This window comes from Enterococcus sp. S22(2020) (genome assembly GCF_020295385.1).
Taxonomy (GTDB): Bacteria; Bacillota; Bacilli; order Lactobacillales; family Enterococcaceae; genus Enterococcus_L; species Enterococcus_L dunnyi.
Genome location: NZ_JACFUD010000001.1, coordinates 346,030 through 461,372 on the forward strand (window position 1 = coordinate 346,030; position 115,343 = coordinate 461,372).

107 protein-coding genes and 1 CRISPR repeat array (2 of these 108 only partly in view) are annotated in these 115,343 nt (G+C 36.5%); of the genes, 28 read left to right on the plus strand and 79 right to left on the minus strand.

Going from position 1 to position 115,343, the window contains the following annotated elements:
• From H3T55_RS01580 to H3T55_RS01600, 5 genes are all read right to left on the minus strand, one after another.
• Positions 1–521: the 5' end (the start) of a tyrosine-type recombinase/integrase gene (locus H3T55_RS01580; RefSeq protein WP_225532988.1), read on the minus strand. The gene continues 607 nt to the left of window position 1, outside the view; only the first 521 of its 1,128 coding nucleotides appear in the window; it begins with the start codon at positions 519–521; its stop codon lies beyond the left edge, outside the window.
• Between the two features lie 764 nt (positions 522–1,285).
• Positions 1,286–1,540, minus strand: a complete 255-nt coding sequence (locus H3T55_RS01585; RefSeq protein ID WP_225532987.1) for a metal-sensitive transcriptional regulator — start codon at positions 1,538–1,540, stop codon at positions 1,286–1,288.
• A complete protein-coding gene (locus H3T55_RS01590; RefSeq protein ID WP_225532986.1) occupies positions 1,530–1,835 on the minus strand; it encodes a rhodanese-like domain-containing protein in 306 nt (101 codons plus the stop codon). Before H3T55_RS01590 ends, H3T55_RS01585 begins: the two co-directional genes overlap by 11 nt.
• The gene (locus tag H3T55_RS01595; protein WP_225532985.1) at positions 1,835–3,487 is read right to left on the minus strand and encodes an FAD-dependent oxidoreductase; all 1,653 of its coding nucleotides are present in this window, start codon (positions 3,485–3,487) and stop codon (positions 1,835–1,837) included. The genes H3T55_RS01590 and H3T55_RS01595 overlap by 1 nt, the downstream gene beginning before the upstream one ends.
• Positions 3,487–3,801, minus strand: coding sequence for a rhodanese-like domain-containing protein (locus H3T55_RS01600; RefSeq protein ID WP_225532984.1), 315 nt, complete (start codon positions 3,799–3,801; stop codon positions 3,487–3,489). Before H3T55_RS01600 ends, H3T55_RS01595 begins: the two co-directional genes overlap by 1 nt.
• Before the next feature lie 240 nt (positions 3,802–4,041).
• On the opposite strand from H3T55_RS01600, the gene H3T55_RS01605 reads away from it, so the two are divergent.
• From H3T55_RS01605 to H3T55_RS01620, 4 genes are read left to right on the plus strand one after another with little or no spacing between them, the layout of a single operon-like run.
• Positions 4,042–4,611: a glycoside hydrolase family 73 protein gene (locus H3T55_RS01605; protein ID WP_087639541.1), complete on the plus strand. Its 570-nt coding sequence runs from the start codon at positions 4,042–4,044 to the stop codon at positions 4,609–4,611.
• A 53-nt stretch (positions 4,612–4,664) separates the two neighbouring features.
• Positions 4,665–5,291, plus strand: coding sequence for a hypothetical protein (locus H3T55_RS01610; protein WP_225532983.1), 627 nt, complete (start codon positions 4,665–4,667; stop codon positions 5,289–5,291).
• A 15-nt stretch (positions 5,292–5,306) separates the two neighbouring features.
• Positions 5,307–5,951 carry a response regulator transcription factor gene (locus H3T55_RS01615; RefSeq protein WP_225532982.1) on the plus strand — a complete coding sequence of 215 codons (645 nt, stop codon included), beginning with the start codon at positions 5,307–5,309 and terminating at the stop codon, positions 5,949–5,951.
• Positions 5,935–7,350, plus strand: coding sequence for a sensor histidine kinase (locus tag H3T55_RS01620; RefSeq protein ID WP_225532981.1), 1,416 nt, complete (start codon positions 5,935–5,937; stop codon positions 7,348–7,350). Before H3T55_RS01615 ends, H3T55_RS01620 begins: the two co-directional genes overlap by 17 nt.
• A gap of 56 nt (positions 7,351–7,406) precedes the next feature.
• Here the strand turns inward: H3T55_RS01620 and H3T55_RS01625 are convergent, their stop codons facing one another.
• Both H3T55_RS01625 and H3T55_RS01630 read right to left on the minus strand, forming a co-directional pair.
• On the minus strand, positions 7,407–8,480 hold the full coding sequence (locus tag H3T55_RS01625) for an endonuclease/exonuclease/phosphatase family protein (RefSeq protein ID WP_225532980.1): 1,074 nt from the start codon (positions 8,478–8,480) through the stop codon (positions 7,407–7,409).
• Between the two features lie 140 nt (positions 8,481–8,620).
• Entirely contained in the window at positions 8,621–9,169 is a 549-nt protein-coding gene (locus tag H3T55_RS01630; RefSeq protein WP_225533225.1) for a DUF1697 domain-containing protein, read from the minus strand.
• A 106-nt stretch (positions 9,170–9,275) separates the two neighbouring features.
• On the opposite strand from H3T55_RS01630, the gene H3T55_RS01635 reads away from it, so the two are divergent.
• Positions 9,276–9,647: an iron chaperone gene (locus H3T55_RS01635; RefSeq protein WP_225532979.1), complete on the plus strand. Its 372-nt coding sequence runs from the start codon at positions 9,276–9,278 to the stop codon at positions 9,645–9,647.
• A gap of 223 nt (positions 9,648–9,870) precedes the next feature.
• Here the strand turns inward: H3T55_RS01635 and H3T55_RS01640 are convergent, their stop codons facing one another.
• The 3 genes from H3T55_RS01640 to H3T55_RS01650 form a co-directional block, all read right to left on the minus strand.
• Positions 9,871–12,117: an ATP-binding cassette domain-containing protein gene (locus H3T55_RS01640; protein ID WP_225532978.1), complete on the minus strand. Its 2,247-nt coding sequence runs from the start codon at positions 12,115–12,117 to the stop codon at positions 9,871–9,873.
• Positions 12,110–12,541, minus strand: a complete 432-nt coding sequence (locus H3T55_RS01645; protein ID WP_225532977.1) for a MarR family winged helix-turn-helix transcriptional regulator — start codon at positions 12,539–12,541, stop codon at positions 12,110–12,112. Before H3T55_RS01645 ends, H3T55_RS01640 begins: the two co-directional genes overlap by 8 nt.
• A gap of 107 nt (positions 12,542–12,648) precedes the next feature.
• Positions 12,649–13,299 (minus strand): hypothetical protein, encoded by a 651-nt coding sequence (locus H3T55_RS01650; RefSeq protein WP_225532976.1) that lies wholly within the window; start codon positions 13,297–13,299, stop codon positions 12,649–12,651.
• 142 nt (positions 13,300–13,441) lie between these two features.
• On the opposite strand from H3T55_RS01650, the gene H3T55_RS01655 reads away from it, so the two are divergent.
• Positions 13,442–14,311, plus strand: coding sequence for a helix-turn-helix domain-containing protein (locus tag H3T55_RS01655; RefSeq protein ID WP_225532975.1), 870 nt, complete (start codon positions 13,442–13,444; stop codon positions 14,309–14,311).
• A 106-nt stretch (positions 14,312–14,417) separates the two neighbouring features.
• Here the strand turns inward: H3T55_RS01655 and H3T55_RS01660 are convergent, their stop codons facing one another.
• The 4 genes from H3T55_RS01660 to H3T55_RS01675 all read right to left on the minus strand — a co-directional run bounded on the left by H3T55_RS01660 (position 14,418) and on the right by H3T55_RS01675 (position 17,665).
• Entirely contained in the window at positions 14,418–14,729 is a 312-nt protein-coding gene (locus tag H3T55_RS01660; protein ID WP_087639527.1) for a heavy metal-binding domain-containing protein, read from the minus strand.
• Positions 14,730–15,003: 274 nt separating this feature from the next.
• Positions 15,004–15,372 (minus strand): nuclear transport factor 2 family protein, encoded by a 369-nt coding sequence (locus H3T55_RS01665; protein WP_225532974.1) that lies wholly within the window; start codon positions 15,370–15,372, stop codon positions 15,004–15,006.
• Between the two features lie 187 nt (positions 15,373–15,559).
• On the minus strand, positions 15,560–15,838 hold the full coding sequence (locus tag H3T55_RS01670; protein WP_225550074.1) for a hypothetical protein: 279 nt from the start codon (positions 15,836–15,838) through the stop codon (positions 15,560–15,562).
• 1,488 nt (positions 15,839–17,326) lie between these two features.
• Positions 17,327–17,665, minus strand: coding sequence for a winged helix-turn-helix transcriptional regulator (locus H3T55_RS01675; RefSeq protein ID WP_225532973.1), 339 nt, complete (start codon positions 17,663–17,665; stop codon positions 17,327–17,329).
• A gap of 111 nt (positions 17,666–17,776) precedes the next feature.
• On the opposite strand from H3T55_RS01675, the gene H3T55_RS01680 reads away from it, so the two are divergent.
• Positions 17,777–18,103 carry a putative quinol monooxygenase gene (locus tag H3T55_RS01680; protein WP_225532972.1) on the plus strand — a complete coding sequence of 109 codons (327 nt, stop codon included), beginning with the start codon at positions 17,777–17,779 and terminating at the stop codon, positions 18,101–18,103.
• Positions 18,104–18,290: 187 nt separating this feature from the next.
• On the opposite strand, the gene H3T55_RS01685 is transcribed toward H3T55_RS01680, so the two are convergent.
• The 5 genes from H3T55_RS01685 to H3T55_RS01705 form a co-directional block, all read right to left on the minus strand.
• Complete coding sequence (locus H3T55_RS01685; protein WP_225532971.1) at positions 18,291–18,599, minus strand: hypothetical protein; 309 nt, start codon at positions 18,597–18,599, stop codon at positions 18,291–18,293.
• Positions 18,600–19,080: 481 nt separating this feature from the next.
• Positions 19,081–19,674, minus strand: a complete 594-nt coding sequence (yqeK, locus tag H3T55_RS01690; RefSeq protein WP_225532970.1) for a bis(5'-nucleosyl)-tetraphosphatase (symmetrical) YqeK — start codon at positions 19,672–19,674, stop codon at positions 19,081–19,083.
• 109 nt (positions 19,675–19,783) lie between these two features.
• Positions 19,784–22,420 (minus strand): HAD-IC family P-type ATPase, encoded by a 2,637-nt coding sequence (locus H3T55_RS01695; protein WP_225532969.1) that lies wholly within the window; start codon positions 22,418–22,420, stop codon positions 19,784–19,786.
• A 448-nt stretch (positions 22,421–22,868) separates the two neighbouring features.
• Positions 22,869–23,252, minus strand: a complete 384-nt coding sequence (locus H3T55_RS01700) for a MerR family transcriptional regulator (protein WP_225532968.1) — start codon at positions 23,250–23,252, stop codon at positions 22,869–22,871.
• A gap of 60 nt (positions 23,253–23,312) precedes the next feature.
• Positions 23,313–24,506 carry an MFS transporter gene (locus H3T55_RS01705; RefSeq protein WP_225532967.1) on the minus strand — a complete coding sequence of 398 codons (1,194 nt, stop codon included), beginning with the start codon at positions 24,504–24,506 and terminating at the stop codon, positions 23,313–23,315.
• A gap of 150 nt (positions 24,507–24,656) precedes the next feature.
• Between H3T55_RS01705 and H3T55_RS01710 the strand changes: the two genes are divergently transcribed.
• The 4 genes from H3T55_RS01710 to H3T55_RS01725 all read left to right on the plus strand — a co-directional run bounded on the left by H3T55_RS01710 (position 24,657) and on the right by H3T55_RS01725 (position 27,189).
• The gene (locus H3T55_RS01710) at positions 24,657–25,028 is read left to right on the plus strand and encodes a MerR family transcriptional regulator (RefSeq protein ID WP_225532966.1); all 372 of its coding nucleotides are present in this window, start codon (positions 24,657–24,659) and stop codon (positions 25,026–25,028) included.
• A 97-nt stretch (positions 25,029–25,125) separates the two neighbouring features.
• On the plus strand, positions 25,126–25,788 hold the full coding sequence (locus tag H3T55_RS01715) for an alpha/beta fold hydrolase (protein ID WP_225532965.1): 663 nt from the start codon (positions 25,126–25,128) through the stop codon (positions 25,786–25,788).
• A 136-nt stretch (positions 25,789–25,924) separates the two neighbouring features.
• The gene (locus H3T55_RS01720) at positions 25,925–26,011 is read left to right on the plus strand and encodes a putative holin-like toxin (protein ID WP_225533224.1); all 87 of its coding nucleotides are present in this window, start codon (positions 25,925–25,927) and stop codon (positions 26,009–26,011) included.
• A 239-nt stretch (positions 26,012–26,250) separates the two neighbouring features.
• A complete protein-coding gene (locus H3T55_RS01725; RefSeq protein WP_225532964.1) occupies positions 26,251–27,189 on the plus strand; it encodes an ROK family protein in 939 nt (312 codons plus the stop codon).
• Between the two features lie 53 nt (positions 27,190–27,242).
• On the opposite strand, the gene H3T55_RS16595 is transcribed toward H3T55_RS01725, so the two are convergent.
• The 12 genes from H3T55_RS16595 to H3T55_RS01780 form a co-directional block, all read right to left on the minus strand.
• Complete coding sequence (locus H3T55_RS16595; RefSeq protein ID WP_254909537.1) at positions 27,243–27,371, minus strand: hypothetical protein; 129 nt, start codon at positions 27,369–27,371, stop codon at positions 27,243–27,245.
• 2 nt (positions 27,372–27,373) lie between these two features.
• Positions 27,374–28,744, minus strand: a complete 1,371-nt coding sequence (rlmD, locus tag H3T55_RS01730) for a 23S rRNA (uracil(1939)-C(5))-methyltransferase RlmD (RefSeq protein WP_225532963.1) — start codon at positions 28,742–28,744, stop codon at positions 27,374–27,376.
• Between the two features lie 165 nt (positions 28,745–28,909).
• Positions 28,910–29,551 (minus strand): deoxynucleoside kinase, encoded by a 642-nt coding sequence (locus H3T55_RS01735; RefSeq protein WP_087639512.1) that lies wholly within the window; start codon positions 29,549–29,551, stop codon positions 28,910–28,912.
• Between the two features lie 17 nt (positions 29,552–29,568).
• Positions 29,569–30,255, minus strand: coding sequence for a nicotinamide riboside transporter PnuC (gene pnuC, locus H3T55_RS01740; RefSeq protein ID WP_225532962.1), 687 nt, complete (start codon positions 30,253–30,255; stop codon positions 29,569–29,571).
• 276 nt (positions 30,256–30,531) lie between these two features.
• Positions 30,532–31,596, minus strand: coding sequence for a diacylglycerol kinase (locus tag H3T55_RS01745; protein ID WP_225532961.1), 1,065 nt, complete (start codon positions 31,594–31,596; stop codon positions 30,532–30,534).
• Between the two features lie 16 nt (positions 31,597–31,612).
• Complete coding sequence (gatB, locus tag H3T55_RS01750; RefSeq protein WP_087639511.1) at positions 31,613–33,043, minus strand: Asp-tRNA(Asn)/Glu-tRNA(Gln) amidotransferase subunit GatB; 1,431 nt, start codon at positions 33,041–33,043, stop codon at positions 31,613–31,615.
• Positions 33,043–34,512, minus strand: coding sequence for an Asp-tRNA(Asn)/Glu-tRNA(Gln) amidotransferase subunit GatA (gatA, locus tag H3T55_RS01755; RefSeq protein ID WP_225532960.1), 1,470 nt, complete (start codon positions 34,510–34,512; stop codon positions 33,043–33,045). The genes gatB and gatA overlap by 1 nt, the downstream gene beginning before the upstream one ends.
• Positions 34,512–34,817, minus strand: a complete 306-nt coding sequence (gene gatC / locus H3T55_RS01760; RefSeq protein WP_087639509.1) for an Asp-tRNA(Asn)/Glu-tRNA(Gln) amidotransferase subunit GatC — start codon at positions 34,815–34,817, stop codon at positions 34,512–34,514. The genes gatA and gatC overlap by 1 nt, the downstream gene beginning before the upstream one ends.
• Before the next feature lie 243 nt (positions 34,818–35,060).
• Entirely contained in the window at positions 35,061–37,100 is a 2,040-nt protein-coding gene (gene ligA / locus H3T55_RS01765) for an NAD-dependent DNA ligase LigA (protein ID WP_225532959.1), read from the minus strand.
• A 684-nt stretch (positions 37,101–37,784) separates the two neighbouring features.
• Positions 37,785–40,028, minus strand: coding sequence for a DNA helicase PcrA (pcrA, locus tag H3T55_RS01770; RefSeq protein WP_225533223.1), 2,244 nt, complete (start codon positions 40,026–40,028; stop codon positions 37,785–37,787).
• A 131-nt stretch (positions 40,029–40,159) separates the two neighbouring features.
• Positions 40,160–40,699 carry a DUF4854 domain-containing protein gene (locus tag H3T55_RS01775; RefSeq protein WP_225532958.1) on the minus strand — a complete coding sequence of 180 codons (540 nt, stop codon included), beginning with the start codon at positions 40,697–40,699 and terminating at the stop codon, positions 40,160–40,162.
• Positions 40,700–40,854: 155 nt separating this feature from the next.
• Positions 40,855–42,327, minus strand: coding sequence for an alpha-amylase (locus H3T55_RS01780; RefSeq protein ID WP_225532957.1), 1,473 nt, complete (start codon positions 42,325–42,327; stop codon positions 40,855–40,857).
• Positions 42,328–42,503: 176 nt separating this feature from the next.
• Between H3T55_RS01780 and H3T55_RS01785 the strand changes: the two genes are divergently transcribed.
• The 4 genes from H3T55_RS01785 to H3T55_RS01800 all read left to right on the plus strand — a co-directional run bounded on the left by H3T55_RS01785 (position 42,504) and on the right by H3T55_RS01800 (position 47,347).
• Positions 42,504–43,253 (plus strand): DeoR/GlpR family DNA-binding transcription regulator, encoded by a 750-nt coding sequence (locus H3T55_RS01785; RefSeq protein WP_225532956.1) that lies wholly within the window; start codon positions 42,504–42,506, stop codon positions 43,251–43,253.
• On the plus strand, positions 43,253–44,167 hold the full coding sequence (gene pfkB, locus H3T55_RS01790) for a 1-phosphofructokinase (RefSeq protein WP_225532955.1): 915 nt from the start codon (positions 43,253–43,255) through the stop codon (positions 44,165–44,167). The genes H3T55_RS01785 and pfkB overlap by 1 nt, the downstream gene beginning before the upstream one ends.
• Before the next feature lie 306 nt (positions 44,168–44,473).
• The gene (locus tag H3T55_RS01795) at positions 44,474–46,399 is read left to right on the plus strand and encodes a fructose-specific PTS transporter subunit EIIC (RefSeq protein ID WP_225532954.1); all 1,926 of its coding nucleotides are present in this window, start codon (positions 44,474–44,476) and stop codon (positions 46,397–46,399) included.
• Positions 46,400–46,600: 201 nt separating this feature from the next.
• The gene (locus H3T55_RS01800) at positions 46,601–47,347 is read left to right on the plus strand and encodes an SDR family NAD(P)-dependent oxidoreductase (protein ID WP_225532953.1); all 747 of its coding nucleotides are present in this window, start codon (positions 46,601–46,603) and stop codon (positions 47,345–47,347) included.
• 246 nt (positions 47,348–47,593) lie between these two features.
• Here H3T55_RS01800 and H3T55_RS01805 read toward each other — a convergent pair whose 3' ends face one another.
• From H3T55_RS01805 to H3T55_RS01830, 6 genes are all read right to left on the minus strand, one after another.
• Positions 47,594–48,925 (minus strand): hypothetical protein, encoded by a 1,332-nt coding sequence (locus H3T55_RS01805; protein WP_225532952.1) that lies wholly within the window; start codon positions 48,923–48,925, stop codon positions 47,594–47,596.
• 106 nt (positions 48,926–49,031) lie between these two features.
• Positions 49,032–50,264, minus strand: coding sequence for an MFS transporter (locus tag H3T55_RS01810; protein ID WP_225532951.1), 1,233 nt, complete (start codon positions 50,262–50,264; stop codon positions 49,032–49,034).
• Between the two features lie 155 nt (positions 50,265–50,419).
• Positions 50,420–51,787 (minus strand): allantoinase AllB, encoded by a 1,368-nt coding sequence (allB, locus tag H3T55_RS01815; protein ID WP_225532950.1) that lies wholly within the window; start codon positions 51,785–51,787, stop codon positions 50,420–50,422.
• Positions 51,788–51,888: 101 nt separating this feature from the next.
• Complete coding sequence (gene allW / locus H3T55_RS01820; protein ID WP_225532949.1) at positions 51,889–53,346, minus strand: allantoin permease; 1,458 nt, start codon at positions 53,344–53,346, stop codon at positions 51,889–51,891.
• 148 nt (positions 53,347–53,494) lie between these two features.
• Entirely contained in the window at positions 53,495–54,775 is a 1,281-nt protein-coding gene (locus H3T55_RS01825) for an MFS transporter (RefSeq protein ID WP_225532948.1), read from the minus strand.
• A 206-nt stretch (positions 54,776–54,981) separates the two neighbouring features.
• Positions 54,982–56,190 (minus strand): pyridoxal-phosphate-dependent aminotransferase family protein, encoded by a 1,209-nt coding sequence (locus tag H3T55_RS01830; RefSeq protein ID WP_225532947.1) that lies wholly within the window; start codon positions 56,188–56,190, stop codon positions 54,982–54,984.
• 178 nt (positions 56,191–56,368) lie between these two features.
• Between H3T55_RS01830 and H3T55_RS01835 the strand changes: the two genes are divergently transcribed.
• Positions 56,369–58,006, plus strand: a complete 1,638-nt coding sequence (locus H3T55_RS01835) for a PucR family transcriptional regulator (protein WP_225532946.1) — start codon at positions 56,369–56,371, stop codon at positions 58,004–58,006.
• A gap of 44 nt (positions 58,007–58,050) precedes the next feature.
• Here the strand turns inward: H3T55_RS01835 and arcC are convergent, their stop codons facing one another.
• The 7 genes from arcC to allC form a co-directional block, all read right to left on the minus strand.
• A complete protein-coding gene (gene arcC / locus H3T55_RS01840) occupies positions 58,051–58,989 on the minus strand; it encodes a carbamate kinase (protein ID WP_225532945.1) in 939 nt (312 codons plus the stop codon).
• 266 nt (positions 58,990–59,255) lie between these two features.
• Positions 59,256–60,524, minus strand: a complete 1,269-nt coding sequence (locus tag H3T55_RS01845) for a DUF1116 domain-containing protein (RefSeq protein ID WP_225532944.1) — start codon at positions 60,522–60,524, stop codon at positions 59,256–59,258.
• Between the two features lie 68 nt (positions 60,525–60,592).
• Positions 60,593–62,350 (minus strand): acyl-CoA synthetase FdrA, encoded by a 1,758-nt coding sequence (fdrA, locus tag H3T55_RS01850; RefSeq protein ID WP_225532943.1) that lies wholly within the window; start codon positions 62,348–62,350, stop codon positions 60,593–60,595.
• A 462-nt stretch (positions 62,351–62,812) separates the two neighbouring features.
• On the minus strand, positions 62,813–63,862 hold the full coding sequence (gene allD, locus H3T55_RS01855; RefSeq protein WP_225532942.1) for an ureidoglycolate dehydrogenase: 1,050 nt from the start codon (positions 63,860–63,862) through the stop codon (positions 62,813–62,815).
• A gap of 802 nt (positions 63,863–64,664) precedes the next feature.
• Complete coding sequence (allD, locus tag H3T55_RS01860) at positions 64,665–65,732, minus strand: ureidoglycolate dehydrogenase (RefSeq protein WP_225532941.1); 1,068 nt, start codon at positions 65,730–65,732, stop codon at positions 64,665–64,667.
• A 23-nt stretch (positions 65,733–65,755) separates the two neighbouring features.
• Positions 65,756–66,541, minus strand: coding sequence for a (S)-ureidoglycine aminohydrolase (allE, locus tag H3T55_RS01865; protein ID WP_225532940.1), 786 nt, complete (start codon positions 66,539–66,541; stop codon positions 65,756–65,758).
• Between the two features lie 18 nt (positions 66,542–66,559).
• Positions 66,560–67,786 (minus strand): allantoate deiminase, encoded by a 1,227-nt coding sequence (gene allC, locus H3T55_RS01870; RefSeq protein ID WP_225532939.1) that lies wholly within the window; start codon positions 67,784–67,786, stop codon positions 66,560–66,562.
• A 179-nt stretch (positions 67,787–67,965) separates the two neighbouring features.
• On the opposite strand from allC, the gene H3T55_RS01875 reads away from it, so the two are divergent.
• Complete coding sequence (locus H3T55_RS01875; protein WP_225532938.1) at positions 67,966–68,826, plus strand: alpha/beta hydrolase; 861 nt, start codon at positions 67,966–67,968, stop codon at positions 68,824–68,826.
• A 60-nt stretch (positions 68,827–68,886) separates the two neighbouring features.
• Here H3T55_RS01875 and tig read toward each other — a convergent pair whose 3' ends face one another.
• The 9 genes from tig to H3T55_RS01920 form a co-directional block, all read right to left on the minus strand.
• Positions 68,887–70,170, minus strand: a complete 1,284-nt coding sequence (gene tig, locus H3T55_RS01880) for a trigger factor (protein WP_087639485.1) — start codon at positions 70,168–70,170, stop codon at positions 68,887–68,889.
• Positions 70,171–70,285: 115 nt separating this feature from the next.
• Positions 70,286–71,434, minus strand: a complete 1,149-nt coding sequence (locus H3T55_RS01885) for a hypothetical protein (protein ID WP_225532937.1) — start codon at positions 71,432–71,434, stop codon at positions 70,286–70,288.
• Positions 71,435–71,817: 383 nt separating this feature from the next.
• Positions 71,818–72,291, minus strand: a complete 474-nt coding sequence (locus tag H3T55_RS01890) for a GNAT family N-acetyltransferase (RefSeq protein WP_225532936.1) — start codon at positions 72,289–72,291, stop codon at positions 71,818–71,820.
• Positions 72,292–72,591: 300 nt separating this feature from the next.
• A complete protein-coding gene (locus tag H3T55_RS01895) occupies positions 72,592–73,188 on the minus strand; it encodes a DUF805 domain-containing protein (protein ID WP_225532935.1) in 597 nt (198 codons plus the stop codon).
• A gap of 1,060 nt (positions 73,189–74,248) precedes the next feature.
• Positions 74,249–75,601, minus strand: coding sequence for a deoxyguanosinetriphosphate triphosphohydrolase (locus tag H3T55_RS01900; protein ID WP_225532934.1), 1,353 nt, complete (start codon positions 75,599–75,601; stop codon positions 74,249–74,251).
• 28 nt (positions 75,602–75,629) lie between these two features.
• A complete protein-coding gene (locus H3T55_RS01905; RefSeq protein ID WP_225532933.1) occupies positions 75,630–76,445 on the minus strand; it encodes a TIR domain-containing protein in 816 nt (271 codons plus the stop codon).
• A 301-nt stretch (positions 76,446–76,746) separates the two neighbouring features.
• Positions 76,747–77,409, minus strand: coding sequence for an amino acid ABC transporter permease (locus H3T55_RS01910; RefSeq protein ID WP_225532932.1), 663 nt, complete (start codon positions 77,407–77,409; stop codon positions 76,747–76,749).
• Positions 77,410–78,255, minus strand: a complete 846-nt coding sequence (locus tag H3T55_RS01915; protein ID WP_225532931.1) for a transporter substrate-binding domain-containing protein — start codon at positions 78,253–78,255, stop codon at positions 77,410–77,412.
• A gap of 9 nt (positions 78,256–78,264) precedes the next feature.
• Positions 78,265–79,725 (minus strand): amidase, encoded by a 1,461-nt coding sequence (locus H3T55_RS01920; protein ID WP_225532930.1) that lies wholly within the window; start codon positions 79,723–79,725, stop codon positions 78,265–78,267.
• A 306-nt stretch (positions 79,726–80,031) separates the two neighbouring features.
• On the opposite strand from H3T55_RS01920, the gene mazE reads away from it, so the two are divergent.
• The gene (mazE, locus tag H3T55_RS01925; protein WP_225532929.1) at positions 80,032–80,253 is read left to right on the plus strand and encodes a type II toxin-antitoxin system PemI/MazE family antitoxin; all 222 of its coding nucleotides are present in this window, start codon (positions 80,032–80,034) and stop codon (positions 80,251–80,253) included.
• Complete coding sequence (locus tag H3T55_RS01930; RefSeq protein ID WP_225532928.1) at positions 80,253–80,627, plus strand: type II toxin-antitoxin system PemK/MazF family toxin; 375 nt, start codon at positions 80,253–80,255, stop codon at positions 80,625–80,627. Before mazE ends, H3T55_RS01930 begins: the two co-directional genes overlap by 1 nt.
• A gap of 241 nt (positions 80,628–80,868) precedes the next feature.
• On the opposite strand, the gene H3T55_RS01935 is transcribed toward H3T55_RS01930, so the two are convergent.
• From H3T55_RS01935 to H3T55_RS01995, 13 genes are all read right to left on the minus strand, one after another.
• A complete protein-coding gene (locus tag H3T55_RS01935; RefSeq protein WP_225532927.1) occupies positions 80,869–81,360 on the minus strand; it encodes a hypothetical protein in 492 nt (163 codons plus the stop codon).
• Between the two features lie 87 nt (positions 81,361–81,447).
• Positions 81,448–81,948: a hypothetical protein gene (locus H3T55_RS01940; RefSeq protein WP_225532926.1), complete on the minus strand. Its 501-nt coding sequence runs from the start codon at positions 81,946–81,948 to the stop codon at positions 81,448–81,450.
• A 63-nt stretch (positions 81,949–82,011) separates the two neighbouring features.
• Positions 82,012–82,458, minus strand: a complete 447-nt coding sequence (locus H3T55_RS01945) for a hypothetical protein (protein WP_225532925.1) — start codon at positions 82,456–82,458, stop codon at positions 82,012–82,014.
• Between the two features lie 1,166 nt (positions 82,459–83,624).
• The gene (locus H3T55_RS01950; protein WP_225532924.1) at positions 83,625–84,590 is read right to left on the minus strand and encodes a restriction endonuclease; all 966 of its coding nucleotides are present in this window, start codon (positions 84,588–84,590) and stop codon (positions 83,625–83,627) included.
• Between the two features lie 308 nt (positions 84,591–84,898).
• Positions 84,899–85,060 carry a hypothetical protein gene (locus H3T55_RS01955; protein ID WP_176372742.1) on the minus strand — a complete coding sequence of 54 codons (162 nt, stop codon included), beginning with the start codon at positions 85,058–85,060 and terminating at the stop codon, positions 84,899–84,901.
• A gap of 3 nt (positions 85,061–85,063) precedes the next feature.
• Complete coding sequence (locus H3T55_RS01960) at positions 85,064–85,204, minus strand: hypothetical protein (protein WP_225532923.1); 141 nt, start codon at positions 85,202–85,204, stop codon at positions 85,064–85,066.
• Between the two features lie 17 nt (positions 85,205–85,221).
• Positions 85,222–87,072 (minus strand): N-6 DNA methylase, encoded by a 1,851-nt coding sequence (locus H3T55_RS01965; protein ID WP_225532922.1) that lies wholly within the window; start codon positions 87,070–87,072, stop codon positions 85,222–85,224.
• A 430-nt stretch (positions 87,073–87,502) separates the two neighbouring features.
• Positions 87,503–87,718: a hypothetical protein gene (locus H3T55_RS01970; RefSeq protein WP_225550077.1), complete on the minus strand. Its 216-nt coding sequence runs from the start codon at positions 87,716–87,718 to the stop codon at positions 87,503–87,505.
• 29 nt (positions 87,719–87,747) lie between these two features.
• Complete coding sequence (locus H3T55_RS01975) at positions 87,748–88,197, minus strand: DUF1310 family protein (protein ID WP_225532920.1); 450 nt, start codon at positions 88,195–88,197, stop codon at positions 87,748–87,750.
• 100 nt (positions 88,198–88,297) lie between these two features.
• A complete protein-coding gene (locus H3T55_RS01980; RefSeq protein WP_225532919.1) occupies positions 88,298–88,747 on the minus strand; it encodes a DUF1310 family protein in 450 nt (149 codons plus the stop codon).
• Positions 88,748–89,151: 404 nt separating this feature from the next.
• Positions 89,152–89,358, minus strand: coding sequence for a helix-turn-helix transcriptional regulator (locus H3T55_RS01985; RefSeq protein WP_225532918.1), 207 nt, complete (start codon positions 89,356–89,358; stop codon positions 89,152–89,154).
• A 241-nt stretch (positions 89,359–89,599) separates the two neighbouring features.
• Positions 89,600–90,565 carry a DUF1002 domain-containing protein gene (locus tag H3T55_RS01990; protein ID WP_225532917.1) on the minus strand — a complete coding sequence of 322 codons (966 nt, stop codon included), beginning with the start codon at positions 90,563–90,565 and terminating at the stop codon, positions 89,600–89,602.
• Between the two features lie 145 nt (positions 90,566–90,710).
• A complete protein-coding gene (locus H3T55_RS01995; RefSeq protein WP_225532916.1) occupies positions 90,711–91,316 on the minus strand; it encodes a flavin reductase in 606 nt (201 codons plus the stop codon).
• Positions 91,317–91,387: 71 nt separating this feature from the next.
• On the opposite strand from H3T55_RS01995, the gene H3T55_RS02000 reads away from it, so the two are divergent.
• On the plus strand, positions 91,388–92,086 hold the full coding sequence (locus H3T55_RS02000) for an ArsR/SmtB family transcription factor (RefSeq protein WP_225532915.1): 699 nt from the start codon (positions 91,388–91,390) through the stop codon (positions 92,084–92,086).
• Between the two features lie 210 nt (positions 92,087–92,296).
• Here the strand turns inward: H3T55_RS02000 and H3T55_RS02005 are convergent, their stop codons facing one another.
• Positions 92,297–92,680 (minus strand): type II toxin-antitoxin system death-on-curing family toxin, encoded by a 384-nt coding sequence (locus tag H3T55_RS02005; protein ID WP_225532914.1) that lies wholly within the window; start codon positions 92,678–92,680, stop codon positions 92,297–92,299.
• A complete protein-coding gene (locus H3T55_RS02010; RefSeq protein ID WP_225532913.1) occupies positions 92,680–92,937 on the minus strand; it encodes an AbrB/MazE/SpoVT family DNA-binding domain-containing protein in 258 nt (85 codons plus the stop codon). Before H3T55_RS02010 ends, H3T55_RS02005 begins: the two co-directional genes overlap by 1 nt.
• 206 nt (positions 92,938–93,143) lie before the next feature.
• Here H3T55_RS02010 and H3T55_RS02015 point away from each other — a divergent pair, with 206 nt between their 5' ends.
• Complete coding sequence (locus H3T55_RS02015) at positions 93,144–94,049, plus strand: helix-turn-helix transcriptional regulator (protein ID WP_225532912.1); 906 nt, start codon at positions 93,144–93,146, stop codon at positions 94,047–94,049.
• A 67-nt stretch (positions 94,050–94,116) separates the two neighbouring features.
• Positions 94,117–94,653, plus strand: coding sequence for a ClbS/DfsB family four-helix bundle protein (locus tag H3T55_RS02020; protein WP_225532911.1), 537 nt, complete (start codon positions 94,117–94,119; stop codon positions 94,651–94,653).
• Positions 94,654–94,721: 68 nt separating this feature from the next.
• Here H3T55_RS02020 and ptsP read toward each other — a convergent pair whose 3' ends face one another.
• The 3 genes from ptsP to H3T55_RS02035 form a co-directional block, all read right to left on the minus strand.
• Positions 94,722–96,449, minus strand: coding sequence for a phosphoenolpyruvate--protein phosphotransferase (ptsP, locus tag H3T55_RS02025; protein WP_225532910.1), 1,728 nt, complete (start codon positions 96,447–96,449; stop codon positions 94,722–94,724).
• The gene (locus tag H3T55_RS02030) at positions 96,449–96,715 is read right to left on the minus strand and encodes a phosphocarrier protein HPr (RefSeq protein WP_010765749.1); all 267 of its coding nucleotides are present in this window, start codon (positions 96,713–96,715) and stop codon (positions 96,449–96,451) included. Before H3T55_RS02030 ends, ptsP begins: the two co-directional genes overlap by 1 nt.
• A 173-nt stretch (positions 96,716–96,888) precedes the next feature.
• On the minus strand, positions 96,889–97,080 hold the full coding sequence (locus tag H3T55_RS02035) for a hypothetical protein (protein WP_087639450.1): 192 nt from the start codon (positions 97,078–97,080) through the stop codon (positions 96,889–96,891).
• Positions 97,081–97,328: 248 nt separating this feature from the next.
• Here H3T55_RS02035 and H3T55_RS02040 point away from each other — a divergent pair, with 248 nt between their 5' ends.
• The 3 genes from H3T55_RS02040 (at position 97,329) to H3T55_RS02050 (ending at position 101,176) form a co-directional block, all read left to right on the plus strand.
• Positions 97,329–99,602 carry an ATP-dependent Clp protease ATP-binding subunit gene (locus H3T55_RS02040; RefSeq protein WP_225532909.1) on the plus strand — a complete coding sequence of 758 codons (2,274 nt, stop codon included), beginning with the start codon at positions 97,329–97,331 and terminating at the stop codon, positions 99,600–99,602.
• A 611-nt stretch (positions 99,603–100,213) separates the two neighbouring features.
• Positions 100,214–100,528 (plus strand): DUF1827 family protein, encoded by a 315-nt coding sequence (locus H3T55_RS02045; protein ID WP_087639448.1) that lies wholly within the window; start codon positions 100,214–100,216, stop codon positions 100,526–100,528.
• A 168-nt stretch (positions 100,529–100,696) separates the two neighbouring features.
• The gene (locus tag H3T55_RS02050) at positions 100,697–101,176 is read left to right on the plus strand and encodes a DUF3955 domain-containing protein (RefSeq protein ID WP_225532908.1); all 480 of its coding nucleotides are present in this window, start codon (positions 100,697–100,699) and stop codon (positions 101,174–101,176) included.
• A 261-nt stretch (positions 101,177–101,437) separates the two neighbouring features.
• Here H3T55_RS02050 and H3T55_RS02055 read toward each other — a convergent pair whose 3' ends face one another.
• The gene (locus tag H3T55_RS02055) at positions 101,438–103,015 is read right to left on the minus strand and encodes a peptide chain release factor 3 (protein ID WP_225532907.1); all 1,578 of its coding nucleotides are present in this window, start codon (positions 103,013–103,015) and stop codon (positions 101,438–101,440) included.
• A gap of 510 nt (positions 103,016–103,525) precedes the next feature.
• Here H3T55_RS02055 and H3T55_RS02060 point away from each other — a divergent pair.
• On the plus strand, positions 103,526–105,037 hold the full coding sequence (locus H3T55_RS02060) for a helix-turn-helix domain-containing protein (RefSeq protein ID WP_225532906.1): 1,512 nt from the start codon (positions 103,526–103,528) through the stop codon (positions 105,035–105,037).
• An 18-nt stretch (positions 105,038–105,055) separates the two neighbouring features.
• Here the strand turns inward: H3T55_RS02060 and H3T55_RS02065 are convergent, their stop codons facing one another.
• The 3 genes from H3T55_RS02065 to H3T55_RS02075 form a co-directional block, all read right to left on the minus strand.
• Positions 105,056–106,435, minus strand: a complete 1,380-nt coding sequence (locus H3T55_RS02065) for a hemolysin family protein (RefSeq protein WP_225532905.1) — start codon at positions 106,433–106,435, stop codon at positions 105,056–105,058.
• Positions 106,436–106,594: 159 nt separating this feature from the next.
• Positions 106,595–107,740: an AI-2E family transporter gene (locus tag H3T55_RS02070; protein ID WP_225532904.1), complete on the minus strand. Its 1,146-nt coding sequence runs from the start codon at positions 107,738–107,740 to the stop codon at positions 106,595–106,597.
• A gap of 341 nt (positions 107,741–108,081) precedes the next feature.
• Positions 108,082–109,074 (minus strand): alpha/beta hydrolase, encoded by a 993-nt coding sequence (locus H3T55_RS02075; RefSeq protein ID WP_225532903.1) that lies wholly within the window; start codon positions 109,072–109,074, stop codon positions 108,082–108,084.
• Positions 109,075–109,216: 142 nt separating this feature from the next.
• On the opposite strand from H3T55_RS02075, the gene H3T55_RS02080 reads away from it, so the two are divergent.
• Positions 109,217–109,651 (plus strand): GNAT family N-acetyltransferase, encoded by a 435-nt coding sequence (locus H3T55_RS02080; protein ID WP_225532902.1) that lies wholly within the window; start codon positions 109,217–109,219, stop codon positions 109,649–109,651.
• 43 nt (positions 109,652–109,694) lie between these two features.
• On the opposite strand, the gene H3T55_RS02085 is transcribed toward H3T55_RS02080, so the two are convergent.
• The 4 genes from H3T55_RS02085 to recX form a co-directional block, all read right to left on the minus strand.
• Positions 109,695–110,510, minus strand: a complete 816-nt coding sequence (locus H3T55_RS02085; protein ID WP_225532901.1) for a hypothetical protein — start codon at positions 110,508–110,510, stop codon at positions 109,695–109,697.
• 144 nt (positions 110,511–110,654) lie between these two features.
• On the minus strand, positions 110,655–111,188 hold the full coding sequence (gene bph / locus H3T55_RS02090; protein WP_225532900.1) for a biofilm phosphatase Bph: 534 nt from the start codon (positions 111,186–111,188) through the stop codon (positions 110,655–110,657).
• Between the two features lie 265 nt (positions 111,189–111,453).
• Positions 111,454–111,957: direct repeats of the CRISPR family, unit length 33 nt; unit sequence ATTTCAATCCACTAGCTCTAAACAGAGCTAGAC.
• Between the two features lie 165 nt (positions 111,958–112,122).
• Positions 112,123–113,298, minus strand: a complete 1,176-nt coding sequence (gene mutY, locus H3T55_RS02095) for an A/G-specific adenine glycosylase (protein WP_225532899.1) — start codon at positions 113,296–113,298, stop codon at positions 112,123–112,125.
• Positions 113,288–114,088 (minus strand): recombination regulator RecX, encoded by an 801-nt coding sequence (gene recX / locus H3T55_RS02100; RefSeq protein WP_225532898.1) that lies wholly within the window; start codon positions 114,086–114,088, stop codon positions 113,288–113,290. The genes mutY and recX overlap by 11 nt, the downstream gene beginning before the upstream one ends.
• Before the next feature lie 160 nt (positions 114,089–114,248).
• Between recX and rlmD (H3T55_RS02105) the strand changes: the two genes are divergently transcribed.
• On the plus strand, positions 114,249–115,343 hold the 5' portion of the coding sequence (rlmD, locus tag H3T55_RS02105) for a 23S rRNA (uracil(1939)-C(5))-methyltransferase RlmD (protein WP_225532897.1). 276 nt of this gene lie beyond the right edge of the window; only the first 1,095 of its 1,371 coding nucleotides appear in the window; it begins with the start codon at positions 114,249–114,251; the stop codon falls past the right edge of the window.

A 115,343-nucleotide genomic window follows, 5' to 3' on the forward strand; every position in this document is an offset into this window, starting at 1 on the left:
GAGTGAATGATCGGCGCAGCCAGTTTAGGTAAATGAACTGAATTACACGGATTTTTATCTATATACTCGTTTTTCACTGCTTCTTTTAAGGATTTATTGACAATCGTAAAAATCAAACGAATCGTGCTACTTGCTAGATTCTTTGCGACTAATCCATCAACAAATTCTTGTAAGAGTGCAGAAGACATCTTCACTAAATGACATTTACCCAAGATAGGCAAAATATGTTTGTTCAGCAATCGAAAATAATTTGAATATGTTGTGGCTTTCACTGTTCGTCTTACCGTATGATCAAGCCAGTAAATGATCCATTCTTCATACGTTTTACGAGAAGAAATCATAGTTTCCTGAGTGATCAACTGTTTCGCTTTTAGAAAAATCAGCTTTTCTTTCACCTCACTGTATTTCTTTCCGTAAACGTATCCATAAATAATCTTTCTTGTTGGTGTTCGTTGTTTAATGTAACGACCTTCCCAGCGACCGTCTTTTCTTTTATAAATATTTTCTCCCTTTTTAGACATTTATCATCATTCCCTTTCAACAATTCTTGACGATTATTTTGACGGCTCATTCTTATTTTTTGATATAACACTATAAAAACAATGTTTTTTAGCGATCAAAAGCAGAAATTTATTTTATAAGCGACCAAACTCTTTCATTATTCTCTTATTTTTCAAAAAAATATAAAAAAATTGATAAGATAAAAATGAAATATTGCATTGACTTCAATGGTTTTTTAGATTAAAGTTATCTTTGTTAAATGAATTTAAACTGTGAATTAACGTCATTTTCTTGTAAGTAGAAGTTATAAGAAAATAAATATGAAAACATATATATTAAATTAAATAACTAAAATGGTTTTATATTATTATTTTTGAACCACTAGTTAAACTATACTATATTTAACTAGTTTTTTTCAAAATAATTCAAATTTTATTGATATTACGAATAGTTTTTTCAGGAAAAACTAAAATTATGAGGTCTATGTTTTAGTTGATGATGTTATCTTTTAATCCTTAAACTAGATCTTTTGATAAGTAAACTGAGATATAACTCTTTAAGAGATACTCTAAAACCTGTTCAACGGTGAAATCAGAAGCAGCTAACAGGTATAGCTTCACTGTGCTTCAAAAATAAAATGAAGCTAACAACATTCTAAGTGCTGAATCATTAATAATTGAAGAACTTGCTTCTTAAGGTCGAATCCTTCTACCCCAACCTGATCTCTTCAAAAAAAAAACGTTAAACTTTCTGGGCTAGGCCTGAAGTTTAACGTCTTTTTAGTTTATCTTGTTTTTACGATCATCTCTAAAGCTTTGGCTAAGTCTTCACTGGAAAGATCGATCTGCTCATCTTCCATACATTGTTTCAAATTCTCAGTCACAACAAGTCCAATCACTTTATCGATACTAGAACGGACAGCCATCAGTTGAGTCACAACTTCACGGCAGTCCTTCCCTTCTTCCATCATTCTTAAAACGCCGCGAATTTGCCCTTCTGAACGTTTCAAACGATTAGCTAATTTAGGATCACATCCCACTAGTAACTTCTCCTCTCCAAGCAGACATACCGCCCATCACATTAGTTACATCATACCCTAATGATGCTAAAAATTCACTAGCCATTTGAGAACGTCCGCCAGAGTGGCAAATAATATAATATTCTTGTCCTTTATCCAAGGTTTCTGCTGTTTCTTGCAGCGTGCTTAGAGGCATGCTTCTCGCTTCTTTGATATGAGCAGACTGATACTCATCCTCTTCTCTCACATCAATAATTTTTAAGTGATTTCTTTTTTGTAATTGTTCAAACTCATCGATCATGATTGATTTATACATTATTTAATAACCTCCAGGGGGTAAATCATGCTATAAAGCTGAAATGCTCCATCTAAATTTTTTACAGTAAAACCATTATTTTTCAAGATTCGTTCTGCTAAGTAGCTTCTTTGGCCGCTTTGACAGCTCACAATTATTTCTTGTTGATTAGGTATTTCATCTAAACGAGCTCTCAACTCATCCAACGGAATATTTTTAGCTTGCGGTAAAGCACCATTGTTTTTCAACTCATCAGGATTCCTCACGTCAAGCAACAGCGCACCGTTTTCAATTGCTGCGTTTAACTCATAATATTGAATACTTTCTGAAAAACCTTCTAAAATATTTGCTGCAGCATATCCGACCATATTAACTGGATCTTTTGCTGAACCAAAAGGCGGTGCATACGTAAATTCAAGTTCAGGTAAATCAGTCACTGTCAAACCAGCCTTAATTGTTGTCGCAATAATGTCGATTCGTTTATCTACACCATCTGATCCAACTGCCTGCGCACCAAATATTTTCCCAGAAACAGGATGAAACAATAATTTCATTACGATCGGATGACTGCCTGGAAAATACCCAGCATGGCTTTTGGATGTCGTATGAACGACTTTATAGTCTAACTTATCATTACGCAATTGCCGCTCGCTTAAGCCAGTACTAGCAGCTGTAAGTTCAAACACACGAACGATTGCAGTGCCGATACTTCCTTGATTTTTTCGTGCTCCTCCCATGATCACATCTGCCACTTGTCTCCCTTGACGATTAGCTGGTGAAGCTAATGAGATCAATGCATCTTCGCCTGTAATTTGCTGCTTCACAACGATCGCATCCCCTACAGCGTAAATATCAGGATCGTTTGTCCGGTAGCTCTCATCAACAAGAATACCACCCCGTAAACCGATCTCTAAGCCAGCGTTTTGCGCTAACTCGCTAGAAGGTTTGACCCCAATTGACAGGATGGTAAAATCACTTTTGATGGTTTCGCCTGTACTTAGTTCAATTGTTTGTCCAGCATCTTTGAATGCGGTTGCTGCAGCCCCTGTATAGACAGTGATTTCATTTCGTTTCAGTTCTTTCTCAACAAATGCAGCCATTTCTTCATCTAGCGGTGGTAAAATTTGCGGAGCTGCTTCGACTATGGTAACATCGATTCCTAATTTTTTTAGATTTTCAGCCATTTCTAAGCCAATGAAACCCGCACCGATCACAACAGCCTGCTTTGGTTGTTCCTGTTTAACTGCTTCAACGATTTTGTCAACATCAGGTACGTTTCTCAAGGTGTGTACATTAGTTGCCTGAGCTAGACCTTCGATTGCTGGGACAACTGGTTGCGCACCAGGTGATAAAATCAGCCGGTCATAGTTGATCACAGCTTCTTTGCCTTTCGCGTTTATCCGAATGTTTTTAGCCTGACGGTCGATTTCAAGTGCTTCTGTTTCCGTATGAACGTCAATGTTAAATCTCTTTTTAAGCTGTTCTGGAGTTTGTAAAATCAACGCTGAACGCTCACTGATTTCCCCAGACACATAATAAGGAAGTCCGCAATTTGCAAAAGAAACATAGGGTCCTTTTTCCAACACAGTAATTTCGATTTCCTCTGATAGTCTTCTTAACCGAGTCGCAGCTGACATTCCGCCAGCTACGCCGCCAATAATTACCACATGCATTATAATTTTCCTCCTCTTACCGTTCCAGACCAACGGCTCATTCCACCTTTGACATTAAATGCTTGTATACCTTTTTTCCTCAAAAACTTCGTTGCTTGTCTGCTTCTCAATCCAGATTGGCAAATGACATAAACTGGTCGATCATCCTTCAAGCTGTATGCGCTGATTTTACTCAATGGAATATTTTTGGCGCCAGGAATATGTCCTGCTTGAAATTCCGACTTCTCACGCACATCAATGATTTCTGGATTCAACGTCAACTTCTGTTGAAGTTCTGATCCATTGATCGATGTCTTGTTAAAAAATGAAAACATAGGCTCCTCCTTTATACCCCTATGGGTATTTACAAAAACTAGCATAAATGATTTTTGGTAACTTGTAAAGAGAATTGTTTCATTTTTTTCGTTCTCTTCTACTTTTCATTCTCAAAAATTTTCTTAATCAAACTGAATTATTTCTTAAGAAAGCCAAACAATTATTAACTTATTTGGCATCTTTTTGTAACATTGAACCTCTATACTACATTTATTCACTAAAAGAAAAGAGGGGATGACGTGAATCAAAGAATCCTTATCAAACGAAATGTCTTACCGTTATTATTGATTCTACTTCTTTCGATTGCGAGTATTTTCTTGATTTTTAATAAAGAAGAACAACCTATTCAAGACGAAGCTACTGCGTACCAGCAACTTTTTATCGATGAAATAGCAGCTGAAGCAAAAGTTTTACAAAAGCAGACACATTTATTCGCCAGCATCACGATTGCTCAGGCAATTTTGGAATCTGATTGGGGACGTAGTGATCTAGCACTCGAAGCAAATAATCTTTTTGGGATCAAAGGCACATTTAATGAGCAGTCTAGTATTATGCCAACTGAGGAATTTATAGATGGTGAACAAATAACGATCGACGATTCATTTAAAAAGTATTCGACGATCCAAGAATCGATGGTCGATCATATGGAATTTTTAAACGGAGGAACTTACGAGGCAATCAAAACCAGTAAAAATTATCGTGAAGCTGCTGTCGCTTTACAAAACGGCGGCTATGCGACAGATCCTGAATATGCAGAAAAATTGATCGCCTTGATCGAGGAATTTCAACTAGATAAATACGATAAATAGTCTTCTACTTTCTAAAATCCATCAAAATCTATCAGGATGAGAAAGGTGTTTTTATGGATAAGTACTATACCATTTTAGCTGACAGCGGAAAATTATTGTTCAGAAATAAGCTGCACACTATTGTAAATACTCTTTCAATAGCGGGGTATTTCTTCAGTCTGACACTTGTTATTCGCTGCTGGCTTACACTAAATTATTTTGAAGCATTAGAAAGAGAAAACTTATTGAACCAAAATGACTTGATAGACTCTTTTACGCAGTCAACAGCCGCAAGAAATTTGATTTTGTTACTGACGAGTTTAAAGAGCGGTCTATTTTTGATTAGTCTGGGATTATTTTTAGCGGGTCTTTTTTATTTATTTCTTCACTTCCAGCATATTCTACTAATAGATAAAGAGGAATTGATCACAAAAAAATTACTGGGAAGCTCTGATTTGAGATTGACTAGTGAACTTTTTTCTGATTTTTTACTCTTTGCCATTCCTAGTGCCTGTATTGGTTTGCTTAGTGCGCAACTGCTTTATATGAAGTTCTTTCTGATAGCTACTTCATGGATCAAAGAACTTCTGTATACCCCTGGCCGTTTTTCTCTCTTGGTCGATTTGCCATTGATCGGGGTGTTTCTACTTGTTCTGATTTTTCAATTTTTCCGTCTAAATTCGCAATTAGCAAGATTATAAAAGGAGTTGCTGCTTATGAATATTTTGATTGCCGATGATAGTCCAGAAATGGTTCAGATTTTGAGTGCTTATATAAAAAAGGCTGGCTTCACCGTATTTACTGCCTTTGATGGTGAAGAAGCACTAGAACTTTTTTATACAGAAAAAATAGATTTAGCGATCATCGACTGGATGATGCCAAAAGTTGATGGTATCGAAGTGATCAAAACCATTAAATCAGAAAGTCCAGTCAAAATTTTGATGCTGACCGCTAAAACAACTGGCGATGATGAATTTCTTTCGTTATCCAGCGGTGCTGATGACTTTCTAACGAAACCCTTTCATCCTAAAGTATTAGTACTGAGAGTAAAAAAATTACTTGGTGTAACAGAAACGATCACGATAAAAAAATTAGTTATCGATCCTGCGAAACTCAATTTTTGGAAAAACGATCAACGAATCGATCTAACAAAAAAGGAAAGTGATCTATTGATGTTCTTAGTCAATAATCGTGGAACGATCTTAACACGAGAACAGCTTTTAATTGGTGTTTGGGGAATGGATTATGATGGGGTCGCCCGTACTGTAGATACACATATTAGACGCTTACGGGAAAAAATTGGTGATGAGATCATCACTACCAAAAGAGGAGTGGGTTATCTCGTTGAAAAAGAAAACTAGAAAAATCAGCACGACTCTCACACTCACTTTTTCGTTGATCATCATCGGCAGCTTTTTTGTGATGTTCATTTTCAATACATTGGTCGTTCCTTATTACTATAGTGCGAAAATGGAACATAAAGTAACCTCAGTGATGGCTTCGATCCAACAGTCTCCTAATGACAGCAAACAACTTGAACTTTTGGAAAATGAGCAGCAAGTAACCATCGTAGCCTATCCATTAGATGGCGCTTCACTTGATGATTTCAATGAAGGTTTATCTCTCAACTTGAATAGAAAACAGATCGCTTTAAATCGTTTTTGGGTCACACAAGAGACCTTAGAGCAATTACAAAGTACATCCCAACCGATCCAGCGAAGCTTTGATCAAGGAAAACAAAAATCTAGCTTTCTTGTTGAAATGATGGTGATCGATGATACTTTTTTCTTAGTTGGTATTTCTACCGTTAATTTCTCTGAAACAGCAGAATTGATCAATAGTTTCAATTTTATTTCCTTGAGTCTTACTCTAGTTTTGATCATTTTTATGATCTATATTTCTGTTCGAAAAATCACAGATCCCCTTGTTGATTTAAAAAAAGTAGCAGAAGAAATCACTGCTTTAACGTTTGTGACAACTGAGAATATCCCTGCAAATGAAATTGGAGAATTAGCAGTCAGTATCAACAAGATGAGCTATGCTTTGGCTACCTATCAAAAGAATTTATTAGCGAAAAATAATCGATTGAAGCAATTCACAGCAGATTTGACGCATGAATTAAAAACGCCAATCGCGTTGATCAAAGCTTATAGCTCGGGAATCGAGGATGGCTTAGACGATGGTACCTACTTAAACACTATCTTACAACAAGCACAACGTCTAAATGAAATCGTCGATCAAATGCTTGATTATGCAAAATTGGAACAGCAGCACTCCTTGCAAAAGGTTCCACTCCAACTATCTAAGATTTGGAAACAGACGTTGCAGGAGCAAGAATCATTGATGAAAAAAAAATCGATCTTGCTCCTAGAAGCTGAAACAGATAGACCACTATCTTTGATCGAAGCTGATCCTTTACTGTTAAAACGTGCGTTTGATAACTTATTGACCAATAGCATCAAATATACCACTGACAAAGAAATCCAAGTCAGCTGGCGTGAAACAAATGAGTTCGTTGAGCTTTCGATCAGCAATCAAACCTCCTTGCCTTCAGATTTTGATGTAGAGAAGCTCTGGGAAGCCTTCTATGTTCATGAAAAATCACGAAATAAAAACCTATCAGGTACAGGATTAGGTTTATCCATCGTTCAATCGATCATGAATGAACACGGATTTGACATAGAAGCGCGTCTCGTCAATAAAACGTTGATCTTCAATTTACATTTTTATAAACAAACGATTGTCGAGGTAAAAGAGTAACTCGGATAAAATAAAAAACCAGCATTCGGAATAGCTAGAATGCTGGCTTTTTCGCTTTATTTCAATTCAAATGTCATTTCAACCGGATTATGATCTGAATGCTCAAACCTTTTATCGATCACCTTCCCATCGATAGTTTGGATATTATCAGAAATAATGAACCCATCGATCAACGCAACAAATGATTTGCCTTTTTCATACGGTTTATCCAAATTACGAACAGAAGGCACTGCTTCTTTTCTTTCGCTCAGCTTCGCTACACTGAGATTTTCAGGCAATTCTGCTTTGGGGAACGGCTGCAGCCAAGTATAAGCCTCCGTTGGATCATTTTTAAACGTTTCCGTAGATGAGGGCAGTAGATCGTGGTTGAAGTCTCCACCACAAACCACATAGTTGCCTTTTTTATATTCCCGTTCCATATGATCAAACAGCTTATGCACTTGCTCTTTTTGAATCGCCTGATCTTTGATATATGCGGATAAATGAACATTATAAAGCATCAAATATTTGCCATTTTCAACAGGAATCTTAGATACCGTAAACGCCCTATCTAAATCAAAAAACTTATTAAAATTGGTTTCGATCGGCAAACTGTAACGTGTACTACTTTCGATTTTTGTATTGCTGAGTGTTAAAATTCCTGATTTTGATTTCCCGATCGGATCCAGCACTGGATACATCAAGAAGGCAGAATCATAATTTACCGCAAAGGAACTTGTATAATCTTTAAAGCTTTGATTGATTTGCTGTACTTCATCTACGCCATGACTACGCGTCGCTTTTTCATCCACTTCTTGAAAAAGCGCAAAATCAGGCGCTATTTGTTTTGTCGTTTCAATTGCGCCAGCAATATTTTTACGAACACTTTCCTTACTTACCGCTTTTGATTGTTTCCCGCCATCCATAAAAAACGTATAATCAGGCGTATACGAACCATAACCAATATTGAATGTACTTATTTTATATTCTTTGTTTGTATAGAGTGCCTTGCTTTCAGCTTGCTGTTGAACCTTGATTGAACGATCATCTTCGATTCTTGAATAACTAAAATAAACATACCCTACATAAACTAAAATAATAGCGATCATTGCGACAAGTGCGCTGAGTAAAAACTTGATCTTTCTTTTCATTTTTCCTTCCTCTTTCCATCATATAAATAAAAATAGACTAACAACCATTATACAATAAAACAGCTGTTCATCTATTGTTATTGTTTAAGACTGTCGTTCATTGAGCAATAAACACTTTTAAGGCAGCTTCAAACGTAGATCTATTGCTCTTTTTTGATCAACTCTGCTATTTTCATGACGGTATTAGCATTTCTGATCGTAATTCGATCATAATATGCTGAGCTGACGATTTTCGACCAGCGGGTTCTCGAAAAAGTCTTTAATGGCGCAGACCAGAAAATCACCCGTTCGTGATGATCGACCTGTTCGTATTCTGGTTTTGCTTCACCTACTGCAGCCATCACCTCAGCTGTCGTCGTCGGTGCAATGATAAAAATCGCATTGTGTTTCGATTCCTTGTCGATATTCCACCAATTTGGCGCATGTGCGACAGCTTCCAGCCACTCTTCACCAGAAACGATCGTCACAGGAATGTGTAATCCTGTCATCGTTTCAATCAGCATTTCACACTCTTTGGTCAGGACATCAGGTGTCTTTTCTTCCGTCGAAAAAATGACATTTCCGCTATTTAAATATGTTTTTACGTCTGTAAATCCGTGCTTTTCAAATGTAACTTTCAGCTCAGCCATAACGACACGATTTTTTCCTCCAACATTTATACCACGTAACAGAGCAATATATTTTGGCATCTTCATTTCTCTCCTTCCATTCGATCAAATACCTATTCTAAATTCTTTATTCATATTATAATAAAAACAACGAAACAATCCTACTTAAAAGAAAAGAGGTATCCTAATGGCAGATTTAAGTGAATTTACCGAAAAAATAAGTGATTCCGAACAACGTCAACGATTAGAAGGTCTATTTGCATGGATCAAAGAAAACTTCCCTCAATTAGAAACAGTCATCAAATGGAACCAACCAATGTTTACCGATCATGGAACATTTATAATCGGCTTCAGCGTCTCTAAAAAACACATGTCGGTCGCACCAGAAACAGTCACACTAGCTGCATTCAAAAAGGATATTGAAAAAGCGGGATATGAGCATACTGATAATATCTTCAAAATCACTTGGACACAGGAAATCGATTTCTCCCTTTTGAAAAAGATCATTGATTATAACATTCAAGAAAAAATCGATTATACAAAATTTTGGCGAGAATAGCTGTTTCCTCTTTTAAATACAGAGTTTCTTCAAAAAAGTAAGAAGGATAGGATTTTTTTGAAGTAGTAAAACCATTAAAAATCGTTTATGATTTATTCATAGAGAAATTACTTATCTTCCCCAAAAGATAAATAGATAATTTGATCCCATCTTGGCTGAGATGGGATTTTTTTGTACTCCTTACTTTTTAGACTACTTTATTGCGATGCTAAGCGAGTCGTCTCTACTCTAAATAACTTCGTAAATGCTTAGACGTATATGAATCAGGTACATTCAATAAATCAACAGGATACCCTTCAAAAAGTACCTTACCGCCTAAATCACCTCCACCGATCCCCATATCGATGATCCATTGCGCATGACTGATGATTTGAAGATTGTGTTCTAAAACAATCAGTGTTTTCTTTTCTGTTAAAAGTCTTTTGAATAGCATAAGTAAGCTTTTGATATCAGCCTCGTGTAACCCCGTAGACGGTTCATCCAAAATCAATAAATCAGTCGTATTTTGCCGGATGATCTTAGCTATTTTTAGCCGCTGTAATTCCCCGCCTGAAAATGTATTTAGTGACTGGCCTAATTGGACATACCCCAAATTGACGTCTATGAGTGTTTGTATAGCTTGTGTTAATTCATTTTCTTTAAACAGCTTGCTCGCTTCTTTAGCTGATAACTGTAGAAGGTCATAAATATTCAAGCCACGCCAAACGACAGAAAGTGCTTCATCATTATATCGTTTGCCATGACATTTTTCACAAACCTGTTCGACATCTCCCATATAAGCTAGATCTAATTTTAAATAGCCCTTTCCTTTACAAATAGGACAAGCACCTTTCCCGTTATAGCTGAAAAGAGAACTGCTTTTTCCTGAAGCATGAGCAAATAGATTTCTTATCTTATCAAAAATACTTAGGTATGTTAGTACATTCGAACGATTGCTTCCAATTATTGGGCTTTGATCCAAGATACTTGCTTCGGGATATTTTTGCTTGAAGAGCTGGCGAATCAATGTACTCTTCCCAGAGCCAGCTACGCCTGTAACAACCGTTAAAAATGCTTTAGGTATTTTTACTGATGCATCCTTAACATTATGCAAACTGACTTTGTTTAATGAATAATAGTCGGAGAATTCTTTTCTTTCAGTATTGATCGATCTACTAGCAGACAGACTTTTCCCTGTGATCGTATCCGATTTGAGTAATTCTTGATAGGTTCCTTCAAAGGTGATCTTGCCGCCTTTATTCCCTGCTCCTTCACCTACATCAACAACATTGTCTGCAATTTTTATAATATCAGGATCATGGTCAACTAATATCACAGTATTCCCTTTATTTTTCAGTCCAATAATAATTTTTGAAATTCTTGATAGATCTTCCGGATGAAGACCAATACTAGGTTCATCAAAAATGTATAAAACATCGGAAAGTGCACTGTTTAGATGCTTAGTCATCTTTATTCTTTGTGACTCCCCACCAGAAAGTGTTGAAGTTGGCCGATTAAGAAATAAATAGCTCAAACCAACACTTTGTAAGCTAGCCAGTTTTTTGATCAAATCATCCAAAACAATTTTCACTTTAGGAGAATGTATATTTTTAATGAATAAGATCAATTCTGGAATAGTCATCGTTACACAATCAGCGATCGATTTTCCATTGATTTTTGCAGATCGAACGATGTCGTTCACCCTAGTACCTAAGCATTCTGGACATTCTCTAACTTCAAGGATCCGAGCCAATTGACCGGTATAATTGGTCTTTTCTTTTTCAATAAAATTTTTGGTGATTCTCGGAATAATACCTATATACGTTGAGGTTTTTGGCCATTTTTCTGTTGGATTCTTTGGCGCACTTCCTTTATCGTACAAAAGAAGATCTAATTCTCTCTTATCGTAGTCTTGGATTTTTTTATCGTTATCGAAATTTCCTGACTCTGTGTATCGTGTCAAGCGCCATCCACCTGGTTGGAATGTAGGAAAATCGATCGCCCCTCCATTTAAAGATTTACTAAAATCAATAAGCCGATTCAAATTGATTTGTTTCATCTCACCTAGCCCATTACATTTTGGACACATCCCTTGCGGATTATTAAATGAATAAACCATAGAATAACCAATAAACGGAACAGCGATCCTTGAAAACAACAGACGCAGGCTTGAGTAAATATCTGTCACAGTACCAACTGTTGAACGAGCATTTCCACCGATCTTCTTTTGATCGACAACGATAGAAACTGGTAAATTTTCTACCGCATCAACGATAGGCTGTGAGTAGTGAGGCAATAGCTGCTGAATGTAGCTAGAATATGTTTCATTTAAAAGACGCTGAGATTCTGCTGCTAACGTATCAAAGACTAAAGATGATTTGCCTGACCCAGAGACCCCTGTAACAACCGTTATTTGATATTTAGGAATTTCAAGGGAAACATTTTTTAAATTATTTGTTTTTGCACCTTTAATTGAAATAGTACTACTCATGAGCTTTCAACCTTTCTGATTTAAGCGCCTTTGAAAATTTTTCAGCTAGCTGTGCTAATTGTTCCTTTTCTTCACTATTAAATACCGCATTCGCTACCAGTTGAAGCTCTTGATGTCCTTTATCGATATCATCCAATAATTGACGCCCCGTTTCAGTTAAAATAGTCAGTAACTCTCGTCCATCTTTTTCATTTGGTTTTTGCTGAATATAGTGCATTGTCTTTAATTCTTTTAAAGCCTTAGATAACTTTGTACGACTGATTCCGAGTAACACACTGATTTTTGATGGTGCTATTTCGCTTTCTAAACTAAGAAGACGTAAGATATCATACTGAAGCCAGCTAATCTCTTGAGGGTTTCTCCTATTTCTTTCAGCTACCAGTTCACACTGCAAATTTATTAATGCATCTTCGAGCGTATTCATTTGATTCACCACCTGAAAATAATTTCTATATAGAAATTATATACAAAAAGAAATTACAATGCAATGGTGATCGTTCATTTGTTAGAAAAATGATTTAGCTATTAAACCTATCGCTTAAATATAAAAAAAGAAAAACCAATGAGTATGATTCCTACACAACGAATGAAGGTTTGCGCTTTTTCACCTGCCTCAGGTAATCTATTCCTTTTGGGTAGATTTTTTGAAGGATCAGCCATGTTAATATTTGGTTCTTGTTTTTTCTCAACTCGATCTATTTCTGTTGATTGTTCTGTCTCTAATTTTTCACTGCTGCTAACTGAACTTTCTCCTCTGTCACTAGCAGATTTATTTTCATTTCTTATAGATGATTCAACGCTGAATGTCGTTGACGATGATCGTCTGTCAGCCTCGCTCGAAGAACGCGTGCTTGTTTTATTTTCGATACTAGATTCTGATGTTGGACTTGATGTTTCTGTCGTTGTTTCTTTTGTATCATTTGTAGATTCTGTGATCGCCGTGTCAGTAGGCGTCGTTTCTGTACTAGCAGGCTCAATAGATGAACTTTCTTCTGTAGAAAAAAGAGTACTAGAATCAACAGCAATACCATCGTTATACCAAGTATGCCCATCTAAATAATAATCTTTTTGGTCTTTGATGATATGGTTTGGTGTAACAACGATCGTTTCTGCTTCTGCGGCTATTGTCCAAAATCCTGTTATAAAAATAGCTAATGCAAACATAAAATATTTTTTACTCATGTTCTCGTCCCTTTCCTAAAACTCTGCCCTATCATAAACAAAATCATTTTTTATGTAGAATAAAGTCCTATATTTAGGACTTTCCAGCAAAATCTGCTACACTCTTTTTATCAACCATCATAGCTTGGAAAGGAATTGTATTATGAAAGAATATGGACTGGTCATACGCGAAATCCGTTTATCTAAAGGCATTTCTCAAAAAGAATTGTATAGTAATTTGATTTCAAAATCTTATGCGATCGAATTTGAAAAGGGCCGTCATGATTTATCATTAGAATTATTGGAACAAGTCTTAGATGCGCTAACCGTCACAGCCGATGAATTCCTGTTTATCTATAATCAATACACCATTCCAGAAACGACTACCTTTTGGACCTTATTGGCCAAAGCCTCAAATGAAAATAACCTGAACGATTTATTTAAACTAAAAAAAGAAATCCAAACGCAAGTAACTTCTGATAAAAAAGAACTCTTTTTAGCTTTAGTTGAAGGACGCATTCACATCGTCAATCATTTTCTTCACTCTAACAAAATCGATTACACCAAAATTCCAGCTGAACAAATGGATATCGTGGTTCGATTTTTGTTGAAACGAGAATCATGGACACTCTTTGAATTGCTGATTTTTACAAATACACTAGATTACTTTTCACATGATCAAAGAATGATTTTCAAAAAAAATATATTTAAACTGCTAAAAAAATACCGCAATTATGACCGTGGCAAAGAAATTTTACAAACATTGTTGATCAACTTTTCTGAACTGTGCTTGAAAGAAAACGAACTTTCAACGGCCAAAGAATTACTTGATCAGCTAAGTGATTTAAATACTGATCTTAATAGTGGACTTTTTAGGATCATTGAACGTTTTTTTAGAGGAATACTTTTGATTTTAGAAGGTCAAATACTATCTGGACAAAAGGCTTGTGAAAAAGCTTTGAGCATCCTATACTATCTTGAATATGAGCAAATAGCTAAAGTTTATCAAGCGGAATGGGCACTCCTTCTATGATTTTTAATTCACACACACCTATAAAATAAAAAGCTCCTAAAGTATTTTACCGCTTTAGGAGCTTTTGCTATTGAATCGTCTTATTTACACAAATATTGAATATTGCTTATATGAATTTAACTGCTGTTCCATACGCAACAACTGACTGCATATCTGCTTGTATCGTACCCGAATCAAATCTCATCATTACAATCGCATCTGCGCCTAGATCAGCGGCCTCCAGCTTAAGTCTATCTATTGCCTTATCACGAGCTTCTCGCTGCATATTTGTATATGCTTTGATTTCTCCGCCGATCACACTTTTTAGTCCTGCACCCAAATCCTGCAGCATATTTCTAGAAATCGTTGTTAAGCCAAATACTTCAGAAATAATTTCGTATTGTTTACCTGGAATAGTCTCAGTTGTAGTAATTAACATTATTTTCCTCCTTAAATTTACACACTTTTGAACCAATCAATTGGATTTAAATTTTTTCACTATATTATCATAAACGCCATTATAAAACAATATTATGAACAAAAATGACAAAATTACCATTCGTCCGATTTGAAATGATCTAAGTAACTTTTGATAATTTTACAAAGTTCAATTAATCCATCGACAATATCAGAAGTATCAATATAGGAAAATGATAACCTTAGGTGTCTGCTCTTTTTCCCATTCTTGTCACAAAATGAACGAGATAAAAAAATTACTTCATAGAATCTAATTGTTTTTTCGAATCACAAAATACCTGCCATAATTGAATTTGAGCATCTTTAACTACAACTTTCCAACATGCTGGAAAGTTCCAGAAGCGACTTTTATTTCCTAGATAGGAACCACTTGCACTGCCTATTATCATTGAAAATTCTTCATTTTCAAGATAGTCATCTACTTTGATGGTATAGTCTGGAAACCAATCAAAATAGCCCTGCCAACCTGCTCTCATTTGTTCTTTACCATTCTTATCCCCATAGGTATCAATAAAATAGAAATTTTCAGACATCATTTGGATAATTAAAGGTATATCCTGATCATTGATTGCATCAACAAAATTCAATACGACAGCTTTTCTCATTATTTTCTCCTCTCTATGATCGATTCTTTTCTTGCGTGATATATATTTTTACCAAATACTTTTTATTAGAATAAAAACGAACAATACGCTTTTCGTATTGCTCGTTTTTTTGTAAAATCAGCGAAACTCCTGATTTCGAACTACCATTTATTAAGAGTCAGCGTCTAAACATTTTTATCTAGAAACATTAGAGAAATTCAAGAATCATTAAATAGAATACTGTTGCAAATAAGTATAAAATGTACGAACCCACAACCATTCTACCTGAATCAATGTTTTGCCACTTATTCAAGTGTGTTTTTTGATAAACAATAAATAGCATCACTACTGTATTCAAAAAAACACTTAACTGTCTAAAATCAAATATTAGATTCCATGAATAAGAATATGTAGAAACTTGCATTCTAGGCAAAAAATAGTAAATAACAATGGCTAAGTTGATTCCAAAAGTAGACCCTTGATTCATTTTATTCATAATATCTCCTCATTCCTATTCCTATGTTCTTAATTTCATTTTATTCCTTTAGTTTCAATCATCTGTCAATTTAATTATACAATGAAAGCGTATTAATATAAACCTTCGTTTATGAGAAAAAGAACATTTGAATATTATCACATTTCCTTTTTTCACCGTACTTCATATTTTTACCTTCATGAGTACTTTTCCCTGCTTAATTAAATCGTTATTGTACGTTTTTCGTATCAATGACATAAATAAAAGAATATGATTCAAAAAAGTTCACTTGTAAGAAAGTTATCCTTTTCCCTCTAACATAAGCTTTCTAGAAGTTTTGCACCCATTTGTTATACTTGCCAAAAAATTTTTTCAATCTGCTTTTTTGTTTGAGTACTTTTTTACTCTAAGGCAATTTTTTTTACTATTTGCAAAAGGACTTGACTATCATCTTGTCTTTAAGTTAAGATAACATTACAAAACAAAATAAAAAAAGGCGCCCTGCAGGAGACAGCAAATCATCCCGCAGAGCCCTGTATTATCAGCCACAACTAATAATACAAGTTGCCTTCCGTCAATATGTTATTGACTTATTTCATTGTACTAAAAGTAAGAAAAGATTACCAGCTTTTTTCTGACTTTTCTTTGAATTGGTTAATTTCTATTTACTGAACGTTTCATGGTATTAGTCGCTGACGAATACCATTTTTTTGCGTTTTGAATCATAGCTTCGATAATTAGAGCGAAAAACAAAATAAATAAGGCACTCTGTAAAAAGGACAGCAATCCTTCTACAGAGCCCTGTAAAGTCAGCCACAACTGACAATACAAGTTGCCCTAGTCAATGCGCATTGACTTATTCATTTTACCTAAAATTTGTAAGAAATACTAGTGTTTTTTTACATCTTTTAGCTTTGAATAGGTGAATGGTTATTCATTGAACTTTTGCACGGTATTGGTTGGTGACTAATACCGTCTTTTTTTCGCTCTTTTTATATATAGTACACATCAGGTTCTCCTTTTTTCCTAACATTTTTTTCAATTCCATCCCCTGATGTGTGCGAGCTGCTGAATAAAAATCAATGACTCACCATGTGTTTGTCATCTCGTCTAAAAAAAAGGTGTGCTTACGTCAATGCGTAATCGAATAAAATGAAAAAGTAAAAATAAACATGCAAACAACTATTTTCCGAGAATAATGCAGACGTCATGAAAAACACAGCTTATAATTTTTATCCGGTAGTGCTAATAAGAGACTGACTAGCAGTAGCAGACTCTTACTAAAAAACAAGCTGGCTTTGCAGAACCAACTTGTTTCACTTCTCCGCCTATCTCAACTCCATTCCTTTTGAAAAAGACCATACCAACCATTTTTTTAACATGGGAGATAGGCGGAGAATTGTTTTTAAAGAAATAATTTTTTTTACTATAGCTAGTTCTTTCTCTATCTAAAAGCTATACTTTCTTCTTGACAAACAAATTTTATTAGATACTTTTATTCTAATTTTTATCAGAAAAAGGATATTCTTCGATAACTTCTATCCCCCATTCTTTGATCAAGTTTAATGCTGGAATCAACTTTTTGCCATCTTCAGCCAGCAAATACTCGACATTCGGCGGAACGGTTTCGTGCTGTATTCGTTCGATCAATCGATACTGCTCCAATTCTCTCAACGATCTCGTAAGCATAATATTTGTGATCCCAGCTAGTCGCCGTTTCAACTCATTATATCTCAATGGCTCCTCGGCTAACTTCCAAAGAATTGGAATTCGCCATTTTCCACCTAGAATTTTTAATGCTTCTGTTACTGGGCATTGGACCTGTTTGCTTTCCTCCATCCCTTCACTCCTTCATCTAAGGCACAAAAATGTGCGTACTTGTTTTTTCGTTTTCTAAATCTATAATAAAATTGTACCACGAAAAAAAGCTTTACAGAATGGAGAACGAACATGAAAAATAAATTGATTGATTATATCAACTCAGAAAATGCCGATCGCTTCGTCTATAACACGGCTTGCTTAAAAGTAACTGCTGGTAATGACTATAAAGAGGTCTACAGTCAATTATTGGACTTTGCAAAAGCTACGGCTGCTGAAGAAAATTGCATCGAATTCTTTTTTACGCCAAGTGATATCGAAAAAGGAGAATTCATGTTATGGGAAGTATGGGGGAATATGGAAGCTTTTGACAGACACATGACGCAGCCACATACAACAGAGATTCTTTCACGAAATGTGATTGAGTTACAATGGAATAAATTGGCAAGCTGGAAGTAAAACGGTTCTATTTGATCTTTATTTATAGAATAGAAATAGATTCCTTCTTTTAATCTGCGACATAATAAAAGAAGGAACCAACTATTCTTGTTCATCTGTTCGATTTTTCTTCTTTCTACTGTAAAATGTCAGTGCAATTGACGAAAAAAATCAACGATTTCTGTAAATAGACTTTCTATTTTAACAATTATGAAATATCATAAATAATCATACGTATCTCCTGAATCTGTTGTCTATATGTTACTTCATTGATTCTATTATGCTCCCTCTCTAAATTTAGCCCCTCAATCTTCTCCTCAGCTAAACGTAGTAATTGTTTTTTCTCCTCTTTTCGCCACTTTACCACGCCTAAAATAAGAAACGGATACAAAATCATTATACCACCGACATACTGCAAAAAATAAAAAATGTAGGCAATGACCGTGATGATCGTAACAACAATTTCTGCTATGAATAAAATACCGATTCGTTTCTTTTTTCGCTTTAATTCTTCCATACTTGACTCCTTAATTTCAACTTTTCAACGATAAAATAGGATAGAAAAAATTCCTCACAAGAAAAGCTTTGATCTAATTCTGATCGTTACAGATTTAAGCGCTAGCTTTTAGAAAAATGATTATCCCATATACAATTAAATTTGATAGAATAAGTGCATTCCTGATTCTAGACCAAAAAGCCACTTGATAATCCAGTTTCCATTTTGGATCGTGTCTTCTTTTCCAATAAAATGAAAATGTATGATGCGCCACAATTTACACATCCTTTCTTTATGAAGTTTCACTCTTTGATTTGAATAGCCACTCTGAACAGATTTCCTGATTTTTCTAGCAAATACATCTCACTTACAGTCTATCACAAAAAGACATTTATTTTAATCTAATTATTAAGTAAAAACTGATCTATCTTGTATCAAAAAAACACTATGATTTCTTCTCACAGTGTTTTCCTTTCATATAAAAAATCAGCTGTTTTTCTCTTTACAAATCAATTTGGAGTTTATTTGTTAATTCCCTATATGCGTCCATCAGCCAAGGATGAACCACCTTTATATCATTATTTAATAAGTATTCAATGTAATAATATGCAGCATGCTCCAATGATTGATTTAACGCATCCATCAAACCACTAAGGTACGGAGGCTCTCCTGTTTGGTCCCATTTTATTTTATCTGCAACAAACACGACTAAATCTAAATCAGAATAACCGCCTTTTAATGTCGTATGACATTCTATTGCAGATAATATTTCTGGATCAGTAATTTTGAATATATCCAGTGCCATTTGTCTGGAAATTTTTTGATGAATGATCATGGGAAACTTGATCTCTTCCTTACATAGTGGAATTTCCAGCTTCTTTGCTACATCAACTCTTTGATCATTATGATAAATTGCCGAAATATCATGCAAAAATCCTGCGATTTTTGCTTTGTTAGGATCTGCTAAACTTTTTTTCGCTAAATTATAAGCATATTCCCCAACAGTTGTACAATGATGATAGGTTTCGATTTTATTATTACTATGAAAAAAATCTTTTATTTCTATTTGCAAATCAAGAAGTTCTATGCTTTTCATATTTTATCCTTTCAAAACAGATTATGATTATTTACTATTGTAACACTTAACCGAAAGAAAAAAGCCCAGTTAATGTATACTGGGTCTTTAAATATAGTTCAAATAACGATTATTTTTTGTCTTTTCCAATTATCCGATATATTTTCTTTTCCACTTCAACAATCACAAAAACGACGATTCCTGATAACAGCGCTAAGCCCCAGTATTGAAGACCGATTGCTGCTGTATCAAAAACAATATGCATAAATGGCAGATAAATCAATGCACTTTGCAACAATAATAATATCAAAATCGTTCCCCAAAGAATTTTATTAGAAAAAATACTTTTATCAATTGGGAAATCATAAATATCACGACAATTCAACATATAAAAGATTTGGCCAAATACGATCGTTGTAATCAACGTTGTTTGCATCACTTCAATACTTGAACCATTTTCAGCAAGGTAATTATTCACGATAAAACCTAACCCTGCCAGTAAAACAGATACATAAAAAATTCTAATTACTGCATAACGATTCAAAATATTTTCCTTAGGATCTCTAGGCGGTATCGTCATTCCGTCTTTTTCTAACGGTTCAAATCCTAACGCAAAGGATAATGTAATCGTTGTGACCATATTCAGCCATAAAATTTGAACTGAGGTCAACGGAAGAGGCTTATCGATCAATAAAGATACAACAACTAAAAGTCCTTGAGCGAAAGCGGTCGGTAATGAGAAATAAATTGTTTTTTTCAAATTCTCATACACACGTCGTCCTTCCTTGACCGCACTAGTGATCGTGGCAAAATTATCATCCGCTAAAACCATATCTGCTGCATCCTTTGTCACCTGTGTTCCTTTGATTCCCATTGCTATTCCAATATCTGCTTGTTTTAAAGCAGGTGCATCATTTACTCCATCACCTGTCATTCCAACGATTTGATCATTTTTTTGAATGGCGTTGACTAATCGTAATTTATGCTCTGGTGTAGTTCTTGCATAAACATCATGCGTCATAACCACATCAACTAGCTCTTCATCTGATAATTGTTCGATTTCGTGCCCTGTCATAGCGTTCGTATAGTTTTTGATGCCGATTTCCTTTGCGATCGCAATAGCCGTGTCTTGATGATCTCCGGTAATCATTTTCACTGAGATTCCAGCTTTGTTACTGATCGAAACAGCTTCGATTGCTTCTGGTTTTGGTGGATCCATGATTCCAAATAAACCGGTCAAAACCATGTCTTTTAAATCATCATGTATGATCGTGTCTTTTGTCTTAGCTACTTCCTTAAATGCAGCGGCTAAAATCCGCTGTCCTTTTTGTGCTTGCAGACGAATATTTTCCTCCCAGTAAGAGAAATCTATTTCTTTTATCCCATTTTGAGTGAATTGGTGACTCGTCTTAGCTAATAAAACATCAGGTGCACCTTTTAAATAAATAAACCGTTGTTGATCCACATCGACTAAAGTAGCCATATATTTATACGAAGAGTCAAAAGGAATCTTGTTTACTTCATGGACTTCTTCCACCAAAGCCATATGATTTGCCCAATCCAGCAGTGCTCCTTCGGTTGGGTTTCCAATAATTTCTCTTTGCCCTTTCTTATACGTAAGTTTTGTATCATTACAATATAAAGCCGCTTCGATCATCTTTCTAAGCGGACCATCTTCCTCAACTTGATTCAATTGTTTCGAATTTGGTTCTGTTTGATCGTCTTCAATCACTTCATCCGCTAAGGCTACAGAAACCACAGTCATTTCATTTTTTGTCAAAGTTCCTGTTTTGTCTGAACAAATAACTGTCATACTACCTAACGTTTCTACAGCAGGCATTTTTTTTATGATCGCTTTTTGTCTCGCCATACGTGTTACACCTACAGATAAAATCAAAGATAATACAGCCGGCAATCCTTCTGGCACTGCTGATACTGCCAAGGCGATCATTGCTGATAGTAATTCTTCCCCCGTCAACTCTCTGAACAAAAGACTGAAGATTGCTAAAAATACGATCAAAATTGCCAAGACATAAAAGATTTGTTTATTTAACCCTTTCATTTTACGAATCAACGGTGTTTCTGTTTCCTCCACACTCTTTAAATGCTGATTGATTTTTCCGAGCTCTGTCTCATCACCGATGCTTATAACGATTCCTTTGCCAGAACCGCTGTTCACAAGTGTACCGGAAAATACGGTATTGATACGATCACCTAATTCTGCTTGCGTTTGAATAGCATCACTATTTTTCTCTACAGGCGTAGATTCTCCAGTCAAAATTGCCTCTTCTACAACCAAATTGTAGGATTCAGCGATTCGTAAATCGGCTGGAATAATATCTCCTGCATTTAAATAAACGATATCTCCCGGCACCAACGTTTCTGCATCCACTGTTTTTTTCTCCTGATCGACTAATACAACAGCTTTCGTACTCATCATAGCAGTTAAACTATCCAATGAATCTGATGCTTTAGCTTCCTGAACATAACCGATGATCGCATTGATAATCACTACTAGCAAAATAATACTCATATCAATGAAATCTCCACTAATTCCTTTCAACACTGCAGAACCAATCAAAACATAAATAAGTAAATCATTGAAGTGACTTAAAAATTTTTGTAAGTTACTGACTTCCTCTTCTTTTGAGAGAACATTGCTGCCATACTTTTGATGCCTTTCTGCCCTTTCTGTTGTACTCAAACCAAATTTATTGACATTCAGCTTTTCAAAAACCTCATTGATCGTTAAGCGATACCATTCCATAATAACTACTCCTTCACTTATTCAAATAGTCAAAAAATGTCTTGTTTTCCACATTATATAAGCATTATTTTATTTTGTCGTACAAAAGGAACTGCATAAAACTTTTTTATTTAGATTACAGGCTGACTCTCAAACGATTATTAACTAAATAAAGAATCAACACGACTATTTAATATGTTTTGAATAAAAAAACAAGGAGGGATTATCCATGTGGGTGGATATCGTTAAGCATTGGTTAGATGTTACTTCTAACTTTTTCAATTTCTTTAAATAATTAATTACAGAATAGGAGAAAATATGTATGTTTATTATCAATATTATACAAGGTATTTTAAATACAGTTTCAGGCGTTTTAGGTTGGTTTAAATAGACTTTAAAACAAAAAAGAGGAAGTGAGCTTTAGTTCACTTTCCTCTTTTTTTACCGTCATTTTTTGTCTATATAGTTTTCAACTAAATTTCTTCAATTTTTTCTCAGTAGGAACCATGTGACTATCATAATTTTCAATCTTAAACTTCAAACGATCTAATGCGCTTTGCATCATATCCACTCGTTCTTCTAAAATGATTTTCTGCTCGTTCAACAACTCTAAACATGCGGGAACTGTGTGATCACCTCCCTGAAAAAGACTTAAATACTCGATCAAGGATTCAATTGAAAGACCTGCGTTACGCATTTGTCTGCTAAAAATGATCCAACGTAGATCTTCCTCATTAAATTCACGAATCCCGCTTTCGGTCCTTTTGACTGGCGGAATCAATCCAATCCGCTCATAATAACGAATTGTATCCGCTGATACATTCGTTTCCTTGCTTGCTGTACCAATATTCATACTAAGCTCTCCTTATTTCATAACATATCGTTTAAACTAAGCCTTAAATCAATGGGACAATCACAATTTTTTTATTCGTATTCTTTTCCAAAATATATTTCCTATTATGATAACCGCTAAAAGTAATAACAAAACAGCCTCTAAAAAAAATATTCCCCGAATTGACGAAAAATTAGATATTCTCTCAATCAACGCAATCCCGTAAGGCGAAAATGCCGAACCTAGATTGAATCCTACTAACAATAACGACATTCGAGAAGCTGCCCTTTGTCCTGAGTCATTATTAATTCTGTTAAATATATAAGGAATAAAGGTTCGGAAGGCAAAACCACAAATCATTGCTCCCATCCCCGTAATCCATACACGATCAGAAAGTCCAATCACTAGCATTGCCAAACTCATCATGAGAAATGAAAGCGGCAATGTCCATTGTTTGGTCACAGAAAAAATGGGCCCAAATAAAAAACCAGCAGTCATCGCGCCAACTCCGATCAGTGATAAAATATTACTGCCATCAGTTGCATTTCCATATCCTAAAGTCGTCACCAAAAAAGTGCCCTTAACAGTTATCGACATATACATACACACAACCAAGATCAATAAGCAAATATAGCTTACAAATACTTTAGTGGACAATATTTTTTCAATCAATTTTACTTGCTCAGAATCGCTTTTATTTTCACGATTTGGACTTAGCTCGTCTGGAGAAATCTCTGGTACAAATAGAGCAAACAAAATAAAAATCGGTACTACAATCAGATAAACCCAAAAGGATGCCTGCCAATTGATTTTCAGTAACTGCCCCACAACAAACGTCAATGACATTCCGCCGATCCCTTCAAATGCACTTTGAAATCCGATGGCTGCCGCTCGTTCATTTCCATGATAAAAATAGCTAATAATTGAAATAAGCAGCGAATTGAACATCCCTATACCGAAACCAAAACAAGCTCTTGAAATAAATATGATTGCAAAGTTAGTCACTATAGCTGGAATGATCCCTGAAATCAAAACGATTCCTAATCCCAGCAAAACTGACTTTTTATAGCCTATATATTTAGCAATCTTTGTACTCAATAATACAGCTGGAATAATGAATAGTGCTGGAATCGTTGTTAACATCTCTACCAATGGCAATGGGATCTCAGGAAATGTTTGAGCGATCGCTGGTAGATTTGCTCCAATCGCGGCACCTGAAACAACGATCAATGATACTGCTAAAATCGAAATTTTCCTCATTTTTGAACTGTCCACTTTTTTCCCTCCTCAAGCTCTTTTCTTTTTCAGGATACCTCTTAGAGTACACTCAAAGTCAAGGAACTATTAAAAAAATAGCAAAGCTTGACTTAGAGCCAACTCTACGTGGTAAAATGAAATGAGAAAACTGTTCAGGAGGATGAAGCAATGACTTATAAAATCCAAGAATTTTCACAAATCACAGGTCTGAGTCCATATACTTTACGCTTTTATGAAAAAGAAGGTCTCATTACCGTAAATAGAGACCAAAATAATATTCGAATTTATGATGAACAGAATAAAGAATGGATCGATTTTTTCTTACACTTAAAAAAGACTGGTATGACGATCGAAGATCTCAAACAATACATCGACTGGTGGCACGAAGGAGATGCAACCAATCAAAATCGATTGGCGCTTTTACAAAAACAGAAACAAATTGCTTTAAATGAAATGAAACAAATTCAAGAAGGAATCGATATGCTGGATTATAAGATCGAGAAATACCAAAAGAAAGTCGATGCTAGTCGAAGAAAATAAATACGATTTTTCCAACCTTGACATGATGCTGTCAAGGTTCATTTGTTATACTTCTTCTTAGTAATACAATAAAAATGACCACCAGGAGGAACATATTATGACAATGATCAACGTTAATGGTACTGAACTTTTTTATACAAAATCAGGGCAAGGAGAGCCAATGCTATTACTACATGGCAATGGAGAGGATCATCATATTTTCGATCGGCTAAGTCAAAAACTACAAAAAGAATTTACAGTGTATGCGATCGATAGCCGTAATCATGGGAAAAGCGCCCAGACAGAACAGTATGATTATGAACGAATGGCTGATGATATCATTGATTTTATCGATGTGTTGAAGCTTGAAAAGGTCAATATCGTTGGTTTCAGTGATGGTGCCATCTTAGCGATCATCATGGGCATCCAAAAATTATCTTGTCTCAATAAACTAGCTCTTTTAGGCGCTAATACAAGCCCTGATCAGCTAAAACCTGAAATATTTGACCATATTGTCGAAAAATATGAAGAAACGAAAAATCCTTTATTTAAATTGATGATGGAACAACCAAGTATCCCTTTGCAAGAATTACGTAAAATCGAAGTCCCTACACTGATCATCGCTGCTGATGATGATCTATGCGAATTAGAGATATTTGAACAAATGCACCAACTGATTGAAGCTTCTGATTTGAAAATCATGGAAAACCAAGATCACGGTAGCTATATTATTGATAACGATATCTTAGCAGAGCCGTTACTTGATTTTTTCTCTGCCTAATTACAAAAACGAGCCAGATTTATTAAATGAACTGTGTTATGATCGATGAGTAGAAAAGTGAAAAAGATGGTGGCTAACTCCTAGAAAAAGGGGTGATGCTTATGGTTCTCTGCTTTATCCCTGGAAAGGAATAGACATGTCTGTTTTTGAAGCACTTACGCTGATGGTTGCATTTGCAACTTTAGTTGTGCTGATCATAGACCAAGATAAACCAAAAAAATAACCATCTAATTCCACTTGGACAGTAATTAGATGGCTTCACAAATTTAATTGTATTCACCGTCTTTTGAACGGGTCTACAAGAGAGGTAGGAATTTCTACCTCTTTTCATATTCATCATAGCATAAAAATATAGTTATGTCACACTGTTCCAAGATAATGAACGATGTGATTTGTTTTTTTTAATTCCAAGTTATCTAAAAAGATTGTAAGAAACCTATTCCATCGAAAGGATCTCACGTTATGATTACTCGTAAACAAGCATTATTAGTTCTTGACATAGGAGGCTCGGCTGTTAAATATGGCATTTGGTGTCATGAAACATTGTATCACCAAAGTATTTTTCCTACGCCGCGAACTAGAAAACAGTTTTATGCATCTGTACAGCAATTATATGAACGATTTTCAGATGAATTTTCGATCATCGGAGTAGCTGTCAGCTGTCCTGGAGAACCTGATGAATCGACTGGAATGATTCGGGGACTGAGCTATGTTCCTTTTTTGCACATAGCTGAATTTCAAAAAGAGTTTTCTGACTTCGTGGGCTTACCTGTCTCATTACAAAATGATGCAGATAGTGCGGCATTAGCTGAGATGACTTTAGGGATCGGTAAAAATCATCAAAATGCATTATTTACGATTATTGGATCAGGTGTTGGTTTATCCATCGTAAAAGAGGGACGCATTCTTAAAAACGCTGCTGAAAAAATCGATACAGTCGAGAAATTGATCGCCGATGCAATAAAAATGATGAATAACTCACACGTTTCTCCTGTTCAGCTAGGAAGAACAGTCTCTTTAAAAAATTTTAAATGGCCAAGTACGATCGAAGGAAAAGATGTATTCGAGCTTGCAAAACAAGGAAATGATGTTGCACGTCAAGAAATCGAGCGCATGTATTCAGCACTTGCAGAGATCATGATTTTTCTAAATGACGCCTTTGCTCCAGAATTCATTGGTTTAGGCGGAGGAATCAGTAATAATCCTGAGTTATTACCTAATCTAAATAAAACGATCACTGAATTATTAGTGAGCCAAAAACCTAAAATCGATATTTATCGAAGCTTATTAAAAAAAGAACATGAATTATTGGTACCCAATATAAAAATTTGCCACTTTAAAAAGGATGCCAACTTGATTGGCGCAGCACTTCATTATCAAGAGACATATTCACGATCATAGTAAAAAAACCAATGCCATTCTTCACAGAAATGTGGAACGGCATTGGTTTTTTATTATTTATTGTATATTTTTGGTCCTTTTCGCATATTTCTACGATCATTCTTCGGTGCTTCCATCTGCTTAGATCTACCACCGCTTTGTTTCTTTTTGATCAGCTCAAGCATTTTCTTTTTTGTATCCATCTTTACACCACCTTTGTCAGTAACGTCACTGACTCGATATGGGTCGTTTGAGGGAAATTATCTACTGGTTGAACTTCTTTTACTTCATAACCACCCTCTACCAACCAAGCAAGATCTCTTGCTAGTGTTGCAGGATTACAGCTAACGTAAACAATGCGCTCTGGTTTTGTTTCGATCAAGGTATCGACTAAGCTTGCTTCCAAGCCTTTACGTGGAGGATCAACGATCACAACATCTGGTTTGATCTCTTGTTCCAATAATCTTGGTAACGCTTCTTCCACAAGTCCCGCAGTAAAGGTCGCATTTGTAATACCGTTTAGTTGAGCATTACTTTCCGCATTTTTCACGGCTTCTTCAATAACTTCCACACCATAAACCTGTTTCGCATCTTTTGCTAAAGTCAGACCGATCGTACCGATACCACAATAGGCATCAACGACTACTTCATTACCTGTTAAAGCTGCGTACTCTTTTACTTTATTATACATTACTTCTGTTTGCTGTGGGTTGACTTGATAGAATGAACGAGAAGATATTTCAAATTTCAAATCAAAAATCGTATCAATGATCTGATCTTCACCATGAAGTAAAATTGTTTCATCACCAAAAATGACATTTGTTTTTTTCGGATTGACATTCTGTACGATGCTAACCACTTCAGGAAGCGCCTCTAAAATATCCGGGACGATTTTACTTGTCGGGAATAGCTTTGGTGTTCTTGTAATCAGAACTACCATCATTTCTCCAGTATGATAGCCTCTACGAACAACGATATGTCGTAAGTTTCCAGTGTTATCAGACTCATTATATGGTTTCACACTGTAACGTCTCATGATATCACGAATCTTGATCACTGCTTCATCGATCTTAGGATCTTGGATATAGAAATGTTCCAATGGAATCAAATCATGGCTATTTTTTCTAAAGAAACCTGTTTGTAATTGATTATCGATTTTTCTTACTGGAATTTGTGCTTTATTACGATAGCCCCATGGGTTCTTCATTCCTAAAGTATCTAAAACTGGCACATCCGGCAATTTGGCTACACGCTGCATCACGTTTTTTACTTGGTTGGTCTTGAAATTTAATTGGGCTCCATAAGCTAAATGCTGCAGTGGGCTGATGCCGACTTTGGTAAAATTTCGATCTTTGACTGGTACACGGTCTTCACTCGATTTTAAAATAGTCACTACTTTTCCATAGCCAAAGCTTTTACCGACTTTCAGGACTTTGATTTCGATTTTCTCACCTGGTAAAGCATCTTCTATAAATAGCGGATAACCATCGATTTTAGCTACACCCATTCCTTCATGAGTCAAATCAATGATCTCTACTTCGATTGTTTCATTTTTTTTTATTGGAAAATTATTCATAGGTCGCTCCTTCTTTTATGCGCTTCACTCATTCTAATGAAAAAGTACAGGAAAAGCAATAGAGAGTTCGGATTTACAGTGAAAGAATTATATTTTTAATGCAGAACGTAAAAAGATGAGATAAAAACGGTCTTCTTTACCTCATCTTTCATTATTTCATTTAAACTAGTTGATTTCAGCCAGTTTATTTTCAATCAATTGAATCACTTCTTTTTTTGCTTCATCATTTTCGATAAAATCATATTTATCTCCATCGATTTGAATTTTTGGACTTTCATCATAGTCTTCAAACCATTTTTCATAGCGGCTATTTAGCTCTTTGTAGTATTCATAGAGTTCTGGATCATCGTCGACCTGCTCGTATGAACGTCCACGACGTTTGATTCGTTCTAGCATTTTGGGAAAAGATACCTTGATATGAACTAATAGATCTGGACGCTTTTTATGTGCAGCGTACGGTAGTTCCTGCAGCATGTTTTCTAACAACGAATCGTAGACCTTCACCTCAGTTTCATTTGCTCTGCCCAAGTCAGCATTCAAATGGAAAAGCAACGAATCTTCGTAGATCGAACGATCTAATACATTATTTTCATGAGATAACGCTTGTTTAATGCTATCAAAACGTTTGTTTAAAAAATAAATTTGTAATAGAAATGCATATTTTTGAGGATCTGCATAAAACAAAGGTAATACTTCATTATCATCAACAGATTCATAAAATGCCTCTGAACCTAAATGTTCTGAAATAATTTCTGTCAAACTGGACTTTCCTGCACCAATTGTACCTGCTAAAACGATCACTGCCATCGAACTCCCTACCTATATTAATTATTTTTTTTAATTTTCAACCAATGTATCATACCATATATCGAGTTAAAGGTGTACATACAATACATAACAAACAATGCATAGTCCCCGCCAGCATGTGTCCCAGCTTTAAACCACAAAATGATAGAAAATAAGTTTCCTAATAACCAAAAAACAAATTGTGACTGATACCGATTGATCATCAATAGCATTCCCGTTGCTGAGACACTAAAAGTTACTGCATCAAGTGTTTGCTGTGCATCATTGACAAATCCTAGAAGATAATAAGCAGCCAGACCGATCACTAGCCAAATCAACCCCGCATATAACCATTGAACTCCTCTTAAGACTTTGACCTCTGTCACACTTCCAGTTCCATCTTCACTTGCTTTCAGCCAAGCAAATAGTCCTGTAATATCCATGATGATATAAAACGTTTGAAGCAGTACCTCTGCATAGACTCTTGTTTTTAGACCAAAATAACCAATGATCAACGCACTGATAAAACCGAATATATAGTTACTTACTTTTCCTTGAGCAATCAGATTGACACAAATAATTCCGGATAAGCCTCCAACTAATGTGATCCAACTGGATGGATTAAAAAGAAACGCGATCAATTGGACTAAAATCATTATTATCAAAAATAAATAGCTTTTTCTTTGCCAGCCTTTAAAATCATTTATAATAAAATTTGCACTCATCTCAAACAAACCTCTCGCGACTGTTATTATCACCTTCTGCAGAATTGACGACTTCATTAATTTACTCTTGTTTGCATCAGAAGTCAATGAGAATCCTTCTCAATAATGAATTATGAGAGCTTTTTTATGCTATATATTGTGTTTGTTAATTATACAGAAACCATATATTGTGTTTTTCCGATAAAGTCTCTCATTTTTGAATCAAGCCTCCTAATTAAAAAGAGGTCGCAGTCAAAACTAAGATGTTTTGACTGAAACCTCTTTTTTATGAAAGAATCAACCGATTTGTCCATTGTTATCAATATCTTCTTCGGTCAAACGCTCAACTTCTTTTACAAACTCTTTGCTTGCTGCATGATACTGATCTTCTTCTTCCTGACCATCTTCATCCTTATATTCACTTAGGACTGATCCCATGATCGCATTTGAAGGAATCGCATCGGCATTGGCAAACATTTCAATATGCTGATGCAAATTCGTAAATTCCATTGGTGCATCGCCGCCATATTCTCCGTCTAAATTGATCATCATCTTCGCTTTGGGGTCTAGAGTTTCGGCATGTAAATAGCTTGTTTTCGTATAAATCAACCGTGGATCTTCCACATGCTTGCCACCATTTAACATCAAAGCAACTAAATGAAGGATCTCAAAAACATTTGCTGTTTTAACGATGATCAAAGAAAATTTGCCATCATCCAGTTTGGCATCGGGTACGATCGTTTCAAATCCTCCAACTGAGTTTGTCAGCCCAAGGAAAAACATGGATGCATTTCCTTCATATACACCCTCGTCGTATTCCATCCGCATCTTGATTGGTTTGACCCGCGGCAGCATTTCAGCACCCTTAGCTAAATAAGCAAGGTAGCCAAAAATACTTTTCAACTCTGAAGGAACTTCATACGTCAACTCAGTTAAATGACCACCTGCTGCGATATTGATAAAATAATTCTCGCGCGCACGGCCAATGTCCATTTTGACAGTTTGGTTTTTACGAATCACTTCCGCTGCCTTAACAATATTATCTCGAGGGATTTTCAATGCTCTTGCATAATCATTCGTTGTTCCAGCAGGTATAATCGCCATCTTGGGACGATTTTCTAAAGGAGCGATTCCGTTCACCACTTCATTGATCGTTCCATCTCCCCCCGCTGCAACAATCAGGTCAAATCCTGATTCGGCTACACGGCGGGCTTCATTTTTAGCGGAATTTTCTTCTGGAGTTGTGGCAAAAGCACTAGCTTCATATCCACATTCTTCCAAGATCGAAAGAATGTCTGCTAGGTTTTTCTTGACTAGTTCTTTACCGGAAGTTGGATTATAAATTACTCTTGCTTTTTTCATCTGCATCTGCTGCTTTCTATCGTTTTGTCAATTCTTCTTGGAGCAGTTTGTTTACAACACCTGGGTTGGCTTGACCTTTCGTTGCTTTCATGATTTGACCTACTAAAAAGCCGACTGCACGGTCTTTCCCATTTTTGAAATCATCGACAGATTGTTGATTGTTATCCAACACATCATTGATGATCGGCAACAATTGAGAAGGATCAGAAAGTTGAACTAGACCTTTCGCTTCAACAACTTCTTTAGCATCTCCGCCATTTTCGATCAATTCTTTAAAGACTTTTTTCGCGATTTTCGAACTGATCGTGCCATCTGCGATCAACGTGATCATTCCAGCTAGATTTTTAGGCGTTAGTTTTGTATCAGCCAACTCGACTTTTTCGCTATTCAAGTAAGCAGAAACTTCACCCATCAACCAGTTTGATACTTGTTTGGCATCTGCTCCCTCTGCTAAGGCAGCTTCGAAGAAATCAGACATTTCTTTCGTCAATGTCAAGACCATTGCATCGTATTCTGGTAATCCTAATTCTTTCGTATATCGTGCACGGCGAGAAGCAGGCATTTCAGGCAGGCTTTGGCGTACTTGTTCGATCCATTCATCATCGATTACAAAACGCGGTACATCAGGTTCTGGGAAGTAACGGTAATCACTTGACCCTTCTTTGACACGCATCAATAATGTTTTATTCGTCGTTTCATCAAAACGACGCGTTTCTTGTTGGATTTCGCCGCCTGATAGTAATACTTTCGCTTGGCGTTTTTCTTCAAAGGCCAATCCTTTTTTAACGAAGCTCATAGAGTTCAAGTTTTTAATCTCAGCTTTTGTTCCGAATTCTTCTTGCCCGTATGGACGTAATGAAATGTTGGCGTCACAACGCATTGAGCCTTCTTCCATCTTCACATCAGAAACATCTGTAAAAAGAATGATCGAACGTAATGCTTCTAAATAAGCATAAGCTTCTTCTGGTGAACGCATATCCGCTTCTGATACGATTTCGATCAGCGGTGTTCCTTGACGGTTTAAGTCGACGTAAGAATAACCGCCTTCTCCATGAATATTTTTACCAGCATCTTCTTCTAAGTGAACACGTTCGATTCGAATACGTTTTGTTTCGCCTTCTACTTCAATATCGATCCAGCCATCATGACCGATAGGTTGGTCGAATTGAGAAATTTGGTAGGCTTTGGGATTATCTGGATAAAAATAGTTTTTACGGTCAAAATGTGTGTCTTTTGAAATTTCACAATTTAAAGCAAGTGCTGCTTTCATTCCAAAAGCAATCGCTTCTTTATTCATGACTGGCAAGACGCCTGGGTAACCCCAGTCGATCACATTTGTGTTGCTGTTTGGCTCAGCACCAAAATGAGCTGGCGCCGGTGAAAAGATTTTAGAGTTTGTTTTTAATTCTACATGGACCTCAAGTCCGATGACAGTTTCAAAGTTCATTAGTCATTCCCCCCTAAGATCACAGGTTTTTTCGTGTGGAAATCTGTTGCTTGCTCAAATGCATAGGCTGCTTTATACATCGTACTTTCATCGAAAGCTTTCCCAATGATTTGTAAGCCTACTGGTAAGCCTTCTGAGAATCCAGCCGGTACGGACATACCTGGTAATCCAGCTAAGTTCACTGGAATCGTCAATAGGTCATTCATATACATCGTGATCGGATCATTGATATTTTCACCTAACCCAAAAGCGACAGTTGGAGATGCTGGACCGATAATAATATCATACGATTCAAATACTTTATCAAAATCTTGTTTGATCAAAGTTCTAACTTGTCCTGCTTTTTTGAAATAAGCATCATAATAGCCAGCACTTAATGAAAATGTCCCTAGCATAATACGACGTTTTACTTCAATACCAAAACCTTCTGAACGTGAATTTACATACACGTCTTCAAGATTCTTCACATTTTCAGAACGATAGCCATAGCGAATACCGTCAAAGCGTTGTAAGTTTGAGCTTGCTTCTGATGAAGCGATGATATAGTAAACAGCTACACCGTATTTTGAATGTGGTAAGCTGACTTCTTCAACCGTTGCGCCTAATGCTTTAAATGTTTCTGCCGCTTTAAGGACAGCGTCACGAACTCCAGCATCCACACCTTCACCAAGATATTCTTTTGGCAAAGCTACTTTCATGCCTTTGATGTCGCCTGTTAAGCCCGCTGTAAAATCAGGAACAGATACGCCGGCAGAAGTGCCGTCTTTTTCATCAAAGCCACTGATGGCATTCAATGCTAAAGCATTGTCTTGAACGTTTCTAGTCATTGGACCGATTTGATCTAAGCTTGAAGAAAAGGCGATCAAACCAAAACGAGATACACGTCCATATGTTGGCTTCATGCCGACGATTCCGTTGAATGAAGCTGGTTGGCGAATACTTCCACCCGTATCGCTTCCCAATGAAACAGGAATTTGACCAGCAGCAACTGCTGCTGCCGAACCACCTGAAGAACCTCCTGGAACTTTTGAATGATCCCAAGCATTTTTTGTTTGTTTGAAATATGATGTTTCTGTACTTGCACCCATCGCAAATTCGTCCATGTTCAATTTTCCAACTGGGATCATATCTGCTTGATACAATTTATCCATTACCGTTGCATCATAAATCGGATTGAAATTATGCAGCATTTTTGACGCTGCTGTTGTTAAAATATCTTTGGTTACAATATTGTCTTTGACACCGATCGGAATTCCAGCTAAAGGATTAGATTCAGTGATCCCTTTTAGGTCGATCGCTTTCGCTAACTCCAATGCTTTTTCTTCACTAACTGTAATGAATGAATCGACATCTTTTTCTGTTTCTTTGATGCGATCCAAGGTTGCATGTGTTAAGTCAGTTGCGGTGATTTCTTTTGATACTAAAAGATTGTGCAGCTCTGTAAGTGATTTATCGTATAATTTCTCCATTATGCACCAGCCTCCCCGTTATCGATAATTGCCGGCACTTTAATGTAGCCATTTTCTGATTCAGGCACGTTTCTCATTAGCTCATCACGATCCATACCAGGTACGGCATGATCTTCACGCATCACATTGATCGAATGCGCAACATTAGAAGTAAAAGGGACACCCTCTGTGTCTACTTCTTCTAATAATTCCACCATATCAATGATCTTGCCTAATTGATCAGTAAAATCTTTTAATTCTCCATCGGAAAATGATAGTTTTGATAATTTTGCTACATGTTTCGCTTGTTCTTCACTAATTGCCATGGATACCCTTCTTTCCTTTAGAAGAACTCCGACAAGTTGATTCTATAAAGAGACTTGCTCAAAAATAGAAGACCGACTTGTTAGAGTTCTTTCGTTCAAATTTATACTGTTAAATGAAGCATTTTTATTCAATAAAACAGCTTTTTCCTTATTCTATCATAAAATTCTAAGAAAATTGGCTAGAGACCAAAAAAATCACTTATAATTGAAAAAAATTGTGATGATTTAGCGATATAGCCCCTCTTATGAATCAGCCGTTGTACTGTTATCAATCGCTGTGACCATTTGCTGTTCATCCCAAACTTCGATCCCAAGATCCTGAGCTTTGGTCAATTTACTTCCAGCATCTTCTCCAGCAACCACAATATCCGTCTTCTTGGAAACACTGCCTGTAACCTTACCACCAAGACTTTCGATTTTTTCTTTTGCTTCTTCACGATTATAATGCGTCAGCTTCCCAGTTAAAACGACTGTCTTGTCTTTGAATGGAGATTCTACTGCAGCTAATTGAGCCGTGCGGATCCCTTTGTATTCAAAATTCACACCGGCTTTTGTCAGTTCATCCATCAATTCATGAACTTCTTCATTATCAAAGTAAGTGACTAAACTATCGGCAATTGTTTCACCAATGGAATCTAGCGCCACAACATCTTCTTTCGTTGCTTTACTGATTGCCCATAGATCGCCAAAATGCTCCGCTAAAACTTTTGCTGCTTTCGCTCCCACATGACGGATCCCTAAACCAAAGATCAGACGCTCAACAGAATTTTCCCGACTGGCTGCGATCGCCTGAAAAATATTATTTGCTGACTTTTCTTTGATCTTTTCTAAAGTCATTAATTGCTCTTCTGTTAAAAAGTACAAATCAGCTACATCAGCAACCAGACCAGTATCGTACATCTGCTCCAATACTCGTGGCCCTAAACCGTCGATATTCATTGCATTTCTAGAAACATAATGATTTAGTCCTTCTTTGATTTGAGCAGGACATTTTGGATTGATACAACGTAAAGCAACTTCTTCATCCAAATGGACCAATTCGCTGTCACAAACTGGACAATGTGTTGGGATCTCGTAAGGTCGACTATTTTCATCACGATTTTCCGTCAGGACTTGAGCAACCTCAGGAATGATATCTCCTGCTTTGTAAATAAGCACTGTGTCATTCAGACGAATATCTTTCATCGCGATAAAGTCTGCATTATGCAAACTCGCACGACTGACTGTTGTTCCAGCAACTCGTACCGGCTGCATTACAGCAGTTGGTGTTACAACACCCGTTCGTCCGATCGTCCATTCGATTTCCTCCACGACCGTTTGAGCTTCTTCCGGCGGGAATTTATAGGCGATCGCCCAACGCGGAGCTTTGACCGTAAAACCTAGTTCATCCTGAATCGTAAACTCATTGGTTTTGATCACGATCCCATCGATTTCATAAGGAAGCTCTGTTCGTTTTTCATGATACTCTTCAATATAAGCCCAAACTTCATCAATATCCCTACATAACTTTTTCTCAGGATTTGTTCTTAAACCAATTTCAGACAATTCATTAAGTGCATCAAACTGTGTCTGAGCCGTCATTGGTCCAAAGTCTGCTACCGTATATAAAAAGGTGTTCAAATTTCTTTTTGCTACCATACTTGTGTCTAGTTGACGTAAACTTCCGGCAGCTGCATTTCTAGGATTCGCAAAGACATCTTGTCCTGCTTCTTCCCGTTCTTTATTCAAATTAACAAAAGACTGCTTTGGCATGTAACACTCGCCACGCACTTCGATAGAGATCGGTTTCTTCAATTCTAACGGAATCGATTTAACTGTTTTCAGGTTTTCAGTAATATTTTCCCCTACTGTCCCGTCTCCACGAGTAGCCCCCTGAACAAATCTTCCATTTTCATATTTCAAGGAAATCGCTAGCCCGTCGATTTTTAACTCGCAGCAATAACTGACCGGTTTTCCAGCGAGTTTTTGCACACGTTCATCAAAATCATAAATATCCTCTTTGCTGAACCCATCGTTCAAGCTATACATTTGAACTTCATGTGTGACCTTCTCAAAACCAGATAAAATTTTACCACCCACACGTTGCGAAGGTGAATCAGCAGTGATCAAGTCTGGATATTCTGTTTCTATATCTACTAATTCTTTGTATAAGCGATCGTACACATAGTCTTCTACAGTTGGCTTATCTGCCACATAATATTCATGAGCATACTGATTCAACTGATTGCGCAATTCTTTTACTCTCTCTGTTGCTTCGGCTAATGTCAACGGCACCTCTGCCATGGTAGATCCCTCCTAAATTTAAAAGCGGAACAGGTCGCTTAACCTTGAACGGAAAATAGGAAAAATGAAATGTGGCGCTTTTTGCCACAATTCATTTTTATCTTTTTCCCGAAAGGCTGACCTGTGCAGTTCGATAATACAAATGTTCAACACTTTCTTACGAAAATCTTGTACTGTTCATCATCAGCTCAATTTCTTTCGCTGTGATTCTCAGCAAAAGCGGAACAGGTCGCTTAACCTCGACTGAAAAATAGGAAAAATGGATTGAGACGCTTTTTGTCTCACTCTATTTTTGTCTTTTTTCCGAGAGGTTGGCTTGTGCAGCTGGATAACGATAGATGCGGAACAAATCGGTTAATCCTGTAGAAAATTAGGAAATTGACTTTGAGGCGTTTTTTGCCTCACTGGCAATTTGTCTATTTTCCTAAGGATTGATTTGTACAGCTCGATAACGATAGATGCGGAACAAATCGGTTAATCCTGTAGAAAATTAGGAAATTGACTTTGTGACGTTCTTTGTCACACTGGCAATTTGTCTATTTTCCTAAGGATTGATTTGTGCAGCTCGATAATGATAAATGTGGAATAAGCTTGTTCAGCTCTGACAGAAAAATAGAAAATTGACTTCGTGACTCGTTTTTTCACAAAGACTCTCTCTTTTTCCTGATGTCTATTTTGCATAACCTAAGATATTTTTTCAATCGGAGCAAATGCCGCCAGTAATCGTTTGATTCCTTTTTCCGGAAATGCCACATCCAATTCCAAGTCTTTCGCTGTACCGCCCACTCGAACCACAGTTCCTGTGCCCCAAGCTTTATGTTTTACTTTGTCGCCGGCTTTCCACGCCATTGCTTCACCGCCGCTTGCCACTTTGTCCGTCACCGGCTGTCTCGTCGGCTGCGTATAAGCAGGTTTAAAGACTTTTGGTTCAAAGGTTCTTGCTGGCGCTTTTGGTGCTGCGATCGAACCTTGCTGGTCCATCAATTCTTCATCGATTTCATCTAAAAAACGACTAGGACGATTATATTGCGTTTTACCATATAAAGTCCGAGAAAAGGCATTCGAAATATATAAAATTTCTTCTGCTCGCGTGATTCCTACATACGCAAGACGGCGTTCTTCTTCAAGCTCACTTTCTTCCAGCATCGCTCTGGAAAGTGGAAAGACGCCTTCTTCCATGCCAATCAGAAAGACGACCGGAAATTCTAAGCCTTTCGCTGCGTGCAAGGTCATCAACGTTACTTGAGAAGTGCTTTCTTCAAGATTATCTAAATCAGAAACTAACGCTAAGTCATTCAAGAAAACAGCTAATTTTTCTTCTGGTGCATCCGCTTCTTCTTCACTTTGGCGTTCATAGCGTTTATCAAATTCCTGTGTTACGGTCAAAAATTCATCTAAGTTTTCAAGACGCGCTTGCGATTCTAAGTTATTCTGTCTCACTAATTCTTCACGATAGCCGCTGCGTTCTAAGACTTCTTTGACTAATTCTGTGATCGTCAAGTAAGGGATCATCTGTGTTAAATCCTGGATCATCAAGCCAAAATTACCTAATTCTTTTCCAGCCTTACCAGTAATATTCGCTAAATCGACATTTTGAGCAGCTTCTAGTAAAGACCAGCCATGCATTTGGGCAAAGCTTCTCAATTTTTCAACTGAGCTTTTGCCAATGCCTCGTTTTGGTTCATTGACCACACGTTCAAAGCTAAGTGAGTCCATCGAATTAGAAATAATGTTTAGATATCCTAGAATATCTTTGATTTCTTTACGATCATAGAACTTGTGTCCACCAACCATTGTATAAGGAATATTCGACTTCAACAGCATTTCTTCCATGACCCGCGACTGTGCATTCGTACGGTATAAAACAGCAAAATCACCATAGATTCGATCTTTTTCACGCATTTCTTTTTGGATCTGGCCAACGATGAATTGCGTTTCATCTCGTTCATTGTCCCCACGGTAATAAACGATTTTTTCACCATCCGTATTTTCCGTCCACAAATTTTTATCCCGACGATTACGGTTATTTTTAATGACATTATTTGCAGCATCAAGGATTTTTTTTGTTGAACGATAGTTTTGTTCAAGTAAAATCACACTAGCATCTGGGTAATCTTTTTCAAAATCCAAGATATTTTGCATATCAGCGCCACGCCAGCCATAAATACTTTGGTCTGCATCACCAACAACACACAGATTTTTAAAACGGGCAGCCAGCATATTAACTAAGGTATACTGTGCATGGTTCGTATCTTGATACTCATCGACATGGATATAATGGAACTTATTTTGATAATATGTGAGAGAATCTGGATGTTCATTGAAAAGACGAATCGTATTCATGATCAAATCATCGAAATCCATGCATTGATTATTCCTAAGTTCTTTTTGGTACATTTTATAACATTTGGCCACAATCTCTTCATAAGGTGTGCCTTGCAATTCTTCGACTTTTTCAGGAGTCTGTAATTCATTTTTGGCATTACTGATAGTTCCTAGGATCGAACGTGGATCGTATTTTTTCACATCGATATTCAATTCATTTAAAATTCGCTTCATCAAAGTTCGCTGTTCAGAGGTATCGATGATCGTGAAATTACGATTATAACCGATATGATCTACATCTCTGCGCAAAATCCGAACACACATCGAGTGAAATGTTGAAACCCATACATCATCTCCGCCAGTTTTAAGTAGTTTTCCTACCCGTTCACGCATTTCTTTTGCGGCTTTATTGGTAAAAGTGATCGCTAAAATATTCCAGGGATTCACATCTTTTTCTTCGATCAGGTAAGCGATACGATGGGTCAACACTCTCGTCTTTCCACTTCCTGCTCCAGCCATAACTAATAATGGGCCTTCTGTATGCAAAACAGCTTCTTTTTGCTTTGGATTCATACCTTGGATCAAGGCGTTTTCTTGTGCCATCATCAACGTCCTCTCTCTTTTTTCAATCTTATCTATTATACCAAAAAAAAAACAAAAGCTGAACTGATTATTACCAATAGGTTTTGATCAGTTCAGCAAAATGTAAAGGGATTAAGTTGTAATAATGTTTGCTACTCTTCCGTAGTAACACTATCTGTATCTTCTTGAGTGATCAACAAATTTAGAACCTCACTACCATCAGGATTTAAGAAAATAGCTCGGATCTTGACATCCGGGATGATTGCTTTTGCTCCATCGATCACTGGTTTCAAGCCTTTGACCAAAGTTGGCTTCAACGCTTCTGCATCAACGTCTGCAACAGATTGTTCTGCAAATGTGTACGTATAGACGATCGTACTGTCTTCTCCTTCAGTGATTGAAATATCTGAGTACATTCCCTCATATTGTTTTTTCAAATTAGGAACCTGAGACTGAGCACCTTCGATCATCAATTTAAATGTTTTAGAGTTGCCTGACTCATCTGTTTTTTCAAGACTCTCACTTGAAGAAGATTCTAGCTTCTCACTAGTAGAAGACTCTGAACTTTCTTTTTGACTGCTACTGGTAGTGTTAGTATCGCTACTCGCTGATTTTTTACTTGTGTTGCCACATCCACTAATAAATAACATTCCCATAACAACAAAAACAAGCCACAATTTCATTTTTTTCATTTCCATTCTCCTTTTAAACACTTTTTTAGTACTTATTAACTTTAGCATATTCTACGGAAACATTCTATCTGATTATGAGGAATCTCTCCTTTTCTACAATACTTTTGCCAAAATTGTTTCACTAGTAAAAGGGAATGTATAGTTGGTACATTTACTCATGCATTATTCATTATTTTTTTAGCCATTTCTTCATTCACATAGACGGAGACTTCTCCACCATTGACTGGAAAATCCCCAGCTCCTTTTTCATCTAAAATAATTTTTGCTGCATTATTTCCTAGAATATCGATGAAGGTTTTTCCAGCGTGAATCGCACTGATCGTCATATTCTTTTGCCCAGACTGAGCATTGGTCATAATCACAGCAAATCCTGATCGTTCATTCTCAAAAACCCCGGTTCTGACCCAACCAACGACATTTGGATCGTCAAAATAGTCCAGCTCATTTCCATAAGCTAAATATTCTCGGATTTTTAACAGCAAGTTCAGTTTTGTGCCAACGGGTTCTACATTTTCACTAGGAATACCAAAAAGGTCACCCCAAAAGACAACAGGTGTTCCAGACTTACGTAAGAGGATCAATGCATAGGCATGAACTTTAAACCATCCATCGACCCAAGACTCTAAACTTTGACCTTTTTGAGTATCGTGATTATCGACAAATGTCACAGCCCACTCTGGTCGTTCTTTTACTAACGTTCCTTCAAAAATATTCCGCATATCGTATTGACCATTTGAATTGGCCGCTTCATATAAGTGATAATGTAAAGGAACATCGAATAAGGAAATCAATGCGCCAGATTGATCGATATACTTGAGTAATTTTTCTATATCACCATTCCAATATTCACCAACTACGAACAATTCTCTACCTTTTTCTTTTCTTCTATTTAGTAACCAATCAACAAAGTAGTCAAACTGAATATGCTTTACTGCGTCTAAACGGTACCCATCAACATCTGTTAATTTTTGATACCATTGTCCCCATTTATTAAGCTGCTGAACAGTTTCAGGATAAGATAGGTCTAAATTACAGCCCATCAAGTAATCATAATTCCCATTTTCCTTATCAACATCGTCTTTCCAGCCCTTCCCATCAAAATTAAAAATTCCATGGTCTTTACGGCGATCATCAAAATCCACACCCGAAAAATTTCTCCATGTCCAGATATAATCATCATACATTTGTTTTCTTCCTGGAAAAGTAAATTTCGTCCACGCTGTGATCTCTTCTTCTCCACTGATTTTTTCATTACGATTTTCTGGACGGTATTTGACCGCAGAAACGTTTTCTTCCTCATCGGCTCCCATAAAATGATCAAACACAATATCAGCATATACCTCGATCCCAGCTTCTTTTAGTGATTTGATACACGCTAAATAATCATCCTTAGTGCCATATTTTGTTGCAATCGTTCCTTTTTGGTCAAATTCACCTAAATCGTACAAATCATAAGGGGCATAACCAACATCATTAATCCCATTTGCTCCTTTATAAGCTGGCGGCAGCCAAATACCAGTAAAGCCCGATTTATGTAGTTTCTCTGCCAGCTCCTTCACACGCTGCCAATGAAGACCATCTGCTGGTAAATACCATTCAAATCCTTGTAATATCGTACGATTTCCCATACTCATCCCTCCGATTTTGTTATTTACATTAAGCCAAGAACGCGTGCTCTTGTCAAATAATAGATTTGCTCTTAGCAACATTTGAACATTCAAGAATCTTTTTGACTGTTTTTGACCGTTTTTGATTGCGAAACGAATTTGAGTATGCTATTATAGTCAATGAAAGAGGTGTGAAAATGCTTACAGAAGAGAGACATCAAGCAATTTTACGGTTACTTGACCAACAATCGATTGTAAAATCACAAGATTTAGCACTTTTATTAGATGCATCAGAATCAACGATTAGACGGGATCTAAAAGAATTGGAAGAAGCTGAATTATTGGAGCGCGTTCACGGTGGCGCCAAGCGGATCTTAAATTTAGGTTTCGAACAAGACATGACGGAAAAAACAGTCAAAAACACGCAAGAAAAACAGATAATCGCTAAACTAGCTGGTTCATTTGTTCAAGATGGAGACGTCATTTATTTAGATGCTGGTTCTACGACCTTAGAAATGCTGCCTTTTTTATCAGGAAAAAATATTACTGTTGTTACGAACTCCGTGCATCACGCCGCCAAACTAGGAGATTTAAACGTCAACACTATCATCTTAGGTGGCTCATTAAAATTATCAACGAAAGCAATCGTAGGTTCGACTGCTTTAGAACAGCTCAGTCGTTTTCGCTTCAATAAAGTTTTTATGGGCATGAACGGGGCACATCCAGAATTTGGTTTGACTACTCCCGATCCTGAAGAAGCTGCACTAAAACAGTTGGCCATCACTCATGCTGAAGAAGCATATGTGTTGATCGATCAAACAAAGCTGAATAAAATAACTTTCACAAAGGTTGCTGATCTTGAAGCAGTGAGTTTACTGACGAACCAGTGCTCACCTGATATTTTGGAACAATTTCAGAAAAAGACAACCATTAAGGAGGCAAAATAATGATCTACACAGTAACTCTAAATCCTTCAATTGATTATATCGTTCATGTCGATGATCTTAAATTGGGTGATTTGAATCGTATGACAGCGGACTTTAAGCTTCCTGGAGGAAAAGGAATCAACGTTTCACGTATTTTAAAAAGAATCCAAGCTGAATCTACAGCTCTTGGTTTCATTGGCGGCTTTACAGGAAATTTCATCTCTGACTGGCTAAAAAAAGAAAACATTCAAACTAATTTTACAACAGTCGAAGAAGATACTCGCATCAACATCAAGCTAAAATCCGAAAAGGAAACTGAGATCAACGGACTTGGACCAACGATCAGCAACGAAGAAATGCTTGAATTGAAACAAATTTTAGGAAATGTTCAGTCAGGTGACATCGTTGTTTTGTCCGGCAGTACTCCAGCCTCTTTGCGTCAAGGTTTCTATGAAGAATTAGTTCAAATCATCAAAGAAAAAGAGGCAGACTTTATCATTGACACTACTGGAGCTGATTTACTTAATGCTTTGCCACAAGCTCCGTTGCTTGTTAAGCCGAATAATCATGAATTAGCAGAGCTTTTCGATGTTGAATTTCAGTCGATTGAAGATATTTTGCCATTCGGTGAACGCTTATTACAGGATGGAGCCAAACATGCCATTATTTCAATGGCTGGAGATGGAGCTTTACTCTTTACTTCAGATGGAATCTATCAGTCAAATGTCTTAAAACGTCCTTTGAAAAATTCTGTTGGTGCAGGAGACTCTATGATCGCCGGATTCGTTGGTACTTTTGTTAAAAACAACGACCCTGTTGAAGCTTTTAAATGGGGGATCGCTTGTGGAAGTGCTACAGCATTTTCAGATGATCTAGCAACAGCTGATTTGATCAATGAATTGATTTCGGAAGTTGTAGTGAAAAAAATCCGCTGACTATTGAAATTCAATTAAAGGAATTTGCTAAAAAGATACATGTATTTAAGAAAACGTGCAGCACAGGTCAGCCTTTTGGGAAAAAGATAAAAAGAAATTGTGGCAAAAAGCACCACAGTTCATTTTCCCTATTTTCCAGTCAAGGTTAAACGAACTGTTCCGCATCTATTGTTATCTAGCTGCACAAATCAATCCTTAAGAAAATAGATAAATTGTCAGTGAGGCAAAAAACGCCTCAAAGTCAATTTCCTAATTTTCTACAGGATTAACCGATTTGTTCCGCTTTTAAATTAAGGAGGAATTTTTATGAACATCAAAGAGTTACTTGTCAAAGATGTGATGATCATGGATCTACAGGCGACTGATAAAAAAGGCGCTATCGATGAAATGGTTCAAAAGATGTATGATGGTGGCAGAATTTCTGATATCGCTACGTATAAAGAAGGTATTTTAGCTCGTGAGGCTCAAACTTCTACTGGTTTAGGTGATGGAATCGCAATGCCTCATGCGAAAAACAAAGCAGTTAAAGAAGCGACTGTTCTATTTGCAAGAAGCAGCAAAGGTGTTGACTATGAAGCACTCGATGGTCAACCGACTTACTTATTTTTCATGATCGCGGCCCCTGAAGGCGCAAATGATACTCACTTACAAGCATTGGCAGCTTTATCTCGTCTACTGGTCGATCCGGATTTTGTTGCAAAATTAAAGGAAACTAAAACGCCAGAAGACGTACAAAACTTGTTCCAATCTGCGGAAGAAGCAAAAGAGGCAGAAGAAAAACAAGAACAGCTTGCAGAATCGAATCAAGCAACAGCAGATCCAACTCGCAAATTTGTGGTTGCCGTTACGGCTTGTCCAACAGGCATTGCTCATACTTATATGGCTGAGGATGCATTGAAGAAAAAAGCAAAACAAATGGGTGTTGAGATCAAAGTTGAAACGAATGGTTCAGAAGGAATCAAAAATCGTTTGACTGCTGAAGATATCGCTCGTGCAGATGGTGTCATTATTGCCGCAGATAAAAAAGTGGAAATGAATCGCTTCGACGGAAAAGAATTAGTCAATCGTCCTGTTAGTGATGGTATTCGTAAAACAGAGGAATTGATCAACCTTGCAACCAGTGGAAATGCTCCCATTTTTCACGGCACAGAATCAGATGCTACTGATGAAGACAGCTCTGCCGATGGTTCCGTTGGCTCGCGAATTTATAAAGACTTGATGAACGGCGTTTCGCATATGCTGCCATTTGTTATCGGCGGCGGAATCGCAATTGCCCTTTCCTTTATGATCGATCAATTTATCGGTGTCCCTCAAGATCAACTTAGTAGTTTAGGTTCTTATAATGAAATTGCGTCTTGGTTCAATCAAATCGGTGGTGCCGCATTTGGCTTTATGCTACCTGTTTTAGCTGGTTTTATCGCTTCTAGTATTGCTGACAGACCTGGATTGATCGTTGGTTTCACAGCTGGTGCCTTAGCTAATACTGGCGGTGCTGGATTTTTAGGCGCATTGATCGGTGGGTTCTTAGCAGGTTATGTGATCATTTTCTTGAAAAAACTCTTCAAAGGATTACCTAAATCACTAGACGGGATCAAAACAATTTTATTTTATCCAGTCTTTGGTTTACTGATCACTGGCGGTTTGATGTTGCTGATCAACATTCCGATGAAGATCATCAATGATGGGCTAAATAGTTTCTTATTAGGCCTTGATGGTACAAATGCTGCTCTTCTTGGAGTTTTACTGGGTGGAATGATGGCCATCGACCTTGGCGGACCAATCAACAAAGCCGCTTATGTATTTGGTACAGCATCGATCGCAGCAACTGTCACAGAAGGTGGTAGTATTATCATGGCTTCTGTTATGGCCGGCGGGATGGTTCCTCCTCTTGCGATCTTTATCGCAACACTGCTCTTTAAAAACAAATTTACTCAAGATCAAAAAGATGCTGGTTTGACGAATTTGGTGATGGGGCTATCTTTTGTCACAGAAGGAGCGATTCCATTTGCCGCAGCTGATCCATTAAGAGTCATTCCAAGCTTTGTCGTTGGCTCGGCTTTAGCTGGTGGTTTAGTTGGCGGATTCGGGATTCGGTTATTAGCTCCTCATGGCGGGATCTTTGTCGCATTATTGTTGAGTCATCCTATTTTATATCTTGTATTTATTGCAATCGGTGCAGTTGTATCTGCCGTTATTCTAGGCATTGTCAAAAAGCCCGTTGCCCAAGACTAATCCTTAAAACAAAAAAACGAATCAAAACAAAACGTTTTGATTCGTTTTTTTTATTATAAAATTCTCCAGTTTATATCATTGGCGTAACTAAAAAAATTATATTACACTTAAGCCATACTAGTTAATAAATTTATGCCAATATTATGTGTTTAAAATAACCGGAAAGGATAACTATAATGTTCTTCATTATAGCGGTTTTTTATGAATAAATTAGTAGGTAAAACCATATTGATTACAGAAGCTGCAGGCACTATCGGTAATGCCATCGCATTGTCCACTGCTAAAGAAGGAGCTTGCGTTATCTGTACCAGTACAAATCTAGAGAAATTAACTCCGATTATTTCTAAAATCAAAGAAAATGGCGGGACAGCGATTGCTCTTGAACATACTAGCAATTCTCAACAAAGTTGGGAAAATAGTCTTTCATTTATCATAAAAACGTATGGTAAGATCGATTGCTTCGTTAACTGTGCCAGTATTATTTCACCTAAGATGCTTCTGAGTTTAACGAATGATGATTTTAATACTTTACAAAATACAGTCATCAATCCTTTTATTTACGGCTCAAAGCGAATTTTTCCTTTGATGGTGCCGAATAATTGCGGCTCAATTATAAATATTTCAACGATCGAAGGCTTAGTTGGTTTAGATGAACACCATCCTTACACAGCAATCAAAGAGGTCCTTCGTTCATATACACTTGATGCAGCATATGAATATGCGCCCTACAATATACGTGTGAATTCAATTTGTCCAAGTGTAGTCAACACACCACTATTAGAAACAACATTTCCTATTGCTAGACCTTATTATAAAAAATATGTTCAGTTTCCTGATTTTGGTAGCCCTGAAAATGTAGCCAAATGGGTCATTTATTTAGCTAGCGATGAAGCAAGTTTCATCACCGGAGCTGAAATCGTCATTGATAGCGATCAAATCATTCAGTGATCGTCATTAAAAATAAAACGGATGGGACAGTAGCCGCTTTTTTTCTCATCGTTTATACGAATCAAAGTGTTTGGGACAAAACTCTGCGAGTCAAATCCCAGACACCTGTAATTCGGATAAACGGTGAGAGCAGAAGCAATCCCTTCGGAAATAAGAAAGAATTCACAAAAATTTGGAAAACAATTTTCGTGAATTCTTTCTTATTTTTCGGGATTAAACACTTCTGTCTCAACCTCTCTTTTCTATTTACTCACTAATATCGATCGTTTGGTTGACAGATTCTAGATAGCTGTAATCTAAAAAGACGACTCTTAAATGATTTTTAGCCTTCTGTAAATCAAAACGTGTCGATCGCTCTTTTTGTTTCAAATTACTGATATTCACATCGATCAGTTTATCCCACAATGCTTCTAACGGAACTTCTTTGATTGCTTCCTGCGGTAAATAGAAACGTAAGACAGAAACAAATTCATCATACTTCTGATCCAAAACATTGATTTCTAAAAACTGTCGGATATAAAATTCATACGCCGAAAGGCCACCATCTAGCGCCATCTGAGGATTCAGCACTCGATAATTCATCATCTTGCGGCTTTTTTCATCGATCCAAGGAAAATAAGCTTGCGCATTTAAAATTCCTTTTGTACGATTTTCAACATATTTATGGTGGACACCATCGTAGCTTCTAGTTACAAAATATGTGGCATCTTTTTTTTCAACAGGCTGATAATAATGGTTTTGATACTGAACGGTTTGTGTAACATCTTCAACAAATGCATATTCAATGTATGGCGGACGTAAAACCCCAGTCCCATTATTCCACGCGAGTTGATCATACCCCATCTGATCTCGATATAAGCGTTGATATTTTTGATTGACCGAAAGCTCCCAGTTAAAAGGATCATTGAATAAGGTTATCTTAAGAACATTATTCGCTAGCTCGGTGATCGATTGTACCTGCTGGACCTCTAAAAAAATCGGTTTAGGGATGATCTGAAAAAAAAGATCCGAATAGTACATCTTCCAGCAAGAAGTTAAACACAATCCTTTAAAGAAAATATCGTAGCCCGCTAGTTGGTTACAATCAACGATGACCTCTTTATTCCGATTATAACGCTTCGGTAATTTCTCAATTTCCTCTGGCATTTCAAATGTTCGCTTTTCGATCATTTCCACATTATTATACAAATATTCATCTAAAGATCGAATATAACCGTAAATACCATTTTTGACCATCCGAGTATCAAGATAATCTTCGATCATCGTCTGATAAGCAAAAAATAGATCCTTATCTAAAATTGTTCGATCATGAAGGGTAAGCTCAGAGATATGCAGTTGGGATTCTCCACCCTGTCCTTTTATTTTGATCCACAGATCCTCTTTTTCTGTACATCCTTGGATTCGCTTTGTAATCATTGCTAAATTAAATGCTTGGACTTCTTCATTGTCAAAACAATAATTTTCAATCGTTGTCATGATCCGTAAAAAGCTCAACCAATCAATAATATCCTGCTTCATTTCTTCCAACGAACGAGTTTTACGCTGAAGAACCATATAGATTTTCTCTGTCTTTTTCATTTGCCCACCTCATTCCTTATAACAAGTATAACGAAAATGAGGTCAGAGTTCATCTAATATACTCCTAAAAACACAAAACTAGTTTTGATTCCATCGCATTTTCTCACTATGGTTTGCTTTTTACAAACCGATTGATTAGATAAAATAGGAAGGTTCCAATACAAATAATGAGAATGGCAAGATAAAAAGCATATAGCTTTGTTCCAGTGAGATCAGAAATTTTTCCTGTTAACGATGGAACGATCACGGAAGCGGACATTCCAAAAAAATTAAACACTCCATACATAGTAGCAATACTTCCCTTAGGCGCCCCTTCTCCCAGCCATGAAATAATGATCGGCTCGACTGCTAATTTACCAAAAAAACCATACGCCATGATTCCAATCACCAAAACCGTTTGATTTGTTGTCGTCACAGTTAGAAATAATACAAATGCAGCTAACAATTCCAAAAGAATGATCAGCTGGATTTTTTTCTTAGGCATTTCATCCGCAACTCTACTAAAGACCAATGCCCCAGGAATTGCTGTAAAAAATACGAGTGAGGAGGCCAAACCAACAGATGTTCCAGCAAACCCTTTTTCAGTCTCTAAAAAATTAGGCAGCCATGTATCGATCAAATAGTAAGTGTACAAGGTCGCAAAATACAAAATATACGCAGAGATCATTCTTGGTTTGAATAGTTGTCTGACTGAATGATGCTCTTTGATTTTAAGCTCGTCTTTTACTGCAGTATATTTCTTAGGTTTTTCCATTCGAATGTAACGACTGAACATGAGCACTGCCAATAGAATCAAAAGGATCGTTGTAAAAATCAGTGCCTGCCATGGTAATTTTCCCGTACCAACCAAATAACTCGAAGAAACCAACCCTAAGCCGCTGCCGATCGCTGTACCACTGTTGACAACTGCTGTTGCCAAGCTGCGCTTAGACACTGGTACATATTCTGCTGTGAGAGAATATGCGACGCCATAATAAGTGCCACAACCAAGCCCCGCCAAAACACTTCCTAAAAAGACAATACCGATCGTTTGAGCCGTTCCTACGATCAATGCACCCAGTCCAAACAATAAAAAGCCAGGAATCAAAATTTGTTTTTTGCCAATTCGATCCACTAATATCCCTGAAGGAATCTGCATACAAACATAGCCTAAAAAATAAAAGCTGGAAATGTGCCCTAACTGTGCATCACTTGCTCCGCCAAAATAGTCACTGATGATCGGATAAATCGGCGTCAAAACCGTTCGATAGATCCAAATAACGATCCAGCCTATCGTTAATATGTAAATAATTTTCTTCCAGTAAGGTACTCTTTCGTTCCGTTCGCTCTTTCCGTTCATTATTCACAGCCTCCTTTATTAAACGAGCATGCCTAAAACGATCTCTGCCACTTGAGAAATATTGCACAAGAATAAACATAAGAGAGGTCAGACATTAACAACTAGCATGACGATGTCTGACCCTATACTGATTATTCATTTAAAAACTGAAAGTTCTATTTTTTGATAAAAGCTCCAACAAATCCTGATGAAACGCCTTCTTCTTTAGTATAAATAACATGTCCTCTCAAGACTGTCTGCATTACTTGTGCACCGATCTCACGACCAATATATGGACTGATTTTATTACGATACTCTAAGTCTTCTGCCTTTAACGTGTACGGAGCATTCGGTTTGATCAATACGAAATCAGCATCTTTTCCAACACTGATCCGTCCTTTTTGCGTTAGATCATAGCGATCTGCTGGATTTGCAGCGATGATATCAGCAAATTGTTTCAATGACATTCCTCTTTTTTGAACCCCTTCATCATAAAGGACATCCACATTGTTTTGGACACCTGAAATACCGCCCCACGCTTCAAAAGCATTCTCTTTATCCTTTAAATCAGGCGTACAAGGTGAATGGTCGGATGTTACAAAATCAATTTCTCCAGCCAATACCTTGTCCCACATGCCCTTTTGATTTTCTTTGTCACGAATCGGTGGAGAACATTTGACCACAGGGCCAATCGCATCCAGCTCATCAAGATCAAAATACAGATAATGCGTACATGTTTCACACGTCACATCAACACCTTCTCGTCTCGCTTTGGTCACTTCCTCCACGCCTTCTGGACAAGCAATATGGCAGATATGGATGCGGCAGCCCGTTTCTTTCGCAAACAAAATTGCTCGGCGGATCGGCTCAACTTCTGTAAATACAGGTCGAGTTGCTACGTACGCTTTTAACGTCGTTTCCCCATTTTTATAAGCAATTTCGCCTAATCTATCAGTAATCGCAGCATTTTCAGCATGAATTGCTAACACTTTTCCTGTCTTAGCAATTTGCTTCATTCCTTCATACAAAGAATAGTCATCGACATTCATAAAATCACCATCGATACTCCGATCGCCGCATGTAGCCATAAAACATTTATATGCTGCAACGCCGCCATCATTTAATTCTTGAATGCCACCCGTCAAATTAAATGGTACTAATCCGCCGAATGATCCGACATCTGATTTTAATTTTTCTTTACCTGCCTCATATTTTATCTCTAAGGACCTTCCATCGACCGTAGCCGGTACTTGATTTAACGGCATTTCCATAAAAGAAGTCACTCCGCCCTTTGCACAAGCAGCTGTTCCTGTGATATATCCTTCCCATTGATCACGATATCCACCGCCTGGATCTGTGATATGGACATGTGCATCCACCATACCTGGACTTACGACCAAGCCAGATGCATCAATAACTTTTTCAGCTTCACCGAGATCATTACCAATGGCGGCAATCAAACCATCCTTCACTGCAACATCTGTTTTGACTTCACCAGACTCTAAAATCACTAACCCATTTTTAATCACTAAATCATAGCTCATGTTCGTTCCTCCTATTTTTAAAAGCTAAATGACGCTCAACAGTTAGAATTTCATCTAATCGATCCAATCCATTTAGCTAGTTGTTCTAACCTTTACCGTACTTATTTTTTCAAAAATTTTCTTAATAAAAGGTACAGACAAAACGCTGAAGCAAAACCCGCTAACCAAGAAATATCAGAAATCACTTTAAAAGCTGGAATAAAATGACCGCTCAAGCAAATAACCAATGCTACGATCGTTGCGACATATGCTGATTTATCTAGCCCCTTATAGCGATTATGGCTATTATCTTTCGACTGATCCATATAAAGCTGATCCAAATCGATCGTTTGTTTTTCAACAAAATAATAATGTGCAATCATCGTACCGGCAACAGGTCCTAAAACTGCACCGATCGTATTCAAGAAAATGAATATACTTGCTGAATTTTCCATGAGCTTCCATGGCATGATCAGAAAACTAATGATGCTTGCCAGTAATACACCTTTTTTATAATCGATTTTTTTCGGAAATAATGCACATAATTGGTACGCAGCCGGGATGATATTTCCCGTGGCATTTGTCGAAACAGTCGTTAATAAGAAAACCAGCATCGCCACAATGATCGCAAATGAGTTCTCCCAGCGATCAACGATATTCAAGATATTCCATTCCTGAATCCCGTAATGGATCGAACCGCCGATCAAAATCGCTACACTGGAAAAAGCGAAAATTCCATACCCTACAAGTAGGCTGGCAGTTTGGCCGATCGTTTGATCTTTGGTCGATTTCGCATTTTGTGTAAAATCAGAAACACTAGCTCCCGGTGCCGCCCAAACTGCTAAAACGGAATTCATGATCATGAAGTAAACAAAAATCGGCGAAATATTATGCGCTGCTCCAGCCACATTATAAGATAAAATCGGACCAATTCCTCCAGCGACTCGAATTGCCCAAATCGCCATCCCGCCAAATACAATATAGATCAACGGACTTAAAATCGCAGTGAACTTGTTTAGTATTTTTCCTCCACCTAGTCCGATCAACATATTTACCGCCCAAAAAAGTGTGAATGCGATCAAGCCTGGAACTGAAATACCTAAAATCGTTGTTCCTCCGCCTAGTGTTAAAAAGCCCGGCCAAATTTTTCCAATCAAAATCAGTAACGCTAATGAACCAGTATAATTTTGCAAACCAAACCAAGCAATCGCTGCGACACAGCCTCTAAGAAATCCTGGTAATTTTGCGCCAAGATCGCCATAAGTCGAACGTAAATGCATAGCAAAAGGAATCCCATATTTTGAACCTGCACGACCATTGAATGTCATAAACAACGCAACCGTCAGTGCACTTAAAACTAACGCCAGCATAATGTTGATTGGTGATAAGCCTAAAAATAAAAAGCCGCCGACTGCTGTATAGTTTGGAATATTGTGGACAGAACCCATCCATAGCGTAAAGTAATTCAGCTTGCCCATCATTCGTTTAGATAACGGCTTAGGCAATAGGTCATCATTGTATCCTCGCTTTCGAAATTCCTGTAATTCGGATTCAGTGATTTGATAATCTTGGTTTGTCATTTCTTCGCCTCCTTTTTAAGCGCTTTCAAAAAATGTAGGATAAAAATAGAAAATCGATCGAACGATGCATAGTCAGCAATAATAAAAAGATGTGTCTAAATTCCTTGCACTATTCAGTTCCAGAAGTTAAACACATCTCATTATTTACTTAATTATTCAGACTTTTTTTCTTAAGATTCGCTAATAAGAATAAAGCTGTTCCCGCTACCAATAAGATAACTGAAATATAAAAACCCATTTCTTTTGAACCCGTTGCGTCTGAGATAGAGCCCGTCAAGGTTGGTGCAATGACTGAAGACATCATACCGAAAAAGTTGAATACGCCAAGAGTGGTTCCGATGCCGACTTTAGGGGCATTTTCACCCAACCAAGATATGATGATCGGCTCCACTGCAAGCTTTCCTAAAAATCCATATAAAATCAAACCGACTAATAACAATGTTGAATTTGTTGCTTGAACTGTCAACAATAACATCACAGCTGCTAAAAATTCTAAAACGACAATAAACTGTACTTTTTTATGCATAAACTTATCTGCCAAACGGCTGAAGAACAACGCCCCTGGAATGGAAGCAAACGCTACAAGTGAAGCAGAAAATCCGATCGCTGCACCTTCAAAGCCACGTTCTGTACCTAAAAAGTTCGGCAACCAAGTAACCGTCATATAATACGCATAACAAGTGGCGAAATATAAAATATAGGCAAATAGCATTTTTGGTGAAAATAATTTTTTCATTGATACTTGTTCTTTTTCAACCACTTCTGCAGTCTCCGTTTTTACTTTCGCTTCTTCTGCAACGGATTGAGCTAAAAATTCAGCATCTTCTTTATTATTACGAATAATTGCGATAAATGCGATCAACATCACTACGATCAACGCAACAGAAATATACATCATTGTTTGCCAAGGAAATTGTAATTGAACAACCAAGAAACTTGATAAAATCAATCCTAAACCCGAACCTACTGCAGAACCGCTATTAACGATCGCTGTTGAAAAACTTCTTTTATCTTGGGGAATATTTTGAGAAGTCAATGAGTAAGCTGAGCCATAAAATGATCCGCAACCTAAACCAGCTAAGACACTACCAAAATAAATCATCGAGATGCTTGTCGCTTGAGAAATCAAAAATGCTGCAATACCAAACACGATAAACCCAGGGATCAAGACTTTTTTCTTTCCGATTTTATCTACTAAAAATCCTGCTGGAATCTGCATCGCTACATAACCAAAGAAATAACAAGTAGAAATAAATCCTAAAGCAGTATCAGAAACATTCCCTCCAAGGGACTCATTGATTTGCGGATAAGCAGGTGATAACGCCGAACGGTATACCCAAATCGTTACCCAGCCGGCACATAATAGTATGACAATCTTTTTCCAGTAATCCATTCCTGAACTCTTTACTTTTTCATTCGTTGCATCCATGTCTTTTCCTCCAACTGTTATTTTTCTATATATGATTTTAGACAAAGTTTGTGCATTTTGCTATGGAATATATAGAGAAATCACTTCTTTATTCGCTTTAATTGTAAGCGGTAGCAATCTTTCGTTCATCATTACTTTTCACAAACTTAGCAAAAAGTTTGTGCAAAACGAACAATAAATTGTTCTTTCACACAAACTATGTGAAGCTATTTTTTATAAATCGCCAAAGCAGCTTTTACCGCTTCACCTTTCGCAATAGCGGCGCCATAATAATTCAATGCACCTTCTAAAGCCGACAATACATGAAGAACATTACTTTTACGGCTGCTGTAGCCCATATTTCCAATACGCCATACTTTTCCTTGTAAGGCACCAAAAGAAGAAGCAATCTCAACAGCAAACTCATCCAACATCAATGCGCGTACTTTCTCGCCATCGATCCCTTCAGGAATCATGATCGGTGTGACGGTCGGCATCTTTGTGCTCAATTGACCATAAAATCCAAGTCCCATCGCTTTGATGCCTGCAATGATTGCCTGATCATTCAATGCATGACGAGCATAAACATTTTCCATGCCTTCTTGAATCAGCATTCTCAAACCTTCATGCAGTCCATAAACCATACTGGTCGCCTCCGTATGATGATTGATCCGTTCCTCACTCCAATAACGTTGCAGTTGGCTTAGATCAAGATAATTGCTGCTGATATGATTTTCATTGCGAATATCTTTACTTAGCCCTAGCTCTTTTTGATAACGGGCATCCAATACTTTTTCTACACGTTTATTATAGGTGATCAATGCTAAACCAGAAGGTACGCTCACACATTTTTGTGTACCTGCAATAGCGATATCGACTGCCCATTCGTCTACTTCTAAAGGTACACCACCATAAGTTGCAACCATATCCACGACAAAAAAGAGATCATTTTCCCGACAATATCGACCGATTTTATCCAATGACTGCATCTGTCCGTTAGCTGTTTCACCATGGACCATTGCTACTATTTTCGGTTGAAATTCTACTATTGCTTGAATGACCTCATCCTGCTCAAAAGGTGCATCCCATTCTTTTTCAAGATAATGGATTTCTGCTTGAGCACGTTCACATATCTCTCCTAAAAGATAAGCAAATCGACCGTAGACAGGAATCAATACTTTATCTCCTGGTTCGATCAATGCGATCAATGCCGCTTCTAAACCAGATCGAGAAGTACCGTCGATCGCAAACGCCTGCTCATTTTTGGTCCCAAAAGGAAGTTTTATCATTTCCTTGACTTCATCCATGATTTGAAGAAAAGATGGGTCAAATTGACCTAAAATAGACGCTGACATAGCCCTTAAAGCAACGGGATGTGCCTCTACCGGCCCTGGTGTCATAATCGTTCTACTTGGTACTGATATTTCTGAAAACATAACTATTCCTCTTTTCCGTTTTATTTCCATCGTACTCTTATATGCGCAAAAGTCATTGTCATTATTAAACAAAAACATAAAATATTCGGTTAATATGCACAAACCATTCTTGAATCTGGATACGCTATCATTTACAATAGAGATATTCTCATTATTGTATATTCTAGGAGGCAATTGATTGACTACTTTAGAAGATTTATTGAAAATACCACGTTTTTCTGATTTAAAACTATTGACACATCCATCACATATAAATACTATCGTAGAAAGTATTGAAATATCGGAAACGCCTGACGTGGCTAACTTTATCCCTAAACGAATTTTTCTACTAACCACTGCGATGGTGTATAAAGACAATCAGCAAGCACTCATTTCCTTGATCGATTCTTTGAAAGAACAAGAAGCTGCAGGAATCGGAATCAAAGTGGGGCGTTTTATCGAAACGATCGATCCTGAGGTCGTTGCTTATGCAAATAAAATCAAATTCCCAATCGTTCAGGTTCCTAGCACACAGCCTTTAGGCGCCCTGTTGCACCAACTTTTGAATTATTTATGGGATACAAAAACAGAACAACTGAGTTATGCGTTAGACATCCAAAAACGTTTTTCAGACTTACTGATCCATGATGTCAGTATCGCACGATTCATTGCTGACTTTGGAAAGATGATCAACACACCGGTGATTTTACTGAGCCCTTATCGTAAAGTAATTGCACACTCTAAGCACTTTACCCAAACATCTAAACCTGCTGAATATTACGTTGAACAATTAGTTGAAAAATACAAATCTTGGAACGAAGATAGTCATGCTTCATTTATTATCGATGACTTAAATCAACTCCCTCTTCAAATTGCAGGCTTTTCGGTAACAGTGAACACCTATTTTCCGCATTATTTATTGATTTTAAACCCAGAACAAGTTCCTTACCCAATGTCTGAATTTGCAGTAGAGCAGGCTTGCTTGGTGCTGTCTTTCATGCTGTACAAAAATCAAAAAGTCCAAGAATCACTTGAGCTTTTGAAGAGTGATTTTTTAGGTCAGCTGATCGAACATCAGCAAACACCTCACCAAGTACAACGTGACTGGCTTGATTTAGGTGCTAATTATGGACTGAAGAAAAGCACGCAATACCAAATCGTGTATGCCGTCTGTAGTCAAACGACCACAACCGCAACAAAAATCAAGTACCAGCAGGAAGAAAGTGATGTTGCTTTTCAATGGCTTCAAGAAAGTTTACCGCACAGAGTAAAATACACAAGTATTTTCAAAGTAAAAAACACGAATCATCTTGCTATTCTGATCCAAAGTAAAGTCAATGACTTGGAGCAGATCTTACAGGAGATTTCGCTTGAACTCTCTGATAAATTACCGATCACACTTACTTTTTCTTTAGGAAATCTATATGAAACGGCCGAACAAATCGCCAGCTCATTTATTGAAGCAAAAACCGCTTATGAAGAAACTTTAGCGATGACGGAGACACCTTTGATCCATCGCTATCACCCTAAAGGAATGAAGAGTCTTTTTGAAAAAATGAGTGCCGAGGACATTCATTATTTCTGCGAAACGACCTTGAAAGAGCTCGCTTATCCAACTGAAGATTCCTTTATCGAGCTCAGAAAAACACTCAAATGTTACTTGAGTTTTCAATGTGAGATTTCTAAAACAGCCAAGGAAATGTACCTACACCGAAATACGATCAAATATAGGATCGATCACTGTGCTAAATTATTAGGCAAAAATATTCAAGACCCCATCAACAGTCTAAACTTACGCCTGGCATTAGAATTATCCGAACGTTCAAATCAACATTAAAAAAAGAAGTTGACCTATCAGAAAGATTCGGTCAACTTCTTTTTTTAGCCTGTGATTCTTGTTCCTGCTTGTCCTGATAAAGCTAGGTCTACCTCTTCTAATGAACAAATGATCGCTGTTTTTCCCTGTTTAGCAAATGCAATCGCAGCTTCCATTTTCGGACCCATACTGCCATCAGCAAAATGTCCTTCATCCATATACTGCTGAGCTTGACTGACAGAAATCGTTTCAAGCTTCTCTTGGTTCTCTTTACCGTAATTGATATAAACATTGCTTACATCGGTCAACATCATGAATGTATCTGCGTCGATTTGCTCGGCTAATTTTTTACCCGTACGATCTTTATCGATCACAGCTTCGATTCCTTTCAGTAAACCATTTTGGCAGCGGACCACAGGAATCCCTCCGCCTCCTCCGGCAATCACGATCGTATTTTGATTTAATAACTTAACGATAGCGTCTACGCCATGAATCGCTTTTGGCTGCGGTGATGGTACAACACGACGATAGCCTCGACCAGCATCTTCCATCATGACCCAACCCTTTTCTTTTTCCATCTTTTTGGCTTCTATTTCAGAATAGAAAATACCAATTGGTTTATTTGGCTGCTCAAAGGCCTCATCTTCTGCTGAAACTTCTGTTTGTGTCAAAAGAGTAACGACATTACTTGTCAAACCTTTTATTTCCAAAGAATTTTTCAAGCTTTGCTCCAACATATATCCGATAAACCCTTGAGATTCAGCATTACAAACATCTAGCGGGAATGGGGGAACGACATCTTTGGCTTCTTCATTTTGTCTTAAAATATTTCCTACTTGCGGACCATTTCCATGGGTCAACACAATTTGATAATCTAATTCTTCTATTTTAGCAATCAATTCTGCACTAAGCTTTACGTTTTCCAATTGTACATCTAATGTTGCTTCTTGATTTGGTTTTAAGATCGCGTTTCCTCCCAATGCGATCACGACACGATTTGCCATTTTTCTTCCTCCATTTTCTTGATTGTCATTTTACTAAACGAGATTGAACATTTAGGCATAACAAATAACGCTTGCTAAAGCTGCCTCCTTTTCAACAACAATAGTAAGTGGTCTAAGTTGATCTATCTTTTTCATTAGAAGAGGTCGGGACAGAAGTGTTCAGATCCTAGAAATAAAAGGAGTAGCTTCTGTTCCCACCGTTCATTCGTTTTTAAAGGGACTGGATTGTAACTTGTAGAGTTATGTCCCAGTCTCTTCTAAATGGATTATTCTGTAAAACCTAACTTCTTCGCATAAGCTAAGACAGCTTTTTCAAAACAATCAATTGGCGGTGTGACTGTTCCTGCACCAATTTGACCTAAGCCAGCTTTTTTGTTAGCAATTCCTGTATTGATCACAGGAAGTATTCCTGTTTCGACAACTTTTCTAGCATCGATTCCTAAACAGATGCCTTTGAAATCCCAAGTTGGAACAGGGAAATTCGGATTCGTGTCGATACAAATCTCTGTCATTTCATCACTTGTATTCAATGCATCATAAAAGCCACCTGAACCGACAAAACGAGTTACTGCCGGTGCTGCAATCATTGCCATGCCCCCAACGCCGAAGGTTTCCGTTATCGCACTATCGCCCATATCTGGTGCCGCATCTGTTTCACTGAAACCAGAGAAATATAATCCTTGTGGTGTGTTCACTGGACCTGTAAACCATTCATCTCCCATTCCAGCAATTCGAATCCCAAATTCATGTCCATTTCGGCACATAGCTGTCACGATCGTTCCTTCTTGGATTTGTCTAGCCCCATCCATCACCGCTTTTGCCGAAGCCATCATCACATTTAAGAAGAACTGATCTGTATCAGCTAAAAACTGAACAACTTCTTCGCGTTTCACTTGATCGATATCTGTTAAACCAACAATGATCGGCGCCATTTCTTTTAAGAAAGCCAATGAAGCTGCAATATTTCGTTGATGAAATTCATCTCCCATAGCGATTGCTTTTGCTATTAAAACGTTGATATTCAAACCATCTTCTTTTGTTTTCAAGGCTGCACTCAAGACAGGTGCCAACGTGTCTCTCATCCATCTTAAACGAGTGATCACTTCATCTGAATAGGCACCAAAACGTAATACAGCACCGATTCCTTCATTCATTGTACAGAATGCGCGATTACCGTCTGTTTTGTTTTCAACGACTAATACCGCCATATTCGCAGATGTGATACCGCCCATTGGGCCTACAGCATTTACATGATGACAAGGAATCAATTTCACTTCCCCTGATTCCAGCATTTCTCTAGCTTCTTCTTCAGTATCACACCATTCTTCAAATAGGGCAGCGCCAACGCAAGCGCCTTGAATAGGATCGACCATCTTATCATAAGTAATTGGCGGTCCAGCATGTAGCAAGACTTTTCCTTGATTTAATTCTTTGATCACTGATTTTGCCGGAACTACATCTAATAAAAAAGGAGAACCGGCAACGATTTTAGCTGCAACTGCCTGATTTGCTTCATCGATTGTTTTATATGACATTTTTTGTTAGCCTCCATTAAAGCTGAACAAGCTGTATTTCTTTTAATAGCTTGAATAGCTTGATAATCTTATTTGCCTAATTCTACTTTTTTTAGAAATTGTAATGCTTTTTGTAGTGTGATATTTCCACCTGCAATTGGTTGCCAATCATATTGAACGACTTTACCGCCATGATTTGTGATTGCTTCAGAAAAACTACGTAAGCCAATATTGATAAATCCTTGATTTGTCAATAACGCCAACATTGCTTCAGATGGTGCTATCGAAACAGGTGTCACTGCTGACTGCGGTAAAACTTCTTTCACTTCTACTGTCAGCGGGTGCTCTAAAATTGCTAGCGCCATGCGAACCGCTTGGGCATTACTATCACAAAGTATCACTCCAGCTTCTTTCATGATCGTTTCTTGTTCATGAATATCTTGAGGATCTTCGTCAGTGCCGACAACTGTACCGATGACAAACAATTCTCTTCCCTGATTTTTTGCTTGTACTTTTAATTCTTTGATCGTAGGAGCAAGTTCTTGTGCCATATTTGCATGGGAACCATAACCTAGTACAACATCTAATAAAATAATAGCTGTTTCAGGATCTTTTCCTACTTCTTCCAGCATTTCTTTACGTTTTGTTGGATCGATCATTGGATGCGGTTTCCCTTGAGTATAAATATCATCACCTAGATCGATGATTTCGTGCCCTTGATTTTTCAAAATGAAACCTTCTGGTGCATGTTCTCCCTCTGATAAGTGTAAACCTTCTTTAATGAGCATTGCTGCTTCATAAGCCAGTGTACCGCCAGAGTATAAACCTTTCACATATTTTTGTTCAGGTTTCAGCGTATGTGCTGGTACATTCAAGCTTTCTTCTCTTGGTGTAACAGCTTCTTTATTCAACAGTTGAACGGCGATTTGAGCAGCTTCTTCAAGTGTGTATGCACGATAGAGATTTTCTTCATGTGCACCTGGTTTCTCTCCTAGGAAAATCGTCACTGCAGGCTTAGAAATACTTCTTAAAAGGTTCAGTACTTCATCACGAACTTGGGCTGCTGGTGGTTTAGAAATCACTACGATCACTTCTGTATTAGGATCTTTCTCCAACGTCATGATACTGTCTTTAAGCGTGATACCGCCAATTTCCTCTTTTAAATCGCGACCTCCTGTACCGATCGCATTCGTCACACCACCGCCTAATTTATGGATAATCGTTGTTACTTCTTGAATACCTGTACCTGAAGCACCAACGACACCGATTTTTCCTTTACGTACAGCATTTGTGAAAGCTACAGGAATACCGTTAATGATACCCGTACCGCAATCTGGCCCCATTAGTAAAAGTCCAGCTTCATGCGCTTTTTCTTTCAAGCGCTTCTCATCTTCGATCGCTACATTGTCACTAAAGCAAAAGACATGTTTCCCTTCATCTAACGCTCGTTCGATTTCAAGTGCTGCATGTGTTCCAGGAATAGAGAATACTGCTACGCCAGCTTCTTTTCCTAACTCAAAAGCTTTGTCCCAAGTTTTGGCAACTTCTTCTCCAGCGCCATCTCCGCCGCCTTTTGTTTGCTCTTCTAAAAATACATCGATCTCTGATAATACCTGATCGATCAACGAATCATCTTCGATATCTAAAACAATCACCATATCATTTGATGACGCTTTTTCTAATTCATCTGTATATAGACCACCAGTTTTAAAAATATCTTTATTCGCTGGAGTCCCCATCATAACAGAGACATTATGAACACCATCAATCGTATTTAATTTGTTCGTCAATAACATCAATACGATGGAATCCTGATAGCTGTTCGCTTTGATTATAGTATGCAGCATTGAAATTCCTCCATTTGTTTAAAAGTGTAGTGAGCTCGTATAAGCTCTTATCGAAAAAATGTTCAACTCTTTCTTACGAAAGTCTTGTACTGTTCATCATCAGCTCAAATATCTTCGCTGTGATTCCCAGCAAAATAGGAAAAATTGATTGTGACGTTCTTTGTCACACTCCATTTTTATCTTTTTTCCGAGAGCTTAGCTCACGAAACTGGATAAGTTTAAAAGTGTATTAGGCTCGTTCAACTCTGATTGAAAAATAGAAAAATATGTCTGTGACGCTTTCTGTCACATACAGATTTTATCTTTTTTCTGAAGAGTTAGCCTATGAAACTGAATACATTTAAGAGTGTAGTAGGCTTATTCAACTCTTATCGAAAATGTTCAACTCTTTCTTACGAAAGTCTTGTACTGTTCATCATCAGCTCAAATATCTTCGCTGTGATTTTCAGCAAAATTGAAAAGCTATTCAGCAAATTTATTTTTATGATCATAGCGATCATAATGAATATCATCGCTGATCAAATATTGGTAAATATCATCGACGATCTCAATTCCATTTTCTTCATAATTTTTTTCTCGTGCCCGTCCTCGTTCACCAGGATAATTTACTTCTGTAAATCCAGGACTAGGACTGATTTGTTTGATTTCATCCAGCATTGCAGAAATATTTTCCTTGAATGTATCTATTCCAATGAAAAATTCTGGATTGATCACAATATGAAGCTGTCCTAATTCACGTCCTTTAGACAAATCATGATACATTGAAGAAACATGTTTACCGAATGGTACACCTAATAAAATCCCAGACAGGACATCGACCATCATCATCAAACCATATCCTTTTGGTCCTGCGATCGGTAATAAAGCATTAACTGCTGTAGAATCCGTTGTTGGATTACCTTTTTCATCGACTGCCCACGAATCTGGAATGGCTTCTTTTTTCGAACGAGCATGCAAAATCTTGCCCCATGCCTGAACAGTCGTTGCCATATCAAACGTGATGATGCGTTCATCACTACTTGGCGCTGCAAAGGCAATCGGATTTGTACCAAAATAAGGCTCACTTCCGCCAAATGGTACCACCATCGGATCAGATTGACAAACAGATAAAGCAACCATATCTTGTTCTGCCGCTCGTTCCACATAATAAGCGAGGGCTCCACTATGAGAAATATTACGCACACCAACAACTGCTACGCCATTTTCTTTTGCCATTTCAATCGCATGATCCATAGCGAATTTCGCTGCCACAAAACCTGAGCCATTATCACCTTCAAACATTCCACAACTTGGTGCAGTCTGCTCAAAGGAGAAAGCTGGATCGTTTGTTATCCCGCCTTTTTCAATTCTTTCGGAATAATATTCTACACGCATTGCCCCGTGCGAATGAATCCCTCTAGCATCGGCAAAAGTCAACACATCGCTGACGATCGCTGCATGCTCATTTGATAACCCTGCTTTTGCAATTTTGTCTTGGATCAATTGATGTAACTCTGCTTTCGTAACTCTCATAAGTGAATCCCTCCTTTTAATAAAAGCGGAACAAGACGTTCAACCTTGACTGAAAAATAGGAAAAATAAAATGTGGTGTTTTTTACCACAATTTATTTTTATCTTTTTTCCGAAAGGTTGGCTTGTACAGCTGGATAACAGTAAAAGCGAAACAAATCGCCTAATTCTGTAGAAAATTAGGAAATTGACATCGAGACGTTTTCTGTCTCACTGGCAATTTATCTATTTTCCTAAGAATTGATTTGTGCAGCTAGATAACATTAATAGCGAAACAAATCGCCTAATTCTGTAGAAAATTAGGAAATTGACATCGAGACGTTTTCTGTCTCACTGGCAATTTATCTATTTTCCTAAGAATTGATTTGTGCAGCTAGATAACATTAATAGCGGAACAAATCGCTTAATTCTGTAGAAAATTAGGAAATTGACATTGAGACGCTTTTCGTTTCACTGGCAATTTATCTATTTTCCTAAGAATTGATTTGTACAGCTAGATAACATTAATAGCGGAACAAATCGCTTAATTCTGTAGAAAATTAGGAAATTGACTTTGAGACGCTTTCTGTCTCACTGGCAATTTATCTATTTTCCTAAGAATTGATTGGTGCAGCTGGATAACATTTAAAAGCGGAACAGGCTCGACAAGCTCTGACAGAAAAATAGGAAAAATCGATTGAGACGCTTTTTGTCTCATTCTATTTTTATCTTTTTTCCGAAGAGCTAGCCTGTGTAGCTGGATAACATTAATATTCAACACTTTCTTGTGGAAGTCCTTTTACTTTTTTACATTAGTTCAGTCTAATTATTTCTTTTCGCCAAAAGCGTTCGTATTTTCATACCGATCATAATGCAGCGTATCACTTTTCAGATAATCATAAATATCTTTGACAATCTCAATACCATCCGCCATTGATTTTTCATAATTGATTTGATTGATTTCACCTGGATAATAGACTTGATCAAAACCATCAGCGGCTGGAATCTCATGAAGCTCTTCCACCATCTCATTCACAGAATTCTTAAACATATCTAGATCTGTGAAACATCTTGGATCGACCAAAATATACATTTGACCAACATCGCGGCCTTTAGTGATGTCATCATACATCGATGACACATGTTTCCCAAATGGTAAGCCTAAAAGCATACCGGATAAGATATCCACCATCATCATCAGTCCATATCCTTTTGGTCCTGCGATCGGTAATAGACCATTTACTTTATGCGGATTTGTTGTAGGTTTCCCATCTTTGTCGACTGCCCAAGTATCGGGAATATCTTTATTTTTAGAACGAGCATCTAATACTTTTCCCCATGCCTGAACTGTTGTCGCCATATCAAAAACGACCGGCTCATGACCTTTTCTAGGAGCAGCAAATGCAATCGGATTCGTGCCAAAATAATTTTCTTTCCCGCCAAACGGCACGACCATTGGATCAGACTGACACATTGCGATCGCAACTAAATCGTGTTGTGCAGCTTTTTTCACGTAATAAGAAAGTGCACCACTATGACTGATTTTAGAAATACCGACAACAGCTACGCCAGATTTTTTCGCCATATCGATCGCATAGCCGAGGCCGACATCTGCTACGTATTGTCCAGCTCCATTTTTTCCGTGGACGATCCCTGAGCTTGGTCCAGTTTCTTCAAATTCAATTTTTGGATCAAGGGTTACGCCGCCTTTGTCGATTTGTTCTGCGTAATACTCCACTCTAACGGCGCCATGTGAATGGATACCGCAAGCATCTGCAAATACCAAGTGTGTCGCCACTTCCTCTGCATGCTCTGATTTCAGACCTGCTTTTTCTAATTTATTTTCAATCAATGCATGCAATTCTTCTGGTTTCACTACAACAGTTTCATTCATTCTTAAACTTCCTCTTCACTAAATTAAATTTCTGGATCACGGTTACAGTCTTTTGAATAGACATACATCAAAGGCTCATCACGGCCAACAGCATATGCCGCTTGTTGTACATAAGAACTCATAAAGATGTAATCCCCTTTTTCGACCGGCATCCATTCATTATCCAAATTGTACATGCCTTGTCCTGAAAGTAAGTACGCTCCGTGTTCTTGGTAATGTGTTTCGATATACCCATGGCTAGCCCCAGGTTCAAATGAAAGGATGTGGAAATTCATGTCAAAACCTAAATCTTTCGGTAAGAAATCCCATAATAAAACATCTTTCATTCCTTCATATTCAATCGGTTCAATGTCATTGACATTTCCTACGACTTTATGTGCTTCATAGCCTTCTAATGGTTGATACCGTTTTTTGTACAAGAAAATCTCTGTATCAGCATCTTGACCATTCTCTAAATACATCAATGTGCTTGCTGGTAAATAAACATAGCCGCCTTTAGTTACTTCGTGAGTTTCAGTGCCATCGCTGACTTTTAGGGCACCATCGATCACGTAGACGATCGTCTCGATTCCTTCACCGCCAAAACCACGTTCATTTTTACCATCTTTATGAAGGGTAATGACATAATCGACAAAATTTGCGCCTAATTGTTTCGAACCTAAAATCGAACAATCACAATTTTCAAAACCTGGAATCACATTGTTCACTAATCCATCGTGAGGAATCAGTGCATAATTATTTTTTTTGATGACTGCTCTTGAAGATAATAAACCGTCAAGATAGCCTGTTTGATTATTTTTGTACCCCATTTTATTTTGCCTACTTTCTTATTTATATGCTAATTCGTACAACGTACTTGCTAATACTTTTACGCCATTGACTAAATCATCGATGTCTGTCGCTTCTGCTGGATTATGACTGATTCCATTGATACTTGGAACAAAAATCATGGCAGTTGGAAAATTAGGAGCGATGATTTGAGAATCGTGACCGGCACCACTATGCATAACTTTATACTCCATATGTTCCGCTTTAGCAGCTGCTTCGATCGCTGTTACGATTTCTTGATCCATTGGTACTGGTGCTTCATCCATCCATAAATCGATGTCGATTTCTAATTCATGCTCCGCAGCGATTTTTCTCATCAACGCCTCGATTTCTTGCGTAAATGCATGGAGTTCGCCACTGTCCGTATGACGACAATCCATCGTGAATAAGACTTCACCAGGAACAACGTTCACTGTATTTGGTTTTGGTTCGACTTTTCCGAAAGTCAACACTAAAGGATCACCGACCTCAAGCGCACGATCGATTGCTTGTGAACAAATTTTGGCAAAACCGTAGACTGCATCTTTGCGATAGCCCATTGGTGTTGTTCCAGCATGGTTTGCTTCACCTTTTAAGACGATCGTATATCTTCTTTGTCCGGCAATATTATTGACGACACCAATTTGAAGATTTTCTTTTTCAAGAACTGTTCCTTGCTCGATGTGGATTTCTACGAATGCTTTGATATCATTGCGCACAGCTTTTGTTTCATCTCTAAAGTCAAAGCCATGGCGGCGCATCTCCTCCACAAATTTCAAGCCTTCAAAATCAGCGATGTCTACGACATCTTCTTTCTTCGCCTCACCAACAAAGTTTTTACTGCCCCAGAAAACTGTCGGGAAACGACTGCCTTCTTCTTCTGCCATCGAAATGACTTCTAATGAACGTTTTGGCTTTCCGTGTGTTTCTAACAAATACTGGATCGCTACATAGGCTGCGATCACACCGAACTGACCATCTAAGTTTCCTCCATTTACAACGGTGTCTATGTGTGATCCTGATAGAACCGTTTCTTCTGGAAACTCTGTTCCTTCTATTCTGCCAAAGAGGTTCCCGATCTCATCAAATGAAGCCGTCAGACCGATTGCTTCTAATTTTTCTTTTACAGATTTTTGTGCTGCCAACCATGAATCAGAATATAACAAGCGTGTCATTCCGCCGGTTGGATCATTGCCGATACTAGATAAGTGATCGATATTTTCTTGTAACACTTTCTTTAAATCCATTTGATACATCTCCCTCTTTTGTTATCATATTCATTGTAAGCGGTTCCTGATTTTCACACACTATCCAACTTTCACAAATTAACTCTTATCTTTGTGCGCATTAAACATAAATATTGGGTTTACTTGGGTTAAAATAGAAATAAGTTCGTGAAACTATTTAAAATTACGGAGGAATTCTCATGCTAAAACAAGAATTTTGCTATGCTCAATTAGATGATCTACTGTTATCTATGACCTTTTATTCTGATGAACACACAACTGAAAGTAAAGCCACACTACTCTATTTCCATGGTGGTGGTCTAGTTTACGGTGAACGGGATGATCTACCTAATTCTTATTGTGAACTACTTGTAGAAAATGGCTACAATCTATTGACTGTCGATTACCCGTTAGCACCAGAATGTAAACTTGCTGAGATCGACTCTTATCTTCAAAAAGCAATCGATTGGTTTTTGGCTAATCATCAAACTACATTGGGATTATCTAACGCTGATTATTTTTTATTTGGGCGATCTGCTGGCGGCTATTTGGCTTACTTACTCTCTTCAAAATACCAAAAAACCGAACAAAAAGGAATGATCAGCTTCTATGGGTACTACGATTTGACTGATCCTTGTTTTAGCCAGCCTAGTAGTTATTATAACCAGTTTGCTAAAGTAGCACCACTAGCAGCACAAGCGTTGATCTTTCCTAAACCCAAAGCAACCCTATCGATCAACGAACGTTTTTCTCTTTACTTATCAGGTAGACAATTTGGGAATTGGTTAAATTATTTAGTGAAAACTCCTAGTGAAAAAAATACTTTTAGCTTATCTGAAACAGACTTAACAAGCTTACCACCGGCTTTCTTAACTCATAGCTCTGGTGATCAGGATGTACCTGTTGAAATATCTAGAAAAGCAGCTACTCTTATCCCAGCAGTGACTTATGAAGAAATCTCAGATTTGCCACATGATTTTGATCGTGACCTAAACAACGGAGAAGGGCTGCGTATTTATCAACTATTGATCGGTTGGTTAGATCAAACTACCTCAAAATGATGATTTTCAACAAAACAAAAAAGGCATTCCTCATGAAAAGGAATGCCTTTTTTAGTTGAATTATTTTTCTGTTGCTGTTTCAGTAATAACTTCTACTGCTTTTTTCATGCGAATATCATGTTTCAACATATCTTCTGTTAAGACACGTTTTACTTGATCGATCGGCATGTTGTATTGTTCTGAAAGATCTTTGATTTCGTTTTCGATCTCTTCTTCAGTAATTTCGATATCTTCAGCAGCAGCGATCGCTTCGATCACAAGGTTTGTTTTCGTACGAACTTCTGCTTCTGCTTCAAATTGTTTGTGCAAGTCAGCTTCTGTTGTACCAGTTAATTGATAGTACATATCAGGCGCGATTCCTTGACGTTGCATGTTGTTCAAGAATTCATCCATTGAACGGTGAACTTCATCATGTACCATGACATGTGGAAGATCAACGATCTCAGCATTATCAACTGCTTGACGGATTGCTGCTTCGTCTTTAGCTTCTGTTGCTGCAGCTTCTTTAGATTCTGTTAATTCTTTACGGTATTTTTCTTTTAATTCGTCTAATGATTCAACTGAATCATCAACGTCTTTCGCAAATTCATCATCCAATTCTGGTAATTCTTTTGCTTTTACTTCGTGTACTTTCACTTGGAAAACAGCTTCTTGACCCGCTAAGTCTTCCGCTTGATAATCTTCTGGGAAAGTTACTTTTACTTCAACTTCTTCGCCAGCTTTTTTACCAACTAATTGGTCTTCAAAGCCTGGAATGAATGAATTAGAACCTAATTCTAGAGAGTAGTTTTCACCTTTGCCGCCTTCAAAAGCAACGCCGTCTTTGAAGCCTTCAAAGTCGATGACAACTGTGTCACCTTCAACAGCAGCTTCGTCTTCTTTGATCACTAATTCTGCTTGTGCTTCTAATTCGCGTTGGATGCGAGCATCTACGTCTTCATCTGTTACTTCACGGTCTTGTTTTTCAACTGTTAAGTTTTTGTATTCGCCTAATTTTACTTCAGGTTTTACTGTTACTTCTGCAGTTACGACCCAGTCTTCGCCTTTGTTCATGCTTTCAACGTCGATTTTTGGTTGTGATACTGGATCGATCCCAGCTTCTTTCACAGCTGCTTCGTAAACTTCTGGTAATACAGCGTTCAAAGCATCTTCATACAATGCTTCTTCGCCGTACATACGGTTAAATACTTGACGTGACACTTTCCCTTTACGGAATCCTGGAACGTTAAGATTTTTTTTGACTTTATCAAATGCTTGTTTCAAGCCTTTTTCAATTAAAGTTTGATCAACTGAAAAAGTTAACACACCATCGTTGGTGCCTTTTTTTTCCCATTTCGCAGACATTTGTTTCCCTCCGAATAACTTAATTTTATACATGAATTGATGTTATGCATACCTTTAAATAGTACACTATAGCTAGTTAAATGTAAACATTTTAGGCGGGAAGAAGCGAAAATATTCACGGATTTTTGTATTTTTTTCTCTCATAGATTATTTTTTTAGCTTTAGCGTTCTTGAGAGCTGTTGCTAGACACCCTAGCAGATAAACACCAAGTAAAACAGAGACGATCAATCTGATTGGTTTAAACATAGCGATAGCTGCTAGAAAAATAAGTAAAATAGTAAAGCTAAACGGATTTTTATAGGACTGAACTTCCTTTTTTTCGGCAATCGTGCGTGCTTTTTCAATCGTTGGCCGACTCCCGTCTATAACTAGCTCTGTTCGATCCATTCCAGTGATCAATACTTGGTAATTTTTCCCTTTACATTTGTAAAAAACTTGCCAAAATGGGACATAAAGATAATCGGAAGCCATTTCATATTTTAATGAATCGATGTTCATCTCTTTTACCTCACTGCTCGATAGCTTGGATTTAGCTAGCTTCTTTGCAGAAATCGGAATATGTTTTTTTACTATTCTTGTGATCGCTTCGACACTTTTAGGTGACACAGGTAAGTATGAACCATTTTCCCGCTCTTCATTTTTGAGCGCTCTCGCTCTTTCCATGAATTTTTTGCACTCAACTTTTTTTGCAAAACTTTGAACTTCTAAAGAAAGCTCTGTTGTGATCAGATAACTCTTGATCGAAGAACTTTCAAAATGATCCTGTACGGTTTGCCATTCCATCACTTTTCTTTTCTTCTCAACATCATTTATCTCCACGTATGGTCCCCACGTTTCCTGACCGATATCCGCACTAAATATTGCCTGATATTTAATAGTCGCGATCATATAAGGAACATATAACGGCTTTATCTCTATACTTTCTATTTCTCCTTGAGATAAATCATTCTTAGCCAACCATTCATAAAAAGCCGTTTTTGCCTGATCTTGTGAAACCTCTAAATCCAGCTTTTCTTGTTTCCCAAAAAAAGCTTTGTCTAAGCCCATTTGATCATTCAACGAGAACGTAGACTGACAATAGTCACACTTGAATCCTCCCATATAGTGATCAAGATAAGAGCCGCAATTTGAACACAGAAATGCTTGTTGATCACTGTTTTCCTGCTGCGGCATCATGCAGTAAGAACATCTTTGCGCATTAGGATCAGCCATGGGCGCGCCGCAGGTCTTACATTTATTTTGAATCAGATGTGCGTTTTCCATTTTTTCCTCCGATTGAAATGAGTCATAGTTTTCAGTTAAAGAACGATATATTTTGTCCTCTCTGTATCAAATGATCTGTAGTGCTTTCAATGGAACAAAAGTATCGGTGATAAAAATTTCAGTCCCATTTTAGATATGTAAAGTCATTCATATTATAGACAACAAATCCCTAATCATCAACAGGCTCTTTCTTTAAACACTAAAGGTTTTCTTCTAGCAAGTAAAATGGCCATGTCTTTTGTCGCTAAATAATCCTTTACGCAGCAGTACTTTCTATCAAAAATAGCAACATAGCGTAACTAATGAAAAAGTTTTCACTAATTAAAACACCATGTTGCTTTCTATTTAAACCAACATAAACAGTCAACTGTATTTTTTATTTATCACAATTCATATTCCATACAAATCGATGTCTCCATCTCTTCATAAGGCGAGAAATTGGGAATTCTCGTAAAGCCATATTTTTCATAAAATTTGATTGCACCAAAAAAATAAATATCCGTTTCCAAAATCAACTTCTGAACCCCCTGTTTCTTCGCTTCATCAGCCAAAATATCTATCAATTGCCAAGAAATCTTCTTTGAACGATATTCATTTTTGACAAATACTCGTTTAACCTCTGCATGATCTTGATCAAATCTTTTAAGTGATGCGCAACCAATAGGCTGCTCTTGATCATATGCTATAAATACCAATTGATTTTTAAGAGGCTCATTGAAAAGAGAGTAAGCTTCTTTATCTTTTTCATTGTAGCTTTGATGATCTAAGTCTTCATCCAACAATCGACATAGATAAAGAAAATGTTCGTCTTCTGAGTTTGTCTTAACAATTTTGATTTCTGTAGTATGTTTTGTCATATCATTTTCCTTTCTATCACATTCTTAAAATTTCTTATTCCTACTAGCTTCTTTAAAACATTTGTTAATCCAGTTTACTACTTATAAATGTTGAAATCTATTGATAATTTTTTTACCTTCAAATTTGTTTGATTCATACGATTTACTGTTTTCCTCACCATACATATATCAAAATACGTACTAAAGACTATAATATGCAAAAAAAGACAGGGGCAGCCCTGTCTTTACATAAATATCAAAATCAGAAATAAACTACATACTTTATCATTTATAGCTCTCAACTTATTGCTTTGATTTAAACTATTCTGTGATATTTTCGTGCGCACTAGAAAAAATAGCTTTTAAAATAGGATTATTGCTTTTAGTCGCCAACATATTTGTCGGTAAAAATGGACATACAGAGACGAATGTGGCTAATGTCATAAACAAGAAAATAAACAATGGTGAACTGCTACTCATAATAGTAGGTGCTGAATAACTATCAGAATATTGATAAAGCATACTTGTGATCGAGCTTAAAAATGATGAATAAAAGCTCAAAACAAATGTAAGATATAATCCGTAATAAAGGACCATCAATGCAAGTATCGCTTTGCTCTTTAATCCTACATCTCTTAATCTTCTCACTGTCAGCGCCAACATGGGCACAACTAATGCTAGAGAAAAAATGACAATGATAAATAATAGAACTGGACTCACAGATGACTCATAATAAGATCGACTGGCAGAATTAGTGCTTATGATGATAAATAGAACAACATAAATAATAGCAATACACAAATTCGCCCACCAAAAACCTGCACGAGTTGAGCGCCCTCTAAAATCAGCATAGCCTTTCCAAAAATCTTTTACTGCTTGGGGAAATGAAACTTTCCCTGTTTCTTCAATAGTTTTCATAAAATACTCCTTTCTCCATTACAATAGTTTACATTGTGTCAGTATTTTTTTCAAGTAATTTTTGTACTGTTCTGAAAAAAGGAGTAAAAAAGATTTATGGTTAACGGTGCAATGATCCTCGTCAATGAAACCATTATTTAAACTCATCAAATAACGCTTTTCATTCAACTAGAATGTATATTCTGACAAGATCACGTTCAAACAGCATTCAACTTTCTTCTAGTTTCAAAAAAAGAATACAATCGGTATATTTGTTAAAAATAAAAAACTAGAAACACTAAATGGTGTATTTAGTTATCGCCGTAGAAGTCGAAGCAAATTACCTTACATGGATTTTTATTTTTTTATAAATTTTTTCCCACACAAATAAATATCTCCGTATCCTCATAAGGCGAAATATTAGGAATTCGTGTGATCTCGTATTTTTCATAAAATTTGACTACGTCAAAAAATAAATAACTGTTTCCAAAATCTACATCTGAAAGCCTTGTCTTTTTTCTATATAAACTGATCCATCAATTACCATGAAACTTTTTTTACGCTACTCTTTTTGGAGAAAGACCCTTTTGAACTTTACATGCTCTTGGTCAAATTTTTTGAGTAAAACACGATTGGCTATTCCTCGTCATACTCCATAGACACTGATTAGTTTTCACGAGATGTATTGAAACGAACATACCCTTCTTTATCTTTTTTCATCGTAGTTATGATTATTTAAATCTTCATCCAATAATTAACATAAATAAATCGAAATGAATTTGATGTCGTTTCGAGAATCTTGATTTTTGAATTTTGTTTTCTCATATGATTTTCCTTTCTATTTTTCTAATCCTTTTTTTGCTCTACTTAAAAATAATTCTATTATTCACATTCTAATAGATATACATAATTGATTCGTTTTTTAATCTGCACTCGATCATACAACTTTTTTATAAAAAAATAGAAGAACAAGTTATTACTCATTCTACTATCTTTCTACTTATATTATTAATAATCATTTTTGCTATACTGTGTAGGTTTTCCAACGAGTTCGGTTATTCATTTTTCTGCTTAATGATTGCTAATTAAATAAAGTGTCATGTAACTTTTTCGCATAGCCATCCGTCATATTACAAATAAAATCGACAGCCATTTTTAAACGATAATAATCTTTATCTATCTCTGAGCATCCATCTGTTTCTCTTTTATACAAATCTTCAGCGCTTCTTGGCAAATTATTGAACAAGCGCTCTTCATATTTATTCATTGATTCTTTATCATGTTTCAATACAACTGGAATAAATTCATCCAAAAGACGATTGATAATATTGAATCCTAATACTTCCTGATCTAAAATTGTCTTTGTTTGAAACACATACCTATACGAAAATTCTTTCAATGCCTTAAAGCATTTTACCTCATCACACTCTTCATTTATAAGCTCACCATGGAAAGTTCCGGACATGATTTCTTCATAATGGTCAACAAATGTTTGACTTGCACTTTGATAGACTTTTTTCTGCGTTTCGCGCAAAAATTCCTGAATTGCTGCTGCTTCAGAGCCTTTATTGATTAAAAATTTATTTGTATTTGTTTTTTCATCAATAAAAGATTTTAGTTTTCTATAGCTATATAATCCATAATTGTAAGCATCTTCAATATCCGAAAATGTATATGCCACATCGTCTGCTGCTTCTAACAAAAATACAAGTGGGTGACGGCAATCCATCGTTCCAGTTACAAATTTTATATTTTTAAAAACTTTTTCCTCTGAATAAAAATAACCGACTTTTTTAGTTAACAAATCATCTTTATTTACTTTATCTGACGAAGCTGTGTACTTAATAACAGAATCCAACGTCGAAGCAGTTAAATTCATTCCTGTTTCTGATGATCCGTTATCATTATGTAACTTAGTAAGCAAGCGAATAGTTTGCGCATTCCCTTCAAATTTCAAAAAATCTTGTCTTTGCTGTTCATTGAATAACGACCAACATGAAAGTGACTCTCCATTTTTACTAAACCAAATACGAATCGCTTCTTCCCCAAAATGTCCAAAAGGAGGGTTTCCAATATCATGAATTAATGCCGCAGTTTCTAATAAACGGTAGCTTTCATTTAACTCATCAATCCTGATCCCTTTTTTATTCAATTTACTAATTACACCTATTAACAAATCCCTTGTATGCATTGCTACTTCTAAACTATGCGTCAATCTTGTACGTACAAAATCATTTCTCTCTAAAGGAAAGACCTGCGTCTTATCTTGTAAACGCCTAAAAGAGTCACTTTTTATAACTCTACGATAATCACTATTGAAAGCCACACTCAATTCTAAAAGATAATTCTTATGAGTCAGTTTGTCATTAGGCCATGCTTTGTCACTTTTTAAAGAAATTCTAAATGTTCCAACTAACCTTTTCCATTGCATCATCTGATACTCCTCCTACTTACATTTTCAATTACACTTTTTCTAAATGTGATACATAAATATTTTTGCACTTTCCAATATCTTTGAAACTCTTTTCTTCGTACGGCAACTGTTCATTCAATTGAAATTTAACTTTATCCCCTTTTTTAAAACTCCCCCAAGTATTGTAAAAGAATAGCCAATGACTATCACGTTTAGGTAATTTTTCAACACCAAGTACTTCAGGATTGATTAAGCCAGATAATTTAAAACAACTGGATTTCTCTTGCCATTTATTTGGCAAAATCCTTTTTTCTTCCAATACAGCTTCAAAAAAACCATCCTCATCTTGATTTAAATAGTAACTTTCTTCTATCAATTTTTTTATTCTTTCTTGGAATGGTTCTATATTTCCCTTAATATCAATCGCGACATCTTCATCAGCAACAATATTAGTATCTGATGATAATTTTCTTAACAAAGAGTGGATTTCCTTAACACCTGTTTTTTCATTCAACATAATTGTTAATCGGTCTCTATTAACTGCTCCCGCTATCTCATTAGGTGAAAAGCCTGGCAATGCGATGGGATAGTGTTTATCCGTAACCATCCAAGATGCTCCCATCTCATTCAAACAAATAGCACTTTCATAATAGTTTCTAGATAAAAAATACAATACTATAGGACTCTCAGCCAATTCAGATTTTAATCGGTCCAAAATTAATTCTCCTGGCTCCACTCCGCTAGTAATATTCGAACTGTAAAAAATATCCTTTTCGCGAAAACCAAATCTTTTTAGTAATCTAACAAACTCATCAACATAATTTCGATCTAAAAAGCTGTGGCTGATAAATACTTTCCTTGTCATCAAGATCCCTCCAAATAATAGTTTCATTTATAGTATATCAAATATTCATCCATAAAGTAATGTATATTATTTAATAATTATTCAAAACGAAACAATTAGTTTATATTTAAACTCTTAATATAAAGAATAACATGTATAACTGGTCAAATTAGAGTCTTGAAAATAAAAAATAGATTGTGTTTTACAAAAAAAGAACCAGATACACCCATTAAAGGTACCTGGTTCTTTTTCTAATCCCAACTCTTTCAGTTTTTCGCCTAGTTCTAGCTTATTTTCAAACCATTTATATTTTGACTCTATTCTAAGCTATATAACGTTTTTCATAATACTGTTCCAAACGATTTTGTCCCCAACCGATCCCAATACACAGTAACCAATACATCACAGCTACTAAAATATACATCGACATATAGTCAAACGTTCTACCACCAACGATTTTAGCCTTTTGGAAAATATCCGGAATCGTGATCATCGCCGCCAGCGAAGTGCCTTTTAATAAATCCATCGCCACATTGCCCAATGCCGGAATAGAGATTCGAAACGCCTGCGGTAAAATAATTTTACGCATCACTCGTCCAAAAGGTAAGCCTAACGCGTACGCCGCATCCCATTGTCCAGTACCTACACCCGCGATCGATCCGCGATAAATCTCAGCAATAAAGGCACTGCTGGTCAAACTAAAGCAAATACACGCTGCAGTCAATGCATTTAACTGATACGGCAAACCAAAATACAGTAGGAAAAGCAAAACCAGCCCTGGCACACCACGCAAAAAGGAAATATAAAAACGAACAAACCCTTTTACGATTTTTGACGGCAACATACCAAGCATCGTCAGTATGATACCTAACATATTCCCAATCAAAAAAGTCAACACGCTGATGCCAATGGTATAAGGTAATCCCGTCAGTAAAAATGGTATGGAGTCAACCATTAAACGAAGATCGATCATCGGAATATACATTTACTCCACCGAAACACTTTCTTCAACCTTTTCCTTTGGTTCTACTGAAACATCCGTTTGGAAATACGTTTCAGAGATTTTCTTCAATGTGCCGTCACTCGTCATTTCTTTTAGCGTCTCATCGATCTTTTCACTAAGTGCCACACTGTCTTTTTTCATTAAAAAGCCGGTTGAATTGGCATTGAAATAGACACCCTCTAAAATTTTCACTGGAATGTCCGGCAATGCCCCCACAGACATTTTTTGCAGGTAATAATCATTCAAGATCACATCTGTCCGACCATTGGCAACATCTGTCAAATACTGATCGTTCGTGGCATTATCATATGTTACTAGTTTTGCTCCGTATTTCTCTGCGATTTTCATATAATTTGTATTTGGCTCACCTGCTGCTTTTTTGCCTTTTAAATCTTCCAGAGAAGCGATAGCTGAATCATCACTTTTCCGCACGATCATGCTGTCAAAAGAGTACTTGATCGGCGAAGATAACCTGAACTTCTCTTTTCTTTCTCCCGTCAAGCTAAAATCATTTGCCGCTAGATCTGACTCTCCTTTTGCCACAGATGTAATCTGTCCATCCACATTGTACTCTTTAAATTCAACCTTCAAATCCAACCGTTTAGCCACTTCCTTGATCACATCCACATCGTAGCCAGTCAATTCATTTTGATCGTTGTAGTAAGACGAAGGAAACAAGGTACCAGATGTCGCGACGGTCAGCTTCTTCGCTTCTTCTACCTTTTCCCAACTTTGATCTTTATCTGAAGATGATTCTTTCGATCCCCCACACGCTGCTAAAACAAGCAATAAGCCCATCACACTTAAACTAGTAATAATCTTTTTCATTAGAACCTCCTATGATTCGCGATAAAATTTAGGTAATAAAAACTGCTGTTCCTGCTCAAAAAGTTCTCCTACTTGGAAAAGTAGATCCTCTCTGCCTTTTGAAGCCATAAACTGAATCCCCAGCGGTAAACCAGAATCAGCGATATGGGTAGGTAAACTGATCGCCGGCTGTCCAGTTAAATTTGCCAGCTGTGTAAAAGGCGTGATCGTCAAACTCTTCTCAAACATCTCATAGATCAACCTCTGTAACTGTTTTACTGATAAAGATTCTGCCTGAGCTAAGTCTTGGCGAAACTGATCACTTTGCAGCTCTGCATCGATTTTTGGTGCAATATCTGCTGCCGTTGGTGTTAAAAATAAATCATATTCTTCAAATAATTGCTCCATTCGATAGGCAGCCTGATCCCATAATTGCAGTGACTGAACATACTCGCTTGCAGGTAATTGTCGTCCATATTGGTAGATTCCCCACGTCATCAGCTCCATATCAGAAATCGTTAACGGACGTTGAATGGCTTCCTGAATACCGCTAAACATTGCCGCAGTCTCTGCACCATTCATTGCGTAATAACTGTCGATCAATTGACGTCCATTGACTGGATACGAAATTTCGGTCACTTCATGCCCTTGCTGCTCTAAAAAAGCGACCGCCTTACGCACTGCTTTGACAGCTTCTGATGAAACAGGCGTCCCAACCGGTGATTCAGTCAAAAAGGCAATTTTCAAACGTTTTTTAGCGGATGCCGTTTGGTGAGACCATTCTGCCTTTGGCGCTTGATACGGCGCTGCTTTTTCTGTCCCTCGCAGATGATAAAAAAGCGTCTCCGTATCTCTCATCGAAATAGTCAAAGCAAAATCGATCGAAGCCCCTTGCCAGCCTCGCCAGCCATTGGGACCGACCGGCATCGTGCCTCTTGTCGGCTTTAAACCGATCAACCCACTAAACGAAGCAGGAATCCGAATCGAACCACCGCCATCACTTGCACCAGCAATTGGAAACAAACCGCTCGCCACAGCAGCGGCCGCACCACCGCTAGACCCCCCCGGAGAATAAGCCAAATTCCAAGGATTTCTCGCTGGACCATAAATCATTGGGTCAGAAATATTCTTAAACCCAAATTCAGGCGCATTAGTTTTTCCTAACGGAATAAAACCTAAACGTTCTAATCCTTGAACAAAATTATCCGTTGCTGTTGCTCGATGCTCCTTGAGTAAACGAGATCCCGAAGTCGATTTCATATTCGCTTTGTCTTGCCCTAACATTTTCAACGGAATTGGTAGACCAGAAAAAGGGCCATCAGCTATTTGAGTCGTTTCAAAGTGCTTTTTGGTAGCTTCAGCATCCCAGTCGACAAAGGTGTTTAGATCAGGATTAAGCTTTTTTACTTGCTGATCTCGCTCATCGATCCATTCGGTGACACTCAGCTTCTTTTCTCGGAATTGTTTTGCGTAGTATAAACCATCTTTCATTACTGCTCTCCTTTCGATTACTTGCTGTTTTTTATTATACAGGTTTGTATTGGAAAACCGTGATAAATTTGCTTGAGGGGGTTATTTTTAGAAAGGTTTTTGTATGAAAATATATTTAGGTCGGTTTGCTATACAGAATCATTTAAGGCATAACAACTATTTAAGAAAATAGCCTACTCTTACTTTTTAATTAAGTTATGCATACAGGATAGTAAAGGAATGACTACAAACAAAAAGTAATTACATTGTATTTACTAATTACTTGTTGTATAATAGTATCAGAAAATAATTTCAGGAGGGGATATTATGAAGACCAGAAAACAAGGGAACGCAATTGTCTTGACGATTCCAGCAAAATTCGGAATAGAAGAAAATATTGATTATATCGCCATTAAGGGTGATGATGACAGCATTACTTTCATTAAAAAGAAAGCCAACTTATTTAAGACGGCATTTGAAGATAATCGAGAATTAGAAGTCGGTGATGGGTTTCCAGAAGACAACGCTGTTGGAAAGGAACAACTTTAATGGTTTTCAGTATTCATGGATACACGCCTAAGCGTGGAGATATCGTAATCATCAATTTTGATCCTAGTATTGGTAGGGAAATCCAAAAGAAACGACCAGGTATCGTCATTAGCAGCGACGAGTACAATGCCGTGACTGGAATGATTGCCGTTTGTCCGATAACGCCAACTACCAACGTGAAAAGTCATTTTATCGAGCTGAGCGCTGATCACCAAGTGAACGGACATATAAACCCTTTACAGGTTAAAACATTTGACTTTACTGCTCCTGAAAGAAATGTCCGCTTCATAGAAAGAGCAACGCTGAAAGAACTAGGAGAAACTGCTCAAACCGTTAATATGATATTCGATTTTTCTAGTTTAATGACTGAATAAAGAGGCTCTCATGAATTAACTTTTTCATTGCTGTATTTCACGACGGATTCGCTTCTGTTTCCACTGTTTATTTACTTTTAAAAGACTGGATCGTAACTCGTAGAGTTATTCTCCAGTCCCTTTTTCTTGACCGTTCAGAACTACTAGCTGAAATTATTCAAAGCAATTTTTATATACTGCTAAGGTCACGTAAGATAGTATCAATTAATTTTCATTCACTTAACGAAGCATTTTAGCTCTTTCAAAGATCGATCCCAAAAGAAGTAATTTCCTCATATTCAGCATCTGTTAAATGCAAAAAAATCATAGTTTCATGTCCAACAGTTCCCATCCACATATTTTTTCCTCTAAAAAAGGCAATGTCTTCTGGTAAGGTTGGCCCACACCAATCACTTATTTTGCTTGAATACTTTAATAATATCTCTAAAGAAGCACTATTCAATTTGAATCTATAAACATCAGCAACAATTTCATAACGCATGACAATCGAGGTGCCCCATCTGTTCGTTTTTTCTACTTCGACTAAAAATTTGGATAGTTCATCGAGTAATTGATAGGTTTGAGGATTATATGAATATGAATAGTCTTCTTCAAAATCAATATCATGTCGAATCGTAAATTCAAAGTAATCACACTCTGTTTTCAAAGCCATTTGTAAAACAGATTCATACTGTTGCTCGGTCAGCTCTTGTTCATAACTATAATGATTTCTAAATTCTCGAAGCAACTCCATAAAATGAATGACCTCCTTTTCTGTTCCAAGTATGAAACTTTCCTCCTTAATCCACTAGCTAATGCGACTACTTTTTTACAAAGCATTCTAGCTCTTCCAAGGATCAATTCCTAGGGAATTAATTTCCTGATATTCAGATTCTGTCAAATGCCAAACACTCTCAACTTCATGACCAACTGTACCCATCCACATTTTTTCACCTTCGAAAAAAGCAATATCCTCTGGTAATGTCGGCCCACACCAATCACTTATTTTCTTTGAATAGCGTAACATTATTGCTAATGAAGCTTGATTCAGTTTATACCTATAGACATCGGCAACGATCTCATAACTTATTACAAGTGATGTTGCCCATCTATTTGTTTTTTCTACCTTTACTAAAAACTCAGACAATTCATCCAACAGCTGATATGTTTGTGGATTGTATGAGTACGAGTAGTCTTCCATAAAATCAATGTCGTGACGAATCGTAAATTCAAAATGATCACATCTAGCTTTTATTGTCATAGATAGTATTTTTTCATATACATCGTCACTAATATCTTGTTCATAATTATACTGGGCTCTAACCTCTTGCTGCGACTTCAAAGAATGAATGACCTCCTTTCAAATCTTCTTCCGTTAAAATGTTTAGATTCAGCGCTTTACTCATTATTTATTCTCCTTCAGATTATAAATAACTTCTGCTTGCGGACTTCCTTGAGAATCCTTTTTTATACCCATTTTTTCAAATACAGTCTTCTCAAGATACTCATAGCCTTCATTCACCAAAACAGAATCTGTATAAGATTTTATATATTCCGGATGAACAGCACTATACCCTAGTTGAACCTTTCCATTGACTTCATCTTTATAATCATTGATTGTCATCGATGTATCAATCCCTATTGGTCCTGGTCCCATGTTCCAACCGTTCCATGTAATTTTCTTTACGCCAGAATAATTTTTTATAATATATTCTGACGCTGCTTTTTGTGTTTTCTCAACAGCCTGTATATATTCTTCGTTTTGCTTTTGCTTGTTCATGTATATTTTTCCACCGATGCTTATTAAAAGTAACAACAGAACAGATATACCGATAACAATTTTTCTTCTCATCTATTCTTCTCTTTTCTTACTATGACTTTCTCCATGATATGCTCTATATATTTTACCATATAAACAGACTGAAAATAGGTAAAATAGTCAAAAAGTATGTTTTAATTGATAATTAGTTATTTGTATTCACTTGTTTAGCTCAAACTAACGACTCTTAAAAAATTATTTCTCTGTTATTTTTCCTTATATATAAGAGAACAAATCAAGCTGTTATTTAATGCTATTTTTTACAAAAATGACTAGATTTCTCTTGTACTTTTTGTATATACTGAGGAAGTAGAATAGAAAGGAGAACTTTCTCCCTTCTGTCATCAAGGATTTCTCGTCATCAGCTTAAAAAATGTTATGATCAGCAATAAAAAACAGCTCATGTAGAAATGAACTGTTGATATCAGAATATAAAATTGAATTGGCACTTCACTGTCCGGCAGCAACCAGACAGATGAAGCCTTGTAACGACAGCGAACACTGCCCTGACAAGTTGCCAATAGTGCTAGCAGCAGATACTAGCTTTTTCAGTGTAATCAAGGTTTGTCTATTTTTCTATAGACTTCTTGCTTTTTTAGTGTACGAAAAAAGTGATAGCTGTTTCTTGTGGACTATTGCAAACGATATTGGGTGAGAATACCTGATATCGTTTTTTCTATTCTACAATTTAGTGAAAGGAGGTATTTTTCAAGATAAAACAAAAAAGCACTTCATCATCTGACAGCAATCAAATGATGAAGCCTTGCATAGACAGCGAACACTATCTATACAAGTTGCCAATTACTAGCACTTTCGCACTAGTTCTTTTATTGTACCTAATTTTTCTGTTATTTTCTAGCACATTTGGAAAGTTTTAGTTTAAGGAAGGTATTTTAGTAAGTTCTTGCGTTTTTTCTAGGAATTGATGGCGGTATTGGTAGTCCACAAACTCCAATAGCGTTTTTTGTTTTATGTTGAATAGACGGTGACACAGATACAGCAAGGCTTGAGGGGATAAGATGAAAGTCGTTTGTGTTACTGGTTGAACTAAAGTTGCCTGAGTCAATGCGCGAAGAAAGTGAAGTTAATAATAATTTCCGAGTCTATTTGAAGTTCGGTAATTTGCTAAGTTAAATTATTACAAGCACTACAAAAAAACTAGGTACACTCTGACGAGTGACCTAGTTTATCAAAGATTATTATTCAAAATCAAAATAGTCGCTATCTATTTTGAAAATTTTATACGTTTTGGCCGTTTCAACGCCAACTTGATAATCAATCATCAAATCAGTTAGTTGAATTCCATCAATTAAGACAATACCTTGATTTTTGGCAAATTCCATCGCACCTTTTGAGAATTTAGAGGTTGTAATAAATACTCCCCTGTCAGCATTGACACCCGCTAATGCCCCATAAAATGATTGAATATCATTTCGTTGAACGACATTTGTTTCTCTGTATCGTTTTGCTTGAATATAAACTGTACTTGTTCCAAGCGGATCTTGATTAATAACGCCATCAATTCCACCGTCATTCGATTTACTCGTTACTTTAGCTGTTCCATTTTCACCACTGTATCCCATAGCCACAAGTAAATCCACAACTAAACGTTCAAAGAAATAGGGATCGCTATTTCTAATTTTGCTTAGTAATTCAGTGGCTACTTCATTGTTCAAGGTTGTCGCTAATTCATCAATCCTTTTTCGAGGATTGATTTCATCATCTTCTGATATTGGCTCGTCAGTTTCATTTAATCCTGCCAGTTTATTCCGTTCATTCATTTCTTGCATATACTTAATATAGGCTGGTTGCTTTTTCAATATTTTTTTATTAAGTTGATCACCGTATTCATTCAGTAAAGATATTCCCGAATCAGTAATTTGATAAATCCCTCTGTTTGGTCTAACTACGGCATCTGCTTTAAATAAATCACTTAGAGCAAAACTAAAACGATTAATCAACACGCCATCACTATTTGGATATTTAGGGTATTTTATATTCCGAATTTCATCTGGAATCTTTAAAAATTGAATTGCTTTTTTGCTAATGGTCGACGTGGTTGTTTCTTCTCCAGTCTCAAGCACTTTCAAAATGTAGGGAATTAAAGAATCATACGTTGGTATGCCATCTTTTGATTGTTTTAGTTTTTTCCAATCAGTGTTCATGTTTTTACCTCTCTATGTCTTAATTTAGCAATAGATAATATGACTAAACATAATACTAAACGGTTGTTTTCAATGTTTTATATAAATCTTTTGCTAGTAATGAATAAACCAAATTGTAAAATGAATAACCTGAAGCTTTTTGTAAAATTTATATTTCATCTGATTATTCATTGCTTTTGTTTCTTCTACTATTTGAAGTTTGTAAATTACGGTTCAATTCATTCATTTACTATTTATTCCTTCCTGTTTTACACAAATTATCAACTATAGTATACCAATTTTTTAGAAAAAAAGATAAATTATTTACATTAGTTTAAATCAAGGAACATTTTGATTACAGCAACAATCACGCCTCCGATTACAGTGATCAACAGTTTGTCCAACTTGGGTTCAGCTGAAGTGGGATGATCTCCCTTATTATGATTACCAATAACAGAATTTTTTATTTTATTTCCGTCCCCAATTTGCATGCTTTAGCTCTCCTTTTCTTTATTTTTCTCTTTTTCTCCAATAGAAGAATGATCTATTCTGTTCTTATCACCAATCTTCACTGAACTATCTGAGTTTCCACAATAAATATTTATTGTAATATTTACGGAAGCTTCATTTTCCATTGCTGTATCTCCTTCCCCTAACTATCAAGTTTTTCAAATGTATTTTTTAATCCCATACTTTCATAAGTGTCTAATTTCAATGTCACTAGCTCTTTTTCCAATTTTGTGATTTTCTTTCGTATTTCCTCTTTTTTCATTTGATAATGCTGAATGATTTGTAACTGTTTTTCAAGTGGAAGTTTTGGAATTTCCATCTCGCTAATTGCATTTGTTGATAGTATTCGAACGGCCGAACCTTCAGCATTTACATCAAGATATCCTTTTCCTACTGGACTATCTAAAAATAATTCGATCCATCTCGGAGAAAATCCATCATTTGTCAGCCGAATATTAACAAAATTTTGAGAGAAGATGACGTCTTTCACTTCTTTTTCAATCACAGTAGTTTTAAATGTATTTCCTCGGTTTGATATAATCAAATCATTTTTTTGAACAAAATATTTTTCACTTGTTACCTTTTCCCTATAAATAGAAGACAACTGATCATAATTTAGCTTTCCATCATGAATATCAGAAATTTTAATAATTTTGATGTCTCCTGCTTCATGTTCGTCTTTAACTGTTGTAGTCAAGCCTCGGCTTATTTTGGCAATATCTTTGATTTTTACAGTTTCCACATTACTAAACACATCTAAATTAAATGAAAATTTACCTAAATCCTCAATATAGATTTCTGATTTATATAAATACTTATCAGGTAAAATATTAGCTTCACTGAGATCTTTGACATTTAAAATTGTTGATTTTGTTTTTTCTTCATTCTTGGTCGTTAGTAGTGTCATAATTTCATCGATTGTTTCATTCATTAATTGATTTCTCATATCTACTTTTTTTAATTCGGAAGCACTCATATTGATCAATTGGATTTTTCCTTGATTATTAGTCTCTTTCTTCTTGTTGATTATTAAGACGACAATAGGAATTGATGTCTCCGGATAAAAAACCCCTGCTGGTAATTGAATAACCGATTCAATTAAATCTAACGATAAAATCTTTTCTCTAATCTTCTTTTCGGAGCCGCCTCTAAAACATACCCCTAGCGGAGCTATAAAAATACCTTTCCCTTGATCATTTAATGATGCAATACCGTTACTAATGTATGCCCAATCTGCATTAGAACGTGGAATATTCCCAAATGGAAAACGGTTATATTTATCTTGATTCTCAAAACCACGAGATAAACTTATTCCAAATGGTGGCTGAGAAATTACCTTATCAAATGTGCGTATTTCATTATTTTCGACATACATACATTCATTCAGAATATCTCCATTAAAAACTTCTGTATTAGTTACACTATTGAGATAAAAACGTATTTGCATGAGTTCATAAACAAGCTGATTAGTTTCTTGAACAACTATCGTTTGCTCTTTATTTCTCTTAAGGATATCCATCATAATATCACCATATCCCACTGTAGGATTTAAAACTGAATCTTCAGATTGTATATCTAAGATTCTTAAAATCAATTGATTCAGAGATGGTGAAGTAAAATATAAAGACTTTCTATATTCAGTATTAACATTAGTCATCATATAATCAAAAATGCTTTCATTCGTATTTAAGATGTAATTACTCATCCTTAAAAATTCTCTAAACATACTACTATCAAAACCAGACAAAATAAAGGGTAGGTTTTTTTGTATAAGGTCAATTATTAACTTCTCACTTCGTATTGTAGTCTCTAACTCACTTAAAAATATTTCTTTCAAATGTAACTCACTATCTAACGATTTTAAAAGTATGGAATCTGAATTTTCTTTTTGATTGTATAAGACTAATTCAACAGCTGCTGCTAACTGCAACATATCTTCTGAATTTTTTATAATTCCTTCAAATCTTTTTTTCAATTCTTCAACGTAGTTCACTAATCATCTATCCTTCCCGAAAACAGTAGATACATTCACATTTTTTATTATTCTAAAAAAAGAAACTTGTCACTCAATACAAAACAGTAGAACTATTCACAAATTCATTGTATCATGCTTCTTTTGATTCTGTCAATGAATCATTTAATATTTAATACATTTAGTTACCAGTTAATATTCCGTTTTTAGTTCCAGTAAAACTCACAAAATAGCTAATGTTTTGACTTAGTGCTCAATTATTGTACATTTGTCGATGATTGAGCATGACCATTTGTGTAAAGCCTAGCAATAAAATATGAATCCGTCGCATTATTTAACGTTTTTGCCGAAGATTTCATTTGTTTGGTTGGCTCGAATCTAGTGTTAGGATTCTTATAACTTTTCTCGATATTGTTTAAGATTTACTTATTGTTGCCCCACCAATCGCGTTTTATTTCACCAGGATGTTAAAGGTTTTATCTATGGCTAACGATCCTTGAAACAGTACCGTTACATGATTTACCTCTTCTGGTCTTTGTACCTTTGGATTTCCGTCTGTAATGATATATGCTTGTTCATCTGTTTTTGTGTTATTCACAACTTTTGCTACAAAGCCTATTGTTGTTTTTCCATTATTAATAGTAACTGGATCATTTTTTTTTTGCAATTTGGACACGTTCATCATCTGTATATGTTTTACCCATTATTTCTCTCCTTCAGCATATTATCTAATTCAGACGAATAACTTGAAATCCCATGATTTCTGTCTAAATTACCTTCTGAATCCACGTCTAAAATAAAAGTCACATATAAATTTTCTGTACTATTTATATATAACTTACCATTGATCCCGCCCATAGGATTATGTTCAACACTCTCATAATCAATTTTATAGGATTTGATGATCCCTTCCGATGTTAATGCTTTTGAATCCAAATTTTTTAATCCTTCTTCAATTATTTCTTTTGCCTGCCCATTTTTTACTACATTTACCATTTCATCATGAAATCTTATGTTACCCATATAGATTTTCCCTCCTATTCCAATAATAATTATCAAAAACACTCCGAGAAAGGCAACTAATGTTTTCTGTCTTATTTTTTTGATCTCTGAAACTTGTTGATCGTTCTTTTCTGTGCCATTCATTTAGCTTCACCTCTATGAGTAGATTATAAGGAAAATATTTCCTGTTATGTTTCCAAATATTTTAATTCTTATGCCTTTTCTCTATATTATTTAAGAGTAGTTAGCCATTACTCATATTTCCTTTCTCTAACATCTCTTCTAACTGAACTGACCCTCCACCAGAACTATTCATCAATCTACCGTCTTCTTCTTTATCTAAAGTCACTCGAATATATAATTCTTTATCATCATTGATAATGAGCCTAGGCATTATTCCTCCCATCGGATTATGCTCTACGCTATCATAATCTACTTTATACGCTTTAATTATTCCTTCTGAAGTCAAAGCTTTTGAATCTGCATTTTTTAGTGTTTTCTCGTAGACTTCTTTTGCCTGCCCACTCTTCACCACATTCAGCATTTCATTATGAAACCTTTTATTATCCGTATATAGTTTCCCTCCTGTTCCAATTGCAATGATCAAAAACACTCCAAGAAAGGCAACTAATGTCCTCCGTTTTATTTTTTTGATCTCTGAAAGTTCTCGTTTGTTAATGTCAGTATCTTTCAATTAACTTCACCTCGTTGAAAATCATTGATCAATTGCATCGTATGTCTATTTCCTGCAACATTGTACTGGAATTCGTCATTGATATTTTGATACTGTTTAAAGCGCTGTCGATTGACTCACAATGCCACTGATACTTAAATTTATTGATCTACTCATGATCCATTTCCTAAAACCATACTTTATAATGATATCAATAAATAACTAATAGAACAATATTTTTTTCATTAGAACTCATTTTTAATCAGAAAGGTTACTGTTTTTCCATTTTAAATTCTCATAAAAAAACACCTTTTCTACTTCTATCCCCTCAAATCTCCTAATCAACACAAAAAAGAGAACCAAAGAACTTCTTCCATGATCCTCCTTTATATTCAAAGCTTTAAGTTAGTTTATTTCCTTTTCATCTAGTCTTTTCCTTCTCCTTTTAAAATTTCGTCCAAAGAAAATTCAAAAAAGAAACTTAATTCGACCAATGTATCTAAATTTGGATACGACTGTTCATTCTCCCATCGTGACACTGTTTGTCTTGTTACGTGAAACTGATCAGCTAATTGTTGTTGCGTCATGTCTTTCCTTTCTCTACTTTCTTTAATCAATTGTCCAATCTTCATACAATCCTTCCTATCTTTAAAACATTCTTTCCATCTTTTAATCAGGTTATGTTCTAAATATCACACACTACAAATGATTTAAAAAGCAATTTTAATGTTACATTATGAAAGTTAGAAAAATAAACCTATTTCAACTTAAATCAAAATAAAAAAAGAGATGAAATAAAAGTTTTCCCTTTCATTTCATCTCTTTTTAATTTGTATGTCTGTTTTAGATTATTTTCTAGACTAATTCGCCAAACTATTTCCCTGTGATCGAATCCCAAAGACCACTGAAAAAGCTTTTGATATTTTCCCAAAGTCCCTTAGATTTTTCTTGAAGTTGTTCCTTCGTTTTAGTTAAATCTAGTTGGTTCACAAAATCATCAAAAATATTTTTATCCTTCATGTCACTCATCAAGGTAGTCAATTCATTGACTTGATCTGAGGTCATGACATCTTGGATGCCTTGGCTTTTTAATGCATTATCAACTGCTTGCTGGATATCTTCCTTGGTTAACTTTGTGCCATCAGCTGTTTTAGCTGCTAATTCTTTTTTGGCTTCTTCCTGAGCTGCATTTAGCGCTTCATCCGAATAACCTTCTTTGTCTTTATTTTCCTCTGTGATCTTAGATAAAACGTCCATTTCATCTTGCGCTACGCCAACACGGTCACGATTGATGATGCCGCCAGATTCTTCAACGATCTTATAGACACCAGCCAATGCGCCAGAACCATCGATCGGTACAGCGGAAGCAACGGTCAATTTGGCATCAGAGATACCAGCCGTCAAGGCGGCATTTTGGTATTGAGCGGCAGTGATTTTCGTGATATTTTCAGGTGTCGCGATATCCACTGTGATTCCTGAACCTTTCTTTTGAGTTTCCATACGAACTGAGCTATACACTGCCCATTCTGCGTTAAAACCACCATCTGGGATGAAGCTCATCAAATCTGATCCATTCGTTGTATAGGTTGGTGTTTCGCCCTTTGCACCAAGTGCTTTCAAGGTATAGTCTTTTTGTTCTTGAGTCAAAGCATTTCCTAACGCAACTGCATTGATTTGAAGTACTTTTTCAGAGCTACTTGTTGTTGTCGTTGATTCACTAGTTGCAGTACTATCAGTTGACGTTTGTTGTGTAGCAAAAGCTGTGGTTCCATTATAGACACCTGCTGAAATCAAAAGTACTGTCATCGCAAGTGCGAGTTTTTTTTGTTTATGTTTCATAAAAATCCTCCTATAAAAACTTGTTCTTGCATATTACTATACAGTAATCTTTTTCAATATGCTTTAAGGAGGCTCCGTTTTAAGAAAATTTTAGTAGATATCTTGCGTTTTTGTTATACTGATTTCTAATTATTATCGGTTTCATCTAAATAGTACTATCAAATTCTTGGAACCGAAAATTCTTCCCGATTCCTTGCGTCGTGGTCGTATATTCTCTAAATTTGTAAATAAGCGGATGCCATAGATCAACATTTATGTATCGCTCATCATGCAAGATTTTTTCATCAATAAAAATTCCTTTTATCGTACACTCAACGATTGCAAACTCTTCTCTGAGGGAAATAGTTGCGACCGTTGCTTCTATTTGAATCGGACATTCCTTGATCCTTACTGTTTGAACCTCTTGACCAGCTAGCTTAGTGAAGTTCCCTAAATCAAATTTATCTGCACAATATGAGTATCCTGCCTGCTTCTTATACTCTGGAATCTGTTTAGTTCCTGTAACTTGCGCAATTCGTTCAATATTTTCCCAAAGGGTTTTATCAGCAAGATTAAGCGTCACTTCACTCCCTGCTTTGAGATTCAAAAATCCTTTGTTATGCAAACCGATCCCTAGAACAATTGACTTGCCTAATGTCCAAGTAGAACTGATCGGAGTGATGTTGTCTCGATCAGTCTCTAAATCTTTCGTTGTCATCAACACGACTGGAAATCCATAATAAAAACTTGTTTTTTCTACTTTTTTAAACATATCTTTCACCTCTTAATATAGTATACTAACGATAAACCTCGATGCGTATCGAAGGATCAAAGGAGAAAAAAATGAATGGTTTTCCAGATTTACAGCAGACAACGAAACTATTAGCCGATCAGTCACGCTTAGAAATCCTAACACTTTTGATGGACGGAACATTTCACACGGTCCATGAAATTGCGCAAGCAGTGAAAATAAAAGATCAGACAGCTTCTTACCACTTGAAAAAACTTGAAGCTTTGGAATGGGTGACGTATTACAAACAGGGCCGCCATGTTTATTACCAACTGATAAATCCTGCGGTAGCAGAGCTTCTAGAAAGCTTGATGCTGATCAGTCCTGTCAAAAAAATCAGCTCCTATAATCAAAATAAAGAGTACCAGGAATTGAAATGTGGTCGAACCTGTTACCACCATCTAGCAGGGGCTTTAGGTGTCACATTTTTTGATTTTCTGATCGCAAAAAATTATCTGATCTTAGCAAATAACCAAGTTGAACTCACACATGAAGGTTTACTCTTTTTGAATCGTATTGAAATAGACACTAATGAAGTGAAAAAAAAGGCTGGGATCTTCGCTAAACCTTGTTTAGATTGGACTGAACGAACATTCCACTTAGGCGGAAATTTAGGGAAAGCATTTCTAGAGATGATTATTAGAAAGGAATACATTTATCAGAATTCAGACAACCGGAGTGTCACTTTAACTCGAGCAGGAGAAAATTTTTTCAGCAGTTTTCATTGGAAAATCAGCGTTCATAAAAATTGACCTATAAGCATTTTCTATTGAGGTAACAATTATAGAAAATACTTATAGGTCAAATGAATTAGAGAAATTATTTTTCTTACTCTATTTAGTAAATTATTTAAAAAGTTATTTCTTCTAAAAATCAAGATTTCAATAATTCTAATTTATTTTTCTAAATTCTTTTTTTGTTTTTATCAGAAAATCCTAGTATCATATCATAAAATTTAATTATCATTTACAATTAGTTCTAAGCCAAGCAACAACTTCATCTTGCGAAACTTTATTAATAGCAATTCCCACACTCATATCTTCTAGCTCACTATCTTTCACTTCCAAAATTAATCCATTTCGCTTCAAAAAAACCAACAACGCTAGAACGGCCGTTCGCTTATTCCCATTATGAAAACAATGTTTCTTGATCAATTTTTCATATAAAATATAGGCTTTATCAAAAACAGTCGGGTACAATTCTTTCCCAAATACTTCTTGCTTTGGTTGAGCAATAACCATTTCCAAAGCGCCCATTTCTTTAACCCCAATAACTTCAAGTGGGCTGTATCGCTTTATCAACGCATAATTCATTGCAATTACTTCTTCTATCGTCAAATACTTCATTATTTCTCAACCAAATTTTTAAACGCTTGATCGTGTTTATTCATAAAAAAGTCAATGTCATCGTAAAACTCATCAGGAACATTATCTGATTTGATCGACAAAGGTTTCTCTAATAACACTTGCCCATCACGAATAACAAATTCAAGTTTATCACCTTCATGCAGAGATAATGCTTGAATTACTTCTTTAGGTAAAGATGTGATGTATGTATTTCCTTGTTTTCTTGTTTTTCTCGTTTTTTTTATAGTTTCAGACATTTTTATTCCCCCCTTGATTTTATTTATTATATCATAAAAAGAGGGTTTCATATAAATAAACTTCTTTTTTTGTATTATGTATATTTTTATAAATAGTAACATTTTCATCGAATTTATAATTTTTAAAACTTTTCCTGTCACAAATTGTTTTTTCCTTCATGATATACTATACCTAGGTTAAATACTCTAAGATAGGAGGTGCTATCATGAAACTAAATAGAATGTTTGAAATCGTCTATCTTCTACTCGAAAGAAAAAAGATGACGACAATGGAGTTAGCAAAACATTTCGAAGTCTCTAAAAGGACGATTTTACGTGATATAGAAGCGTTATCTATCGCTGGTATTCCAATATACACAACTAAAGGAAAAGGCGGCGGGATCTCTCTGCTTGATCATTACGTGTTAGACAAATCGGTGATTTCAGCTGACGAACAAAACCAAATTCTCTTTGCTCTTCAAAGCTTAGCTGTGACACATCATTTAAATGCTGCAACGACTTTATCAAAACTTCAAACTCTTTTTAAAAAGACTGACACTAGTTGGATCGAAGTTGACTTTTCCCGTTGGGGGAAAACAGATCCCGACAATCAAAAATTTGAACTTTTGAAAAATGCTCTCCTTACAGAAAAAGCTCTCTCTTTTTCCTATGCAACCTCTTACGGATCAACAAGTTTAAAAATCGTTTATCCATTAAAATTACTCTTTAAATCTAAAGCCTGGTATCTACAAGCTTACTGCATGTCAAAACAAGATTACAGAACTTATAAAATCAATAGGATCACTGATTTGGAAATACTTGACGATTCTTTTTCTAGAAGTAGCTACACCGTTCCTGCTATTGAAGAAAAAGACAGCCCTACTTTATTGCATTTAACTCTTTTATTCGCAAAGGAGAGTGCTTTCAGAGCGTATGATGAATTTGATATGAAGGATATCCAGATCAATCAAGACGGCTCTTTGCTTGTAGATGCGCTATTACCGGAAGATTATTGGTTGTACTCTTTTCTCTTATCTTTAGGTACTACAGTCAAAGTCCTTTCACCAGCACATGTAGAAAAAAAGTTACTGACTCAGGTCGAAGAGATAAAGAAAAATTATTTAAATCTATAAAGTGACAAACAGCTGTCACCTTACCTATGCTACCATGAAAGTATAAATGCAAAGGAGAGTGTATATTATGCCTAGACCTACAACTAAAATAGACTTGATCACAACAGCAGACGAACAGTTTTCGAAATTATGGCAGTTGATCGATTCTATGTCTGCTGAAAAACAGAATGCATCATTTATCTTTAGTGAAACCTTTTTGGAAAAAAGAAAGGAAGTTCACTGGCAACGTGATAAGAATTTGCGGGATGTGCTGATTCATTTATATGAATGGCATCAATTGCTTTTAAATTGGGTAGACTCTAATCAAAACGGCGAAGCAAAGCCTTTCATACCCACTCCCTATAATTGGCGAACTTATGGTAAACTCAATGAAGAATTTATAGAAAAACATCAAAATACCTCCCTGAATGAGGCAAAGGAGCTTCTAAAAAATAGCCATGCTGAGGTATTAAAAATGATTGAGACATTCACGAATGAAGAATTATTCGCTAAAAATACATTGCCTTGGACTGGAACATCTACACTAGGAAGCTACTGTGTTTCTGCAACTTCCAGTCACTATGAATGGGCAATAAAAAAGATCAAGCAGCATATCAAATCATAAAAGGATTCTTAGACAAAAAAAGCTTCTGTTGTTTAGACACATGTCTAAACAACAGAAGCTTTAAATTCTTATTTTGTGAACTCTTCAACCAATTCCATAACTTCTTCCATTGTATCGCAGTCATTCAACGCACGATCCGCAAGTTCAGTCATTTTCTTAGTATCTAGACGTTTCATCAAGCTGCGTGTTTTAAGGATAGATGTTGCACTCATAGAGAACTCATCTAAGCCCATCCCTACTAATAGAGGCACTGCAGTTTGGTCGCCCGCCATTTCTCCACACATACCAGTCCATTTGCCTTCTGCATGAGATGCATCGATCACGTTTTTGATCAAACGTAAGATTGAAGGATTGTATGGTTGGTATAGGTAAGAAACACGTTCGTTCATACGGTCTGCTGCCATTGTGTATTGGATCAAGTCATTTGTTCCGATACTAAAGAAGTCAACTTCTTTGGCGAATTTATCCGCAATCACAGCTGCTGCAGGAATTTCGATCATGATACCGACTTGAATCGTATCAGATACGCTTGTTCCTTCAGAAACTAATTTTGCTTTTTCTTCATCGAAGATTTTCTTCGCTGCTCTGAATTCTTTCAATGTAGCAACCATTGGGAACATGATACGTAAGTTACCATGAACAGACGCACGTAATAATGCACGCATTTGTGTGCGGAACATATCATCGCCGCGTTCAGATAAGCTGATGCGTAATGCACGGTAACCTAAGAACGGGTTCATTTCATGCGGTAATTGAAGATAAGGTAATTCTTTGTCTCCACCGATATCCATTGTACGAACCACGACAGGTTTGCCGTCCATGCCTTCTAGTACAGCTTTGTATGCAACATATTGATCTTCTTCTGTTGGGAAGTCCGGAGAATCCATGTATAAGAATTCTGTACGGTATAAACCAACAGCTTCTCCGCCATTGTTGTGTACGCCTTCTAAATCTTTAGGTGTACCAATGTTGGCAGCTAATTCGATATGTTTGCCATCAGCAGTCACTGTTTCAGCATGTTTCAATTTATCCCATTCAGCTTTAAGGTCAGCATACGCTTTACCTTTTGCTTCAAAATCAGCTTTTTCAGCGTCCGTTGGATGAACGATCACATCGCCATCGATCCCGTTTACCGCTAAAATATCGCCTTCTTTCACTTTTGCAGTGATTTCTTTTGTTCCTACGATCGCAGGAATTTCAAGAGAACGCGCCATAATAGCAGAGTGAGACGTACGTCCACCGATATCCGTTACAAATGCCTTCACATATGTACGGTCTAACTGAGCAGTATCACTTGGAGTCAAGTCATGAGCAACCACAACCACTTCTTCGTTGATCATTGAAGGATTAGGAAGCGTAACTCCTAGTAAGTGAGCTAAAATACGTTTTGCAACGTCACGAATATCTGCTGCACGTTCTTGCATGTATGCATTGTCATCCATTGCTTCGAACATACCGATATACATATCAGTCACTTCTTTTAATGCTGCTTCAGCGTTTACTTTATTATCTTGGATGTTTTGTTTGATTTGACCAATCATTTCAGGGTCAGATAAAACCATCAAATGCGCATCAAAAACTTGCGCTTCTTCTTCGCCAAGGCTTTGAGCTGCTTTTTCTCTGATTGCTTGCAGTTCAGTCGTTGATTTTGCTAAAGCATCATCTAAACGGCTTTCTTCCGCAGCAGTATCTTCTACAGATTTTTTGTCGAAAGATAAATCAGGTTGAACTAACAGGTAAGCTTTAGCGATAGCGACACCATCACTTGCGGCAATTCCTTTTAGCATATCAGACATTATTCTGACAATCCTTCTTTTTTCATTGTGTCAACGATTGCTGCTAATGCATCAGCTTCGTCTACACCATCAACTGAGATAGTAACGTCTGAACCTTGGCCAACGCCTAGAGACATAACGCCCATGATTGATTTAAGGTTAACAGATTTACCTTTGTATTCTAAGTTGATATCTGAGTTGAATTTACTTGCAGTTTGTACTAATAATGTAGCTGGACGAGCGTGAATTCCTGTTTCTGCTACGATGTGAAAATCTTTCTTTTCCATATGAATCGGTCTCCTTCGTAAGTAAAATAATTTTTTATGTTAGGGTTTTCCTTTCTCTGCTCGATTCGAATAAAACAGACATCAAGAAAAGACCCTTTCAATTTTTAAGATTACCATTTTTTTAAGGTAGATACAACACTTTTCACCTATTTTTTATTGATTGAAAGGCTCTCTTAATTTTCTTCTTTCATATAATGATATATAATTCGTCCATTTAATCCAGCTTCTCCGACAATCGACATCCGATCTGGTAAATTCTTCCACGCTTCCCTAAACGCAGGAAAATCCTGCGGATCAACGATCAGCTCAGAGATCGTTCCTTCTTTCAGCGCATTGATTTGTTCTTCAAACGAATTCTCGACCATTATTTATTCACCGCTTTCTGTATATTTTTAGACTGAGGTTATTGTATGACAAAATGAAGTATTTGTCTAAGCTATTTCTCGATTTTTATATGTATGATCGGATTCTATTTAAAGTTCAATTGCTTGATTCTTCTGAGAAAGATGCTATAATATTCTCAAAGGTCAAAAATGGTCAATTGGTTTTTGACTTTCTTATTAATGACTTTGATACATGATTAGTCTTATTTTGAAAGGACGTGTTTTATCCTATGATCTGTCAAAATTGTCAGCAAAATCCAGCAACGATCCATTTATATGCGAATGTCAATGGTCAAAGAAAACAGTTAGACTATTGCCAAAGTTGCTACCAAAAATTAAAAGCACAAGCAAATGATAATCAACCAACAATGTCTCAGCAAGATCCATTTGGTTTTGGAAGTTTAGATGATCTCTACCGCTCTTTATCTCGTCAAATGCAGGAACAACAAGGTAACCCGAATGGTCAAGTGCCTCCAACACAGTTTGGTGACGGTAACGGCTTCAATGGCGGACAACCTCCTCGCGGTGGTGCCGGACAAGCGGACGGCTTACTTGGAGAATATGGTATCAATATCACTCAAGCAGCTCGCAATGGCGATATCGATCCTGTTGTCGGTCGTGATGAAGAAATCAAGCGTGTGATCGAAATCCTCAATCGCCGGACAAAAAACAATCCTGTCTTGATCGGCGAACCCGGTGTCGGTAAAACAGCCGTTGTTGAAGGACTCGCTCAAAAAATCGTCGATGGTGATGTTCCGCAGAAACTATTGGACAAAGAAGTGATTCGTTTAGACGTTGTTTCTTTAGTTCAAGGAACAGGCATTCGCGGACAATTTGAAGAGCGCATGCAAAAATTGATCGAAGAAATCAAGCAAGCTGAAAATGTTATCTTATTTATCGATGAAGTCCATGAAATCGTCGGTGCCGGTGCTGCTGGTGACGGCAATATGGATGCCGGTAACATTTTAAAACCTGCGCTTGCTCGTGGAGAACTCCAAATGGTTGGGGCAACAACATTGAATGAATACCGCATCATCGAAAAAGACGCTGCTTTAGAACGTCGGATGCAGCCTGTTCGTGTAGACGAACCCACTGTCGATGAAACGATCGAGATCTTGAAAGGTTTGCAAAAACGCTATGAAGATTATCATCACGTAAAATATACAGATGAAGCGATCAAAGCGGCCGCAACCTTATCTAATCGTTATATCCAAGACCGTTTCTTACCAGATAAAGCGATCGACCTATTAGATGAATCAGGCTCTAAAATGAATTTGACGATTCAAATCGTCGATCCAAAAACGATCGAAAAGAAATTAGCCGAAGCAGAACAGCAAAAACAACAAGCCTCTGCTGAAGAAGATTTTGAAAAAGCGGCTTACTACCGTGATCAAATCAATAAATTACAAGCAATGAAGGAAAAACAAATCAGCGATGAAGAAACACCTGTGATCGATGAGAAAAATATTGAAGCGATCGTTGAACAAAAAACAGGGATTCCAGTTGGTGATCTGAAAGAAAAAGAACAAACACAATTGAAGAACTTAGCAGTCGACTTGAAAGCTCATGTTGTCGGACAAGATGATGCTGTCGATAAAGTCTCAAAAGCGATCCGCCGTAACCGTGTAGGTTTGGGTAAACAAAATCGACCAATCGGTTCTTTCCTATTTGTTGGGCCAACTGGTGTTGGTAAAACGGAATTAGCAAAACAATTGGCCTTTGAACTATTTGGATCAGAAGATTCAATGATTCGTTTTGACATGAGTGAATATATGGAAAAACATAGTGTCTCTAAATTGATCGGTTCACCTCCTGGCTATGTTGGATATGATGAAGCTGGACAATTGACTGAAAAAGTTCGCCGCAATCCATACAGCCTAGTGTTACTTGATGAAATCGAAAAAGCACATCCAGATGTTTTGCATATGTTCTTGCAAATCCTTGATGACGGACGTTTGACAGATGCTCAAGGTCGAACAGTCAGCTTCAAAGATACGATCATCATCATGACAAGTAATGCTGGAACTGGGAATGTGGAAGCCAACGTTGGTTTTGGCGCTGCCCGTGAAGGCGTGACGAAATCTGTTTTAGGACAATTGAATAACTTCTTTACTCCTGAGTTCTTGAATCGTTTTGATGGTATCATCGAATTCAAAGCTTTGAGCAAAGAAAACTTGATGAATATCGTCAGCTTGATGCTGGATGAAGTGAACGGCTTACTTGCTCATCAAAAAATCCATATCGAAGTTCCAACAGACGTAAAAGAAAAATTAGTTGATTTAGGCTACGATCCTTCTATGGGTGCAAGACCATTGCGTCGAACGATCCAAGAACAGATCGAAGACGGAATTGCTGAATATTATTTGGATCATCCAGAAGATCATGATTTAGTGGCTAAATTGGATGATGATGGGAAGATCAGTGTAACTGGCGCAACTGAAACTGTTTCTGAAAAAGCTCCTTTATCTGATTCTCCTGATAGCGAACAAACAATAGAAGAATAAAAAAAATGAGGTCAGCGAATAAACGCTGATCTCATTTTTTGTTTTAATGTGTAAAACCATAGGTCTTTTTACTTTCGTCATCATGGAAAATCACATGTGCCTGCTCTAATTCCGCAATTGCTTTTTCAGATCATCAATAAGGTCTTGTGCTCAATCCAATCTATAATCTTCTTGATCTTTGTACCTTCTGGCTTTTCATCTACAAACGTTTAGAGGCATCATAGCATGCCAGCCTCTTTCATCTAATTGACGATCTATCCTAGGTTAGATCGATCGTTCAGCCAAACGATATTTATTTCCAGAGGGCATATGTCAAAGAATTCCGCTCTAAATAGCCGTTTTTAGTAGCTTCCTTCTCTGGTGTAGCATTCCCCTCACTTCAAACTATTTTTAGTCTTTTATGGCACAAACAAGATGAAAACGATTGCTTTTTTTGTTTATTTAGTGTCTTTTTTTCGTTTTTTTGAGTCAAAATTCTTTTTATTTAGGCTAAAAAAATTTATAATAATAGTGAGTAAATCTACAACAAACGTCAAAAATGTCTATTTTAAGCGAAATTAGCACATTTTAAGTATCAATCTAAAATATAGAAATAAGTCGGGGTGAAAAAAATGAAGCTAGTCAATGTAACCAACAGCTACAAGCAATTAGTCAATAAACAATTGGAAAATACTGATGCCTACTTTGTTAAAGTATACTCAGCAGGTAATACCACTGTCGTTTATTCTGAGGCAACCAAGCATGCAGAAATATTGATCGTCAATAAAAAACGTGCAGTACGCAAAACTGAGATCAACGAAATTTTAGCTTACTTCTTAAAACGTATTCCTAAAGAAAAATACCGTCAAGAAGATATTTCGATCATCGAATTAAAAGATGTGACTGAAATTTCAATTCCTGTAACCTCTAGTTTAGTTGAACAGTAGATAAAACGGCATACTCTATTCTTTTGAGTAGAATGTGTCTTTTTATTTTGCCAAACACGTGATTATCATAATTGCAAGTGACGCTTTCCATCTTGCAAGCACTGCTTTCTTGCTAATTCATGTGATCCTCTTTATGCTTAAGAAACATCAGTGAAAGGAATTTAGACGATGGAATTTGGAGCTAAAATCAAAGTATTACGAACAGAAAATCAATTAACACAAGAACAACTTGCCTCACGTTTAAATGTTACAAGACAAGCCGTTTCAAACTGGGAAAATAATCGAAATTTACCAGATCTCGAAATGTTGATCCTCATTGCTCGTTCATTTCATATTTCACTTGATGATTTGATATTAGGAGGAAATACCGTGAATAATATAACTGAAAAATTGATTCAAGATGGTAGTGAAACAAGGCGGGCAAGATTCAATATGATCACCACATTAATTGGCGCTTTTTTATTATTTTTTGGTTTTGCCTGTTTCTTCATCAAAGCAAACTCTGTCGAATATATCGATCAATCAGGAATTTTGCATGAAAATTTTTATCTTTTACCAATTGGTTTCTTCTTCATTTTTACAGGGATCATCGTCTTTTTGGTCATTGGAATCAACTATGTGAGAGAATTGATCAAACGCAAAGTCTAGACTTCTAGCGATTTGTTCTTTCTACACTAAAAGAGGATGGGACGGAAGTGTTCAGCTTATTTCCGAAGCCTTCCACTCTTAGTACTTTAGCACTTAGAATGTTGCTAGCTTCACTTTGTTCTTGGAACAATAGTGAAACTGTATGCGTTAGCTGATGTGATCGAAGCGTAGCATAGTAGTTACTTCTGCTTCCACCGTTTATTCATTTTAAAAGGGACTAGGTCGTAACTCATAGAGTTATGTCCCAGTCCCTTTTCTATTTTATAATAAACTCTTTAATTCTACGTCTGGATACTTATCTGCAAACCAACGCTCAGCAAATTGATTTTCAAATAGGAACAATGGTTGATCAAAACGGTCTCTTGCTAAAATATTTCGACTTGAGCTCATCCGTTCATCTAAGTCTTCCGGCTTGATCCAGCGAGCGATTTTACTACCCATTGGCGTCATAACGACTTCTGCATTATATTCATTCAGCATCCGATGCTGGAACACTTCAAACTGCAATTGTCCTACTGCTCCAATGATATATTCTTCTGTCAGATAGGTTTTATATAATTGGATCGCACCTTCTTGTACAAGCTGATAAATTCCTTTATGGAATGATTTTTGTTTCATCACATTTTTAGCGACAACTTTCATAAATAGCTCAGGTGTGAATGAAGGCAGCTCTTCATATTCGACTTTCAATTTACCTTCATATAATGTGTCGCCGATTTGATAATTTCCTGTATCATAGATACCGATGATATCACCTGCAACAGCTTCTTCCACATTTTCTCTAGAATCCGCCATAAATTGCGTCACATTACTTAATTTTATTTTCTTTCCAGTTCTTCCTAAGATGACATCCATCCCACGCTCAAAAGTTCCTGAACAAATTCGAACAAATGCGATACGGTCACGGTGAGCCGGATTCATATTCGCCTGAATCTTGAAAACAAAACCTGAGAACTCTTCCTCATAAGGACTGACTTCTTGTCCATCTTCTGTTTTATGACTGTACGGTGAAGGCGCGAATTGTAAAAAGGTTTCTAAAAATGTTTGTACACCAAAATTCGTTAAAGCTGATCCAAAGAAGACAGGTGTTTGATCGCCGCGGGCAATTTTTTCTGTGTCAAATTCATCTCCCGCTTCCACCAATAGCTCGACTTCTTCTAATACTTGCTGGTACACGCTTTCTTTATGCAGTGGATGATCACTTGGAATATCCCCATCTACTAATGGGATAAAACGCTCATCATTGTTTGTCTCAGGTCGATACACTTCTACACGTTTATTATAGATATCGTAAAGTCCTTCCAGACCTTTCCCCATACCGATCGGCCAATTCATTGGATAAGATTCGATATCAAGCAGTTCTTCTAACTCTTCCAGTAACTCTAAAGGTTCACGGCCATCACGGTCCAATTTATTGATGAACGTGAAAATCGGAATCCCACGTTTTTTGACCACTTGGAATAATTTCTTTGTTTGCGCCTCGATCCCTTTCGCACTATCAATGACCATCACAGCACTATCTACCGCCATCAACGTACGATACGTGTCCTCGGAGAAATCCTCATGCCCAGGAGTATCTAGAATATTGACGCGCTTATCATCATAATCAAATTGCATCACAGAACTGGTAACGGAAATCCCTCTTTGTTTTTCAATTTCCATCCAGTCTGATTTAGCGAAGTTTCCGGTCTTTTTCCCTTTAACAGTCCCTGCTTGACGAATCGCTCCGCCAAATAATAATAGTTGCTCTGTAATTGTTGTTTTCCCGGCATCCGGATGGGAAATGATCGCAAATGTACGGCGGCTGTCAACTTGTTCTTTTAAATGTGAATTTTTCATTTGTTGCTCCAATCTATCGTTTTTTCTTGAATAGGTATAACAGATCAATCATTTATTTTTTAAGAATCCTTCTACATGGGAATATTCTCCTTGGTCTTTATTATTCAACTAGTGTAGTATATCATGTAATTACCCTAGTTTTCAAAGGCTTTAGCTAAGTTTCAAAAAAAGAGTCAGACAAAGTCTTAAGACCATGCCTGACACTTCATAATAGGGGAAGAAACACCTCTTGATAAGTTACCTAGGAAAAACAGTAGTAATTTAAATAGAAATTACTTTGTAACCATAAAACAAGTATAAAGTCAGAGTTATAATTGTGCAAATAAGCGCATAGACACACTATTTTAGTTATCTAAAAATAATTTTTGTTATTTTATCCAAAAATATCTTGATTTTCAAGCCTTAATTTCGAACGTGCGTTATTAATTGACGCTCTTTTATTCAAATTGTTCAAAAAAAACTAACTAACTTGTTTTTATTGATAAATATTTTATACAAGGATGTGAAGAAATGTTAGACGCAATGATGTTGGAAAACACTGATAAACGTAAGTTAACTCTTTTTCGACTACTAACCCTTTTCTCTGAAAAGAGGTATAGCATCAAATTTTTTGAGAGTAAACTTGATTATTCGTATAGCCGAGTTGTCTATCTTCTTGAACTGATTCAGCAAGATTTAACGGATATGACTGGTAAAAAAGTCGATCTGCTCACAAAAAGTGGTGTCCATCACAAGCAAAATATCACTTATGATATGTATTATCAATATTTGATCACGCAAAGCATCCCATACAAATTATTGATCTCTTTTCTCTATTTTCCTGAAGATAATCTAGATCGATTTTGCGACAAACATTATCAAAGCAGAACAACCGTCGTTCGCAAATCAAAACTGTTGATCGATTACTTCAAACACTTTGCAATCAGAGTAAATATTTCTCAATTGAGTCTCTCAGGTGATGAACGTATCATTCGGATCTTATTTTATAATCTCATTTGGATGACCACTCAAGGTACCAACCTGCCAAAAATCAAGCGTAACCCAATCACTTATGACGAAGTCAGCAAAATTGTCAGCCCCTATTTTCCAGATACTTTTAGTTATGGCGCTCGCAAACAGATTTCTTTAATGCTTGATATCGTCTATCTACGAATACGAAAAGGAAATATTTTAACAGAAAAAACAGAAATCGAACCGTATATCAGTGTCCCTGAAGTATACACTATTACTCATTTTGGGAACCTGATAAAAGATCCTGATGCTTTAGCTGCTGAAGCTCAATTTGCAGCGTTCTTATTGATCGCATCCCCTAATTTCTTTAGAGAAGGTGAACACCGATTATTACTTCTAGATTCTTATTTGGAAGAACATTCAAATAGTGCTACAAAATTACTGGAAGAATTTACTGTTTTTTTTAGAGATAAGTTTATGCCTGTTGGTTTTTCTTGGAACAATGAGGTAATCCTTTTTGGAAATGTTGCCAACATTCTTTTTTCTCATAGCATTATCCAGCAAAGGTTTCCTACCTTATTTCACTTGACTGATAATAACATTTATTCAAAAAATAAATATTATTATCAATTATTTACTGAATTCAAAGCATTATTTCAAAAAATTTCTAACAGAAAAAACTACGCTTGGCTAAAAACAAATATCGATGCTTTATCTGACACACTATCGGCTTTACTTGTTCCACTTTATGAATCTTTTTTAGGGAATAATCTTATTCGAATTGCTTTAGTAGCAGAGTCAAACTATCTACTGGTTGAACCATTGACGCAATTTATAAAAGATATTCCTTTCGTTCAGTTAGTCGCATACAAATATGGCGAATTTTCCTCTTTTGATTTTATGGTAACGACTTCTTCTTTCTTGATTCCAGAAGATTGTCCTTTACCTTCATTTGTCTTTCGTTTTTCTGCAGATAGTGATGAACAATATCTCAGTCTCTATCAAGCAATCAAAGATGTTCATAATCAAAAAGGAAGTAATTTAATCCAACAAAAGAAGACTAACATCTAACGTTAGTCTTCTTTAACTCTATCTTCTTGGTTCATCTTCTTCCAGTTCTTTACGGAAAAAACGACGATTTTCTTCTGGTTCTTCATCAACCTCTTCTTCATCATGAAAAACAACTTTTAAAGCTAACACTCTAGTTCCTTCCATTTCTTCAGAAGTCAATGTCAGATTCCCAACATCAAAGGATAATTTCTCTCCCTCATCCGGAATCGTTCCTAAAGCTGTGATCAAGTAGCCAGCCATCGTATCAACATCGCTCATATGAAGATCTGTTTCAAACGCTTCATTGAACTCATCGATCAGCATTCTACCTTGAATCAAGTATTCATGTTCATTGATCTTTGTATATAGATTTTCGACTTCATCAGATTCATCATCGATCTCTCCAACGATTTCTTCCAATAAATCTTCTAAGGTAGCTAGTCCAACGACACCACCGTATTCATCAAGCAAAATCGCCATTTGATTTTGCGTTCTTTTCAGCTCATATAATAGATCATCAATAAAAATTGTTTCAGGTACGAACAATGGCTCTTGGATGATATTTTTTAACTGAACATTATCGAAGCCCAACTTATGAGCAGCTTTCAATAAGTTTTTCGTATGAAGAATCCCTACGATCTTATCTTTATCTTCGTTGTAAACAGGTATTCTTGAAAAGTTTTCTGATAAAACAGCATTGATATTCTCGTGGATATCATCTTCGATATCGATCATAAAGGCATCTGTTCGTGGAACCATGACCTCACGAGCAACTTTTGTATCTAGAGAAAAGACTCCTTGGAGCATTTCCAATTCGTCATTGTCCAGCACACCTTCTGATTCCAGCATATAGCGCATTTCATCACGCGTCATTTTAGAATCAGCATCATCAAACTTCATTGGTGTCAGCTTCGAAAGTAAATCTGTCGATGCAGAAAGCAACCAAACGAATGGTCGAGCAACAACACCGATCGTACGGACAAAGCCAGACGTAAATTGAGCAACTTCCTCAGATTTATTCATAGCGATTCGTTTAGGATATAATTCACCAAAAACGATCGAAACATATGTCAGTAAAGCTAAAATAATAATGTTGGCAAGATTTTTTGCTGCAGCTCCTCCACCTAAGATTGGGGCTAATTTTGCAGACAAAGAATCAGCTAAAGATGCACCAGATAAAATATTGACTAAGGTAATACCAACTTGGATCGTTGATAAGAAACTGGTCGGATCTTTAAGGACTTTTAAAAGCTTGATCGCTTTTTTATCTCCTTCTTCTGCCTTTTGTTCAACACGATTCTTATTTACAGAAACTACCGCAATTTCTGATGCCGCAAGAAATGCATTGATCAAGGTTAACACGATCAATAATAAGACTTGTGCGATAAGCGACTGACTATCGGGGTCAGCATTGTTCATAATGTTTTCTCTCCTTAAATGTCTGTAAAATAGTTAAACAGGTCATTTAACTATTTTAGTATTTTGAAAGATCACTCTTTCGTTTTAAAAAACGTGACTACACAATGTAGTCACGATGAAATCGTATCACAAATAGAAAGTGATTTCAATATTCTCACCCTATTTTTCCTTACTTGATGGTGAATTTATTTCGCCACTTAAATCCAGTACTAAATCCTCAGCCATTTTATCCTTACGCACCATGCTATATACATGAATTGCTATCGTTTTACAAATCGCATAAAACGGAACACCTAAGAAAATCCCTAACAATCCGGCAATATTTCCAGCAACAAGTAAAATGATAATGATCGTTAAAGGATGGATCTGTAAAGATTTACCGATCACATTTGGATAAATAATGTTTCCATCAATTTGTTGTACAACCAATACGACTAAACAGCAAAGCAATGCTTTGAATGGCTCGTCAAAAACGGTCACAAACACAGCTGGAGCTAAACCTAAATACGGTCCTAAATATGGGATCAAATTGGTTATACCAGCGATAACACCGAATAAAAAGGCATAGCGTACACCGATCAGAGAATAGCCAATCACAGTAAATGTAGCAACGAATAAACATTCGATTGCTTGTCCGCTGATATAACTTGATAATGTTTTATTTAATTTATTTAATAATTCAACGATGTCATCCTGACGTTTTTTCGGTAAAAAACGCTTGATCCCAGGAACTAAGCGATCACCATCTTTTAGCATATAAAACAGGATGAATGGAGCTGTCACAATAATGATCGTCGTTGAGGCAACCGTTGAAACGATCGAGCCTAAACTACTTGATAAACCACTCAAAAATTGCTGGATGATATTCCCATATGAAATGTCCAATTGCTCAATATATTTCGTCAATTCTGCTTCTTTGAAGATCGGCAGCTCAGACATCTGAGTGACCCAAGCCTCCACACCCTTGAATACCTCAGGCATATTCGATGCTAAACTAGATAATTGAGAAACCAAACTAGGAATAACACTGACTAAAAGCAATACGATCGCTGCAATCAAAAGCAAAAACACGATCAAAATCGCATAAATTCGTTTCATCTTAGTTTTCATCAATAAATTGACGATCGGATTCAAAATGTAATAAAGAAACCCTGCCACAAGTACTGGCGCAAATAATGTCGAGAAAAATGTCCCCACTGGCTCAAAAATAAAATTGATTTTTGAAGAGACAAAAATCAACGTAGCAATAACCAATAACTCCGTTGACCAAAAAAATAACTTAGATTGCCTTAAACGTTCAAACACAAATACTCCTCCTTAAAATAAAAGCGGAACAAATCGCCTAATCCTGTAGAAAATTAGGAAATTGACTTTGTGACGTCCTTTGTCACACTGGCAATTTATCTATTTTCCTAAGGATTGATTTGTGCAGCTGGATAAAATAAATGATCAACACTTTCTTACGAAAGTCTTGTACTGTTCATCATCAACTCAAATTTTTTCGTTGTGATTCTCAGCAAATGATCAATACTCTCTTACGAAGATCTGGTACTATTTTATATCTGAAAAAGTTCAATTTCTTACCTATAGATTTTAGCATACCTTTTCCTATATAAGATAGCAATACTTCTTTGGACCTATAAAAATCACCTCTGTTTATACTTGTTCAAAAAAGCCACTGTATCATTAAATGCAATTTTCGCAGGTTCTGATTTCATTTCAAATTGGTACTCATGAGCTGTTCTATATTCTGATTTTGGAAAGAATCGTTGACTGACAGAAATATCTTTAGAAGCCAATGTTCTGACTAATTTTTTCCCTTGATTCTCAAAGGATAATGTATTGCCATCTGTGATATAGGCAGGTGGAAAATTTACAGTAACGAAATTGGATATTACCGAACTCTCTGCCAATTTACCATGAAGCCAGTTTTTATCCCGTGCATAGCCCCAACCGATTTTTTGAAACATAAATTTAACTGGCGGTATTGAATAGGAGTGGACGACCTCTGGTACATCGTATACTCCACAATAAAGTAAACTACCTTTAATTTGATCTTTTTTTATTACTTGATCGATATTCATAAGTTCACGGTATGCTTCGTTCGTTTGTGTTGTGATAAATTGACTTGCGATTTGAGCGCCGGCAGAATCACCTGCAATAAAAAGATTATCCAAATTGATCGAATAGTTTTCGGCATGCTTTTTTAAATAGGCTAAAAATTCTGAAGTCTGAACGACTGGTATAGGATATTTAGTTTCTGGAACAAGTGCATAGTTCATTACAGCAACTGTATATCCTTCTTCAGCTAGTTTTGTTGCAAATTCTTTTTCTTCCAATTTATCTCCACCAACAAAGCCACCGCCATGTACCCATGCGATAATGGGTTTTCCTGCCATCTGTTTTTTAGGCAAATAGAGATCAAATTGATTATTTTTATAAGCTGATGTATAGGACTCATTTACAAAAACTGTTACATTGCCATCCTCATATTGATTTGCTCTTGTTTCCTTAGGAATTTTAAACGCTGTATGCTTTGCGAAAAAGATTACGGGATAAGGTGAGATATTGATAATAATAGCAACAATGATAAACAGAATAGTAAATATCCCCAAAATATATACAAATTTTGCGTTCAATGTTATCCCTCCTTTTCATTTATTCAACAGAATAGCTAAGATTTCCATTATAACTGATCTATAACTAAAAAAGTTACAAATCTTTATTTAAACAGTGATTTTAAGGTATAATAAATAAAATAATATGAGTTAGAGGTGCCAAATGAAAATCGTTCAAACAAGAGATACGATGAGTGACATCTATTTAGATGCCGTTCAAATCCGTCATCAAGTATTCATGCTGGAGCAAGGAGTTCCTAGCGAGATAGAAATCGATAAATATGAAGCAATGTGCATTCATTTTGTTTTATATGGTGATGATAACAAACCCATCGCTACTTGTCGCCTATTACCACTTGAAAATGATAGGATAAAACTACAACGAATGGCTGTTCAAAAAGAGTATCGAGGTAAAGAATACGGCCGGATCATTGTAGAAAAAGCCGAAGAATTTGCAAAAGAGCAAGGATATAGAGTGATTACTTTAGGCGCACAAATCACTGCTTTAGGATTTTATGAGCGGATGGGTTACGTTAAAGAAGGCGATATGTTCCTTGATGCTAATATAGAGCATTATCAAATGAATAAAGCGTTATGATCTCAAAAAGTGTGGAATATGATGAATATTCCACACTTTTTTATTATTTCCAGACTAAAGGAATTGTGTATTGAAGATTATGTCTATACATTCTATTGGATGAAATCGCTGTTAAGGTAACATTTATTTGCGTAGCCCTCTCATCGATCCCTTCAACAGTGACAAGATTATTTTCTAATTTTGCATCTATCTTTTTATTCCAAGTATCATCCTCGTTTGACAATTCTGTATAACCTGTGGATTTTTCTGCCTGATCAAATTGGGTAGAATACTTCATCGGGTTTTCAAAGACAAGCTGTTTCGTTGATCGATCCACTACCGCTGTTGGAGCTGTCACATATGAGTCTCCATCAAACCTATCTAAATTTTTCAAATTAGAAAGCGGTGTAAGATCCAGCACTGGATAACCATATAAATCAAGCCCTTCCAAATTTTCCAGCCCTGATAAATAGCTGATATCTTGCACCATATGTGTCGCTTTAGCTTCGGTCATATACCAATAGTATTGTAAAAATTTCAAATTTTTCATTTTTCCAATCGGGCGCATATCGATACTTCCTTCATTTACTGGTACATAAACAGCACTCTCTACATTGGTTAGGTATTGTACGCCTTCAAGTGACTCACCAGCAAGATAAACTGAATCTGCATATTCCATTTCTTTTATTGTGGGCAATTCATCTGTGATCTTTTTACCAGTATTTTCCTCAATCGACTTCACAACAGATTTTCTCAGCTCATCTGATGGAATATAAACCTTTCGTTCTTCAGCGATATTGCTTTTCCCCCATCCAAACGTAATCATAGCAAAAAAGATGATTCCCATCACTTTTATTGTTTTTATTGCATACTCTTTCATTATATACCCTCCATTCTTTTTAATATAATTATATCATTAAAAAAATATTTAACTACATAAGAAAAAATATTACTGACTTAAGATACAAAAAAAGACTAGCGATAATTTCTCACTAGTCTTTTTTCACTTAACATCTTACATTCGCTATTTTTTAGATAGCTCCTGATAGCGTTGGTACCAGATATTCACATAGTCTTCAGAGAACGGACCTTTTCCACTATTAATCCAATCCACTAATGTCTTCACATTTTCTTTTAGAATAAAATCGATATCTTCCGGATACTCCATGATTTTACTGTGAAACTCATATTCGTCTACATCTAACAAACGTTTCTCTCCATCAGGAAAAACCTTGATATCCAAATCGTAATCGATATACTTCAATGCTTCATCATCTAAAAGATATGGTGACGCAAGATTGCAGTAATAAGAAACCCCCTTTTCTCTGATCATCGCTATTATGTTGAACCAGTATTTTTTATGAAAATAAACAATCGCTGGTTCCCGAGTAACCCATCGACGCCCATCAGACTCTGTCACCAAAGTATGATCGTTAACGCCGATCAAAGAATACTCGCTTGTTTTCAATACCATAGTATCTCGCCATGTTCGATGCAAATGTCCATCGTGTTTGTAACTTTGGATCGTTACAAATTCACCTTCTTTTGGAATTGCCATAGTCCCCCAACTTTCCCTCGTACGAAAAATCGCATATCAAAGCTGATTGCGCTTCGTTTGGGTGTTCATTACACCGATATCACTATAATTATATCATAATTTTCAACTTTGCATACTAAGGAGTTTGATTTCTTACGACTGTTTTAAATGAAATACTATAAAGTACGTTTAAATAACTTTTAGTTTATTATATTTCATAATAAAAAATCCAGCTCTAAATAGAGCTAGACATTAACGTTTATTAGCCGTTGAACAATGATTCTATATTTCAATCCACTAGCTCTAAACAGAGCTAGACTAATTTATTCATGTCTTGCGCTTCTAATTTATTATTTCAATCCACTAGCTCTAAACAGAGCTAGACGCCTTCCATACTATCGCCAGTCGTATCTGCAGTAATTTCAATCCACTAGCTCTAAACAGAGCTAGACGTTGATAAAAGCTATATACTCAATTGCTTTGTCTATTTCAATCCACTAGCTCTAAACAGAGCTAGACCTCACAATATGCTTTTCTAGCGAGTAAGGTTCACTATTTCAATCCACTAGCTCTAAACAGAGCTAGACTTTTAACATTCTCCATAAGTAGGTATTTTTGTCTATATTTCAATCCACTAGCTCTAAACAGAGCTAGACTTATATGGAGTAGGTACATCATCGGATATTTGAATTTCAATCCACTAGCTCTAAACAGAGCTAGACATGACATTTACACAAGGTAATGTTTTAGAAACATTATTTCAATCCACTAGCTCTAAACAGAGCTAGACTGTGAAATAGGCTGAAATATCAGACATATTCCAGCTATTCCACTACTAACACTATTATAACATTAAATATAAATGAGAAAATAGCCTTTTACAGCTGAAATCTTAAAAAATTTTGGTGCGAATCTCCTAGCTATTTCATGCGCACTTAAGGTTCGCACCAACTAATTATTTCTTTATTTTAAATTCTTTTTGATAAAGTTCTACCATTTTTTGCTGCGGCTTTGGAAATACATAGTTTGAAAATTCTTCTGGAGTTGTCCAATTCTGATTGTCATTGATAGAAATTGGACCTGTTTGTCTTCCATAAAACACCAAGATATGCCATTTTAAATGGCTAAAAACATGAACGACTTCTCCCAAATTTCGCTTTTGCCAAACAACTTGGGGATACTCTTCAAAAATCTCTGAATTTTCTTCTGCGACCAAAAGTGGTTCTTCAAATTCAAGAGATAACTGTTGTTCTTCTTTTACCCGTGATTTTTGCAGGAAATCAAATCGTTCCTTACTGACTTCCTCTATCGGAAATAGCCACATATTCGCTAATAACCCTTTAGCACTACGCTGTTCCAGCAAGAACTCCTCTTGATTATTTTCGATGATCCCACCTACATAATAAACATCTTTCGGTTTTTGTTTCTTTGATTTGACTGGATAATCAGTCATTGTATTCATCTCATAACTCAAACAATATTGCTGAATTGGGCATTCCTCACACTTAGGCGACGTTGGTGTACAGATCGCTGAGCCTAGATCCATCATTGCTTGATTGAAATCCCCCGGCCGCTCCTTATCAATGATTTTATACATCGCTTCTTCAAAAACTTTGCGGCTGCCAGCTTTTGCAATATCATCACTGATTTCAAATAAACGGCTGACCACACGCATCACATTTCCGTCAATCGCTGGTTCTGGCAGTTGAAAGGCAATACTGCCGATCGCTCCTGCCGTATACGGTCCGATTCCTTTCAGTTGTCTGATTTCTTCGATCGTTTGAGGCATTTGGCCATCAAATTCTGTCATGATCTGTTGCGCTGCCATTTTTAAATTTCTAGCTCGGGAATAATAGCCCAGCCCTTCCCAAGCTTTCAATAAACGATCATCAGGTGCTTCAGCCAGGTCTTTGATCGTCGGAAACCACTCCATAAAACGATAATAATAATCGATCACAGTATCGACACGTGTCTGCTGCAGCATGATCTCTGAAATCCAAATACGGTATGGATCTAAATTGACGCGCCATGGCAAGTTACGTTTTTCTTTTTCATACCAATCAATAAATTCTTCTTGAAAAGACTGAAGTTTTTCTGTGCTCCACGTCTCCCAATATTTTTCATTCTTCATCCTCTAATTCCTTTTCATCAAAATATTGCTGGATCAATTCTGAATCAAACTGCTTTTGAAACAGACTTTGTTTGACCTTCATCGAGCGTTTATAAGAATCAAGCTTACGGTGTTTCTCCCAAAGCTTATCTCCTTCTTTTTTGATTGCGTCTATCTCTTGTTCTTCATCCCGTTTAAAAGCTAAGCCTTCAAGCGCTAGATCGATCACCTCACGGTTAAATCCTTTTTGCATCAGGTGAATTTGAACTTTCTGCAATGCCTCTCTAAAACTTTTCGTTCTATAGCGTTTCATTGCCTTTTGAGCGGCAGCGGCAGCGACTTCAACTTGATCTTCCATTGCATAAAAAGTCAAACCATGCTGAATATCTTCATCGCTCAGCCCTTTGCGTTTTAGTTGCTGTTCGATCATCTTAGGCCCTTTATCACTGGTTCGCATCAACGTTCGTACATAACTTTCACTGAAAGATTTATCATCCAGCAGATTCATCTCTTCTAAACGAGCAACGATTTTTTTTCGATCTTCCGGTAAAATCTCTTTCTCTTTCAAATGATCAAGAATTTCTTTTTTCGAGCGTAATTGATAACTAAGATAATTTAAAGACAGCTGCAGACCAACGTCATACGAACCAGCTTTTTTTATTTGTTCGATCATTGTTTCAGTTAGTTCTTGTCCTTTTAATAAGCGCTGACGGACGAGTGTATCTTCTGATACGCGTAATTTTTCTCCCGAAGACAGCCAGACTAAATAAAACTGCCCTTTGTCCTTCGTGATTTTCGTGATTGTTTCCATCTTCCTCCGCCTTTCTAGTGAGAACGTATATTCTACTATAACATATAAATGACAGAAGCTAAACCAGTCAAATTGTGCTAAAATAGGATGAAGTAAAAAAGCAAAGTTTTAGAACAACTACACAGTATTTAATAAAATCATGAAATAAAAGGATGAAACCATGACCACACATCAATTAAAAGAAGGCCAAAGTATTTCTTTGAAGATAAAACGTTTAGGCATCAACGGAGAAGGTATCGGGTATTATAAAAAGACGATCGTTTTTGTTCCAGGTGCTCTACCTAAAGAAGACATTTCTGTGAAAATCACAAAAGTCGCTCCCCGCTTCGTGGAAGCACAACTAACAAAGATCATTAAATCCGCACCTGAACGTGTGGTACCGCCTTGTCCTGTCTATGAAGAGTGCGGCGGTTGTCAATTACAGCACCTTGCTTATCCAGCTCAATTGACGTTTAAAAAGGATCTATTAAAACAAGCCTTGAACAAATTTAAACCAAGAAATTTTGAGAAGTATCCATTGCGAAAAACAATCGGAATGAAAAATCCTTGGAATTATCGGAATAAAGCACAATTTCAGTTACGGAAAATCGACGGAGAAATCGAAGCGGGACTCTATCAAGCGGATTCACACCACTTAGTTCCGATCGATGATTGTCTCGTACAACAACCCGCTACAACAAAGGTTATGAACGCTTTAGTCGAATTATTGAATAAATATCAACTGCCGATCTACAATGAACGCAAAAATAGCGGCATTTTCCGTACATTGATGGTTCGTGTCGGCATCAAAACCAATGAAGTTCAAGTCGTTTTTATCACTCAATCAAAAAAGTTCCCGCAAAAACATGTATTGATCGATGAAATCACCCAGCAGCTTCCCGAAGTTGTGTCAATTATGCAAAACGTTCAAAACAAGCGGACATCGATCGTTATGGGTGACGAAACGATCCATTTATGGGGAAAAGAAAGCATCGAAGAAAAAATCAACGAGGTCACTTTTGATTTATCACCAAGAGCCTTTTTCCAATTAAATCCGGAACAGACCGAGGTTTTATATAATGAAGCGATCAAAGCATTAGATTTACAGGAAAACGAAACCGTTGTCGATGCTTATTGCGGTGTAGGTACGATCGGTTTAAGCCTTGCTAAAAAAGCTAAGGAAGTTCGGGGAATGGACATCATTCCTGCGGCGATCGAAGATGCCAAACTCAATGCCGAGCGCTTAGGTTTTACCAACACGCATTATGAGATCGGC

What these genes read in the sequence shown, in the direction of transcription:
- H3T55_RS02030 (WP_010765749.1), bottom strand. Translation starts at nt 96,715, where the DNA reads ATGGAAAAGAAAGATTTTCACATCGTAGCAGAAACAGGAATTCACGCT.
- H3T55_RS01990 (WP_225532917.1), bottom strand. Translation starts at nt 90,565, where the DNA reads ATGAAACATAAACAAAAAAAACTCGCACTTGCGATGACAGTACTTTTG.
- H3T55_RS01640 (WP_225532978.1), bottom strand. Translation starts at nt 12,117, where the DNA reads ATGAGTAGTACTATTTCAATTAAAGGTGCAAAAACAAATAATTTAAAA.
- H3T55_RS01775 (WP_225532958.1), bottom strand. Translation starts at nt 40,699, where the DNA reads ATGAAAAAAATGAAATTGTGGCTTGTTTTTGTTGTTATGGGAATGTTA.
- H3T55_RS01910 (WP_225532932.1), bottom strand. Translation starts at nt 77,409, where the DNA reads ATGTATATTCCGATGATCGATCTTCGTTTAATGGTTGACTCCATACCA.
- H3T55_RS01935 (WP_225532927.1), bottom strand. Translation starts at nt 81,360, where the DNA reads ATGGAGTTGCTTCGAGAATTTAGAAATCATTATAGTTATGAACAAGAG.
- H3T55_RS01630 (WP_225533225.1), bottom strand. Translation starts at nt 9,169, where the DNA reads ATGCCAAAATATATTGCTCTGTTACGTGGTATAAATGTTGGAGGAAAA.
- rlmD (WP_225532963.1), bottom strand. Translation starts at nt 28,744, where the DNA reads ATGAATAATTTTCCAATAAAAAAAAATGAAACAATCGAAGTAGAGATC.
- allE (WP_225532940.1), bottom strand. Translation starts at nt 66,541, where the DNA reads ATGGGGTACAAAAATAATCAAACAGGCTATCTTGACGGTTTATTATCT.
- H3T55_RS01945 (WP_225532925.1), bottom strand. Translation starts at nt 82,458, where the DNA reads ATGAGAAGAAAAATTGTTATCGGTATATCTGTTCTGTTGTTACTTTTA.
- H3T55_RS02010 (WP_225532913.1), bottom strand. Translation starts at nt 92,937, where the DNA reads ATGTCTGAAACTATAAAAAAAACGAGAAAAACAAGAAAACAAGGAAAT.
- H3T55_RS02045 (WP_087639448.1), top strand. Translation starts at nt 100,214, where the DNA reads ATGAAGCTAGTCAATGTAACCAACAGCTACAAGCAATTAGTCAATAAA.
- H3T55_RS01825 (WP_225532948.1), bottom strand. Translation starts at nt 54,775, where the DNA reads ATGGATGCAACGAATGAAAAAGTAAAGAGTTCAGGAATGGATTACTGG.
- gatB (WP_087639511.1), bottom strand. Translation starts at nt 33,043, where the DNA reads ATGAACTTTGAAACTGTCATCGGACTTGAGGTCCATGTAGAATTAAAA.
- H3T55_RS01845 (WP_225532944.1), bottom strand. Translation starts at nt 60,524, where the DNA reads ATGTCATATAAAACAATCGATGAAGCAAATCAGGCAGTTGCAGCTAAA.
- allC (WP_225532939.1), bottom strand. Translation starts at nt 67,786, where the DNA reads ATGGATTTAAAGAAAGTGTTACAAGAAAATATCGATCACTTATCTAGT.
- H3T55_RS01655 (WP_225532975.1), top strand. Translation starts at nt 13,442, where the DNA reads ATGAAAGAATATGGACTGGTCATACGCGAAATCCGTTTATCTAAAGGC.
- H3T55_RS02015 (WP_225532912.1), top strand. Translation starts at nt 93,144, where the DNA reads ATGAAACTAAATAGAATGTTTGAAATCGTCTATCTTCTACTCGAAAGA.
- H3T55_RS02065 (WP_225532905.1), bottom strand. Translation starts at nt 106,435, where the DNA reads ATGAACAATGCTGACCCCGATAGTCAGTCGCTTATCGCACAAGTCTTA.
- H3T55_RS01680 (WP_225532972.1), top strand. Translation starts at nt 17,777, where the DNA reads ATGAAAAATAAATTGATTGATTATATCAACTCAGAAAATGCCGATCGC.
- H3T55_RS01930 (WP_225532928.1), top strand. Translation starts at nt 80,253, where the DNA reads ATGGTTTTCAGTATTCATGGATACACGCCTAAGCGTGGAGATATCGTA.
- H3T55_RS01665 (WP_225532974.1), bottom strand. Translation starts at nt 15,372, where the DNA reads ATGAGAAAAGCTGTCGTATTGAATTTTGTTGATGCAATCAATGATCAG.
- H3T55_RS01650 (WP_225532976.1), bottom strand. Translation starts at nt 13,299, where the DNA reads ATGAGTAAAAAATATTTTATGTTTGCATTAGCTATTTTTATAACAGGA.
- H3T55_RS01725 (WP_225532964.1), top strand. Translation starts at nt 26,251, where the DNA reads ATGATTACTCGTAAACAAGCATTATTAGTTCTTGACATAGGAGGCTCG.
- H3T55_RS01595 (WP_225532985.1), bottom strand. Translation starts at nt 3,487, where the DNA reads ATGCATGTGGTAATTATTGGCGGCGTAGCTGGCGGAATGTCAGCTGCG.
- H3T55_RS01615 (WP_225532982.1), top strand. Translation starts at nt 5,307, where the DNA reads ATGAATATTTTGATTGCCGATGATAGTCCAGAAATGGTTCAGATTTTG.
- H3T55_RS01960 (WP_225532923.1), bottom strand. Translation starts at nt 85,204, where the DNA reads ATGGAAAATGAAGCTTCCGTAAATATTACAATAAATATTTATTGTGGA.
- allD (WP_225532942.1), bottom strand. Translation starts at nt 63,862, where the DNA reads ATGAGAGTTACGAAAGCAGAGTTACATCAATTGATCCAAGACAAAATT.
- H3T55_RS02055 (WP_225532907.1), bottom strand. Translation starts at nt 103,015, where the DNA reads ATGAAAAATTCACATTTAAAAGAACAAGTTGACAGCCGCCGTACATTT.
- allB (WP_225532950.1), bottom strand. Translation starts at nt 51,787, where the DNA reads ATGAGCTATGATTTAGTGATTAAAAATGGGTTAGTGATTTTAGAGTCT.
- H3T55_RS01885 (WP_225532937.1), bottom strand. Translation starts at nt 71,434, where the DNA reads ATGGAAAACGCACATCTGATTCAAAATAAATGTAAGACCTGCGGCGCG.
- mutY (WP_225532899.1), bottom strand. Translation starts at nt 113,298, where the DNA reads ATGAAGAATGAAAAATATTGGGAGACGTGGAGCACAGAAAAACTTCAG.
- H3T55_RS01795 (WP_225532954.1), top strand. Translation starts at nt 44,474, where the DNA reads ATGAACATCAAAGAGTTACTTGTCAAAGATGTGATGATCATGGATCTA.
- H3T55_RS02005 (WP_225532914.1), bottom strand. Translation starts at nt 92,680, where the DNA reads ATGAAGTATTTGACGATAGAAGAAGTAATTGCAATGAATTATGCGTTG.
- H3T55_RS01830 (WP_225532947.1), bottom strand. Translation starts at nt 56,190, where the DNA reads ATGTTTTCAGAAATATCAGTACCAAGTAGAACGATTATGACACCAGGG.
- H3T55_RS01685 (WP_225532971.1), bottom strand. Translation starts at nt 18,599, where the DNA reads ATGGAAGAATTAAAGCGAAAAAAGAAACGAATCGGTATTTTATTCATA.
- fdrA (WP_225532943.1), bottom strand. Translation starts at nt 62,350, where the DNA reads ATGCTGCATACTATAATCAAAGCGAACAGCTATCAGGATTCCATCGTA.
- H3T55_RS01875 (WP_225532938.1), top strand. Translation starts at nt 67,966, where the DNA reads ATGCTAAAACAAGAATTTTGCTATGCTCAATTAGATGATCTACTGTTA.
- H3T55_RS01920 (WP_225532930.1), bottom strand. Translation starts at nt 79,725, where the DNA reads ATGAAAGATGGTTTATACTACGCAAAACAATTCCGAGAAAAGAAGCTG.
- H3T55_RS16595 (WP_254909537.1), bottom strand. Translation starts at nt 27,371, where the DNA reads ATGGATACAAAAAAGAAAATGCTTGAGCTGATCAAAAAGAAACAAAGC.
- H3T55_RS02085 (WP_225532901.1), bottom strand. Translation starts at nt 110,510, where the DNA reads ATGAAAGAGTATGCAATAAAAACAATAAAAGTGATGGGAATCATCTTT.
- yqeK (WP_225532970.1), bottom strand. Translation starts at nt 19,674, where the DNA reads ATGAAAAGCATAGAACTTCTTGATTTGCAAATAGAAATAAAAGATTTT.
- arcC (WP_225532945.1), bottom strand. Translation starts at nt 58,989, where the DNA reads ATGGCAAATCGTGTCGTGATCGCATTGGGAGGAAACGCGATCTTAAAA.
- H3T55_RS02080 (WP_225532902.1), top strand. Translation starts at nt 109,217, where the DNA reads ATGAAAATCGTTCAAACAAGAGATACGATGAGTGACATCTATTTAGAT.
- H3T55_RS01800 (WP_225532953.1), top strand. Translation starts at nt 46,601, where the DNA reads ATGAATAAATTAGTAGGTAAAACCATATTGATTACAGAAGCTGCAGGC.
- H3T55_RS01645 (WP_225532977.1), bottom strand. Translation starts at nt 12,541, where the DNA reads ATGAATACGCTCGAAGATGCATTAATAAATTTGCAGTGTGAACTGGTA.
- H3T55_RS01710 (WP_225532966.1), top strand. Translation starts at nt 24,657, where the DNA reads ATGACTTATAAAATCCAAGAATTTTCACAAATCACAGGTCTGAGTCCA.
- recX (WP_225532898.1), bottom strand. Translation starts at nt 114,088, where the DNA reads ATGGAAACAATCACGAAAATCACGAAGGACAAAGGGCAGTTTTATTTA.
- H3T55_RS02040 (WP_225532909.1), top strand. Translation starts at nt 97,329, where the DNA reads ATGATCTGTCAAAATTGTCAGCAAAATCCAGCAACGATCCATTTATAT.
- H3T55_RS01610 (WP_225532983.1), top strand. Translation starts at nt 4,665, where the DNA reads ATGGATAAGTACTATACCATTTTAGCTGACAGCGGAAAATTATTGTTC.
- bph (WP_225532900.1), bottom strand. Translation starts at nt 111,188, where the DNA reads ATGGCAATTCCAAAAGAAGGTGAATTTGTAACGATCCAAAGTTACAAA.
- tig (WP_087639485.1), bottom strand. Translation starts at nt 70,170, where the DNA reads ATGTCTGCGAAATGGGAAAAAAAAGGCACCAACGATGGTGTGTTAACT.
- H3T55_RS01985 (WP_225532918.1), bottom strand. Translation starts at nt 89,358, where the DNA reads ATGAAGATTGGACAATTGATTAAAGAAAGTAGAGAAAGGAAAGACATG.
- H3T55_RS01745 (WP_225532961.1), bottom strand. Translation starts at nt 31,596, where the DNA reads ATGAAAAAAGCAAGAGTAATTTATAATCCAACTTCCGGTAAAGAACTA.
- H3T55_RS02060 (WP_225532906.1), top strand. Translation starts at nt 103,526, where the DNA reads ATGTTAGACGCAATGATGTTGGAAAACACTGATAAACGTAAGTTAACT.
- gatA (WP_225532960.1), bottom strand. Translation starts at nt 34,512, where the DNA reads ATGGAGAAATTATACGATAAATCACTTACAGAGCTGCACAATCTTTTA.
- allW (WP_225532949.1), bottom strand. Translation starts at nt 53,346, where the DNA reads ATGACAAACCAAGATTATCAAATCACTGAATCCGAATTACAGGAATTT.
- H3T55_RS01700 (WP_225532968.1), bottom strand. Translation starts at nt 23,252, where the DNA reads ATGAATATTGGTACAGCAAGCAAGGAAACGAATGTATCAGCGGATACA.
- H3T55_RS02035 (WP_087639450.1), bottom strand. Translation starts at nt 97,080, where the DNA reads ATGGTCGAGAATTCGTTTGAAGAACAAATCAATGCGCTGAAAGAAGGA.
- H3T55_RS01785 (WP_225532956.1), top strand. Translation starts at nt 42,504, where the DNA reads ATGCTTACAGAAGAGAGACATCAAGCAATTTTACGGTTACTTGACCAA.
- H3T55_RS01695 (WP_225532969.1), bottom strand. Translation starts at nt 22,420, where the DNA reads ATGGAATGGTATCGCTTAACGATCAATGAGGTTTTTGAAAAGCTGAAT.
- H3T55_RS01995 (WP_225532916.1), bottom strand. Translation starts at nt 91,316, where the DNA reads ATGTTTAAAAAAGTAGAAAAAACAAGTTTTTATTATGGATTTCCAGTC.
- H3T55_RS01905 (WP_225532933.1), bottom strand. Translation starts at nt 76,445, where the DNA reads ATGACAAGGAAAGTATTTATCAGCCACAGCTTTTTAGATCGAAATTAT.
- allD (WP_225532941.1), bottom strand. Translation starts at nt 65,732, where the DNA reads ATGAATGAAACTGTTGTAGTGAAACCAGAAGAATTGCATGCATTGATT.
- H3T55_RS01720 (WP_225533224.1), top strand. Translation starts at nt 25,925, where the DNA reads ATGTCTGTTTTTGAAGCACTTACGCTGATGGTTGCATTTGCAACTTTA.
- H3T55_RS01950 (WP_225532924.1), bottom strand. Translation starts at nt 84,590, where the DNA reads ATGAACACTGATTGGAAAAAACTAAAACAATCAAAAGATGGCATACCA.
- H3T55_RS01780 (WP_225532957.1), bottom strand. Translation starts at nt 42,327, where the DNA reads ATGGGAAATCGTACGATATTACAAGGATTTGAATGGTATTTACCAGCA.
- H3T55_RS01715 (WP_225532965.1), top strand. Translation starts at nt 25,126, where the DNA reads ATGACAATGATCAACGTTAATGGTACTGAACTTTTTTATACAAAATCA.
- H3T55_RS01675 (WP_225532973.1), bottom strand. Translation starts at nt 17,665, where the DNA reads ATGGAGGAAAGCAAACAGGTCCAATGCCCAGTAACAGAAGCATTAAAA.
- H3T55_RS01805 (WP_225532952.1), bottom strand. Translation starts at nt 48,925, where the DNA reads ATGAAAAAGACAGAGAAAATCTATATGGTTCTTCAGCGTAAAACTCGT.
- H3T55_RS02020 (WP_225532911.1), top strand. Translation starts at nt 94,117, where the DNA reads ATGCCTAGACCTACAACTAAAATAGACTTGATCACAACAGCAGACGAA.
- ligA (WP_225532959.1), bottom strand. Translation starts at nt 37,100, where the DNA reads ATGGCAGAGGTGCCGTTGACATTAGCCGAAGCAACAGAGAGAGTAAAA.
- mazE (WP_225532929.1), top strand. Translation starts at nt 80,032, where the DNA reads ATGAAGACCAGAAAACAAGGGAACGCAATTGTCTTGACGATTCCAGCA.
- H3T55_RS01900 (WP_225532934.1), bottom strand. Translation starts at nt 75,601, where the DNA reads ATGATGCAATGGAAAAGGTTAGTTGGAACATTTAGAATTTCTTTAAAA.
- H3T55_RS01590 (WP_225532986.1), bottom strand. Translation starts at nt 1,835, where the DNA reads ATGTATAAATCAATCATGATCGATGAGTTTGAACAATTACAAAAAAGA.
- H3T55_RS01600 (WP_225532984.1), bottom strand. Translation starts at nt 3,801, where the DNA reads ATGTTTTCATTTTTTAACAAGACATCGATCAATGGATCAGAACTTCAA.
- gatC (WP_087639509.1), bottom strand. Translation starts at nt 34,817, where the DNA reads ATGGCAATTAGTGAAGAACAAGCGAAACATGTAGCAAAATTATCAAAA.
- H3T55_RS01625 (WP_225532980.1), bottom strand. Translation starts at nt 8,480, where the DNA reads ATGAAAAGAAAGATCAAGTTTTTACTCAGCGCACTTGTCGCAATGATC.
- H3T55_RS01915 (WP_225532931.1), bottom strand. Translation starts at nt 78,255, where the DNA reads ATGAAAAAGATTATTACTAGTTTAAGTGTGATGGGCTTATTGCTTGTT.
- H3T55_RS01810 (WP_225532951.1), bottom strand. Translation starts at nt 50,264, where the DNA reads ATGAACGGAAAGAGCGAACGGAACGAAAGAGTACCTTACTGGAAGAAA.
- H3T55_RS01890 (WP_225532936.1), bottom strand. Translation starts at nt 72,291, where the DNA reads ATGACAAAACATACTACAGAAATCAAAATTGTTAAGACAAACTCAGAA.
- H3T55_RS01735 (WP_087639512.1), bottom strand. Translation starts at nt 29,551, where the DNA reads ATGGCAGTGATCGTTTTAGCAGGTACAATTGGTGCAGGAAAGTCCAGT.
- H3T55_RS02000 (WP_225532915.1), top strand. Translation starts at nt 91,388, where the DNA reads ATGAATGGTTTTCCAGATTTACAGCAGACAACGAAACTATTAGCCGAT.
- H3T55_RS02050 (WP_225532908.1), top strand. Translation starts at nt 100,697, where the DNA reads ATGGAATTTGGAGCTAAAATCAAAGTATTACGAACAGAAAATCAATTA.
- pfkB (WP_225532955.1), top strand. Translation starts at nt 43,253, where the DNA reads ATGATCTACACAGTAACTCTAAATCCTTCAATTGATTATATCGTTCAT.
- ptsP (WP_225532910.1), bottom strand. Translation starts at nt 96,449, where the DNA reads ATGTCTGATATGCTAAAAGGAATTGCCGCAAGTGATGGTGTCGCTATC.
- H3T55_RS01955 (WP_176372742.1), bottom strand. Translation starts at nt 85,060, where the DNA reads ATGCAAATTGGGGACGGAAATAAAATAAAAAATTCTGTTATTGGTAAT.
- H3T55_RS01895 (WP_225532935.1), bottom strand. Translation starts at nt 73,188, where the DNA reads ATGAAAACTATTGAAGAAACAGGGAAAGTTTCATTTCCCCAAGCAGTA.
- pcrA (WP_225533223.1), bottom strand. Translation starts at nt 40,028, where the DNA reads ATGGCACAAGAAAACGCCTTGATCCAAGGTATGAATCCAAAGCAAAAA.
- H3T55_RS01635 (WP_225532979.1), top strand. Translation starts at nt 9,276, where the DNA reads ATGGCAGATTTAAGTGAATTTACCGAAAAAATAAGTGATTCCGAACAA.
- H3T55_RS01670 (WP_225550074.1), bottom strand. Translation starts at nt 15,838, where the DNA reads ATGAATCAAGGGTCTACTTTTGGAATCAACTTAGCCATTGTTATTTAC.
- H3T55_RS01975 (WP_225532920.1), bottom strand. Translation starts at nt 88,197, where the DNA reads ATGAATGGCACAGAAAAGAACGATCAACAAGTTTCAGAGATCAAAAAA.
- pnuC (WP_225532962.1), bottom strand. Translation starts at nt 30,255, where the DNA reads ATGAGTGCAAATTTTATTATAAATGATTTTAAAGGCTGGCAAAGAAAA.
- H3T55_RS01660 (WP_087639527.1), bottom strand. Translation starts at nt 14,729, where the DNA reads ATGTTAATTACTACAACTGAGACTATTCCAGGTAAACAATACGAAATT.